Annotated in this window: 99 protein-coding genes and 1 pseudogene (2 of these 100 running past the window's edge); 39 read left to right on the top strand and 61 right to left on the bottom strand. The window is 40.8% G+C overall.

What is annotated here, in order from left to right; genetic code table 11:
* The 8 genes from OIZ54_RS04600 to OIZ54_RS04565 form a co-directional block, all read right to left on the bottom strand.
* Positions 1–1,038 carry the 5' portion of an HAD-IIB family hydrolase gene (locus tag OIZ54_RS04600; protein ID WP_264389848.1) on the bottom strand. 708 nt of this gene lie to the left of the window's left edge, so the window shows 1,038 of its 1,746 coding nt (coding positions 1–1,038); it begins with the start codon at positions 1,036–1,038; its stop codon lies off the left edge, out of view.
* A gap of 136 nt (positions 1,039–1,174) precedes the next feature.
* Positions 1,175–2,413: a uracil-xanthine permease family protein gene (locus tag OIZ54_RS04595; RefSeq protein WP_054981874.1), complete on the bottom strand. Its 1,239-nt coding sequence runs from the start codon at positions 2,411–2,413 to the stop codon at positions 1,175–1,177.
* Between the two features lie 9 nt (positions 2,414–2,422).
* A complete protein-coding gene (gene upp, locus OIZ54_RS04590; RefSeq protein WP_004586497.1) occupies positions 2,423–3,055 on the bottom strand; it encodes a uracil phosphoribosyltransferase in 633 nt (210 codons plus the stop codon).
* Between the two features lie 144 nt (positions 3,056–3,199).
* Positions 3,200–4,159, bottom strand: coding sequence for an ecdysteroid 22-kinase family protein (locus tag OIZ54_RS04585; protein WP_264389847.1), 960 nt, complete (start codon positions 4,157–4,159; stop codon positions 3,200–3,202).
* Between the two features lie 309 nt (positions 4,160–4,468).
* A complete protein-coding gene (locus OIZ54_RS04580; RefSeq protein WP_264389846.1) occupies positions 4,469–5,443 on the bottom strand; it encodes a transposase in 975 nt (324 codons plus the stop codon).
* 271 nt (positions 5,444–5,714) lie between these two features.
* The gene (locus OIZ54_RS04575; protein WP_264389845.1) at positions 5,715–6,200 is read right to left on the bottom strand and encodes a hypothetical protein; all 486 of its coding nucleotides are present in this window, start codon (positions 6,198–6,200) and stop codon (positions 5,715–5,717) included.
* A 100-nt stretch (positions 6,201–6,300) separates the two neighbouring features.
* The gene (locus OIZ54_RS04570; RefSeq protein ID WP_157686038.1) at positions 6,301–6,831 is read right to left on the bottom strand and encodes a hypothetical protein; all 531 of its coding nucleotides are present in this window, start codon (positions 6,829–6,831) and stop codon (positions 6,301–6,303) included.
* Between the two features lie 191 nt (positions 6,832–7,022).
* Complete coding sequence (locus OIZ54_RS04565) at positions 7,023–7,256, bottom strand: DUF6429 family protein (RefSeq protein ID WP_248450329.1); 234 nt, start codon at positions 7,254–7,256, stop codon at positions 7,023–7,025.
* 250 nt (positions 7,257–7,506) lie between these two features.
* On the opposite strand from OIZ54_RS04565, the gene OIZ54_RS04560 reads away from it, so the two are divergent.
* Positions 7,507–7,764, top strand: coding sequence for a phage integrase N-terminal SAM-like domain-containing protein (locus tag OIZ54_RS04560; RefSeq protein WP_257125172.1), 258 nt, complete (start codon positions 7,507–7,509; stop codon positions 7,762–7,764).
* A gap of 174 nt (positions 7,765–7,938) precedes the next feature.
* Here OIZ54_RS04560 and OIZ54_RS04555 read toward each other — a convergent pair whose 3' ends face one another.
* The 5 genes from OIZ54_RS04555 to OIZ54_RS04535 form a co-directional block, all read right to left on the bottom strand.
* Positions 7,939–10,194, bottom strand: coding sequence for an acyl-CoA dehydrogenase (locus OIZ54_RS04555; protein ID WP_004588700.1), 2,256 nt, complete (start codon positions 10,192–10,194; stop codon positions 7,939–7,941).
* Between the two features lie 265 nt (positions 10,195–10,459).
* Positions 10,460–11,488 carry a zinc-binding dehydrogenase gene (locus OIZ54_RS04550; protein WP_264389844.1) on the bottom strand — a complete coding sequence of 343 codons (1,029 nt, stop codon included), beginning with the start codon at positions 11,486–11,488 and terminating at the stop codon, positions 10,460–10,462.
* A 14-nt stretch (positions 11,489–11,502) separates the two neighbouring features.
* Positions 11,503–12,912 (bottom strand): TolC family protein, encoded by a 1,410-nt coding sequence (locus OIZ54_RS04545; RefSeq protein ID WP_264389843.1) that lies wholly within the window; start codon positions 12,910–12,912, stop codon positions 11,503–11,505.
* A complete protein-coding gene (locus OIZ54_RS04540) occupies positions 12,905–16,057 on the bottom strand; it encodes an efflux RND transporter permease subunit (RefSeq protein WP_055253997.1) in 3,153 nt (1,050 codons plus the stop codon). The genes OIZ54_RS04545 and OIZ54_RS04540 overlap by 8 nt, the downstream gene beginning before the upstream one ends.
* A 9-nt stretch (positions 16,058–16,066) precedes the next feature.
* On the bottom strand, positions 16,067–17,233 hold the full coding sequence (locus tag OIZ54_RS04535) for an efflux RND transporter periplasmic adaptor subunit (RefSeq protein WP_264389842.1): 1,167 nt from the start codon (positions 17,231–17,233) through the stop codon (positions 16,067–16,069).
* 120 nt (positions 17,234–17,353) lie between these two features.
* Here OIZ54_RS04535 and OIZ54_RS04530 point away from each other — a divergent pair, with 120 nt between their 5' ends.
* Positions 17,354–18,292 (top strand): LysR family transcriptional regulator, encoded by a 939-nt coding sequence (locus tag OIZ54_RS04530; protein WP_004588705.1) that lies wholly within the window; start codon positions 17,354–17,356, stop codon positions 18,290–18,292.
* An 8-nt stretch (positions 18,293–18,300) separates the two neighbouring features.
* Here OIZ54_RS04530 and OIZ54_RS04525 read toward each other — a convergent pair whose 3' ends face one another.
* The 7 genes from OIZ54_RS04525 to OIZ54_RS04495 form a co-directional block, all read right to left on the bottom strand.
* Positions 18,301–19,338 (bottom strand): GGDEF domain-containing protein, encoded by a 1,038-nt coding sequence (locus tag OIZ54_RS04525; RefSeq protein ID WP_248450338.1) that lies wholly within the window; start codon positions 19,336–19,338, stop codon positions 18,301–18,303.
* 143 nt (positions 19,339–19,481) lie between these two features.
* Positions 19,482–20,453 carry a GTP 3',8-cyclase MoaA gene (moaA, locus tag OIZ54_RS04520; protein ID WP_248461954.1) on the bottom strand — a complete coding sequence of 324 codons (972 nt, stop codon included), beginning with the start codon at positions 20,451–20,453 and terminating at the stop codon, positions 19,482–19,484.
* Between the two features lie 83 nt (positions 20,454–20,536).
* Positions 20,537–22,828 carry a xanthine dehydrogenase family protein molybdopterin-binding subunit gene (locus OIZ54_RS04515; protein ID WP_264389839.1) on the bottom strand — a complete coding sequence of 764 codons (2,292 nt, stop codon included), beginning with the start codon at positions 22,826–22,828 and terminating at the stop codon, positions 20,537–20,539.
* 12 nt (positions 22,829–22,840) lie between these two features.
* Complete coding sequence (locus tag OIZ54_RS04510; RefSeq protein ID WP_029771953.1) at positions 22,841–23,329, bottom strand: (2Fe-2S)-binding protein; 489 nt, start codon at positions 23,327–23,329, stop codon at positions 22,841–22,843.
* A 194-nt stretch (positions 23,330–23,523) separates the two neighbouring features.
* Positions 23,524–24,129 (bottom strand): nucleotidyltransferase family protein, encoded by a 606-nt coding sequence (locus OIZ54_RS04505; RefSeq protein WP_264389838.1) that lies wholly within the window; start codon positions 24,127–24,129, stop codon positions 23,524–23,526.
* Position 24,130: 1 nt separating this feature from the next.
* Positions 24,131–25,150 carry an XdhC family protein gene (locus tag OIZ54_RS04500; RefSeq protein WP_264389837.1) on the bottom strand — a complete coding sequence of 340 codons (1,020 nt, stop codon included), beginning with the start codon at positions 25,148–25,150 and terminating at the stop codon, positions 24,131–24,133.
* Between the two features lie 415 nt (positions 25,151–25,565).
* Positions 25,566–26,426: a DUF6279 family lipoprotein gene (locus OIZ54_RS04495; protein ID WP_264389836.1), complete on the bottom strand. Its 861-nt coding sequence runs from the start codon at positions 26,424–26,426 to the stop codon at positions 25,566–25,568.
* 596 nt (positions 26,427–27,022) lie between these two features.
* Here OIZ54_RS04495 and OIZ54_RS04490 point away from each other — a divergent pair.
* The gene (locus OIZ54_RS04490; protein WP_264389835.1) at positions 27,023–27,748 is read left to right on the top strand and encodes a tetratricopeptide repeat protein; all 726 of its coding nucleotides are present in this window, start codon (positions 27,023–27,025) and stop codon (positions 27,746–27,748) included.
* A 71-nt stretch (positions 27,749–27,819) separates the two neighbouring features.
* On the opposite strand, the gene OIZ54_RS04485 is transcribed toward OIZ54_RS04490, so the two are convergent.
* The 9 genes from OIZ54_RS04485 to dnaK form a co-directional block, all read right to left on the bottom strand.
* Positions 27,820–29,238 (bottom strand): coniferyl aldehyde dehydrogenase, encoded by a 1,419-nt coding sequence (locus tag OIZ54_RS04485; protein ID WP_264389834.1) that lies wholly within the window; start codon positions 29,236–29,238, stop codon positions 27,820–27,822.
* A gap of 155 nt (positions 29,239–29,393) precedes the next feature.
* Positions 29,394–31,118, bottom strand: coding sequence for an ATP-binding protein (locus OIZ54_RS04480; RefSeq protein ID WP_264389833.1), 1,725 nt, complete (start codon positions 31,116–31,118; stop codon positions 29,394–29,396).
* A gap of 171 nt (positions 31,119–31,289) precedes the next feature.
* Entirely contained in the window at positions 31,290–31,556 is a 267-nt protein-coding gene (locus OIZ54_RS04475; RefSeq protein WP_004588716.1) for a CBU_0592 family membrane protein, read from the bottom strand.
* Positions 31,557–31,742: 186 nt separating this feature from the next.
* Complete coding sequence (locus OIZ54_RS04470) at positions 31,743–31,994, bottom strand: hypothetical protein (protein ID WP_264389832.1); 252 nt, start codon at positions 31,992–31,994, stop codon at positions 31,743–31,745.
* A gap of 156 nt (positions 31,995–32,150) precedes the next feature.
* Positions 32,151–32,519, bottom strand: coding sequence for a response regulator (locus OIZ54_RS04465; RefSeq protein ID WP_024031358.1), 369 nt, complete (start codon positions 32,517–32,519; stop codon positions 32,151–32,153).
* 52 nt (positions 32,520–32,571) lie between these two features.
* Positions 32,572–32,976, bottom strand: coding sequence for a DUF1761 domain-containing protein (locus tag OIZ54_RS04460; protein ID WP_004588719.1), 405 nt, complete (start codon positions 32,974–32,976; stop codon positions 32,572–32,574).
* Between the two features lie 120 nt (positions 32,977–33,096).
* Positions 33,097–33,558, bottom strand: a complete 462-nt coding sequence (gene ybaK / locus OIZ54_RS04455) for a Cys-tRNA(Pro) deacylase (protein ID WP_264389831.1) — start codon at positions 33,556–33,558, stop codon at positions 33,097–33,099.
* A 303-nt stretch (positions 33,559–33,861) separates the two neighbouring features.
* Positions 33,862–35,004, bottom strand: coding sequence for a molecular chaperone DnaJ (gene dnaJ, locus OIZ54_RS04450; RefSeq protein ID WP_264389980.1), 1,143 nt, complete (start codon positions 35,002–35,004; stop codon positions 33,862–33,864).
* Between the two features lie 201 nt (positions 35,005–35,205).
* Positions 35,206–37,125, bottom strand: coding sequence for a molecular chaperone DnaK (gene dnaK / locus OIZ54_RS04445; RefSeq protein ID WP_024031902.1), 1,920 nt, complete (start codon positions 37,123–37,125; stop codon positions 35,206–35,208).
* A 241-nt stretch (positions 37,126–37,366) separates the two neighbouring features.
* Between dnaK and OIZ54_RS04440 the strand changes: the two genes are divergently transcribed.
* On the top strand, positions 37,367–38,188 hold the full coding sequence (locus OIZ54_RS04440) for a thioesterase family protein (protein WP_264389830.1): 822 nt from the start codon (positions 37,367–37,369) through the stop codon (positions 38,186–38,188).
* A 24-nt stretch (positions 38,189–38,212) separates the two neighbouring features.
* Here OIZ54_RS04440 and OIZ54_RS04435 read toward each other — a convergent pair whose 3' ends face one another.
* Positions 38,213–38,938 carry a substrate-binding periplasmic protein gene (locus OIZ54_RS04435; protein ID WP_264389829.1) on the bottom strand — a complete coding sequence of 242 codons (726 nt, stop codon included), beginning with the start codon at positions 38,936–38,938 and terminating at the stop codon, positions 38,213–38,215.
* 167 nt (positions 38,939–39,105) lie between these two features.
* Between OIZ54_RS04435 and OIZ54_RS04430 the strand changes: the two genes are divergently transcribed.
* From OIZ54_RS04430 to OIZ54_RS04420, 3 genes are read left to right on the top strand one after another with little or no spacing between them, the layout of a single operon-like run.
* Positions 39,106–40,272: a paraquat-inducible protein A gene (locus tag OIZ54_RS04430; protein ID WP_235576545.1), complete on the top strand. Its 1,167-nt coding sequence runs from the start codon at positions 39,106–39,108 to the stop codon at positions 40,270–40,272.
* Positions 40,269–41,924 (top strand): intermembrane transport protein PqiB, encoded by a 1,656-nt coding sequence (gene pqiB, locus OIZ54_RS04425; RefSeq protein WP_029771939.1) that lies wholly within the window; start codon positions 40,269–40,271, stop codon positions 41,922–41,924. Before OIZ54_RS04430 ends, pqiB begins: the two co-directional genes overlap by 4 nt.
* Positions 41,924–42,532 (top strand): membrane integrity-associated transporter subunit PqiC, encoded by a 609-nt coding sequence (locus tag OIZ54_RS04420; RefSeq protein ID WP_024031907.1) that lies wholly within the window; start codon positions 41,924–41,926, stop codon positions 42,530–42,532. Before pqiB ends, OIZ54_RS04420 begins: the two co-directional genes overlap by 1 nt.
* Here OIZ54_RS04420 and OIZ54_RS04415 read toward each other — a convergent pair.
* A complete protein-coding gene (locus OIZ54_RS04415; RefSeq protein ID WP_096042908.1) occupies positions 42,529–43,029 on the bottom strand; it encodes a GNAT family N-acetyltransferase in 501 nt (166 codons plus the stop codon). The genes OIZ54_RS04420 and OIZ54_RS04415 overlap by 4 nt on opposite strands.
* A 286-nt stretch (positions 43,030–43,315) precedes the next feature.
* Between OIZ54_RS04415 and OIZ54_RS04410 the strand changes: the two genes are divergently transcribed.
* Positions 43,316–44,698, top strand: coding sequence for a Na+/H+ antiporter NhaC family protein (locus tag OIZ54_RS04410; RefSeq protein WP_264389828.1), 1,383 nt, complete (start codon positions 43,316–43,318; stop codon positions 44,696–44,698).
* 116 nt (positions 44,699–44,814) lie between these two features.
* Here OIZ54_RS04410 and OIZ54_RS04405 read toward each other — a convergent pair whose 3' ends face one another.
* Entirely contained in the window at positions 44,815–47,706 is a 2,892-nt protein-coding gene (locus tag OIZ54_RS04405; protein ID WP_264389827.1) for an insulinase family protein, read from the bottom strand.
* A 168-nt stretch (positions 47,707–47,874) separates the two neighbouring features.
* Between OIZ54_RS04405 and OIZ54_RS04400 the strand changes: the two genes are divergently transcribed.
* Positions 47,875–48,294 carry an MAPEG family protein gene (locus OIZ54_RS04400; protein WP_264389826.1) on the top strand — a complete coding sequence of 140 codons (420 nt, stop codon included), beginning with the start codon at positions 47,875–47,877 and terminating at the stop codon, positions 48,292–48,294.
* 48 nt (positions 48,295–48,342) lie between these two features.
* Here OIZ54_RS04400 and OIZ54_RS04395 read toward each other — a convergent pair whose 3' ends face one another.
* Positions 48,343–49,101 carry a peptidylprolyl isomerase gene (locus tag OIZ54_RS04395; RefSeq protein ID WP_264389825.1) on the bottom strand — a complete coding sequence of 253 codons (759 nt, stop codon included), beginning with the start codon at positions 49,099–49,101 and terminating at the stop codon, positions 48,343–48,345.
* 290 nt (positions 49,102–49,391) lie between these two features.
* Between OIZ54_RS04395 and ushA the strand changes: the two genes are divergently transcribed.
* Positions 49,392–51,014 (top strand): bifunctional UDP-sugar hydrolase/5'-nucleotidase UshA, encoded by a 1,623-nt coding sequence (gene ushA / locus OIZ54_RS04390; RefSeq protein ID WP_264389824.1) that lies wholly within the window; start codon positions 49,392–49,394, stop codon positions 51,012–51,014.
* 41 nt (positions 51,015–51,055) lie between these two features.
* Here the strand turns inward: ushA and OIZ54_RS04385 are convergent, their stop codons facing one another.
* Both OIZ54_RS04385 and OIZ54_RS04380 read right to left on the bottom strand, forming a co-directional pair.
* Positions 51,056–52,000, bottom strand: coding sequence for a hypothetical protein (locus tag OIZ54_RS04385; RefSeq protein WP_248443897.1), 945 nt, complete (start codon positions 51,998–52,000; stop codon positions 51,056–51,058).
* A complete protein-coding gene (locus tag OIZ54_RS04380) occupies positions 51,993–52,874 on the bottom strand; it encodes a hypothetical protein (RefSeq protein WP_004588735.1) in 882 nt (293 codons plus the stop codon). The genes OIZ54_RS04385 and OIZ54_RS04380 overlap by 8 nt, the downstream gene beginning before the upstream one ends.
* Positions 52,875–53,107: 233 nt before the next feature.
* On the opposite strand from OIZ54_RS04380, the gene OIZ54_RS04375 reads away from it, so the two are divergent.
* Both OIZ54_RS04375 and OIZ54_RS04370 read left to right on the top strand, forming a co-directional pair.
* A complete protein-coding gene (locus OIZ54_RS04375) occupies positions 53,108–53,953 on the top strand; it encodes a S1/P1 nuclease (protein WP_154945598.1) in 846 nt (281 codons plus the stop codon).
* A 330-nt stretch (positions 53,954–54,283) separates the two neighbouring features.
* Positions 54,284–57,400, top strand: a complete 3,117-nt coding sequence (locus OIZ54_RS04370) for a TonB-dependent receptor (RefSeq protein ID WP_264389822.1) — start codon at positions 54,284–54,286, stop codon at positions 57,398–57,400.
* 123 nt (positions 57,401–57,523) lie between these two features.
* Here OIZ54_RS04370 and OIZ54_RS04365 read toward each other — a convergent pair whose 3' ends face one another.
* On the bottom strand, positions 57,524–57,949 hold the full coding sequence (locus tag OIZ54_RS04365) for a MarR family winged helix-turn-helix transcriptional regulator (protein WP_264389821.1): 426 nt from the start codon (positions 57,947–57,949) through the stop codon (positions 57,524–57,526).
* A gap of 415 nt (positions 57,950–58,364) precedes the next feature.
* On the opposite strand from OIZ54_RS04365, the gene hmgA reads away from it, so the two are divergent.
* Both hmgA and maiA read left to right on the top strand, forming a co-directional pair.
* The gene (gene hmgA, locus OIZ54_RS04360; protein ID WP_264389820.1) at positions 58,365–59,663 is read left to right on the top strand and encodes a homogentisate 1,2-dioxygenase; all 1,299 of its coding nucleotides are present in this window, start codon (positions 58,365–58,367) and stop codon (positions 59,661–59,663) included.
* A 5-nt stretch (positions 59,664–59,668) separates the two neighbouring features.
* A complete protein-coding gene (gene maiA, locus OIZ54_RS04355) occupies positions 59,669–60,298 on the top strand; it encodes a maleylacetoacetate isomerase (protein ID WP_024031919.1) in 630 nt (209 codons plus the stop codon).
* On the opposite strand, the gene OIZ54_RS04350 is transcribed toward maiA, so the two are convergent.
* Positions 60,295–60,528 (bottom strand): TIGR02647 family protein, encoded by a 234-nt coding sequence (locus OIZ54_RS04350; RefSeq protein WP_024031920.1) that lies wholly within the window; start codon positions 60,526–60,528, stop codon positions 60,295–60,297. The two genes, maiA and OIZ54_RS04350, sit on opposite strands and share 4 nt — an antisense overlap.
* A 117-nt stretch (positions 60,529–60,645) precedes the next feature.
* Here OIZ54_RS04350 and OIZ54_RS04345 point away from each other — a divergent pair, with 117 nt between their 5' ends.
* Together OIZ54_RS04345 and OIZ54_RS04340 are read left to right on the top strand one after the other, a co-directional pair.
* On the top strand, positions 60,646–60,948 hold the full coding sequence (locus tag OIZ54_RS04345) for a DUF1496 domain-containing protein (protein ID WP_004588742.1): 303 nt from the start codon (positions 60,646–60,648) through the stop codon (positions 60,946–60,948).
* 54 nt (positions 60,949–61,002) lie between these two features.
* Positions 61,003–61,311, top strand: a complete 309-nt coding sequence (locus tag OIZ54_RS04340) for a VF530 family DNA-binding protein (RefSeq protein ID WP_004588743.1) — start codon at positions 61,003–61,005, stop codon at positions 61,309–61,311.
* A 38-nt stretch (positions 61,312–61,349) separates the two neighbouring features.
* Here the strand turns inward: OIZ54_RS04340 and OIZ54_RS04335 are convergent, their stop codons facing one another.
* The gene (locus OIZ54_RS04335) at positions 61,350–62,969 is read right to left on the bottom strand and encodes a diacylglycerol kinase family protein (RefSeq protein ID WP_264389818.1); all 1,620 of its coding nucleotides are present in this window, start codon (positions 62,967–62,969) and stop codon (positions 61,350–61,352) included.
* Positions 62,970–63,425: 456 nt separating this feature from the next.
* Here OIZ54_RS04335 and OIZ54_RS04330 point away from each other — a divergent pair, with 456 nt between their 5' ends.
* The 6 genes from OIZ54_RS04330 to OIZ54_RS04305 all read left to right on the top strand — a co-directional run bounded on the left by OIZ54_RS04330 (position 63,426) and on the right by OIZ54_RS04305 (position 69,307).
* Positions 63,426–63,950, top strand: coding sequence for a sigma-70 family RNA polymerase sigma factor (locus OIZ54_RS04330; protein ID WP_024031922.1), 525 nt, complete (start codon positions 63,426–63,428; stop codon positions 63,948–63,950).
* Positions 63,947–64,630, top strand: coding sequence for an anti-sigma factor domain-containing protein (locus tag OIZ54_RS04325; protein WP_064386612.1), 684 nt, complete (start codon positions 63,947–63,949; stop codon positions 64,628–64,630). Before OIZ54_RS04330 ends, OIZ54_RS04325 begins: the two co-directional genes overlap by 4 nt.
* A gap of 376 nt (positions 64,631–65,006) precedes the next feature.
* Positions 65,007–66,599, top strand: a complete 1,593-nt coding sequence (locus OIZ54_RS04320; protein WP_264389817.1) for a DUF4331 domain-containing protein — start codon at positions 65,007–65,009, stop codon at positions 66,597–66,599.
* 10 nt (positions 66,600–66,609) lie between these two features.
* Positions 66,610–67,122 carry a cadherin-like domain-containing protein gene (locus tag OIZ54_RS04315; RefSeq protein ID WP_264389816.1) on the top strand — a complete coding sequence of 171 codons (513 nt, stop codon included), beginning with the start codon at positions 66,610–66,612 and terminating at the stop codon, positions 67,120–67,122.
* 56 nt (positions 67,123–67,178) lie between these two features.
* The gene (locus OIZ54_RS04310) at positions 67,179–68,207 is read left to right on the top strand and encodes a tetratricopeptide repeat protein (RefSeq protein WP_264389815.1); all 1,029 of its coding nucleotides are present in this window, start codon (positions 67,179–67,181) and stop codon (positions 68,205–68,207) included.
* Positions 68,204–69,307 carry a HupE/UreJ family protein gene (locus OIZ54_RS04305; protein ID WP_264389814.1) on the top strand — a complete coding sequence of 368 codons (1,104 nt, stop codon included), beginning with the start codon at positions 68,204–68,206 and terminating at the stop codon, positions 69,305–69,307. Before OIZ54_RS04310 ends, OIZ54_RS04305 begins: the two co-directional genes overlap by 4 nt.
* A gap of 42 nt (positions 69,308–69,349) precedes the next feature.
* Here the strand turns inward: OIZ54_RS04305 and OIZ54_RS04300 are convergent, their stop codons facing one another.
* From OIZ54_RS04300 to OIZ54_RS04270, 7 genes are all read right to left on the bottom strand, one after another.
* Entirely contained in the window at positions 69,350–69,976 is a 627-nt protein-coding gene (locus tag OIZ54_RS04300; RefSeq protein ID WP_264389812.1) for a TetR/AcrR family transcriptional regulator, read from the bottom strand.
* 78 nt (positions 69,977–70,054) lie between these two features.
* Entirely contained in the window at positions 70,055–71,470 is a 1,416-nt protein-coding gene (locus OIZ54_RS04295; RefSeq protein WP_264389811.1) for an efflux transporter outer membrane subunit, read from the bottom strand.
* The gene (locus tag OIZ54_RS04290; protein ID WP_054981829.1) at positions 71,467–74,601 is read right to left on the bottom strand and encodes an efflux RND transporter permease subunit; all 3,135 of its coding nucleotides are present in this window, start codon (positions 74,599–74,601) and stop codon (positions 71,467–71,469) included. Before OIZ54_RS04290 ends, OIZ54_RS04295 begins: the two co-directional genes overlap by 4 nt.
* Positions 74,602–74,613: 12 nt before the next feature.
* On the bottom strand, positions 74,614–75,783 hold the full coding sequence (locus OIZ54_RS04285) for an efflux RND transporter periplasmic adaptor subunit (protein WP_138579123.1): 1,170 nt from the start codon (positions 75,781–75,783) through the stop codon (positions 74,614–74,616).
* A gap of 258 nt (positions 75,784–76,041) precedes the next feature.
* Positions 76,042–77,322, bottom strand: coding sequence for a hemolysin family protein (locus tag OIZ54_RS04280; protein WP_264389810.1), 1,281 nt, complete (start codon positions 77,320–77,322; stop codon positions 76,042–76,044).
* A gap of 115 nt (positions 77,323–77,437) precedes the next feature.
* Positions 77,438–78,148 carry a substrate-binding periplasmic protein gene (locus OIZ54_RS04275; RefSeq protein ID WP_264389809.1) on the bottom strand — a complete coding sequence of 237 codons (711 nt, stop codon included), beginning with the start codon at positions 78,146–78,148 and terminating at the stop codon, positions 77,438–77,440.
* Positions 78,149–78,267: 119 nt separating this feature from the next.
* Entirely contained in the window at positions 78,268–79,377 is a 1,110-nt protein-coding gene (locus OIZ54_RS04270) for an arginase family protein (protein ID WP_264389808.1), read from the bottom strand.
* Between the two features lie 435 nt (positions 79,378–79,812).
* On the opposite strand from OIZ54_RS04270, the gene udp reads away from it, so the two are divergent.
* Complete coding sequence (udp, locus tag OIZ54_RS04265) at positions 79,813–80,568, top strand: uridine phosphorylase (RefSeq protein WP_004588758.1); 756 nt, start codon at positions 79,813–79,815, stop codon at positions 80,566–80,568.
* Positions 80,569–80,649: 81 nt separating this feature from the next.
* Here udp and cdd read toward each other — a convergent pair whose 3' ends face one another.
* On the bottom strand, positions 80,650–81,576 hold the full coding sequence (gene cdd, locus OIZ54_RS04260; protein ID WP_264389807.1) for a cytidine deaminase: 927 nt from the start codon (positions 81,574–81,576) through the stop codon (positions 80,650–80,652).
* A gap of 107 nt (positions 81,577–81,683) precedes the next feature.
* Positions 81,684–84,329: a phosphoenolpyruvate carboxylase gene (ppc, locus tag OIZ54_RS04255; RefSeq protein WP_248461931.1), complete on the bottom strand. Its 2,646-nt coding sequence runs from the start codon at positions 84,327–84,329 to the stop codon at positions 81,684–81,686.
* A gap of 120 nt (positions 84,330–84,449) precedes the next feature.
* On the opposite strand from ppc, the gene OIZ54_RS04250 reads away from it, so the two are divergent.
* The 6 genes from OIZ54_RS04250 (at position 84,450) to OIZ54_RS04225 (ending at position 89,401) form a co-directional block, all read left to right on the top strand.
* The gene (locus OIZ54_RS04250) at positions 84,450–84,848 is read left to right on the top strand and encodes a thiol-disulfide oxidoreductase DCC family protein (protein WP_029771847.1); all 399 of its coding nucleotides are present in this window, start codon (positions 84,450–84,452) and stop codon (positions 84,846–84,848) included.
* Complete coding sequence (locus OIZ54_RS04245) at positions 84,845–85,567, top strand: SDR family NAD(P)-dependent oxidoreductase (RefSeq protein ID WP_264389806.1); 723 nt, start codon at positions 84,845–84,847, stop codon at positions 85,565–85,567. The genes OIZ54_RS04250 and OIZ54_RS04245 overlap by 4 nt, the downstream gene beginning before the upstream one ends.
* Positions 85,568–85,576: 9 nt before the next feature.
* Positions 85,577–86,188 carry a flavin reductase family protein gene (locus tag OIZ54_RS04240; protein WP_054981822.1) on the top strand — a complete coding sequence of 204 codons (612 nt, stop codon included), beginning with the start codon at positions 85,577–85,579 and terminating at the stop codon, positions 86,186–86,188.
* 158 nt (positions 86,189–86,346) lie between these two features.
* Positions 86,347–87,567, top strand: coding sequence for a M24 family metallopeptidase (locus OIZ54_RS04235; RefSeq protein ID WP_024031939.1), 1,221 nt, complete (start codon positions 86,347–86,349; stop codon positions 87,565–87,567).
* A 110-nt stretch (positions 87,568–87,677) separates the two neighbouring features.
* Complete coding sequence (locus tag OIZ54_RS04230) at positions 87,678–88,337, top strand: DsbA family oxidoreductase (RefSeq protein ID WP_264389805.1); 660 nt, start codon at positions 87,678–87,680, stop codon at positions 88,335–88,337.
* 332 nt (positions 88,338–88,669) lie between these two features.
* Complete coding sequence (locus OIZ54_RS04225) at positions 88,670–89,401, top strand: MauE/DoxX family redox-associated membrane protein (protein WP_264389804.1); 732 nt, start codon at positions 88,670–88,672, stop codon at positions 89,399–89,401.
* Between the two features lie 61 nt (positions 89,402–89,462).
* Here OIZ54_RS04225 and OIZ54_RS04220 read toward each other — a convergent pair whose 3' ends face one another.
* The 5 genes and pseudogenes from OIZ54_RS04220 to OIZ54_RS04195 all read right to left on the bottom strand — a co-directional run bounded on the left by OIZ54_RS04220 (position 89,463) and on the right by OIZ54_RS04195 (position 92,751).
* Positions 89,463–89,741: a peptidylprolyl isomerase gene (locus tag OIZ54_RS04220; RefSeq protein ID WP_004588770.1), complete on the bottom strand. Its 279-nt coding sequence runs from the start codon at positions 89,739–89,741 to the stop codon at positions 89,463–89,465.
* 87 nt (positions 89,742–89,828) lie between these two features.
* Positions 89,829–90,143, bottom strand: a pseudogene (locus OIZ54_RS04215) (thiol-disulfide oxidoreductase DCC family protein); the annotation flags it as partial.
* Positions 90,144–90,536: 393 nt separating this feature from the next.
* On the bottom strand, positions 90,537–91,064 hold the full coding sequence (locus OIZ54_RS04205; protein WP_121638417.1) for a response regulator transcription factor: 528 nt from the start codon (positions 91,062–91,064) through the stop codon (positions 90,537–90,539).
* Positions 91,061–92,302: an ATP-binding protein gene (locus tag OIZ54_RS04200; RefSeq protein WP_264389978.1), complete on the bottom strand. Its 1,242-nt coding sequence runs from the start codon at positions 92,300–92,302 to the stop codon at positions 91,061–91,063. Before OIZ54_RS04200 ends, OIZ54_RS04205 begins: the two co-directional genes overlap by 4 nt.
* Before the next feature lie 44 nt (positions 92,303–92,346).
* Entirely contained in the window at positions 92,347–92,751 is a 405-nt protein-coding gene (locus OIZ54_RS04195; RefSeq protein WP_264389803.1) for a nuclear transport factor 2 family protein, read from the bottom strand.
* Positions 92,752–93,118: 367 nt separating this feature from the next.
* On the opposite strand from OIZ54_RS04195, the gene OIZ54_RS04190 reads away from it, so the two are divergent.
* The gene (locus tag OIZ54_RS04190; RefSeq protein WP_121638415.1) at positions 93,119–94,198 is read left to right on the top strand and encodes a ketoacyl-ACP synthase III; all 1,080 of its coding nucleotides are present in this window, start codon (positions 93,119–93,121) and stop codon (positions 94,196–94,198) included.
* A gap of 96 nt (positions 94,199–94,294) precedes the next feature.
* Positions 94,295–94,681: a VOC family protein gene (locus tag OIZ54_RS04185; protein WP_264389802.1), complete on the top strand. Its 387-nt coding sequence runs from the start codon at positions 94,295–94,297 to the stop codon at positions 94,679–94,681.
* A 17-nt stretch (positions 94,682–94,698) separates the two neighbouring features.
* On the opposite strand, the gene OIZ54_RS04180 is transcribed toward OIZ54_RS04185, so the two are convergent.
* Together OIZ54_RS04180 and OIZ54_RS04175 are read right to left on the bottom strand one after the other, a co-directional pair.
* Positions 94,699–96,060 (bottom strand): leucyl aminopeptidase family protein, encoded by a 1,362-nt coding sequence (locus OIZ54_RS04180; RefSeq protein ID WP_126009088.1) that lies wholly within the window; start codon positions 96,058–96,060, stop codon positions 94,699–94,701.
* 82 nt (positions 96,061–96,142) lie between these two features.
* Positions 96,143–96,565 carry a hypothetical protein gene (locus tag OIZ54_RS04175; RefSeq protein WP_024031949.1) on the bottom strand — a complete coding sequence of 141 codons (423 nt, stop codon included), beginning with the start codon at positions 96,563–96,565 and terminating at the stop codon, positions 96,143–96,145.
* Between the two features lie 104 nt (positions 96,566–96,669).
* On the opposite strand from OIZ54_RS04175, the gene OIZ54_RS04170 reads away from it, so the two are divergent.
* From OIZ54_RS04170 to OIZ54_RS04160, 3 genes are all read left to right on the top strand, one after another.
* Positions 96,670–96,837, top strand: a complete 168-nt coding sequence (locus OIZ54_RS04170; protein ID WP_096042878.1) for an oxidoreductase-like domain-containing protein — start codon at positions 96,670–96,672, stop codon at positions 96,835–96,837.
* 325 nt (positions 96,838–97,162) lie between these two features.
* Positions 97,163–99,742 (top strand): TonB-dependent receptor plug domain-containing protein, encoded by a 2,580-nt coding sequence (locus OIZ54_RS04165; RefSeq protein ID WP_248461920.1) that lies wholly within the window; start codon positions 97,163–97,165, stop codon positions 99,740–99,742.
* A gap of 86 nt (positions 99,743–99,828) precedes the next feature.
* Entirely contained in the window at positions 99,829–101,256 is a 1,428-nt protein-coding gene (locus tag OIZ54_RS04160) for a tetratricopeptide repeat-containing sulfotransferase family protein (protein WP_264389801.1), read from the top strand.
* Positions 101,257–101,266: 10 nt separating this feature from the next.
* Here OIZ54_RS04160 and OIZ54_RS04155 read toward each other — a convergent pair whose 3' ends face one another.
* On the bottom strand, positions 101,267–102,169 hold the full coding sequence (locus OIZ54_RS04155) for an alpha/beta hydrolase (protein ID WP_264389800.1): 903 nt from the start codon (positions 102,167–102,169) through the stop codon (positions 101,267–101,269).
* 128 nt (positions 102,170–102,297) lie between these two features.
* On the opposite strand from OIZ54_RS04155, the gene rlmF reads away from it, so the two are divergent.
* Both rlmF and ltaE read left to right on the top strand, forming a co-directional pair.
* Positions 102,298–103,230 (top strand): 23S rRNA (adenine(1618)-N(6))-methyltransferase RlmF, encoded by a 933-nt coding sequence (rlmF, locus tag OIZ54_RS04150; RefSeq protein WP_264389799.1) that lies wholly within the window; start codon positions 102,298–102,300, stop codon positions 103,228–103,230.
* A 48-nt stretch (positions 103,231–103,278) separates the two neighbouring features.
* Complete coding sequence (gene ltaE, locus OIZ54_RS04145) at positions 103,279–104,283, top strand: low-specificity L-threonine aldolase (protein WP_264389798.1); 1,005 nt, start codon at positions 103,279–103,281, stop codon at positions 104,281–104,283.
* Here ltaE and OIZ54_RS04140 read toward each other — a convergent pair.
* From OIZ54_RS04140 to OIZ54_RS04115, 6 genes are all read right to left on the bottom strand, one after another.
* A complete protein-coding gene (locus OIZ54_RS04140; RefSeq protein WP_004588785.1) occupies positions 104,266–104,850 on the bottom strand; it encodes a thymidine kinase in 585 nt (194 codons plus the stop codon). The genes ltaE and OIZ54_RS04140 overlap by 18 nt on opposite strands.
* 101 nt (positions 104,851–104,951) lie before the next feature.
* Positions 104,952–105,746 (bottom strand): hypothetical protein, encoded by a 795-nt coding sequence (locus OIZ54_RS04135; RefSeq protein ID WP_055253902.1) that lies wholly within the window; start codon positions 105,744–105,746, stop codon positions 104,952–104,954.
* Positions 105,747–105,813: 67 nt separating this feature from the next.
* Positions 105,814–106,284: a methylated-DNA--[protein]-cysteine S-methyltransferase gene (locus OIZ54_RS04130; protein WP_264389797.1), complete on the bottom strand. Its 471-nt coding sequence runs from the start codon at positions 106,282–106,284 to the stop codon at positions 105,814–105,816.
* Positions 106,281–107,636: a DNA-3-methyladenine glycosylase 2 family protein gene (locus OIZ54_RS04125; RefSeq protein ID WP_264389796.1), complete on the bottom strand. Its 1,356-nt coding sequence runs from the start codon at positions 107,634–107,636 to the stop codon at positions 106,281–106,283. Before OIZ54_RS04125 ends, OIZ54_RS04130 begins: the two co-directional genes overlap by 4 nt.
* Before the next feature lie 128 nt (positions 107,637–107,764).
* Positions 107,765–108,250 (bottom strand): GNAT family N-acetyltransferase, encoded by a 486-nt coding sequence (locus tag OIZ54_RS04120; protein ID WP_029774246.1) that lies wholly within the window; start codon positions 108,248–108,250, stop codon positions 107,765–107,767.
* Positions 108,251–108,260: 10 nt separating this feature from the next.
* A complete protein-coding gene (locus OIZ54_RS04115) occupies positions 108,261–113,018 on the bottom strand; it encodes a PAS domain-containing protein (RefSeq protein ID WP_264389795.1) in 4,758 nt (1,585 codons plus the stop codon).
* A gap of 422 nt (positions 113,019–113,440) precedes the next feature.
* On the opposite strand from OIZ54_RS04115, the gene OIZ54_RS04110 reads away from it, so the two are divergent.
* The 3 genes from OIZ54_RS04110 to bfr (OIZ54_RS04100) form a co-directional block, all read left to right on the top strand.
* On the top strand, positions 113,441–114,511 hold the full coding sequence (locus OIZ54_RS04110; RefSeq protein ID WP_264389794.1) for a PepSY-associated TM helix domain-containing protein: 1,071 nt from the start codon (positions 113,441–113,443) through the stop codon (positions 114,509–114,511).
* A gap of 166 nt (positions 114,512–114,677) precedes the next feature.
* On the top strand, positions 114,678–115,151 hold the full coding sequence (gene bfr / locus OIZ54_RS04105) for a bacterioferritin (protein ID WP_024031963.1): 474 nt from the start codon (positions 114,678–114,680) through the stop codon (positions 115,149–115,151).
* 12 nt (positions 115,152–115,163) lie between these two features.
* Positions 115,164–115,343: the start of a bacterioferritin gene (bfr, locus tag OIZ54_RS04100; RefSeq protein WP_004588793.1), read on the top strand. The gene runs 285 nt beyond the window's last position; only the first 180 of its 465 coding nucleotides appear in the window; the start codon lies at positions 115,164–115,166; the stop codon falls past the right edge of the window.

The raw sequence follows: 115,343 nt of genomic DNA, 5'->3' as shown, positions 1-115,343 counted from the left end.
TTCGCAAAATGTTTTACTCGTATTAAACACCACAGGAATGTGGGCTGCTTGTAAGTCTTGCAGCAAGCTACTGATATTTTTAGTGTTGTAATCGGCGTGATCGAGTAACGTGCCATCTAAGTCGGTAAATATAATAGGTTGCAGCGTATCGTCGCTGGTTAAGTGCATAGCACTAATATCTCGATTACTATCAAGCTCTATAAGGGCGTTAGCTTTAGCGCTTAGGGTGTTTAAGTTTTCGCGAGTAATACGCTCAAAATGAGAAATAAAGTGCACCAGTTGCTCATCACTCATGGTGCCATCACCCTCGCCTTTAGTGGCAATAAGCTTTTGTTCTTGCTCTTGTCGCCACTTAAATACATCTTCAAAGCTCGGTGCTTTGAGCATCACCGTGTAATCTATTTTACTAAACACACTTTTGTATTCATTTGCTAGGCAACTGTTTACACAACGACGCCACACGCCTTCTTTATCGTGCTGTGTTTCTAACTCGTTTATAGGCTCACTTAAAGAAAATAACGGTTGTGGCTCACTACCTACGCACCAGCCTTCTAAAATAATAATATCAATGGGTTTATTGTTACATTGCCATGTTTGCTCAGGGCTGCAATCGTCGTGATGCTTGTCAAATTTAGGCAAAGGCACGCCAACCTCTTTTGCAAGTAATCGGCTTATGGTGGTATTCATTAACCCTACATCGTGGGTGCCAGGCACACCACGGGTGGCAAATAATGGGTGTACGTCTTTGGCAAGTCCTTGGCGGTGCGCTTTAGATAAGTAAAAATCGTCAATAGAAAGCGCGACACTGCTAAACGGCGAGTTGTTACTAAACCAAGTAACTAAAAAATCTGCGAGGGTGGTTTTTCCTGAACCTTGGCATCCATTTATGGCGACAAAAATAGGGGTGTTATTTTTTTTTGATTCTAGAATATCGTGTGCAAGCGGGATAAAAAATTGCTCACTAAGGTACTGATACTTTAAAGGCAATTGGTGCTTTGCTAAAAATGGGGTTATATCCACAATACTGGCCTCTGACATAGTAACTCCTTATATTATGAAGTAACAAATGCAGGTACTAGACCACTATTATTTTTATTTAATTATTAGTAGCTTACAAAAATAGCGCAATTAGTATGCGCTATTTTGGTGCGTAAATTTTACATACAGTGCAAAATTAATCAGTTTCTGGTTCGGCTTTTGGCAATACTAAGTTAAGCACAATACCTAAAATGGCGCACAAGCTAACGCCTTCTAAGCTAAATTGGCTACCCCCAATGTGCATACCGCCAATACCGCATACTAATATAAGTGCCACAATACTTAAATTACGGGGTGCAGTTAAGTCATCACCAGATTTAACCAACGTATTTAAGCCCACTACCGCAATTGAGCCAAATAACAAAATCATTATGCCGCCCATCACAGGTACAGGAATTGTTTGTAAACCAGCGCCCATTTTTGCCACAAAGGCCAGTACCACAGCAATTATAGCAGTCCACATCATTACTTTAGGGTTAAAGTTTTTGGTCAGCATCACTGCGCCAGTTACTTCAGAGTAAGTAGTGTTTGGCGGACCACCAAATAAAGAGGCAGCGGCAGTGGCTAAGCCATCACCAAATAAGGTGCGATGTAAGCCTGGTTTTTTTAAAAAGTCTTTATTGGTTACTTGGCTAATAGCCATCATATCGCCAATATGCTCAATAGCAGGTGCAATGGCAACAGGCACCATAAAGAGAATGGCTTGCCACTTAAATTCGGGCCATGTGAAGTTTGGTACAGCCAACCAGCTCGCTTCATTTACGCTACCAAATTCAACCACACCCATTACCAGTGATAAAACATAACCCGATATAACACCCGCTAATATAGGGATCAGCTTATATACACCTTTGCCCCACACTGCAAAAATAAGTGTGACAACAAGAGAAAACAGCGAAATAATAATGGCTTTATCGTAAGCAATAAGTTCAATACTGCCGTCGCCACTTTTACCCATTGCCATATTTACCGCAACCGGTGCAAGGGCTAAACCAATCACCATAATAACGGGGCCGACGACCACAGGCGGCAAAATTTTATGAAGTGTTGCCACCCCTTTAAATTTAACCAATAGCGCTAACAGCATATAAGCACAGCCCGCTGCCATTAAACCACCCATGGTGGCTGGTACGCCCCACATTTGTACTGAGGCAATAATAGGCGCAATAAACGCAAATGATGACGCTAAAAATATAGGCACCTTGCCTTTCGTCACTACCTGAAATAATAAAGTACCTATACCCGCTGTAAACAAAGCGACACTTGGGTCAAGCCCCGTTAATAAAGGCACCAACACTAACGCACCAAATGCTACAAACAACATTTGGGCGCCGGTTAAAATGGTTTTTATAGAAAATGTAGAATTATTTTGCACTGTTAAACCTTAGTAAACCGTACCGAAAATTTTGTCACCTGCATCGCCAAGCCCTGGGATAATGTAACCCTTTTCATTTAAATGGCTATCAACTGAGGCAGTAAAAATCTCAATATCAGGGTGAGCGGCTAATGTTTTTTCAACGCCCTCAGGTGCAGCAACCAGTACAATTACTTTAATGTCTTTACAGCCTGCTTTTTTAAGCATATCTATTGTAGCAATCATAGAGCCGCCAGTTGCAAGCATTGGGTCTATAACTAAGCTTAAACGCTCATCAATATTGCCTACTAACTTTTCAAAGTAAGGTACTGGCTCAAGCGTTTCTTCGTTACGCTCAAGGCCCACTACACTTACCTTAGCCGCTGGGAGTAATGACATTACGCCATCCATCATGCCAAGGCCTGCGCGTAAAATAGGCACAACAGTAATTTTTTTGCCTTTAATGTGCTCTACTTTTAATTTGTTGCCGTCCCAGCCAGTAATTTCGTTATCTTCTAACTGTAGGTTTTTAGTTGCTTCGTAGGTTAATAAGGTACCTACCTCAGAGCATAATTCACGAAAGCTTTTAGTACTTATACCGTGAGCGCGCATTAAGCCTAATTTGTGTTGAACTAGAGGGTGTGAAATTACGTGAATTGACATGATAAAAACCTACTGATACTAGAATTGGCGGTATTTTATATTAAAAAAGGTCATTTGACCTGCAATTTTAAATAAGTTTTCATAGATCGTGCCAAAATGTATTGATTTGCTTGATATTTATGCAAGCGACACACTACTTTATGTTTATAAATTGTTATCTGATAACGTTAAATTTACTTGCGCCAACATGTAGCTATTTATTTTAAAATGAGTTGGGCTCCAACCCGCTAAAAAGCGATAAAAATCGGCCCAAGCTAATGGCCATAATGCATGCCACTTTGCAATTACGTCATCGGCATTTATTTGTGGTTGATACACTAAAAGCGCATTTTTTAATTGGCTAAAATAGTAACGTAAATACTCATCGGCACAGGTATGTAACTGCTCGTCGCTTAAGCAGCTGGTCATAAAATACATTACATCGCAAATCCCTACCCCAGCCCCTACATACTGAAAGTCATAAGCGAGTATTTCACTTTGCTCATTTGCAGCAAAATTGGCAAGTTTAGCATCGCCATGTATCAAGGTTTTGTAGTGTGATGCTTGCAGTGTTTTATCAATTTTATGAGCCGCATTTTTAATATCGGACTTTTTGTCAGCGCTTTGTTTTAACTTATTAAACTCATCGGGCCGTGTGCTCAAATGCCAATAGTTCCCTTGTTGCCATAAGCCCTTTTCAGGCTTATTTAAATTAAAGGCATGAAAAGATGCTAACCAGTTTAGTATTGCCTTTATATGCTGGGACCTTGCTTGAGAAAAACCATATTGAGTAAAGTTTTTAAACACTAACGCATAATCATCACCATCATTAATTGCATTAATACAGGTAATACTTTTAGCGCTTGTCGGTAAGTACGCGCTGTATAACCTATAAAAATTATATTCAACTTTATAAGACTGCTGCTTTCTCTTTAATGCAAATTCACTTTGCTTAATTTTTGGATGGTTTATGTGGCTTGGTATTTTAATCGCTTTGATAACACATGGCTCGGCATCAAGCATGCACTCGACAATACTGCCACACCCGCTCCAAAGCGATGTTAGCGTATCGCCCATTTCAATGTGTTTAAAATGAGGCTGTAAAAGAGGAAGATAAAATGCCATTGCTATATTAAGTCATTAAGTTTTTTATAGTTTAACATTAGAAGGTATTTTTAATAAAACGATAGCATTCATAGCCCCTTTCTTTTTAGTGTGACACCCACTTTAATTCCAGCCTTTCTTAAAGTGACATCCACCTTAATTTCTACAAAGTAAATTACAAAAAGTTAAAGTTAACTAGTGAATTTATGTTTTTTAACTGTCCAAAAATAATTTGAGTTTTAAAATAAAGGTATTACTAAATAAAGCTCAAATGGCAGCCACAAAAATCCCTCCATTATGTAGTTGGAGTGCTCAAAAAGTGATTTGGCTCTAAGCGAATAACTTTGCGCAGTTACTGATATTCGCTCGCCGCTTTCGGTTTAAGTTTTCGCAATACCCTTCTTGTGAGGCAGGCCTGCCCACTGCACCATGAAATACGCGCGTAAATTGTGTGGTGAGTTTTAACCAGTTTTCTGATGATATATTAAGCCTTTCTAACAAACGAAGGGTCATATTATCTATATGTCCTTGCTTATCCTCTCGCATTACTCGCCCTGTTAGCTCAACGAGTTCAAGGTACGATTTAAGCTCAAACGGCAGCCCTTTAGGCATTTCTTGACGTGGCATACCTGCAAAGCGAAGTAGTTGTTTTGGCTGCTTGCCTTCTTTTGCGCATATTAAGCGTACTTGAGCGCTGGTATGGTCTGACTCTTCTGGCGTGTTAGCCATCTTGGCTCTAATGGGGTTTAAATCTACATAGGCCATACACGCTGCAATTGCGGCTTCATCAAGTAAAGCTTGCGATTTGAATCTCCCCTCCCAGAACCTCCCTGTGCAATTATCTTCTTTATTTGCTCTTCGCGCTATATCTTCATTTAACAGGCGCATAAACCAGCTAATACTTGCTAAACGTTCTCGGTATTGTTTTACCGTTTGATTGAAAAAGATGAGTTCAACTTTACTTAGCTTCTCGCCTTGTATGTATTTTTGTGTTAACAATGTGCCTTTACAGAGTTTATGCCAGCGAATAACAATCGCTTTATCATTCAGCCTATTTGCCTTTTTATCATCTACATACAGTACTAAATGGGTGTGATTGCTCATTACGGCATAAGCGCACACATCAATACAAAATACCCTAGCTAATTCACCCAGCTTATCTTCAACCCATCCTCGTCGATGCTCGTAACATTGACCAGTGAAACGGTCTTCGCCACATAAAAATGCACGACGAACACACCGTGAAATACAGTGATAGTATTTTGTATCAACCAAACTTACTTGTCGCTTTCTTGCAATTGCCATATGACACTCTGCTTGTTTTTTACACTAAATAAAAGCTAGCCTCTAATTGCGTTAAGTACAAAATTTAAGATGGGTGTCTTGTTTATTACAAAATTTAAGATGGGTGTCTTGTTTATTATTGCTCTAAATAAAAGCTAGCCTTTAATTGCGTTAAGTGCAAAATTTAAGATGGGTGTCTAGTTTATTATTGCTAAATAAGGGCTAGGCTTAAACTTCAAAAAGTGCAAAATTTAGGATGGGTGTCTTGTTTATTTTTCGCTGAATTGACTTGTTAGAGGCACGGATCTTCAGAGCTTAAAATCTCTGCGTACCACTTTTCTTTGTAGAGAGCTTCAATTGCACCACACTCGAGTTCATCATTTAAATAAACAGGAAATTTTTCCCAGTAACTAATTTCAAGACCTCCACCAGATACTGCAATACCTCTCCTGTTTATCAATATACTCGCAACAAAATTTCCATCATCGAATGTATGCGCAACAGCTAGAACAACACCAAGGCTTGTTAGCTTACTTTGTATTTCTTTTATTTTGGTTTTTTGAGACGAATTGTTTTCACAGTTTTGACTGATATATTTCATTGAGCCGAGTTCAACTCTACGTAAACATTTGTCGCTCTTAAATAATTCAACGATAGAAGTTATTTCAGTTTCATTTACCTTAAACCAGTCATCAACATCACTGATTTCCATATCAACACCTTCTGTACCACATCCTGATAGCAAGAATAGGGCTAGAAAAATGGTTGCTAACTTCATAGTGCCTCTAACGCCCGCATAAGTGGCGCATAAAAGCTTGGCTATACTAAGCGAAGAATGAGCGCAGCCAAGCTTTTTGCGTCCGCCCTTAATGCGTTTGTTATATGTTTGAGCGCTTAATTTCATTTAATGTGTTTACAACACTAGAAACTTTTTGAAACGCATTGTTTGCGTATGCAATGACAAAAAAGTTACCTCTTTTATTGTTTAAGCCTAAAAGTTTATTTGTTAGATCTGTTTTTCGAAAGTGTAAATCAATATCAGCTTGTGAAATATTTAACTCTATTGTAATTCCTTTTACCTGACCATGAAGGGTTTCACTTTTTATAATACCCACATTTTCCCATGCAACATTAAGAGACGACTGATTATTAACTTCATCGAATGAAGTTGGGAAACTTATCCCTCGATTGTCTGCTGAAAAGTAAACCCAACCACGCCAGTTACTTGGCTTTAAAGCCGGGAACATGAAGATCAAACCTAACATAACAAAAATGTATTTAAAAACTACAGGAGAATTACCTGCCCAATTACCATAAGTGTAAAAAGCAAACAGCATCAAACAAGATACAACCAGATAACAAAAGCAAATTAACTTAGCTCCCCATGGAGGTGTTTCATATTTAAACATTTGATTTTCTTTGAATATGCACCAATATCAAGAAACATATAACTTTCCAATAACGGGCGCAGGCACGTGGGGCATAATGGCGAAGCCGCCCCGCGTGTATGCGTCCCAGCGAACGCAGTGAGTGCGTTTATTGGCTTGTTAGTTGCCACGCTAATACATCCTAGAGTAACAGCTAAAATTGCGCACAACGCTTACTCACTTTTGACGAATAACTTTTTGAAAAGTTCTTCTGATTTGGCAAGACCTTCTTCAGTTAAAACAACAGACTTAGATTTGCCAACAGGATCGTGAATATATCCTTTTTCATAAAGCCGATCGGTGATACTCCAATCTATTTGTTTCCAAGCCCTACCAAACTTGTCATGAAGAGTAAGGTAAAACAGAACAAGTGCCGCTTCATCGATTTTATCTTCATCTATTTCCACTGCTGTCTCCATTTTCATATGGCTACTAACAATTTTGTCTACGACATTTGTCGTTTTATAAACCGACAAATGTCCATATATTACAACGCATTTATCTTAACCATCAAATAAACACCTGTAAACAATTAGTTAACTGAAAATTATTTTTTATCAGTGCGAAAATACACCGAAATGGTGGAGATCAGTAATATTGGACAAAACAATATACACTGTCTATATATACAGTTAAATTTTGCTAGAGATTCATATCATGAAATCACCTTTTTTAACTATGATAGCCGAACAAATGTATCTAAAGCATTATGCTAAAAGTACCATCAAAGCGTATTTATACTGGATAGCTTCGTTTATTCGTTTTAACTCTATGAGGCACCCAACAACGATGGGAGATAATGAGGTCGAACTTTTTTTAAATCATTTAGTCAACCAACAAAATTTTGCTCCTAATACTCAAACACAAGCCTTAAATGCGTTGAGCTTTTTATTTAAAGTATGGAAAATAAACTAAACAGCTACTCTAATTGAACAAGCAAAACGACCATAAAATGAGCCACCATTAGCCCTGCCTCTATATTACACACATAAAAAAGCCCCGCTTGGTTTTAAACAAACGAGGCTCCACACTAATTTTTTAATCAAGAATAAAAGCGCCGATACAGCGGGCGCTTTGCATCATTGAATTTTATTGATTAACTACACTTTTAAGTGGGTTAACTGGTTGTGCGTTGTCATCTAATAAGTTCATGTCAAAGTCGAACTCATCAACGCGAATCGCTTTTTCACGCTTTTTGTTGTAATCAATTAGTTGCGCATGTTCATCCGCAGTAATTACATTTGCCGCTAATGCGTTATCTAGCGTAATGGCAAAACGTGTACCTGGTTTAATCGTTTTAGCGCGCAGCGCTTTTTTAACTTTAGCCAGCTCAACAAGTGATGCCATTTTAGCTTTATAAGCTTGCTCGTTAATGTGGTGACCGTCACCTTCTACAGGCTTAACTAAATGCGTAATTTGCGCTTTAAATGCGGTATCAAGCTGTGCTTGTTTTGCTAATTCACGAATTAAGTCGTCGCTAATTTTTGGCATTTTAGTTGAGTAGTTCATTGTTACAAAACGAATAAACTTACGAGTACCGCTTGCAGGGAAGTTATCTAAAAACTTATGCAGTGCTTCTTCAGCGCTTTGTAGTGCAAAACGTGTCGCGTAGTGGAAGTACGGCGCTGCTTGCTCGCGCTCGCTGCTTGCTACTTTTTGCTCGTAATACTTAATTGATGCCATTGCCGCGTATAAAAAGCTCATTACATCGCCTAAACGTGCTGATAGCATTTCAGCCTGCTTTAATTTACCGCCAAGTACGAGTAACGAGAAGTCGGCATACACTGCTAATTTTGCAGACAGTTTATGCACGGCTTTTTCGTATTCACGTACTTCTGGTAATGCAGAGTTTGCACTTGCAGTAAATGGTAAAACACCTAAACGGAAGGCACGTAAGCTGTTTGCTGTGCTGTAACCTATTGTTTTACGTAAAATGCCGTTAAACTCTTTATCTGCACCTTTATCTTCACTATGGATTGATTCAACCATAGATTGTAAATAAGGGTGACAACGCATAACACCTTGACCAAAAATCATCAGGTTACGTGTAAGAATGTTCGCGCCTTCTACTGTAATTGCAATAGGCTGTGCTACGTAACCGCTTGCAAGGGTATTTTGTGGGCCATTTTGAATCGCTTTACCCGCTTGAATATCCATTGCAGAATCTAATACGTCGCGGCCAAGCTCGGTCATGTGGTATTTAGCTATTGCTGTAACAACCGATGGTTTTAAGCCCATGCCTAGGCCTTCAGTTGTCAGTACGCGCATTGCTTCTTGAAGGTATGTTTTACCTGCAATGTCTGCTAGTTTTTCTTGAATACCTTCAAATTGACCAATTGCTAAACCAAACTGCTCACGCACTGCTGCGTATTCAGATGCTGATTTAAATGCTACTTGCGAAGTACTTACACCTAGTGCAGGTAATGAAATACCACGCCCTGCGCCTAAACAGCTAACCAGCATTTGCCAACCACGACCGATGTTTTTCTGGCCGCCAATAATAAAGTCCATTGGTACAAATACTTTGTTACCACGTGTAGTACCGTTATAAAAACGAATACCCATTGGGTCATGGCGGTTGCCAAGCTCTACACCTGGGTGATCTTTAGGAATAAGCGCACAGGTAATACCTAAGTTTTCTTTGCCGCCTAGTAAACCTTCTGGATCCACTACTTTAAATGCTAAACCAAGTACCGTAGCGATTGGTGCCAGTGTGATATAACGCTTATCCCATGTGATCTCAAGGCCAAGTACTTCTTCGCCGTTGTACATGCCTTTGGTGACAGTACCAATATCTGGAATGCCACCTGCATCAGAGCCTGCCTCTGGGCTTGTTAAAGCAAAACATGGAATGTCTCTGCCGTTTGCTAAACGCGGTAAGTAATGCGCTTGCTGCTCTTGTGTACCAAAGTGAAGTAATAATTCACCTGGGCCTAAAGAGTTAGGAACCATAACAGTTACCGCTACTGCAGAGCTTTTTGTCGCAATGGTTGCCACAATAGTCGAGTTTGCATAAGGGCTAAACTCTAAACCGCCAAACGATTTAGGAATGATAAGCGAGAAGAAACGCTCTTTTTTCAAAAATTCTAATATGTCATCTGGTAAGTGAATACCGTTTTGAATAACTGAATCGTCAATCATGCCTAGTAGCTCTTGTACTGGGCCATCTAAGAATGCTTGCTCGTCTGCACTTAGGGTAGCAGCCGGCACATCGCGTAGTGCGCTAAAATCTGGCTTACCTTGATAGATAGACCCTTCTAGCCACACATCACCCGCGTCTAGCGCTTCTTGTTCAGTGATTGAAATACTTGGTAATACTTTTTTTAATTTTGTACGTAAACTCATGATTAAACTCATCCGACCAGATAAATAATACATACATTACGTCATAAAAATCAGTTTAGATCAATTACTCTATTCAATTAATTAACAGTTTTTTCAATTTATTTTCTTTACGGTGACGTAAACTGTTGAAACTAAAAGGCTTACACTTGTGCGCTGAAATACCTCTATTTGGCAACAATTAAGCCCCATACTCATAAAAAGCTATTTTTTAGGCATAAAAAAACGCAGCCACTTGGGCTGCGTTTTTAAAATAAGGTAGGCAACGTTAACTGCTTATTTGCACAACGTGTTTGCCTGTAAAGCCACCCGCTATTTGGTTATTTAAGGCAGCACTGACTGAGTCAGCAGTAAAGTCAACCGCAGTGATTGCCGGTGTTTTAATATCGCCCGATAGCGCGCCTTCAAGCAATAAATTGCCCATAAAACTTAAGCGCTGCTGTGCACATAAACTATTAGCAAGCCACGCACCACCAATAGATACCACGCTAATATTAGGCGCTCGGTGGTACATTAAATCTTGATCAAAATGAGGCAGCGAGTTTAAACACGAGATACGCCCGCAAAAACGCATTAATTCAATATTTCTAAGCGTTGATTCACCGCCCATGGTATCAATTACCGCATCAAACCCTTGTGGGCCAAGCTCGCGGCGAATTTTGTCGCGCAACTTTTTGTCGTTATAATCAAATACCACATCGGCACCTAGCTGCTTTACCAGCTTGTGATTACGCTTTGAAGCGGTGGTAAATACATCGGCACCGCGTTGTTTAGCATATTGAATGGCAAACTGCCCTACCGCACCAGAGCCACCTTCGATTAGGATTTGGTCGCCCTCCGTAATGGCAATTTTATCTAAGCTAATAAGGGCGGCCATACCAGCGCACGGTAACGTAGCAGCCTTTGCAGGGCACAACCCATCGGGCACAACCGATACAGCAAAATTAGGTACCGTGGTGTATTCACTCAGTACCCCTTGCTTACCTATATTGGCATGCCACATTACTCGTTCGCCAACCCCAGGAAACACACCTTTGTTAGCTTTAACTACCACACCAACGGCGTCTAGGCCTAAAATATGAGGGTATTGCCACTTACAAAATCCCGTTTTAGCAAAATAGGCATCAGCAGGATTAAGGCCTACATACTCAAGCTTTACCAACAATTCGTTGTCGGCGCACTCGGGTATATCAACCTCAACATCTTGCAAGCGTATTTGCTCATCTGGTTGTGATAAAACAATAGCGCGCATTGTTTGTAAGGGGCTGCCTTGATGTGATAATTCAGTATTGCTCATTCAATTAACTCTACCTATTTTGTACTGCTCAGTGCATAGCTCCATTGGCCGTTAAATGCCTGATAAGCATTCACTTTAGCAAGCAATGTAGCAATAGTTGTGTCAACAGCGTTTTCTTGTGCCATTAAAACATCCTGGCGTGCATCTAACAACTCTAAGTACGGTATTTGGCCTTCTTCGTACATCGCCTGTGCTTGTAAAAATGCTTTATTTGCAAAGCCATAGCGCTGTTTAGCATAACGCTCTTGCTGTTGTTGATTGACCAACATTTGCAATGAAAGTTCACTTTGAGTCACCGCATTTAATACTATTTGCTGATAGTCGCTGTAGGCAGCTTCACTTAAAAACTGCTGTGCGTCGCGCTGAGCAAGGAGTGCGGGGTAACTTAATATTGACCATTGCAACTGGGGGGCTACTTGCCATTGCTGATCAGTATTTTTTAAGCCCGTGCTGTCTATGCTCACTACGCCTGCAAAGGCTGATAAGCTAATATCAGGTAGTAAGGCTTTACTTGCCGCCACACTTAAGCTGTTGGCTTGGCTAAAATCATACAATGCACGGCTTATATCAGGGCGAAGGGCAATGGCGCTATTGGCATTTTTAAGCGCAACGCTAAAGCTTTGCTCCAGCAGGTTTTGCTCATTGTCTATCGCAATGTCTTGCGCAAGCTTACCTGTAAGCACAGCTAAAGTTGATAAGTCGCTGTATTTAGCATACTCAATAGCGGGCATTAGAGCTTCTTGCTGCCTAAGCTGTGCCATAGTACGGTTTAGGTCAAGCTCGTTGGCAACGCCTTCATCCACACGTGCTTGAAGTACCTCAATGCTTTGCTCTAATGCGTTAATTTGCATGGCTATAATGTGTTGTTTTTCAACATTACCTTGATAGCTTACAAACCCTTTAACAACAGACGATACCACTTCAATTTGCAGTGAACGTACTTGCTCGGCTTGGCTCATGGCCGATGCATTTGCAGCATCAACCAAAGCAGTAATACGGCCAAATAAATCTAACTGCCAATCAAGCGCAATGTTAGCACTCGATTGACGGTCAAACACACTCGGTGCATCGCTTCGTGCTGCGCCAATATTTACCCCGCCTTGGGGTAAATATTGCGCTTTTTGCTCACCAAGTCGGGCAAGGGTACTTTTAAGCGTTAATTGGCTTGTTTGCAAATTGTAGTTATTGGTAAGTGCGCTATTAACCAAAGCATTTAGCTGCTTTGACTCTAACTTGTGCCACCAATTTGTTTCATCTGCAATGGCAACATTGCTGGCAATATTTGCTTGAGCTACAAAATCGTTAATAGCGTTTTGCTCGCTTTGTGTATCTATTTTGCTAGCGCAACCAGATAAAAAAGCAGCCACTATCACAGCACTTAACGTTAAGCGCGTTTTGATAGGTTTAGCGATAAAATTAGTCATGCGATAACCCCTTTGCTTTTTGCTGCTTTTTCACAACTAACATATAAAACACAGGTGTAAATAATAAGCCAAACACCGTTACCCCTATCATGCCTGCAAACACCGCGTTACCCATTGCGTGGCGCATTTCGGCGCCGGCACCGGTTGCAAGTACCAAAGGTACAACCCCAGCTGTAAAGGCAATTGAGGTCATTAATATTGGGCGTAAACGCATACGACACGCCGCTAATATTGCCTCAAAGTGCGTTAACCCACCGCCGTGTTGGTCGCGGGCAAATTCTACCATTAATATGGCGTTTTTAGAGGCGAGTGCCACCAGTACAATTAATGCAATTTGAGTAAATATATTATTGTCTGAGCCTACAAACCACACACCTAATAGTGCTGAGAAAATAGTCATCGGTACAATTAATATTATGGCCAGTGGCAAACGTAAACTTTCGTACTGCGCAGCAAGCACCATAAATACAAGCAACACAACTAATGGGAATACATAAACCATGGTGTTACCTGCAAGTACTTGTTGGTACGTTACTTCTGTCCACTCGTACTCAATACCTGTTGGCAGGTTGTCGGCTAATATTGTTTCAATAGCAGTTTGTGCCTGATCAGAGCTATAACCGGGGGCTGGACTGCCGTTTAGTTCTGCACTTGGGTAACCGTTGTAATGCATTACACGGTCAGGCCCTATTGTTGGTGTAACTGTAAGTACCGAGCCAAGCGGCACCATATTTCCTGCACTGTTACGTACTTTTAGGTTAAGGATTTGCTCAGGATCAAGACGAAAATCAGCATCAGCTTGCGCATTAACCTGATAAGTACGCCCAAACATATTAAAGTCATTCACATACACAGAGCCTAGGTATATTTGCAATGCGTCAAAAACTTCATCAAGAGGAATACCTTGAATAAGCGCTTGCTCGCGGTCTATATCAATATCCATTTGCGGTACTTGAATGCGAAAGCTTGAATATAAGCCCATTAACGCGGGGTCTTGCTGCGCCTTACCAATAATGGTTTGCAAACTATTAAATAGTGCATCAAAGCCTTTATTTGCTCTATCTTCAATTTGCAGCTTAAAGCCACCTGTTGTGCCTAAACCTTGAATTGGTGGCGGCGGAAATACAGCCACAAACGCTTCATCAATAGCTGCAAAACGCTGATTTAACTGCGCGGCAATTGCCATTGCTGATTGACTAGGGTCGGTACGTTTATCAAAGCTCTCAAGTGGCGTAAATACAATGCCGCTATTAGGGCTATTAGTAAAACCGTTTACCGATAAGCCTGGAAACGCCACGGTGTGTGCAACGCCTGGTACTTCTAATGCTATTTTTTGCATTTGCGAGAGCACATCTTCGGTACGGTCTAAACTTGCTGCATCTGGCAGTTGCGCAATCGCAACTAAATATTGCTTATCTTGCTGTGGAATAAAGCCACCAGGTACGGTATCAAACAATTTAATTGTACCGCCCACCAGCGCAACATAGGCCACCATAACAATAACGCTCATACGTATAAGCTTTTGTACCAGCTTTTCGTAGCCTTTAGCGCCACGGTCAAACACGCGGTTAAACGGTTTAAATAACCACGCACCAAACAGTTTATTAAGTAAACGCGTGAATGCATCTGGTTTTGCATCGTGCGATTTTAATAATAATGCCGATAGCGCAGGCGATAGAGTTAACGAGTTAAACGCCGAAATAACAGTCGAAATAGTAATTGTTAGTGCAAATTGCTTATAAAACTGACCCGATAAACCGGTAATAAATGCAGTAGGAATAAATACCGCACACAGCACTAACGCTATCGCAATAATTGGCCCGGTTACTTCGCTCATAGCAACACGTGTTGCCTCTAAAGGCGAAAGCCCTTGTTCTATATTTCGCTCTACATTTTCAACAACAACTATCGCATCATCAACTACAATACCAATTGCCAGTACCAAGCCAAACAGCGAAAGCGTATTAATAGACACGCCTAGCCATTGCATTACAGCAAACGTACCAATTAACGAAATTGGCACCGCAATCAATGGAATAATAGACGCGCGCCACGTTTGTAAAAATACAATAACCACAATTACAACTAATACAATGGCTTCAAGTAGCGTTGCTATAACCGCATCTATTGAACCACGTACAAACACAGTGGGGTCGTAAACAATGTCGTACTCAACCCCTGCCGGAAAATCTTGTGATAAACGCGCCATGGTTTCGCGTACTTGATCAGAGAGCTCAATTGCATTTGAACCTGGGCGCTGAAACACTGGCATTGCAAGTGCTGGCTGGTTATCAAGCTCTGCACGAAGTGCATAGGTATCTTGGCCTAAATCAACACGGGCTACATCAGACAAACGCGTTAATTGCCCCTGTTCGCCCACTTTAATAATGACCTTTTCAAACTCTTCAACACTGTTTAAACGCCCTTTTACGTTTAACAAAATTTGAAATTGGCTGTCGTTAGAAATTGGCTGTGCACCTAAGCTACCCGCTGCAACTTGCTGATTTTGCGAGCGCAAAGCAGCCACAACATCGGTGGCTGTAAGCTCACGCGCTGCTAATGCATCTGGGTTTAACCAGACACGCATAGAGTACTTACCACCACCAAATAAACGAATATCGCCTACACCTGGTAAACGGGCAATTTCATCTTTAATATGAATGTCGGCATAGTTAGATAAATACGCTGTGTCGTGGCTGTTTTCAGGCGAGTATAAATGCACCACCATGGTTAAATCGGGTGATGATTTTTCAGCTACTACACCTAAGCGCTGCACCTCTTCGGGCAAACGTGGTAATGCACTGTTTACACGGTTTTGTACTTGCACTTGTGCACGGTCTAGGTCGGTGCCTAATGCAAACGTTACCGTAAGTGTCATACGGCCATCGCTGGTGCCTTGAGAAAACATATACAACATGTTTTCGGTGCCGTTAATTTCTTGCTCAAGCGGCGTTGCCACAGTTTGCGCAATAACGGTTGGGTTAGCACCTGGGTAATTTGCTGTTACCACAACAGTAGGTGGCACAACCTCAGGGTATTCACTTACAGGAAGTTGAAACAGTGAAATACCACCAGCAATTAAAATAACCAACGACAGCATGGCTGCAAAAATTGGTCGCTGAATAAAAAAGTGTGAAAATTTCATCAATAAACCTTATTGCTTAGCCATTAGCTGCGCGTTGTCGTTTGACAATGTAAAAGCCACGCCGCTTGTATCAATTGTTACTGTATTTGGCGAAATTGGCATACCTGGGCCTACACGTGCAGGGCCATTTACCGCAATAATATCGCCTTCGCTTAGGCCAGCAGTAACAGCGCGTAACGCACCATAGCGCTCGCCTACTTCTATTAATTTGTATTCAAGCACGTTGTTTTCGCCAACGGTTAACACAAAGCGATTTTTTAAATCGGTACCAATAGCACGCTCAGGAATAATTACTTTTTCGCTCACTTCGTTTGCTGCCAATTTAACGCGAGCAAAAGAACCTGCACGTAATTGATTGTTATCTTGTTCAAATACCGCACGTACACGTAAAGTACCCGTTGCTGAATTAATTTGGTTATCAATAAAATTAATATAGCCTTGGTAAGCAAACTCTTTTTGCCCTACTTTTTGCATAACAACTGTTTGGCGGCTTTGCGCGGTTACATCGTTAAAGGCGCTATTCCAGGTACGCTCATCAACATCAAAGTAGGCATACATCGCTTTATTAGAAACAATTGACGTTAATACACTTTGACCCGCTAATACGTTATTACCTTTGGTAATATTTGCGCGTGAGATAACACCATCAATCGGCGAAACTACTGATGTAAATTCTAAATCGAGCTTTGCAGAGGTAAGCTGTGCTTGCAGCGCTGCAAGTTGTGCTTCGCGCTGGCGAAGCGTTGAGGTACGCGCCTGTGCTTGTTCTGTTGAAATAGCTTTACGCTCTAATAAGCGCACTGCTCGTTTGTCTTCACTTTTAGCTTGTTCAAGTGCAGCTTCTGCGCTGTGTATTTGCGCTTCTAGGCTTGCTACAACTGCTGCAAAAGGGCGCTCGTCAAGTTGAAACAACACATCGCCTTGCTTAACAACATCACCTTCTTTAAATTCAATGCTATCAATCACCCCAGATACACGCGGCATCAGCGCAACTTCTTGCGGCGATTCTAAACGCGTGGTGTAGGTGTGCCAGCTTTGTACTGGTTTAATTAAAACTTGTGCTACATCGATAGGTTGTAATTGTTGTTGCTGCGCATTAGGTGTGCTCTCATCGGCACAGCCCGCTAAGGATAGAGTTGCCGCAGCTAATGCAGCAGCAATTAAATGTTTATTCATGAAGACGCTCCTTTATTTATTTACCTGGCATGTTACGGACTATACTTGCGGACAAAAACCATAGATTTATAAATTCATTAATGCCAAAATGGCATCAATAACATTTATTGGGTGATCATAATGGATACAACAAGCCGGCTTTTAATGCTGCTTGAAGTGGTAGAACAAGGCTCTTTTGCCAAAGCTGCAGAAATAAGAAATATAGACCGCTCTGTTATATCTAAACAAATCAGTCGATTAGAGGACGAGCTAGGCGTTAGGTTATTAAACCGCACCACCCGTTCGTTTTCGTTAACGGCGGCGGGCGCAGAAATGATTAAAAAAGCGTCAGAGCTAAGAGAGTTACTTGGTGAAACCGTACGTATGGCCGAAAACTACCACTTAGAGCCACGCGGTGTGCTAAAGGTTACTTCGTCAACATTAATTGGCCGGCGTTATTTACAACCTGTGCTAAACGACTTTCAAAAACGTTTTCCACAAGTAGAAGTAGAGCTACGTTTAGACGATAGGCTAGTTGATATTGTATCTGAAGGGTTTGATTTAGCATTTAGAATTGGTGAGCCTAAAGACTCCTCATTAATTGCCCGTAAAATTGCCCGTAACAGGCTGCTTATTGTAGCCGCCCCTGAATTTATAAAAACCTATGGTATGCCACAAACCATAGAAGAGCTGGTGCAGTTACCCGCTGCAAGTTATGCAAGTAACGCTATGCGCGTAGAAACCATAGATTACTACGATAGTAAAGGTGAGCCGTGCGAGCTAAAAATAAAAAGCGTGTACAGAGCAAACGATGCAGAAGTACTGCTAATGAAAGCTATTTCAGGGACTACCTACTTTGTTGCGCCAGCATTTATTATCGATAAAGAAATTACACAAGGTCAATTAGTGCCCATTTTAACGGATGTTAAGTTAAAAGAGTTTAGCCATATGTATGCGGTGTACCCACACAGAGACTTACCAGTAAGAACACGTTTATTTTTTGATGCAGTAAGAGAATACCTAGGTAAAGACAAACCAATTTGGGAAAACAACATCCCAAATTTTGAGCAAATGTACTAGCCTCGTACTTAGGCTATTTGAGGCTTTTCAATCAGGTTGGCATTTGCTTGAAAGTACACTTTATTGCGGCCATATTCTTTTGCTTTATACAGTTGTTTATCTGCTTTAATTACAAACTTTTCAAGCGTGTCGCCTTGGCGATACTTAACAACGCCGATACTGGCAGTTACATTTATTTTTAGTCCATCAATCTCAAATGCCGTATTGTTGAGTTTTTCTCTTATGGTTTCGGCCATTGCCAATGCATCACTTTGTGACGCAAAAGAATGTAGTAAAGCAAACTCTTCCCCACCCACTCTAAATACATACCCTTTTGCCAATACAACCCGTAATAAGGTGGCGACTTCAATCAGCACTTTATCCCCTACTGCGTGGCCATGGGTGTCGTTAACCTGTTTAAAAAAGTCTAGGTCGAGTAAAAACAAATAAAGTTGCGACTTATCTTTAAGCTCTACTGCAAAGTAATGGTTCATTGATAAACGGTTTGCAGCCCCAGTAAGTGGGTCCAACAAGGCCAGATTTTTCAGCCGTTTAGACGATAAAGCACGGCTGCCTTCAAATACATGAGAAATGGCCCAAATGCTGATATAAACAAAGGCAAGATTTAAACTGAAGTTAAGCGTTGTTAGAGGAAGTTGCGATGCTTTGGTTAATAATATGGCACCTTGAAGTACAAAGAGCAAAGCCGATAATACAATGCCATAACGCTTACCTAGCAACAGGTAATACAACACAGGTAACGCAAACGACCACACATACAAACCATTTATTGGCTTTGCTAAATAATTACCTAATACAATAACAAAGGTGACAAATATGCACATAACAACAGATTGCCATACTTCGAGTGCGTGTGTGTTTAATCGGTGGTAGGTGTAGGCACAAAATACAGTGAGCGCTATTTCTAAATAGCCTAATAACGCAAAGTTATTTAAAAAAATATTAAACGCAGCAAAAAACAATGAGACAAAACCAAAACACAAGCACATCCATTTCAGAACGTTTCTTCTTAATGATTTAGTACTACTAAGTGCTGCTATATCCATTCAAAAAACTTAAAATAATAAAAAATTCAGTGTAACCTTAAAATTAAATATAACAAGTAGCTAAATAGGTAAAAACAGTCATTTTATTAAACTGTGTAGCGAAAACAGTAAACTCAGTAGCGAATTACACTACATTTATGCCTTTACCCACCTAACATAGATAAGTTTGTAGTGACCCCGGTGTTACCTTGGTGCAATAAGTGCGTTGGTTTTTTTGTTTTTATGTAACGCGCTAACTGATCAATTAATGCCTGATTAGTGTTATCACTCATGTATTCTCTAAGTGATATACCCTGCTCAGAAAACAAACATAAATGCAGTTTCCCCAGTGATGAAATTCTTAGCCTGTTGCAGGTAGCACAAAAGTCATTACTGTAAGGCATTATTAACCCTATTTTGCCTAAATAATCAGGGTGGTAAAACTCTTGCGCAGGCCCCGCCGTTACATCGCGTATAATGGGCTGCCAACCAGCGCGAAGCAACTGCTCTTTTATGGATTGCCCCGATATATGGTTAGCATCAAAAAATGCTTTATTGTCGTTTGTTTGCATTAACTCAATAAAGCGCATCGTTACGGGCCTGTGCTTTAAATAGGCTAAAAAAGGTTCAAGGGCACGACCATTGTACTGTTTCATTAGTACGCTATTTATTTTTACTGAATCTAAGCCGCTCTCTAGGGCCGTGTCTATGCCTTGCATAACCGTGGCAAACTTATCGTTGCCGGTAATGGTATTAAACATACGTGGGTCTAGGCTGTCGATGCTAACATTTATTGCATTGAGCCCTGCGTGTGCCCAATCTTTAACATGTTTATGCATTGAGTAACCATTTGTAGTGGCGGCTATTTTGGTAATACCTTGGGTGTCTTTTGCCGCACGAATTACATCTATAAAATCTTTTCTGAGGGTTGGCTCACCGCCAGTAATGCGTAACTTTGATATGCCATGATGAGCAAAGGCGTTTACGGTATTGCTAATTTCGTTAAGTGAAAGAAAGTCTCGGTCGTGATCGCATTGATAACCATCCGGTAAGCAATACACACACTTAAAATTACATACATCAGTAATAGATAAACGTAGATAACTAAATTTTCGCCCTGCTGGGTCGACTAGCATAAAAAAGCCTTTAACATTTAATAATTCATCGCTAAGTTCAAAGCGCGTAAAGCCTGTGCCCTACGCGCTTTGTTAGCACTTAACTAGGCCGAAAGACCTGCTTTAAGCTCATTGGGTTTCATGGGTAAATTACGTAACCGTACACCGACTGCATTAAATACCGCATTTCCAATAGCTGGCGCAACACCAATTACACCTGGCTCACCTAAGCCCATTGGAAACTCATCACTTTGTACAAACTCTATGTCCATATCGGGCACATCTTGCATTCTAAGTGGTAAGTAAGTGTTAAAGTTAGTGGCTGCTACTTGTCCGTTTTGGTAATTATTTGATTCATGTAACGCAAGGCTTGTACCCCACAATAACGAACCTTCAAGCTGGGCTAGTGCACCATCGGGGTGAACAATTAAACCTGCATCTACCACGGCATAAAGCTTCTTAAGCGTAATTTTGCCATCGCTTTTATTTACGTGCACATGAGCTGCTGTGGCAATCCACGCTGGCATATTACGCTCTTGGCCTGAACTTACTGAAAAACCAATGCCTTCATTTTCACCCAGCTTAACATTTGCGACCTTCGCTGACACTTTTTTAAGTACCGCATTTAAGCGCAGCGCTCCGCCCACGCTTTCAGGGGCTTTACCTGCTTGTTTACCTTTGCCATCGAGCATTGATAAACGAAACTCAACCGGATCAATCCTTTGTTTGTGCGCTATTTCGTCGATAAAAGACTCTAAGCTCCATGCTATCCAACCAGGGCCTACCGAGCGAAGCCAACCTGGGGTAAATGTGCTTTGCGCTAATTCGTTATTAATTGCCCGGGCACGGTGGTTATCCATGCTGTACCAGTGATCGGCTCCAGAGGCTGAAAATGCATCAAACTTACCATTGCCATCAACCCCTGGTGATAAAAAGCCTGGTGCCATTGCTTTTGTTGGCCAACCTGCTGCAAAAGCATGCTCCATTGCACTGAGCTCGCCATTTTCATTAAACGAAGCTGTTAATTTAGCTGTAGAGGCAGAGCGTGATTGATCAAATAAGCTATCATCTGCGCGCGTAAATACCAGTTTTACGGGTTTGCCAATCGCTTTCGCTGTTAATGCTGCAGGCACAGTCCAATCACCAAACAAGCGACGCCCAAATCCACCGCCTAAATAATAAGGACGAATGATAACGTTATTTTGTTCAACCTCTAACGCCTTGGCCAATGCAGGTAATGTTAAAGACTGCCACTGATTACCGGTATGGATAATCCACTTGTCTTGTTTAAACTCTGCCACCGCGTTAAGCGGCTCTAATTGATAATGGCTTGCTGTTGCCGTGGTGTACAGTGACTCAAGAGACTGCGTTGCCTCAGCCTGCATTTTAGCGGTATCACCTTCATTAACAAATAAGGTGCCAGCGTTGCTATCGTTACATAATTTTTCGCCGAGGGATTGAATATCGGCCTCTGTAACATTAGCTGTTTGCCCTTTTTTATAGGTTACTTTTAGCGCATCTACCGCTTTAATAGCACTGGGGTAATTGTCAGCTAAAACCACCACCCAGCCTTGTACGGTATTACTCGGGTCGTTTAAAATCTCAAACCCTTTATAGCCTTTTATTGCTTTTGCAGCGCTATCGTCCACCTGTGTCACTTCACTACCATAACGTGTTGGTGGGATCACAGGGCGCGCATACACCATGCCTTCAAGCTCTACATCTATACCGTATACGGCAGTACCATTTGTTTTTGCCGGAATATCAAGCGCTTTAAAGTCTTGTTTTAAACCCGTTAAGTGGCGTTTATTGGCAGGCTTTAACGGCAGTTTTGCAACTTCTTCACTGCTAAAGGTACGGTTAAACTCACCATTTTTAACAATATCGGCATAACTGAGCGATTTATCGCCTGCAATTATACGCCCTTTGCTCGCGTGGCACTGCTCAGGTTTAACCCCAAGCATATTAGCCCCTGCATCTATAAGGGCTATACGCCCCGCAGCGCCAGCTTGTGAAAGGGGCTTAAAGCTTTGAAACACCGACCACGAGCCACCTGTAACCATGTAGCCCCACTTTTCGTGCGTATCTACATACGTGATTGATACTTTATCCCAGTCGCACTCAAGCTCATCTGCCACAATACGCGCTAAGGCGGTGCCTACGTGTTGGCCCATTTCAGCTTTGGCAATACTAACGACTACTTCACCTTGCTGGTTCATAGTCCACCAAATTGTGGGTGAAAACGATTGTTGTGCAATCGACTCTTTGGCGCTAAGTTCACCTGAAAATATTGCCGGAGCAAATGCCATAACCAGGCCAGCAGTTGCTGTACTAATCATAAAAGAGCGACGGTTTAAGTCTACGGTTTCGGTATTTTTTTGAAATAGTTTTTTCATTGTCGGCTCCAGTTACACGTCTAGCTCTTTGGGGTTAAACATTTGTACTGCACTTTGCGATTCATCAGCTGCACGTTGTATAGCCGATTTAATACGCTTGTACGCCATACAGCGGCAGTAGTTGCCATTCATATGATTTACTATTTCTTGATCTGTTGGATTTGGATTGTCTGCTAATAGCGTAGCCGCTTGCATAATTTGTCCAGACTGACAGTAACCGCACTGAGGTACTTGCTCATCTACCCACGCTTTTTGCAGCGGGTGCGCGTTGTTAAGTCCTTCAATGGTCGTAATGTTTTTTCCTGCCACTGCGCCCACGGGTAATACACACGAGCGTGTTGCTTGCCCATCTAAATGCACTGTACATGCACCGCACATAGCAATACCACAACCAAACTTAGTTCCTTTTAACCCTATTTCATCGCGAATAACCCACAGCAAAGGTGTATCTGCACTTGCTTGCGATTTAACCTCTTTGCCATTAACTGTAAACGTCACCATAGCTTGCCCCTTCATTAAGCCTAAATAAAATTAAAGTAACGCATGACCCATACACGTTACTTTTTATACCACCGTACGTTGAAACTATTGCGCTTTGCATTGCAGCGCACATTTAAAATGCGCACTGGCATAACTGTTAAAAATTTAATCTCGTTTTGAACGTTTAACCTAAAGTTTAGGCTATATCTTTTAGTTTATTCGCTTACAGTTAGGTTGTTATTATTAATAAACTGCTTTAATTGCTGTTGAGTGTCGATATCTGTGCTTGCCTGCTTAAGTAAAATGGTATTAACGTCAACCTGTGTATCGCGCAGTAAATGTTGAGCGCCTTTATCGCAATTTAGCGCTGCTAGTGTTTTAAAATCACAGGCAGGAAATACAGCAGGTACGCCAAGGCGTTCGCCATAATCAGCACACCAGCGCGAGGGGTTGTTGTTAAAATGAGTAATTAAAGTATTTATGTGTGTAGCACTAAGCTCAACCTGATCCGCCAGCATAAATAAAATCCCCTCTAATGAGTGCGCCTTACTTATAGTGTGTGTTGCCAGCGCAATGGATTTTCCTAAGCCTATTTGCCAGTGTGGATTATGCAGTATTTCAACATTGTTATAGCCACGTAACGCGTGTTCAATTTGCGCATGCCAAGCACCGCTAATAACGTATATGGGTAATGTGTCATTACCTTGTAAGGTATCTACGGCGCGGCAAATCATTGGTTTATTACCTACATCGGCTATAAGCTTACAGCCGTTAAAGCGCGACGATTGCCCAGCGGCTAAAATAACCTTTGCTACGCGCACCTTAGTTGCCCCAATTACTTAACGATGTAGCATCTTTATTAGCAAATACCGCATGAATTTCGCTAATGAGCGACAAAGCTATGCTCTCTGGCGAGTCGCCTCCCAAATTAAGCCCAACAGGACCAAATACAGGCGCTACTACCTTATTTACCGTTGTATTTGCATGTTCAAACACTTGCGCTCGGCGATGTGCAGGCCCCAGTAGCCCCATGTACTTTAGTTGGCTTTGCTCAAGTGCGGCTAACGCCTGTGAGTCAAGCTCTACACTGTGGGCCATTAAAACAGCGGCATCCACTTTGTGCTGTTCGCAAAATTGTTTAAGCTGCGCAGCTGGGCAACGCAAAATATTATCGGCCTGCTTAAAGTAGTCTCTTTTAGCATTTGCAGCTCGGCTATCCCATACACTTACCATCCACCCGAGTTGTTTAGCAAACGCGTATACCGGTATCGCATCAGCGCCACCACCGACAATTAATAAATGTGCGCTGGGGTAAATAGCCACTTCTAAACGTTGGACTTTATCTTGCTCTAAAAGCGTTGCTTTGCGGTTTAAAGATAAGTTGTGCTGCTGCGCCACAGTTTTAAAAACGCCAGACCCCTTTGCCACCAAAGGTTTAATTTGCTGTATGTAGTGCCCCGATTGCTTATTTTTAAGCGCATTAAACATGCTATCTAGTTGTAAGTATTCGTTTTCACTATTAACGCTTTGCAAAATAATATGCACTACACCACCACAGCCAATTCCTAGCTGAAATGTTAAGTCGTCTTCATCGGTTGCATCGTAGGTAATAGTTTTAGAGTGTAATGAGGTCATAACCTGTTTGGCGTGGCGCTGAATATCAGCCTCTAAACAGCCACCCGAAAGCATGCCTAAGCGCTGGCCAAGGCTTGAAATAAGCATCATCGCGCCCAATTTTCGATAGCTAGACCCTTCAATTTGGTACAAGGTTGCTAGCACCCATTGTTGTTCATCACGAAGCGGGTACCACGTATTGAGCATTCCTTTTAAATCAGTAACCATAGACTGCAGCCATTACAAACCTTAATATGCGCGTTTTAATTATCACCATGGTGTCGCTTTGCTTCATTTGTTAGATATAACGAGGATAATCAAGCAACAAATAAGTGAGAAGCGTACGTGATATATTTTAAAATCGATCAGATAGGACGTTATTAAATATGAAATATTATCTTAGCATTTATCGAGGGCGAGGTGACCTGTGTGGATTGAAATTTTTCACTCTAGGTGCAATTAAATCGCCTTCAAAGGCTCTGCCCTGACTAAAAACCAAACTCCCTGCTGTAAATTCATCCACCGCAGTACGCCTCGCGCTAACTTCCTTAATAAGCGTATAATTTATAAAAAGTTACACATGCTTAATTAGCAAACAATACGTTAGCTTTTTGGCTAATGTCAGCCTTAGCTTAAATAAGCATTAATCTTCAATTAAATCGGTGAGCGTATTAATTAGCTCATCAAACTCATTATTTACACTCTCGCGTTGCTGCTCACTCAATGTGGTATTTAGCTCAATAAGTAGGTTTACATAGAGCGCTAAGTTTGCATCATTACTGGCTAATAGTTCTTCGCTCATATACGCTTCTCGCTGTGTAATTACATAGCTTAATTGTTTTACAAATTCAGCCTCACTGAGCGCTTTATTTAAAAGTACTTGCTGCGCTGCATTTAAACGCGTTTGCTTGTACTGATGCCAAAGCAATGAAGAGTCATAATGAGCATTGTTAGCTTGGGTAATAAGCTGCGTTTGCACAGGGGTTAACTTTCCTAGCCATTGTTTGTAGTAATCGAGCTGTCTTTCTAGGCGCTCGCTTTTGCGCTCCTGCGCTGTTAATTCATTAAACTCTTCGTATTCTTCGTTAATTTGCGTTTGGATATTAGCAATAAGCTCTTCGCGCTGCGCATAAGAAAGCGTAAGCCCTAACTGCGCGAGCGGTATATGCGCATGTTCAAGAATATTTTGAAAATGAGCTCTGGCCAATACCACTTGCGACTTTAATTTTTGATAGTCTAACTGCTGATTAAATAACCCTTTTAGATTTAGTATATCTTGCTTGTAGGCGGGTAATTGCGTGGTGCGGTGCCACTGCTGGGTTGTGTTAATAATACTTTTGAGTTGCTGGTTTTGCTGCTTATTTAGGTCAATGTAGTCATCTACCCAAAACGATGAAAGCCACGTTAAGTTATTATAAGTAAACGAAGCCGAACAACTACACAAAAATAGCAGACTGAGCGCAATGGCTACGCGCGAAACTTTTATATTTTTTATTTTAAACATGAAATCCTCAACTAACGCTTTCTCTCAAACTCTCACATAATACGCAAAGATGTTAATTTATTTTAATTGATAATAATTATTATTTACTGTTGACACATCGACAAATCTAAATAATAATTAATCGCATAAACAAAGTGTAACGACCTCAGTGCCCAAGGAAGAAATACAGCATGGATGCTGACATTTTGTTTTAAGCGTGTGACTGCTTAATGGCTATTATTTACTCGACCCAAGTAATAGCATAAAAGTTCATCTCTACTTGCTACATTGCTCATATTAGTGACGGTTAATATGACATTAAAAGCGCAGGCCTTGGTTTGCGCTTTTTTACTGCTTTAAATTTTCTGTAATATCTGTATCTTACGCTTATAAACAGCGCATTATTAGCAATATAATTGCTTATTTAAGCTATAATTACCACAACAGCTTGGCTAAGTGTTAAACGAGCATATAATCACCAAAGCGTTAGTATTTCACTTAACCCCAAGCACTTGCACCATTTTATACGTGGCTATTAAATAGTAAGTACAAAGTGTTGCAATAAAACAGGTTTTTATACATACACATTGCAACTATTACCTATTGGAGACATGGCTATGTCACAGTTTAATTTAAAAGCATTAATACTCACTGGCGTTTTGCTTTCAAGCCCATTTGCACATGCAACTCTTGAAGACGGTATAAGAGCTGCCAACGAAGGCGAGTTTGCGACGGCACTAAAAGAATTTGAATATTTAGCTGATAAAGGCTTTGCCCCTGGTATTTACGAACTAGGTAAACTTTACGAGGGCGGCTATGGTGTTACACGCGACTACTTTAAAGCGGCAGAGCTTTATAAAGAGGGCGTTAAAAAAAATCACACTGACTCAATGTTTGCGCTAGCGGTTTTATACGATGAAGGCAAAGGCGTAAAGCTTGATAAGCAAATGGCGGTTACGTTATTTGAAAAAGCAGCGAAAAAAAACCTCCCCGCCGCACAATTTAATTTAGGTGTTATGTATGCAAATGGCGAGGGCGTATCGCGCGATTATAAACAAGCCAGAACGTGGTACGAAAAAGCCGCTGCTAATAACTACTCACTGGCGCAATTTAATCTGGCGCTCATGTATTTTGAAGGCCTAGGCATGCCAAAAGACTTAGAGAAATCGTATGTGTGGAATACCATTGCAGAATACAACGGCAACATGCAAGCAAGCCATAGCCGTAAGCTAGATGAGCGTAAAATGCTACCTAAAGAAATAGAAGAAGCAAAAGAAAAAGCCGACAAAATCTACGAAAAAATACTCGCAGGCACGTACGCCGGTGAAGGTCGCTTATTTTAATTTTCGCCTAGCAAAACCTAAGTGTTTAACAAGGGCAAATGCATCTCGCATTTGCCCTTTTTTATACCAATTTACTTAATATATAAAAATTTAAGCAGCTTAATAATAAGGTTGCTCTGTTTGAGTAAAAGCGCGGTACGCGGGTTAAACGAGCTAGACACCAAGGTGTTTTTTGCATGACTAAAGGTTAAAAACCCCTCTTTACCATGATAATGCCCCATTCCTGAATGCCCAACGCCACCAAATGGCACATCGTCTGCTGTCACCTGCACTAAGGCATCGTTTACAGCAACTGTACCACTTAATGTTTGCTCCATGATGTAATCTTGAGCGTGCTTATCTTGGCCTAAAATGTATAGCGCTAAAGGGTGATTATGCGCTTTTATGTAGCTAATTGCCTCATCGAGCTTTTCGTAGGTTTTAATAGGCAAAATGGGGCCAAATAACTCATCTTGCATTAACGTCATATCATCGCTAGGCGCGGTAACAATATGCAAACCCATTCTATGCTTTTGTTTGTCTTGCTGGTTTTGATCTAGCGGCTTAATAACTTGCGCACCTAACTGCTGTGCTTGTGTTAAATACCCTTCTAAGCGAGAGTAATGCGCATCGCTAATAATTGACGTTAAGTTTTTGCCTTCAACCCCGTCTTTAAAGTGCTTTTTATAAAGCTCGCACAATTGCTGCACCAGCTGATGCTCAAGGGCCTTAGGTACAAATACATAATCTGGGGCTACACAAATTTGCCCTGCATTAGCCATTTTACCAAACAATAATGTTTGCGCTGCTTTTTTAATATTAGCTTGCTCAGTAATGATCACCGGCGACTTACCACCAAGCTCCAAGGTAACAGGAGTTAAATTTTCGCTGGCTGCTTTCATAACCAGCTTGCCCACTGACGTTGAGCCAGTAAACAGCAGATGTGCAAATGGCAGTGCAGAAAACTCACTCGCTACATCGCTTGCCCCTAACACCACTTTACAATGCGCTTGTAGCTCGTCTGCAAATATTTTTTCGATGACTGCATTAGTATGCGGGGTAAATTCGCTGAGCTTAAGCATAACTCTATTACCCGCAGCAATGGCGGTAATAACAGGCACTAATGCCAATTGTATGGGGTAATTCCATGGTGCAATCACACCAACTACACCAAGTGGCTGGTAAGTCACACTCACTTTTGATGGCCACAAACTTAAGCTAGTTGAGCGCTTACTGGGTTTTGCCCATTTTGGCAGTTTTTTAATTATGTGCGCTAAACCCTGAACCGTTGGCAAAATATCGCCAAGTAACGTATCGAACGCGGTTCTGTAGCCAAAGTCTTTTGATGCTGCATCTATAAGCGCTTGTTCATTACTAACAATGCGTTTGTGCAGCGTTTTTAATAATACGATACGCTTATCTATCGGGAGGTACGACTGGGCTAAAAAGCTATTTTGCAGCTCATTAAACGTATCGCTGAGTGACGGTGTGTGTGTGCTATCAGTATCCAAAAGGTGCTACTCGTGTATCATTTTGCTACGACTATAACGCCGTTCTGATTTTCGAGCAATAACACTAACTATCTAAAAATTACCGTTTTTGTAGGAACAAATAGCCACAATTAACCACTACTCGCTCAATAATTTAGCCCTTAAATTACTTTTATTTAGCTCGTTAGCGGCTCACAAGGAAGCGTAATAATAAATTTAGCGCCGCCTTGCTCGCGGTTCTGTGCGCTTAGCGTGCCATTAAGCGCGCTAATAATTTGCTTAGAAATACACAACCCAAGCCCTAGCCCATCAACCGATTTAGTACTGTAGAAAGGCTCAAAAATAGTCTCTATATCGTGCACTTCTATGCCTGGACCGCTATCTTCAATACACAGTTGCACACTATTATTTAGATAATTGGCCCTAATACTCAGCTCGCGAGTAATACACCCTTGCATTGCTTGGCTGGCATTCGATATTAAGTTAACTAACACTTCTTCAAAGGCCGCTTTATCTGCTAACACGTTTAATTGGCTGTCAATTTTAGGCGGTAAAACACTTATATTGTCCTGCTTTAGCTGGTTTTTATTAATCTCAAGTGCCTTGGCTACTGATTCACTTAATGGCACTTCGCTAATAATCGTTTTTGCAGAATCAGAAAAATAATTTAGCTGTGCAACTATCTTATGCACTCTTGCTACTAAGGATTCAATAAACTGTAAATTTTCGTTTAGGGCTTCAAACTTTCCTTTAGCTAGCAATCGCTTAGCACTGGCTAAGTAAGTATTAATGGTATTAAGCGGGTGGTTAATTTCGTGGTTAAAGCCCATGCTAAGCTGGCCAATTGTTGCAAGCTTAGTTGATTGTACAAGCGCATCTTGCTGTGCTTTAAATGCATTAGTGCGCGCACTAATTTCCTGACTGACACTGTGATGGGAATAAACCAGCTTTTTAACGCCAACAAAGCGCCTTAAAACAACATACCCTAGGGCAATAATAAGCGCATAAATTACCACAAAGCCAAATAACGCCGGTAATTGGGCAATATTTGCATTAGATACATTTACTAATACGGTAACCGATGCGTTCAAAAAACGTAATTTTTGCTCTACCGATAAATAGTTATGCTCATCAATTGTGCTAAACAGTAACCTTTGTGATGTGTAATTTGAATGGGCAATCAGCTTAGGTTGATAATCTAAATACGCTCGACGCTGAGCGATGTCTCGCCGATGAGTAATATCGAGTGTAGAAAACGTATTCAGGCGCCAATTTTCCATATCTGAAATAGCAATCACGCTATCTTCTAGCTGCACATAAAAGTGGCTGCCTTTGGCGGTATTTAAAAGCTCACGGTCACTTTCAAGTTTGTTCACATTGACTTTTAAAACAACGACCCCTACCGCTTGATTATTGTTATAAATGGCTTGTGAAAAATAGATGCCTCGCTCTTTTGTACGCATGCCTAGGGCAAAATACGCTACTTTTTCACCTGCAAATGCGCGCTTAAAATACGGTCTAAACGACAGATCGCTGCCTAAAAAGTTATGATCGGCCTGCCAGTTACTGCTTGCAATCACAGCGCCTTGTTCATCAAGAATATAAATATCTGAGGCACCACTGGCTTGTTGTATATCAGCTAAGTAGTTATTAATCTTTTTTTCGTTATTTTGCGCCGCACCTAAAAAATCAATAACCTCATTGTTATAGGTAAGAAGCTGAGGAATTTTTGAAAAACGCGCAAGCTCAGCATCAATATAATGCTTTAACTGAGTTGCTTGCTGGGCTGCTTTTTGCTCGGCCTGATTATAATAATGAGTTCGGCCATAGCAAAACACGACCGACAATAGCACTATCAGTACAACAAAAGATAAAAGAAGTTTTTTAGAAAAGGAGAACATGCCCTAGCTCACAACAAAATAGCTATAAAATTTAAGGGCGCTAGTTTAACGGGTTATGGGCGCTAACAACAGAAACTTTGTGTTAACAAATACAATAAATCTTAATTTATTTATAAACTGCTGCAAGTCTGTACTGACTCGCAACAGTAAACATCATTAGCGGTACTAAAATTAAGAGTTAGTGGCTAATTGAGGCTTATTTTTAGCGTACTTGTATAAGCCGATCAGTGAAGCTGCAATCCAGAAAATCTCAATTACAAAGCTTGCAAGGTTAAAGTTGTAACACAAACTTATTAACAGCAAAATTGCCCCTGTTAAATTCATTATGTTGTACAATAACCCCGTTGGGGATGCTTTATTAAGTTGTAATAAAAAGAATGCACCAACAACTAAGAAAGTACCCGCCATACCTACAATATCAAATAACAGTGCTATCACACGTTTATCCTTTGCTTAAAAAACCCAACTAACTGGCCCTATCCTTGGGGAGGGTGTTTTTCAATCATTGAAACAGCAAAACCGGGCGAGTATATCAGGCTTGTTTATTGGTACAAGGTCAATTGTCCGCCTTACTAATCATCAAATCTAAGCTTTTGTAGTTATTACATTTTTAAACGTATTGGGTTATTTAAAGGTAACCTTACCGCCAATTATTTTATAAGCTGGCGTACCGCGTATGATTGCTGGGCGCGCAAATGGGCGCTCGCATTGGGGGCAAATACACGGTGTAGTTGTGTAATCTTGGGTTATTCGCTCTATAAAACACTTTACTAAAGCGCCTTTGCCACCTTTTCTATATTTAAACAGCGCCGCTTTGCAAGTAGAGCAAAAAATATCGACTGTTTTAGTCGGCCCTTTTTTATTTGGCTTAGCCATACACTCCTTAACATACCTACGTTGATACAAAGCAGGCATTTTAGCAGGTAATAAATAAAAACGTTACAGAAGCTAGGCAAACTGCCTAATAAGCGGTGGAGAAAACGCAGGGGATTAAATAATAGGTACGGTATAAAACGCCATAAAAGCGTTTCGCTAATCTCTAAAAAACAGGCGGTTTAATTGCGCTGATAACACATTCATATTAAATGGTTTAATAATAAACCCCGACACTTTTGCTTTAATAACTTGTTTTACTGTATCAGCGTTATCTTCGCAGGTGACCATAATAACAGGTAAATCGACTAAGGCTTGGTCGTGGCGTATGTTATCGAGCAAGTTTACACCGTCTACTTTAGGCATGTGTAGGTCGGTTATTACTAAATCAAATTTTTGCTGACGCAGTATTTTTAACGCCTGTTGGCCGTCAGTTGCCTCCACAACATTTTTGTAATCAAGCTGCCTTAACATATTAATTAATACGTGGCGCATAAGTGGCATATCATCAACGACTAATATTTTCATAATTATCTTTATTATATTTTAGCGCTTAAAGGTGGCGCCTTATTTAGCGTACTTAGGGCCATACACCTATAATAAAACCCATTAATGTAAATTGTAATGTGTAATACCCTGCATTAATTATAAATAACTTGATTGGCCGCTGCTCATAAATGTAACTGAGCCCCAGCGAGCTACCTACCCAAAACAAACCGATGGCAAAACCTGTAAAGGCGCCCTCTCCCATTCCTGCCTCTTTACCTAAAAATAATGAAAGCACCACCGCCGACAAAAGTGCAAGTACCATACTGCCGCCAAAAATTAACGCCGGTTTTGCTGTTTGTAAATCAAGCTCCGTAAGGCCTGTACACTCTAACCAAGCATTTTTAAAAAAAGCGTTTGAATACCAAATACCGCCAAGCATAAAAGAGGAAAGCGCCGCCACAAGCACGGCAAAAAAATTAACATCAGTAAAATTCATACATACTGCCATAATGCATAGTGTACAAGGGTATTTTGACTGTAGTTAAAAATACCCTAAGCAGCAAATTATCGCCTTTAAAATATATGGTAAAGGGCGCGTTGGTTTTTGTGGAGGCTTTTAAAAATCGCCATAGGTGGCACGCGTTTGTGCCTTTAAATCGGTTGGCGAAAGCGCTACCTCAAGCCCTCGCTTACCTGCACTTACATACACTGTATTAAACGCCATAGCGCTTGAATGAATAAAAGTGGTTAGGCGCTTTTTTTGCCCAAGCGGGCTAACCCCTCCTAAAATGTACCCTGTAGCGGCTTGTACCTTTGGCGCGCTTGCCATTACGACCTTTTTAGCGTGACTGAGTTTGGCTAATTGCTTTAAATTTACTTGCTGGGATACTGGTGTAACGGCAACAATTAACTGCCCTTCACTGGTTTCAAGCACGAGGGTTTTAAATACCTGATCACTGTTAAGGTTTAACTTTTCAACGGCTTCTTGGCCATAACGCGTTGTATTAGCATCGTGTTGATAACTAAGTACATCGTGAGGCACATTTTGTTTTTTCAGTAATTCTATTGCCGGGGTCATACAATTTAGCCACATTATTTTAAGCGCATTATTAATCTACAATAAGGGTTAATCATTTTGAAGAGTAACTTAATAGCAGAGACGTAAAAAGCCTTTTATTGACGAGGGTATAGGTACAAAGGGTAAAGCAGTGTGGAGTCAATTGCACACGGCAACAAAATTGCTCAGTGAATTAATCGATTGAGTATACGCACTTTATAATATTGCTCGTAGCTGCCCAGTAATATTGTTAAACCACAGGAATTTGAGCTAAAAAAAAACGGTGCATCAAGCACCGTTTTTTTTAGTTTTTACGATAACTAATTACTTAGTTAAATCGTCAAAAAACTTTTTAACGCCGTCAAAAAAGCCTTGCTCTTTAGGACGGTTTTTTGAGCTATCTTTACCCATGCTCTCGTCTAACTCTTTAAGTAACTCGCGTTGACGCTCGTTTAAGTTAACTGGCGTTTCAATCACTACTTTACAAATTAAGTCGCCTTGAGCACCACTACGAACCGATTTAACACCTTTGCCACGCATACGGAACATTTTGCCCGTTTGTGTTTCAGACGGTATTTTAAGTTTTGCACGGCCATCAAGCGTAGGCACTTCAATTTCGCCACCTAAACCTGCGGTAGTAAAGCTAATTGGCACTTCGCAGTACAAGTTATTCGCATCACGTACAAAAATTGGGTGTTCGCGTACAGATACTTGCACGTATAAGTCGCCAGCTGGCGCTCCGTGCATACCCGCTTCGCCTTCACCGGTTAAACGAATACGATCGCCTGTATCTACGCCTGCTGGAATTTTAACTGACAACGTTTTCGTTTTCTCAACACGCCCTTGTCCGTGACACTTATCACATGGGTCTGAAATAATCTGACCTTGTCCCTGACACGTTGGACACGTTTGTTGAACAGCAAAGAAACCTTGGCGCATTTGTACTTGGCCAGCACCATGACACGTAGTACATGTTTTAGGCTTAGAGCCCGCTTTTGCACCACTGCTATCACACGGCTTACAGCTAACCCATGTAGGTACTTTTATTTCTACTTCTTTACCACGGACCGCTTCTTCTAAGCTTAGGTCCATGTTGTAACGTAAATCTGATCCACGTTGTTGACGCGATTGACGACGGCCACCACCGCCACCAAAAATGTCACCGAACACATCACCAAAAATATCACCAAAATCGCCTTGACCACCACCGCCAAAGCCACCGTGACCGCCGCCACCGCCTTGTTCAAAGGCAGCATGGCCGTATTGGTCATACATTTGACGTTTTTGATCGTCGGTTAAAATCTCGTAAGCTTCTTTTACTTCTTTAAATTTAGTTTCGAGATCTTTATCACCGGCGGTACGATCTGGGTGATATTTCATCGCTAAGCGTTTATACGCTTTTTTTATGTCTCTCTCGCTTGCATCTTTGCTTACGCCGAGAACTTCGTAATAATCGCGTTTTGACATATCTATCACACTACTCTTTTCTATTTGCAGCTAGGCTGCGGGATAAACCGATAAATCACATCGATTTATCATGAAAATTTTAAACCTTAAATACATACAAAAGGCGCGACAAGCTGTAGCCTGCGCGCCTCAAAAGTTCATCCTACCCTAAAAACTTGAGCAAATCATGTTGTTTAGGCTAGTTAGAAGCTTAGCTGACAATTACTTGTCGTCTTTTACTTCTTCAAACTCAGCATCAACTACATCGTCGTCTTGCTTAGCAGACTGTTGTGGTTGCTCGCCTGCATCTGCGCCACCTTGTTGCGCTTTAGCTTGAGCGATTTCCATTAGCTTTTGAGACTTTTCAGCAAGTGCTTGCGTTTTAGCTTCAATTTCTGCTTTGTCATCGCTCTTAATAGCTGCTTCAAGGTCAACAACAGCTGCTTCAATTGCATCTTTGTCTTCGCTTGGTAGTGCATCGCCAGCTTCTTCAATTTGCTTGCGAGTACCGTGTACCATTGCATCAGCTTGGTTACGAGTTGCTACTAGCTCTTCAAACTTTTTATCTTCTTCCGCATTAGCTTCTGCATCACGAACCATTTTTTCTACTTCTTCATCGCTTAAGCCTGAAGACGCTTGAATCGTGATTTTTTGCTCTTTACCTGTATCTTTATCTTTCGCTGATACATGTAAGATACCATCCGCATCTACATCGAAAGTTACTTCGATTTGTGGAGTACCACGTTGTGCTGGACGAATACCTTCTAGGTTAAATTGACCTAGAGATTTGTTGTCGCTAGCACGCTTGCGCTCACCTTGTAGTACGTGAATCGTAACGGCAGATTGGTTATCTTCTGCTGTAGAGAACGTTTGCGATTTCTTAGTAGGAATCGTTGTATTTTTCTCAATTAGCGCGGTCATTACTGAGCCCATTGTCTCAATACCTAGCGATAATGGAGACACGTCTAGTAATAGTACGTCTTTAACGTCACCTGCTAATACACCACCTTGAATTGCCGCGCCTACTGCTACAGCTTCATCAGGGTTAACATCTTTACGTGGCTCTTTACCAAAGAACTCAGCAACTGTTTTTTGTACTAGTGGCATACGTGTTTGACCACCTACTAAAATGATATCGTTAATATCATTTACAGATAAATCAGCATCCGCTAGAGCACGTTTAAGTGGCTCAATTGACTTAGTTACTAAGTCTTCAACTAATGACTCAAGTTTAGCACGCGTTAGTTTAACGTTCATGTGCTTAGGACCTGATGCATCGGCAGTCACGTACGGAAGGTTAACTTCTGTAGATTGTGCAGATGATAGTTCGATTTTCGCTTTTTCAGCCGCTTCTTTAACACGTTGCATAGCAAGCGGATCGTTTTGTAAATCGATACCTTGGTCTTTCTTGAACTCAGCTACTAAGTAGTTGATTACGCGGTTATCGAAATCTTCACCACCTAAGTGAGTGTCACCGTTTGTAGCAAGTACTTCAAATGTGTGCTCGCCTTCAACTTCATCAATTTCAATGATTGATAAATCGAAAGTACCACCACCTAAGTCGTATACTGCAACAACGTTTTCACCTTTGTTTTTGTCCATGCCGTAAGCAAGGGCAGCAGCTGTTGGCTCATTGATGATACGTTTAACTTCAAGACCCGCAATACGACCAGCATCTTTTGTTGCTTGACGTTGTGAATCGTTAAAGTATGCAGGTACTGTGATTACAGCTTCAGTTACTTCTTCACCTAAGAAGTCTTCTGCTGTTTTCTTCATTTTTTTAAGTACTTCTGCAGAAATTTGTGGTGCAGCGCGTTTTTCACCGCCCGCTTCAACCCATGCATCGCCGTTATCAGCTTTGATGATTTTGAACGGCATAATACCGATATCGCGTTGTACTTCTTCGTCTTCAAAACGACGACCAATTAAACGCTTAATTGCAAATAACGTGTTAGTTGGGTTAGTAACCGCTTGACGCTTAGCAGGTTGACCTACTAGAGTCTCACCGTCTTGCGTGTAAGCAATAATAGACGGGGTTGTGCGATCGCCTTCCGCATTTTCAATAACACGTGCTTTATCACCATCAAGTACTGCAACACAAGAGTTTGTAGTACCTAAATCGATTCCAATAATTTTACCCATGAATCTTCTCCAACTTCAAATTCGTTAATACGTTCGATGACTAGTAAATAGGGATGCCACAAAGTTAATTCAACTGTAAAAATGAAAAAAAATTCATTTTTTGTAATTTATTTAACAAAAAACCTTAATAAAAGTAGGGTTTGATGTTTTTTACGCCAAATACACCTATTCAACACAACTAGTCTGACCAGTTGTTATGTGCTATATATGTCTGATAATGATAATTTCAAGGATATTAACGATGCATTTTGATGACTTATTAAAACAAGCCTCTGCTATTTCAAACTCTTCTTCCGCTTCGCTTGCCAATAACAGCAATACAATGGAGTTTCCTGCTAATTGGTGCCAAGGTAGAACCGCTTTTGGTGGCCTTTCTGCTGCACTACTTTATCAAGCAATCAGAAAACACATTGACCCAAGTAGACGATTACTGTCTTTAAGCACTAATTTTGTTGGGCCGCTGCTTGCCGACACACCTTTTTCATTGTCAGTTGAAATTTTACGCCAAGGTAAAAGCAGTACTCAGGTATTAGCTAAAGTGATTCAGAGTGAACAAGTGTGCGTTATTGTCCAAGCGTGTTTTGCTATTGATAGGCAATCGGGTGTTAATGTACCGGTTAGTAAAGAAATGGGATTAAAGCCTGTGGATGCACGTCATACATTGCCGTTTATTGAAGGGCAAATGCCTGAGTTTTTTCAGCATGTTGATTTATGTCCGCAGCAAGGCGCTATGCCTTTTAGCGCTGCACAGACCTCGCATTTAGGCGGCTGGATGCGCTTTAAACATACCCCAGAGGCAATTACCGAAGCACATATAATAGCCCTTACCGATGCGTGGCCTCCTACATTATTACAAATGTTTAAACAGCCAGCTCCAGCAAGTAGCATGTCGTGGTATTTAGAATTTGTGCGAGAGCCAACGCTTACACCCGGTGAATGGTTAGGCTTTGAAGCAATTACACATCATGCTAAAGGGGGTTATGGCTTAGAAGATGGCTGTATTTGGTCGCAATCGGGGGAGCTAATTGCTTTGACACGTCAAACCGTTGCTTTGTTTGATTAAGTACCGCTTAGCTTACTAATGAGCTTAGTGGTAACCACTCATTATTTGTTGATATTTTCCCTTTGCTTTTATAGTTAGCAGGCCTTTATCAAATGCTTTTTGCAGCACTGCGTTGTTAAAATAAGCAGGGCGTGGGGCTTTTGGAAAAATTGGGTGAATATTAACGGGTAATGAGTGCGTATAGTCATTGTTATAGTAATGAAATATGCGCTCATCGAGGATAATTACATCCACCCAGTCTTTCATTAGCCTATCGACTTGCGCACGTTGATTGACTACTTCTTCATAACTTGCAAACTGAGCAACCCCTTTTGCAAATGGGGGTGGTAAATAAGCTGTTGCATGTTGAAATCCTAATACACTTTTATTGTTTAGTTCATTTATCGTCTCAATAGTAAAGTTGCGCTTTTTAAGAGATACCGCCACATTTTTATAACTCAATACTGGCTGACTAGGGTAAATACCTGCGCCGCGCTTTCCTGCGTAATTAAGCAGTATATCCACATTACCGCTATGCAGTTGCTGCTCGGCGCGCTTGTTAGACATGTAAATAACCACAATATTATCTAAGCCCTGCTCAATAAGTGCCGCTTTAATTATATTAAGTTGTATACCCGTATCTGTTTTTTCTATTACATAGGGAGGAATAGTCGCACTGGCAGCAATCACAATTGGCTGTTTTTGCCAAGCGGCAGACACTGGCGGGCTTATAAAGAAACAGCTAATAAAGCAAAGTAATAACAGCCTCACATCTATCCTTAACGTATTGTTATTGCGCTTAATGATGAATCGCGTTGTATTAATAACTTAAATATAGCAAAATTGCGTAAACATTCTTCTTTGATGGTTATAACTTGCAAACAATTTGCCCGTGCTGCGACCTAATAATTGATATACCCGCAATAGCCGATAAGCAAATGGCCGTGTGCCCGCATTGTCACCATAAGTTGTGCGAAGGTGATGTAAACAACGACAGTAAAGTGGTTGCGCTAAGTATTGGCTCATTACTAATGCTATTAAGCAGCATGTTTTACCCGTTTATTTCTTTTAGTAGCAGCGGCATAACGCAAACCATCACCCTGCCCGATGCTGCCAGAATTTTATTTAATTACGACAGTGAGTTACTTGGCTTATTTATTGATTTAAGCATTATTGCGCTGCCAATGAGCTTACTGGTCATTCTTATTCCTATGCATCTTGGGCTTTTGCAATCCTTGCCAGAGGCCATCGCTAGGCGATTGCTCAAGTTTACCTTGGCCCTTGAGCCGTGGATCATGTCTGAAATATTTTTAATTGGGGTGTTAGTAAGCATGGTTAAAATTATGTCGCTTGCCGACATTAGTTTTGGCACCAGCTTTTGGGCATATATTGGCTTTGTTATTATGTATATTGCGGCGCTTGCCCATTTAAATAAGCCGCGCTTATGGGCACATATTAAACCAGCAACAACACTCGAAGACGCAGCACATGCCAAACGCGCTATTGATCAAAACATTAAAGCTTGCCACGTATGCCATCAGCTGTGTAAAAGTAGTATTTGCCCGCGTTGTCACACTAAAACCCATGTAAGAAACCCCAACAGTGTTCAAAAAGCAACGGCATGGTTAGTGACCTCTGTGCTGTGTTACATACCTGCAAACCTATTACCAATAATGCACACCACCAGCCTGGGTGATGTGTCACCGTCAACCTTAATCGGCGGCGTACTGACACTTTGGAAAAGTGGTTCCTACCCCATTGCTGCCATTATATTTTTGGCCAGCGTAGTGGTGCCACTGGCCAAAGCCTTTGTGCTTAGCTTTTTATGCATTATGGTGGCAAAACCTGCTAACAAGCACACAAAAGGTTATACTAAAATTTATCAACTTACTGAATTTATTGGCAAATGGTCAATGATCGATGTATTTGTTGTTGCTATACTCGTTGCCTTAGTGCAACTAGGCAACTTAATGTCAATTACCCCAGGGCTAGGCATTGTATTTTTTACTGTTATGGTAATATGCCAAATGATGGCTGCACATGCGTTTGATCCGCGCTTGTTGTGGGATACACCAAAAAACAAACATTCAGAGAATAAAGCATGACCGAAACGGCTAATGTAACAACAAAACCAAAAATTTCTGCTATTTGGATTATTCCACTGATAGCCTTATTAGTTGGTATATGGATGTTGTATCAATACCAAGCAAATGTAGGCCCTACTATTTATATAAAAATGCCCCACGCAGAGGGCATTATTGCAGGTAAAACAGAAATAAAAGTGCGCAGTGTTAAAATTGGTCAAATTGATGCTATACGCCTTTCTGACTCGCAAGATAGCGTTATTGCCCGCGCACAAATAGACAAAAACTATAATGAGCTCCTCACCGACGATGCTAAAATTTGGGTTGTTAAACCCCGTATAGACGAAACGGGCATTAGTGGTATGAGTACGCTTTTGTCGGGTGTTTATTTAGAGTTTTCACCGGGGGAGAGTAAAAAACTAAAAGAGCGTTTTGTATTACAAGACGAGCCAGCCCTTATTGGTAAAGATGTAAAAGGTGGGCGTTTTCAGTTACTCAGCTACAACGCTGAAGTGCTAGAGGTAAGCACTGGGATATTTTTTAAAAACTATAAAATAGGCCAAATAGAAACCGCTACTTTTGACTGGAAAAACCAAGCAATGAAGTACGGTATTTTTATTAACGAGCCGTATCAAAACCTCATAACATTAAACTCTATATTTTGGGTTAATGCCGGCATTGAAATAGATTTGTCGGCCGATGGTATTAATATAAGTACCGGCTCATTAAGTAAACTCCTCAAAGGCGGTATTTCGGTTGGCTTACCAGAGCAACAAGCCCCAGGCGACTTAGCCCAAGACGGCCACAATTTTTCGCTAAGCCAAAGCTACAAAGAAGCACTAGAAGAGCGCTTTTACGACTTTGATTACTACATTATTGATTTTGAACAATCTATACGTGGCCTAAGACCCGGCGCGCCTGTGGAATACCGTGGCACCCGAATTGGTACCGTGGTAGAAGCCCCCGCTAACGTTATTGTTAATGGTAAACCTGCACATTTTAAAAACCATAATACAGCGGTGCCGGTACTGATTAAAATAGAGTATGGCCGTTTATATCACGATAGCGCAGCGGCCAAAGAGTTTTGGCAAAGTAGCCTAACCGGCTGGATAAAAAATGGTATGCGCGCTTCTTTAAAACCTGGCAACCTTTTAACTGGCGCAGTGTATGTAGATTTTGATATATACCCCGACGCACCAAAAGCGCATTTAGCAAAGCTTGCCCAGTATGATGTATTTCCGAGTATTTCTAGCGGCATTACGGTGCTTGCCGATCAGGTCTCGGATGTGCTTAACAAGGTAAACGATTTAAAAATTGAAGACAGCCTAGCGCAAATGCAGGCTACATTTAGCGACTACCAAGCGCTTGCTAACGAAATGCGTGCGTTATTAAGCCAAAAAGATACCCAAAACTTACCCGGCGACTTTAACCGTAACTTTGATAAAATGACCAAAAGTATGGAGCAGTTTGAAGTGACCATGCGTCAATTTGATAAAACCATGGCAAGTTATCAGGCCGGCTCTGAGTTTCATCATCAATTACAGCAAACCTTGCTTGAATTTAAACGCTTAAGTGAAGAAATTCAGCCGCTTACACGGGGTTTAAACGAACAACCTAATATGTTTATTTTTGATAAAGCACTCCCTGCTGATCCACAACCAAGGAAGCAATAATGAAACACTTATTTTTAGCCATAACCGTGTTAATTACCCTTGCAGGGTGCAGTGCGTCAATTCAAACCGCAACGCAGTATTATCAGTTTGAACAACCCATTGCTTCATCATCACGCCATGTAAAAGAAACTGATGCCCAATTAAGAGTGCAAACCGTGGCCCTTAGAGGCGCTTTAAATAATTTGGGCATAGCAATGAAAATTGATAGCAACCAAATTCATGCGGCAAATTACAACCTATGGGGTGAATCGCCCGATGTGATGCTCACCGCTACAGCGCAACAAACCCTTTTTAATGCAATGCCTAATTGGATGGTCATTAAGGGCTTACCGGTAATTACCGAGCTTGATCAGCAAACGTTTTACGAGCTTGAGTATGAAGTGCACCACTTTAATGGTGATATGCAAGGCAATGCTGATATTTCTGGCCTGTGGCGCTTATATTACACCCACCCAGAAACCGGCCGACGTCTGATTAGTGTGCATAATTTTTCGCATGTAGTTCCAATAGAAGATGACGGTTACGATGGCTTAGTGGCTACCCTTGAGCAAACTTGGCAAAACATAAACCTAAGCGTAGCAAAAGCCATAGAGCAAGCGCGTCTTTAATAACCATATATAATTACGGCGGTTTTATCATTATTAATAACCGCCTTGCCTACCCTATTAAAACCTAACTTTAATAATACACCATGAGATGCGGTATTATTAGCTGCGCAGATAGCACTGACCTGCTTTATCCCAAGTGTGTGCCTATTTTGTAATAGCGCTTTGGCCGCTTCAAAAATATAACCGTTTTTCTCATAACGGGTTAACAAGGCAAAACCTAAATCTGGCAGTTGCAGTACATCGCGTTTATAAAAACCCACAACTCCTACTACTTCACCATTGTGTAAAGTAATAATATAAGGGCCAAACCCTTGGTGTTTATGGGCTGCCCTAAACGATTGCTCAATGTAGCGCTTGGCATCGCTGTGCGTATAAATGGCTTTATCGCCAATATATTTTATAAAATTTGGCTGATTCACCAAAGTAAGTAACATGGCTGCATCGTGCTCATTTGCATAGCGTAATAATAAACGTTGGGTTTTAAATACGGCCTCCACGTTATCTCCTATAAAAAGTTATTTCGTACGTAAATTTTTATTGACTGAAATACAAAACCGGATTATTTTTGCGCCGATGTTTTTACAGGCACAACAATAGCGGCATGCTTCTCTTGCACCGTCTGGCGCCAAAGCCAACGCGCTTCCCTTTCGCTATTAATTTAACATAACAGCAAAGCACCCTACGCGGCAAAAGCAGTGACTTGGCACGTAATAACTATTACCTGCTTTGTTTTTGTTAAGCAATTTATTATTTAAATATGCTTTTAATTTTGTGAATCTTTAAATGCTTGAACCTTCTGCATTAAGTTTACTGCCACCAGCGGTGGTTGTGGTATTGGCTGTTGTTTTACGCCGCCCTATTTTATCTTTACTTATTGGCGCTTTAGTTGGCTTAGTAATAGCCGACCCAGCTCAGGTGCTTGCTAACTTTGCCAGCACATCACTTAAAGTAATGACCGACGAAACCATAGGTTGGTTAATACTCGTGTGCGGAGGCTTTGGCGCTTTAATCGCTTTATTAGTGCGCACTGGCGGTGCGTCGGCGTTTGGCAAATTAGCGCTAAAATACACTAAAGGTAAACGCTCTTCTTTATTTATGACCTTTTGTTTAGGTGTGGTTATTTTTATTGATGACTATTTAAATGCGCTTACCGTTGGCGAAACGATGAAACGCATTACCGATAAATTTAAAGTTAGCCGAGAAATGCTCGCCTACGTTGTAGATTCAACAGCGGCTCCTATTTGCGTACTTGTCCCTTTATCGACTTGGGCGGTATTTTTTGGCGGCTTGTTAGTCGATAACGGCATTGCCGAGGAAGGCAAAGGCATTGCGGTTTATATTCAAGCCATTCCTTATATGTTTTACGCTTGGTTTGCAGTATTGGTTGTTTTGTTAGTGGTACTGGGTGTAATACCTGCTATTGGGCCTATGAAAAAAGCCGAAAGGTTAGCGCACGTTGAGCAGGCCACTGTAGACCCTGCGCAATTTAGTGATATTCAGACAGCCGACGAATACGCTGTAAAAGCAGTAGAAGAAAGCTTTGAAGATGCCGACCCTAAAGGAAAATTGCACAACTTTTTGTTACCTATAATTTTACTAGTAGCCTTTACAGTTTACTTTGAAATAGATGTATATAAAGGCTTATTGGCAACTATGGCGGTAACGCTTCCTTTTTATGCACTACAAAAATTAATGAGCTTTAGCGAAATGGTAGAGCGCATGCTTGATGGCTTTAAAAGCATGATACCGGCTATTGGCACTGTAATAGCAGCATTTATATTTAAAGATGTGTGCGACTTAATTGGCTTAGCGCAGTTTGTGATCGGTAGTTTGAGCCCGTACATGACTGCCCAATACTTACCGGCGGTGGTATTTATTGCTATGGCAGTGTTAGCGTTTGCTACAGGCTCTAGTTGGGGTATTTTTGCTGTGTCGATCCCAATAGTTATGCCACTGGCAACTGCCGTTGATGCAAATATTCCACTGGTTATTGGCGCGTTGTTATCGGCCTCATCATTTGGTAGCCAAGCCTGTTTTTACTCAGACTCTACCGTACTTGCAGCACAAGGCTCTGGCTGTGTTTTAATGAGCCATGCAGTAACACAACTGCCTTATACATTAATTGCCGCGGCACTTGCCGTTGTCGGCTTTATTGTTATGGCATAAATTAAGTTAATACAAATAAAACACCCCAATGCAGTCTACATTGGGGTGTTTTACCAATCCACAATAATACTTAATTAAGCGGATTGGTATTATTTAGCTGTATAAATATATATAGCTTATTTTTGTAATTTAATACCATTGTAATAGGTTTCAAGCGATTGAATTTTGGTTTGATTTGGTAAATCAGCAAAGTCGCTTTCTACAAACTTAGTACCACGTAACTGCACATTTAAACGTGCGGCTTGTGGGTTTAACATAGTTTGTTTGTAGTACTGCTTAATATCTTCAAGCGTTACTTTTTCAACTTCATCAATTAGCTTTTGCTTAGAGTCAAAGTTAAAGTTTTCACGATACCAATCGGTAATAAGTGGCCCCATTTCATCGCTTAGGTTTTTAGGCTGCTCTTTTAGTGATACAAGCGTGGCATTTTTAAGTTGAGCAAAAGTATCTAAGCTCATATTATCAAGCTCTACCGCGTACTCTTTTTTGAATTGATCAAAACGTGCCTGTATTTCTTTTGGTCCTTTAACAGGTGTTTGAATAAACAAGCCAATTGCCGAGTAATCCTCTATTGGGCGAGCCAGCGCACCTACGGCGTATGCAAGTTGTTCTTCGGTACGCATTTTATCAAATGCAATGGTTCTAAAGTGGCTTTGTAACACCGCGGCTTGCGCTTTTTGTTTATACCCTGGCACTGGGTGAACGGTCATATCAACTACTGCCACATCGGCAACATCAATATCTTTTTGCAATACTCGCGTTTCGCCTGGCTGCGGTAACCATGCTTTACTGCGCGCAAACTCACTCGATGTATGATTGCTTGGTAAAGTGGCACTTAACTCAGTGGCTATCGATTCTATATCTTGTTGGTTGTAATTACCGTAGCTAAATACACGTAAATCGTTGGTGGCAAATGTGGCTGTTTTTAGCTTGTTTAAATCGGCAACGCTTAACGATTCTGCCGCTTTTATCAGTGCCTCTGTATCAAAGCTGCCTGTGCGGATAAGTTTTGAGTAGGCGCCAAATGCTTGTGCATACGGAAATTGCTTTTGCTGATTTAACAAGCCACGTTTGTAGCGATCAATTGCTTGGGTAAATGCTTGTGCCGTTACGTCGGCTTTTAACCCGCTTAGCGCTTGTTTTAAAAGTACATCTTGCTTATCGGTAAAGCCACTCATTGATAAAACTAAACCATTACTTGGCGCAAGGTTTACACTCATGCCGGCAATGGCGGCTTCGGTGCTTAGTTGGCTTTGTTGAATGTTATATAAGTCGGCCCATACTGAGTAAAGTACTTCAGCATTAATATCATTTAAGCCTGGCTGGGTATTAATATATACCTCAACCAACCCCTTTGGCTGGGCAGCAAATTTTTGGCTTGCTTGGCGCCATACTTTTACGCCGTTTTTATCGTAAGCCAGTTCAGGGTGTTTTTGCTCTTTAAACTCAGCTGTTTTAATAGCAAAGCTTTCAGGTAGTAAGTTATTTACACTTGGTAAAGCAAGCTTAAACTCGCTTGATGTTTTCCAACTGGCAATTTCGGCATCGCTAATATCTTCTATGCGGTATTTACCATCATAAAAATGCAGTTGCGAGTCGGTTTCTTCTTGTTGCGAAATATACCAAACGCGCAGCGTATCAGCATTTAATTGCTTAAGTACTTCGTTTATCGCCTCTGCGTCAAATTTGGCATAATAGTAAGGCGCATCAATGGCATGATTTAATGGGTAATCTTGCATGCTACCAGTAAGCGCGCTGACATAGCTAAACTCATCGCCTTTTTCTAAAAACTTAAATTGATTGCTAAGTGATGTTCGAATTTCATTAAAGTACTTAGCATCTACACCTTCTTTTTTAATCAGTTCAATGTATTGCATAATAGTTGCGACAATTGTTTCGCGGTTTTTCATGCCTTCATCGGTTAATTCTAGCGAAATAGTAAGCGCGCCGTAATTGCCGTACTGACTAGGAGAAGGAGATGCTGTTAATTGCGATACCCAGCCTTTGTCGCGTAGTAATTGTGCCGGGCTACCTGGCATTTCATTACTTAATAAATAACTGACATAACGGTTAGGTTTAACCGCAAAGTCGCTGCTGTTGTTATTAATAGTAAACTCAAGTTGCAGCTGTTTTACGTCTTCATTAGGTGAGTAATATACTTTTTTGCCACCGGCTTTATCAAAATCAAGCTCTGCGGTAACGGTTGGCTTTTCAATGTGTTTATTTTCGATATCGGCAAAATAAGTTTTTGCTTTTTGCTCCATTTGCTCAATTGGCAAGTTTGAAATAAGCGCTACTTTCATGATGTTAGATGAATAGTATTTATTGTAAAAGTCGACCGTTTCTTTGTGTAATTGGCTGCCTTCTTTGTCTCCTAGCGTTTCTAGGTTACCAATTAAAAAGCGATTTGCCGGGTGATCGCCCATCATTTTACGGGCAAGTTTAAACTGGCCAAAAAAGTCCATTTCGCGGCGCATTGACCACTCGGCATTTACAGCGTTTTTTTCTTTATCTGCATATTCAGGGTACAGCTTGGGGGCTTTAAAAAAATCAGCAAAACGGTCTAGCGCTTCATCAAAGGCATCGTTATTAATTTTAAACATGTAGTTTGTAATATCGAGCCAGGTATACGCATTATTTACCCCGCCATTTTTGGTCATAAAGTCAGAGTAGCCTTTTGTATCGGGGTAGCGCTCTGTGCCTAAAAAAAGCATATGCTCTAAGTAATGTGCCATACCCTGCTGCATCATAGGGTCGTGAAGTAAGCCTACGCCTACACTTAGCGATGCTGCTGATTTTTCAGCGCTTGGATCAGAGACTAAAATTACTTCTATTTCGTTTTCGAGGGTAAGGGTTTTATATTCGCGCGTATCATTTGGGCTTACAACTAATGTGTCTGAGAGTAAGGAGCTTTGCGAAGAACTAGCAACCGATGAGGTAGATGATGTATTTGTACAGCCACTTAAAACTGCTAAAGCGATGACGCTAAAACCAAGAATTTTCTTCATTTTGTTTTTCCATTAAAATTGCGCTTAGGATGCGCTCAAAACAACGTAATAGAGCTAAATTAACACTAACAATTAAGGGTTTACCACAAAATAATACTAATTTATGTAACACATTGTGAAAAACACCTGCATACTTAAAGTCAGTAAAATAATAACGAAGGAAATAGGATGGAAAAAATAATAATACTCGCCATGTTTGCACAAGTAACGTTATCGCTCGTTGTAATGTTAATTATGGGCAAGCGACGCTTTGCTGCTGCAAAAAACAAACAATTACAGTTGAGCGATTTTAAAACCATGCGCCTTGATAACGCAGGCGATACCGTACGCGTAGCAGATAGAAACTTTACCAATCAGTTTGAAATACCAGTGCTTTTTTATATCGGTTGTATTGTTGCATTGCAACTTAACAGCGCTAGCTACTTAATTACTGCGCTTGCGTGCTTATTTGTTATTTCGCGTATTGTGCATACGGTTGTTCATATTGGCAGTAATAATGTAAGACTGCGCTTTAATGTTTTTTTACTAGGCTGCGCCAGTGTGTTTGCTTTATGGCTCGCGATTGTTTGGCGAATTTTAGCATTTTAGTAAAAGCGGCTTAATTAGCCGCTTTTTTATTTACTGTTTAACACATAACTAGTATTTAGCGCGTTTTAAGCGTTTACCCATACCAAGCAGTGCAATTAAGCAAAAACCAACACCCATACTCCCACCCGAACTGCTTGATGAGCCAGCCTCTGCTGATGAATCGTCTTGGCTTATTAATGTATTGGCTGCTGGGTTTAAGTTGGCAGATGAAAGCGGGTCGTCATCTAATACCACCACACTGTTAATAGTTACAAAATTAGCGCTGCTCAGAGCGACATCGCTACTTGAACATTGTTCACTGGTTATATCAACCAATGGGATATCGCCGCAGTGTACTAATCCAGCAATATTATCGAGCGTAGCTTGGCTTTGCGCTGTAATTTGTCCAAATACTGTAAAACCGCCATTTTGAGTATCAAGCGCTTCGCTATTATCAACCATATTAAAAAACCACTGGCTCGTTGCGCTGTTTTCATCGTTGGCTAATTTAGCCATCGCGATTGTGCCCTTCACATTAGATAAAACAGGCTCATTAACAACAGTAGGCTTGGTGGTTATTGGCACTAATTCGTCGGTAAATGTAAAACCACCGCCTTGTATTACAAAGTCGCTTACTGAGCGGTGTATTACGGTTTGGTTATATGCGTCATCTTCAATATAACTTAAAAAGTTAGCAACCGTATTGGGGGCTTGTTGATCAAACAAGTTAAGCTCTATCACCCCGTGCGAAGTTTGCATTTCAACAATAGTGGCTTGGCTAGTAAAGCACGAAAACGCAAGTAGTGAGCCAATCAGGCACTTTTTCATTATGAGTCCTTTTTGTTATTGTTATTTAAATTAAGTGTTAATCCACACTATACGCCAAGGAAAAGCATTTAGAAGGCACAACTACAATTAACACCCTTTTAGTTACACTTCATTACATATTCTTTTAAATAACACTCGCTGTATTCGCTTTGTGTAAAAGCATTTAATAATTTAATATTACTTTTAAAACTCGAATATAAAAAAGTATAAAATAAGTACGTTATTTATCGCTAAATTAGTTTAAACTAACCGCCTAATAAATTAAGCACACCATAATAAATGGGTATTTCATGCGTATAATTATTTTATTTTCAATTATTTTATCTGTTATAGGTTGTACAAACTCACCTTTAAACACCTCCACTGCCCCACAGTATATTACTGTATTACATACTAACGATAATCACGGGCGCTTTTGGCATAACGAAAAAGGTGAATATGGTATGGCAGCGCGTAAAACGTTAATTGACGCTTTACGTAACAAAGCTCAACAGCAAGGCCATGCAGTATTGCTGCTTTCTGGCGGTGATATTAACACCGGTATACCTGAGTCAGACTTACAACACGCAGAGCCTGATTTTAAGGGAATGTCGTTACTCGGTTACGATGCTATGGCAATTGGTAACCATGAATTTGATAACCCACTGAGCGTTTTAACTAAGCAGCAGCAATGGGCTACCTTTCCCTTACTGTCTGCAAATATTTTTGACAAAGTAACAGGGGAAAGCGCATTTCAAGGCTATAAAATTTTTGAAAAGGGGGGCTTAAAAATTGCGGTTATAGGACTTACCACTACAGACACCGCTAAAATAGCTAACCCACAATATATTGGCCATTTAGAATTTAAAGACCCTGTTGATGTGACGGCAGCTCTCGCTAAAAAAATTAATGAGCAATACAAACCCGATATCACTATTGCACTTACTCACATGGGCCATTATGTAGATGCAAACTTTGGGATTAATGCCCCGGGCGATGTAACACTTGCCCGCTCTTTACCCGCTAATACCTTAGATATGATTATTGGTGGTCACTCGCAAGAGCCGGTTTGTATGGCAGCAAAAAATAAAAATGACGATAACTTTAAACCCGGTCTTGCGTGTAAGCCCGATCAGCAAAACGGCACATGGATTATGCAAGCACATGAGTGGGGCAAGTATGTGGGTAAGGCAGAGTTTAAGCTAGAGAACGAAAAGCTCACCTTACTCGATTATAAATTGCTGCCAGTTAATTTATATGTTGATGAAATTCAAGCCGATGGGTCTAGTAAACAAGTATTAGCCAACGAATACATTAAACCCGATCCGACCCTAGAAGCTTTTTTAGCAAGTTACCAAGCAAAAGGCGCAAAACAAATTGCAGGTAAAATTGGCAGTGTTGATGCGCGTTTAGAGGGCGATAGAAACAAGGTGCGTTACCAACAAACTAATTTAGCGCGTGTGATTATACAAGCACAAATGAATGTTGTTGGCGCCGACTTTGGCCTGATTAGTGGTGGCGGAATAAGAAGCTCTATTGAAGCTGGCGATATTAGCTATAAAGATATTTTAAAAGTACACCCGTTTAAAAATCGCATTACTTACATGGACTGGCAAGGGCGTGATTTATGGAACTACTTAGAAACAGTGACCAGCTTCCCTGTTGATGCAGGTGCCTATTTGCAATATCACAAATTAGCGTTTACCCGTAAAAATGGCAAATTAGTCAGTGTACTCATTGATGGTAAGCCATTTGATGAAAATAAAACTTACCGTATGAGTTTAAATAGCTATAACGCATCAGGTGGTGACGGTTACCCTGCTATTAATAAACTCAAAGGGTTTGTGAGCACAGATGAAACCGATGCCCAGGCGCTTAAAACCTTTGTATCGCAAAATAGTCCTCTTAAAGCTGCGCAGTTTGCACCTAAATAACAAAACGTTATTAAAAGATAATGTTTAAGGAAAGTAGCTGACTACTTTCCTTTTATTTCTATGTTTCCCTTTGCAATATTTATTAAACCGTAACTGTGTAAACGTGAGCGAGAGCCCTCGCCATATGCTTTAGGCGGATAATAAATGTCTTTCATATCAGGGTGTTCGTTTAAGACTTCGTCTAGGGCTGCACGAATCTCACTGAGTGTTTTTTCTAAGCTGCTATTAAAATTTGGCCGCTTGCGTATAGTATGCCCAAGCTCAATCAACCTATAAAAGTACTTATTAGCAAGCTCTATAAGCTCATCTGGCACGTATTTATTTTGATTTAGCACAACATCTTTATTATCACGACAAAACTCTATTAATGCTAAATAAAAGCATAACGGTTTGTTAGCTAAACACACTGTAGCCTCAGGCATATAACTATTACTGAGTGTTTTAGTGTTTAAATCAATGATCAATGCCAGCTCTTTTGGTTTTCCTAAGCCAGTATCAGCGTTTAGTGATGGGCCTTTAGCATCTACAGGCATACCTATAATAGACTTCAGCCATTTGCTAAATAAAATACTCAAAACTAAAAATAACAAGCAAATCAAAAACCTGTTTTCTGACCAAAACTGTGCGTTTTTCTCAAACACTAAAGAGACATGGGTAGTGCTCGACTTGAGTGTTCTTACAAACTGGTTTGGCTTTAAAGTTAAAGGTTTAGCTGATTTTGGCACAATTTTAACTAAGCGAAGGTTATTGTCTAAATAGCCGTTGAGCTTTAATAAGTAGTCTTGCACTGCATGTTGGTTACCCGAGTGCTTTAAAAGCTCATTAGAGAGCGCAATTAACGGTAAATCCAGTGCAACTTGTTTTTCGGTTTCAATAACCTGGCGTTTAATAGCGTCACTCTGCTCATTAATTACAGACACATAAAACACTAAACAGTTAATAATAAAAACAGCGCAGCCAAAAAAAACATATTTATACTTATCCATTTTTAACGCTCTCATCTTTAGCTGTTACCTGCTCTGAACTGCAATCCCAGTACGATTGCGCCTCTTTGTAATAACTCAGTGTCTGCTCCTTTGACATATCAAGAATATGACGCTGTACAGCACATAAAAGGTCTGTATTGTTTTGCTGCATTTTTAGATACCAGCGCGAACCTGAAATTTTATTACTTAAAGGGGTTATATAATTTTTTGAAAAACGAGCAGCATCACTTTCTTTCCAAAAAGACGCAATAATATCGACCTGCCCATTAGCTAATAAGTCACGAAGCTCGCTGTGCGAACTAGCGTAAGTAATATCTAAATTGGCTAAGTTGATATTTAAATCTTTAAACATTTTCTTTGGAAGTATATGGCCAGAGCGGCTTGTAGGGTAATCTAATAAGCCTATACGCTTATCTAAAAAGTATTGTTTTGTTAAGCGTGGCTTTTCTTTTGAGGAGATAAAAAATGCGGTGTAATCAGAAAAGCCCACCACAGATTGATAGTTATAAGTTAGCTCTGCATTAAAGGCATCCATTATATTATTTTTTGCAAGTACGAGGTCTGCAATCCCTTTGCCGACAAAATCGAAGCTTTCCGTTGTACTGTCACCCCAGTAACCTTTAACTGAACCGTATTGTTTCGTTACCACGGTATCAAGGCATAGAGACTCTGTAAGCTTCTCTGCCACGCTTTGCGATGGCGTAAATACAATAAGCTGATTTTTGTTTTCACTGGCTGTTGTATAACATTGTGTTGACGTTTTTATTAGTTCTGGGAAATTTATTTCATCACTTTTAACGCTCACCTTTCCAACAGACCATGCAGCAACCATAACCAGAAACAAAAGTGTAACAAACGACAGTTTATGTAACATGACCTTTCCAAACCCCATCAATAAGATGTACCTAACAACCCTAAGGCTTTATTTGAACAATATTATTTACTTATTACAACAGGTAATTTTACCCATCAAAGGTAAGTTATTGATTTAATGCAATTATGAATAAGAAATAATGAATACTCTTGACTCCTTTCTATATTTAGCAAAAACAATCACAATGTTTACACCAGCTAATAGGTGAATAAAAATAAATGCAGGAAACATTGATGCGCATTAAAATTGCTACTCTCGTAGCAACAACGTTAATAATTGGTGCTGTTTTTACAACTTCTAAAGCGTATGCGTGGGGTCAAAATGGTCATCGAATTGTTGGGCATATTGCAGAGCAACATTTGAGTGACGAAACAGTGCATAACCTGTTGCCACTATTAGAAGGACAATCCCTAGCTCAAATTTCTACTTGGGCAGATGAAATGCGATCTAGTCCTGAACTATTTTGGCGTAAAAAATCTTCACGCTGGCATTACATAAACCTTCCTAAAAATAAAACACTTTCTCTAAATCACGCACATACACACAGCAAAGACGATGTAACAAATATTCTAGAAGGTATTTACTTCTCTATTAATACACTTCAGTCATCTACCTCTTCCCTTAATGAAAAACAGTTTGCTTTAAAGTTTTTAGTTCACTTGGTTGGCGACAGCCATCAACCATTTCATGCTGGGCGAAGTGAAGATAGAGGCGGCAATTTAATTAAAGTTGATTTTTTTGACAACGAAACCAATTTGCATAGCCTTTGGGACACTGGATTAATAGAAAATGAAAACTTAGCTTACACTGAATACGCTAAGTTTATAGATACCGACGATGCAGCATTAATTAAAACATACTTAAACAGCAGCCCTACTACTTGGCTGATGGAATCTCACAAACTGGCCGAAGATATTTATACCTCAACCAGTGATGAAGTGAGCTATAGTTATGTTTTCAAATACAATCCGCTTGTTAAGCAGCGTTTGCAAAAAGCAGGCGTTAGGCTTGCGGGTGTATTGAACTATTTATTTGATTCGTCAGATGAGAATAAAAAATTAAAAATAACGACAAAATAACAATCAACCTATAAATAAAAAACCTACACACGGGAATTAATTTATGTTTATACACTCTCTGGAGTATGGCTAAAATAATACAGCTAAAAATGTATTAATTACAAAATGTAAATAATTAATTGTAAAAGGAATTATAAAGTTTGCATTTCATAATACTGTCACATAACGGCGGTAACATAACAATAAGTAATTAATCCAAATTTAGTTAAGTATACAAGTATAAATTGTGCAAATTAATTTTGCATATTACAAGAGTATAAATTCAACAACACTGCTGACTTTATACTACTTAAAATAACAATTTAATTATAACTTTCACGGGAAATGAAAATGAAGACTAAACTTCAAAAAACAGCACTCTCACTTGCTATCGCTGCGTGTGTAAGTGTAAGTGGCGCTGCATTCGCCAACGAAACAACCTCTGCGATTAAGGGTCAAATTACCGGTCCAAACGGTAACCCAGCTCCAGGTACCAAAATAACAATTTTACACGTACCGTCTGGCTCAGTTAAAACAACAGAAGCAAACGATGCAGGTTACTTTACTGCTAAAGGCCTTCGTGTTGGTGGTCCTTACAAGGTAATCGTTGATTCTGATGTTTATGCTGATCAAGAATTTAATAACATTATCCTAAACATTGGTAACGATTACCCAGTAAATGCTGCACTTGAGCCACAATCAAGCATGGAGCAAATTGTAGTAACAGGTGCACCTATCAGCTCTATGTCTGGTGGTACTGGCCCAGCGTCTACATTTACTTTAACTGATCTTGAAAACACGCCTGCTATTAACCGTGATTTAAAAGATATCATTCGTATTGACCCGCGTATCACAATTGATGATAGCCGTGGTTCAATCAACTGTGGTGGTGGTAACCCTCGTTACAACAGCTTAACGCTAGATGGCGTTCGTATGAACGATAACTTTGGTTTAAGCTCTAACGGTTACCCTACTATTCGTGCCCCTTTCTCGTTTGATTCAATTGAGCAAGTTTCAGCTGAGCTAGCACCATTTGACGTACAGTACGGTGGTTTTACCTCATGTAACATTAATGCGGTAACAAAATCTGGTGGTAATGAAGTTCACGGTGGTATCTTCTACGATTTCACAAGTGATTCATTCAAAGGCGACGAAATTGAAGGCGAAGACGTTGATAACGGTAACTACACCGAAAAACGTTACGGCTTTAACGTTGGCTTACCGTTAATCGAAGATAAACTATTTTTATTCACTTCATATGAAAAACTTGAAGGTGTTCAACAGTTTAACTACGACGGTTTAAGCAGCGGCAGTGTAACTGCAGATGATATTGCTCGTATTACAAGTGTAGCTCAATCTGTATATGGTTATGACGTAGGCGGTATGCCTTCAAGTATGCCTGTTGAAGATGAAAAAATCTTAGTTAAATTAGATTGGAACATCAACGAAGATCACCGTGCAAACTTAATCTATAACTACAACGATGGTAATACGGTTTCACAGTCTGATACTGGTTCTAGCCGTGTTTCATTATCTAACCACTTTTACGACCAAAGTGCAGAATTCACATCAATTATTGGTTCTGTTTACTCAGATTGGTCAGATGACTTTTCAACTGAAGTTCGTATTGGTAAATCAGAACTAGATGCAACTGTACAGTCACTTGATGCTGCTAGCAGCTTTGGCGAAATGCAAATTCGTACAGAAGATGGTGGTACGGTTTACATTGGTCCAGATGACTCTCGTCAATCAAATGATTTAGATTACGATACCACTACATTTAAAGTAGCGGGTACTTACTACCTTGACCAACATACAATTACTGCTGGTTATGAGTTTGAAGAGTTAGATGTATTTAACTTATTCGTACAGCATACTGAAGGTGAATATCGTTTCAATTCAATCGATGATTTTGAAGATGGCTTAGCTGACCGTGTTTACTACAATAATGCTGCAGCGACTAACGATCCAACCGATGCAGCTGCAAGCTTTTCATACGCTCAGCATACGTTTTATGTACAAGATGAATACGCATTTACAGACTTAGATGCAAACATCACGTTTGGTTTACGTTACGATAAATACACAAGTGATGACGTACCTAACTTCAACCAAAACTTTACTGACCGCTACGGCTTTAGTAACCAAAGCACGTTTGATGGTATTGATTTACTTCAACCACGTGTTGGCTTCCAGTGGTACGCAACAGACGAATTAGAAGTTCGTGCTGGTGTAGGCTTATTCTCTGGTGGTAACCCAAATGTGTGGTTATCTAACTCTTACTCTAACGATGGTATTACTAACATCGGTACATTCCGAAGCCCAGTTGATTTATTCAACACGCCAAACGTAAATGGCGGCGCGCCTGGTTTTGAAGTACCGCAAGAGATGTTTGATGAAGTTGCTAACACTGTTATCGGCTCGGGTGATTCAGCAACAAACGCTGTTGACCCAGATTTTGAAATTCCTTCAGAGTGGAAATACTCAATTGGTGCAACATACACAACTGAAAACGAGTATGTAATTTCACTTGATTACTTATACTCTAAGAAGAAAGATGCTGCCTTAATGCGTGACATCGCACTTCAGGATTCGGGCGAAACTACATTTGATGGTCGCCCTCTTTACGAGTCTATTGAAGGCCGCTCTGGTGAGTACCTTCTTACAAATGTAAGTGGTGATAGCGGTGATTCATCGGTTATTTCATTAGCAGTAAGCAAAATGTTTGATAATGGCGTAAGCGTTAACTTTGGTTACGCATACACAGATTCAGACGATGTTAACCCAATGACAAGCTCTGTTGCCGGCTCAAACTACGGTAATATTGCGCTAACGGATCCGGGTAACCCTGGTGTTGCATCATCAGATTACGAAATCCCGCACCGTTTTACTATGACGCTTGGCTACACACATGAATTTGTAGATGGTTTTGCTACTCGCTTTAACCTATACGGTGAAGCATACAAAGGCTTACCATACAGCTACACGTTTGATGGTAGCGATCGTAACTTCGGGGATAGCAACTGGAACGGTAGCCGTCAGTTACTTTACGTACCACTTGAAAACGATCCTAACGTCGTTTACGACATGAGCGCTGATGAAATTAACGCGTTTAACGACTTTATCGCGTCTAACGGTTTAGAGCGTGGTGAAATCACTGGCCGTAATGCTGAAAACTCAGATTGGTTTGTTAAATTTAACTTTAAAGTTACTCAAGAATTACCAGGCTTTATGGATGGCCATAAAGGTGAAGCGTTCTTCGTAATTGATAACTTAACTAACCTATTAAACGATGATTGGGGCGTACTTAAAAAAGGTCCTTTCGTTGGCGCTAGCATGATCAAAACCACGATTGATGAGCAAGGCCGTTACGTTTACTCAGGCTTTAATGAAAACAACGCAAATACATCAGTACAATCTGATGCGTCATTATGGCAAATGCGTGTAGGTGTTCGTTACACTTTCTAATCGCATTAGCGTAAACAACGACTAATTAAAGCCCATCTTTTGATGGGCTTTTTTTTACCAACCAGCTTAATTAAATGATCTATTTATCCCCTCAAAATGATTAAGTATTATTGCGGATTGATTTTATAAGGCACCTTTAAGCTCTTTTAGTAAATTTAGCAATTGGACTTGTTGCTGCTTACTAAATTTTTCAGCTAATTGCCCTTCCCAATTTTGTGCATCACGTGCTATGAGCTTGTAAAGTGCATTGCCCTGCTCATTTAACATAACCTGCGTTACTCGCTTATCTTGCTGATTTAGTTGTGCTTCAACATACCCTCTTTGCAGCAATGATTTTATAACTCGTGAAACCGTTGACTTGTCCATATTGGCCTGTGTACATAAATCTTTTGCATTGCTTTTGCCATATTGTGCTAAGTTTGCCAACACCCGCCATTGAGGAATGGTTAAGTTGTATTTTTGCTGATAAACACGCGCAAAATCATCGCTTATGAGATTTGCCATTTGATTTAACTGATAGGGCAAAAACTGCTCTAGATCTATTTCCATTATTACTTTCTCATCGCATTTACACACTGTGAAAACTGTGCATTTTTATTTACAGGCTAAAACATGCGCCCATTTGAAATTACTCTCACTTGAGAGTACTTTAAACTAATTAGGGCCTGTTGACCTTTCAGGATTGAAATTTGTTCAATCTAGGGGCCATTTAATCGCGGCGCGAGGTTTGTAACCTAGTGGGCTAAGTAAAAACCGAGCAACAAAGAGTAAATGGCCCCTAGGCAGAACCCTTCGGGCAGCGCCTGTTTGGCATTTATGCTACGTTATCGCCTATTTATGGGGAACAACCACACTGCATAGGCTCTGCCTTGCCTAATTCCCAAACAGACTGCTGCAAATTCAACCTCGAAAGATAAACAGGCCCTAGAAAAATAAAACAATGTCACTCTCACAGGATCTAAATATGGCCAGCGAAATAAACTACATGAGCGGTTTTGGCAATGAGTTTGAAACCGAAGCGCTACCCGGTGCATTGCCTGTTGGGCAATTTACCCCACAAAAGGTGAAGTACAATTTATACACCGAGCAATTTAGCAGCACGGCCTTTACGGCACCGCGAGCCGCTAATCGTCGCACGTGGCTGTACCGCCTTCGTCCATCGGTGGTACAAGGTGAATACACCGCTATAGATAACGCACTAATAAGAACAGCGCCTATAACTGAAGCAATTACGCCACCTACAATGATGCGCTGGAGCCCTATTGATATTCCCACAAAGCCTACTGATTTTATTGATGGCTTAATTACAATGGCTGCAAATGGCAGTGCCAATGGGCAAACCGGTATTGGTATTCATGTTTATGTTGCTAACAGTTCTATGCAAGGGCGTTATTTTTGTAATGCCGATGGTGAGCTGTTGTTTGTGCCTCAGCATGGCGAACTGTTATTACACACCGAATGTGGAAAGCTCACAGTAAAGCCGGGGGAAATTGCCGTCATTCCTCGCGGGATTAAATTCTCGGTTGATTTAATTGATGAAACCGCACGTGGCTACATTTGTGAAAACTATGGTCATGCATTTGAACTTGCCGAGCGCGGCCCCGTCGGTGCAAATGGCTACGCCAACGACAGAGACTTTAAATACCCTGTTGCTGCATTTGAAGATAAAGAAGGTACCTTTGAATTAGTCACTAAATTTAACGGTCATTTATTTAGTTGCCCTATCACACACTCGCCTTTTGATGTAGTTGCTTGGACCGGTAACAGCGCACCGTACAAATACGACTTAGCACGTTTTAATGTTATTAATACCGTGAGTTTTGACCACCCAGATCCTTCTATATTTACTGTACTTACCTCCCCTTCAGCCACTGAAGGCATGGCAAATGTAGATTTTGTAATTTTTCCACCGCGCTGGATGGTGGCAGAGAATACATTTAGACCTCCTTACTATCATCGCAATATTATGAGTGAGTTTATGGGCTTAATAGAAGGGGTTTACGATGCAAAAGAGCACGGGTTTGTACCAGGAGGCGCTAGTTTGCATAATTGTATGTCGCCACATGGGCCTGAAGCCGAGGTATTCGAAAAAGCATCTAACGCTGAGCTTGCACCGCAAAAATACGAGAACACGTTGGCCTTTATGTTCGAGTCTCGTTACATAATATCGCCCACTAAATATGCCCTTGAAGGAAAAGAGCGCCAAACTAATTACACTCAGTGCTGGCGTAGTATCACAAAACATTTTACAGGCGAGGAATAATAACAATGAAACTATACAGCTACTTTCGCTCATCTGCCGCATACCGTGTACGCATAGCACTTAATTTAAAAGGTATTGAGCATGATATGCAATTCGTTAATTTACTTAAATCTGAACAGCTAGCACAGCCTTACTTAGATAAAAATGTGCAAGGTTTACTTCCTGCTCTTGAAACGGACGAAGGCGTATTAGCGCAATCACTGGCTATTTTAGAGTGGTTAGATGAAAGCTATCCGCAAACGCCGTTAATTTATGGCACTGCATGGCAAAAAGCGCAAATTCGTAATATTAGCTATGCAGTGGCATGTGATATTCATCCAGTAAATAATTTACGAGTGCTGAAGTATTTAAGTAACGAATTGGGTGTAGACGAGCAAGCTAAAGCCGCCTGGTATAGGCATTGGGTAGAGCTTGGGTTTGAAAAAATTGAAATGATGCTAAGTGAAAACAATGAGTTTTGCGTAGGCAATACACCCACTCTCGCTGATATATGTTTAGTGCCACAGGTATTTAATGCGTTGCGTTTTAATGTAGATATGGCTGCGTATCCAAAAATTGCAGCCATTTATGCACGTTGTAATGCATTACCCGCTTTTAGTGACGCCGCGCCGCAAAATCAGCGCGATGCAGTTTAACTTTTTAATGCGCAGTGAATAACACTCACGTGCTCTATTAAATCAAGGCCCAGTTCGGTTAAATAGCCGCCATCTGGGCTGTCTATCACGCCTTTATCAAACAACCTTTGCGCCGCGCTTAATAAACTTGGTTCAGCATCCGAATGTAACTTAATCCCTTGCATTTTGCTCTCACGTGGAAATTTAGCTAATAACGTAAATTCATCTATCATTGTTTGATTAAATTGCATGTGTTCACCTTTTTATAATTGTGTGTTTAAGTCAGTGTTGTTTAACGCTATTACTTACCCTAGCATGTTTTTTAATCGTGTGTACTATTTTTAAACTATCAAAATTCGAGGTCGCTCATGCGTCATATTATGGTTTTATTTATTTTTTTAATTGCGTTCACTTTGGCCCCTAGCAGTTATGCAAAAACAGTCAAAACCCATTCTATTATTGACGCTAATGAGATTATTAATAATGGTGATATTTGTTGGTACGACAACAAACGTTATAGTGAAGGCGCGCTGGTACAAGTACATTCTTTTACCTTAGTGTGCGCTGCTAATAACCCGCAGCATAATAACAGTGAGCTAATTTGGCTAAAATTAGATAAAAAAGGCAATATTGTTTATCCCACAAAGCCTAAAACCATTACGGTCAATTAGCGCTAAAAGAGGATTTACGCTACAATGCGCACAGTTTAAATAAGTAGTATGACTATGGATAATCAACCAAAAAATCCTCTTCATGGGGTAACGTTAGAACAAATTTTAGTAGAGCTTGAGCAGCGCTTAGGGTTTAAAGCCATGGGCGAGCAAGTAAACATTAAGTGTTTTACCGACTCACCGAGTATTAAATCAAGCTTAAAATTTTTACGTAAAACCCCTTGGGCTCGCGATAAAGTTGAAGCTCTCTACTTACATACGTTAAGTAACAAGCCGCTGCGTAAACCCAAAAGCGCTCAGCGCCCTAAACCTGCCAGCCAAAGCGACAGCAGTGGGTTTGTTTGGCCAAGCATTAAAAAGTAACACACAAAAATGCACGTTAAATACGTGCATTTTGTATTTTATAACTCCTTACTAATTACATTTAACGAGGCGGGGTCAACTGTAATAGTAAGCGTATCCGCTGTTTTAATTTCACCATCGAGTACATACTTAATTTCTTCGTCTGCGGTTATCGTTACTTTTTTAGCGTTGGTATGATGCGAGCTAATTGCTAAATGCGTTTGTGTAATACTACTAAACATAAGTTCAGCAATGCTTAACACGCGAGTGGTGTTTTCATCACTAGGTAGCAGCCAATTAATGTCTAATAGGCCATCTTCGTGATCGGGCTGACCACCTCCTTGGGCTAATAACGTAGTAAATGGCGCAGCATTAGCCACAATAAAACTATTTGTATTTACTTCCTGCGTTTGATTATCATCAAGGGTAACATAAAGGGTTTGCGCTTTTTGCTCACTAAATGCCTGAAAAAAACCACTTAAATAGGCAAGCTGACCCGATTCGTTTTTTGAGTCTCTATCTGCTTTTTCTACCATTGATTGCTCATAACCAATCCCTGCTAACAACAGCATTAACTCGTCATTACAATAGGCCGTATCAATTGTTTGGGTTTGCCCATCAATAATAAGATCGCAGGCCTGCTCAACAGGAATGATTTTAGAGCTAATCCCCATAAGCACATGCGCTAAGGCATTGGCTGTGCCCATTGGGATAATACCCAGCTTGCACTGAGTGTTTACCAACATACTTGCTACTTCTGTCACGGTCCCATCGCCGCCACAGGCAATTATTATATCTGGCTTATTTTTAATGGCTTGTTTCGCAAGCTCAATACCGTCTATTTCTTTGGTGGTGGTTAATACTTCTAAGTCATAATACGCTGATAACCTAGCCACTATTAAATGCTCTTTGTCTTGCCACATTTTGGTACCCGACACAGGGTTTGCAATAATAACGGCTTTGTTTTTAATAACTAGCTCCCCCTTTTTATGTCGCTTTGCTAAATGACGAAGCTGATGCTTATTAAGATTTGCGGTTTCGCGGGTTTCTTTTATTTGCGCGAGCACTTGGTGAACATCGGCGTTTTTATCTTGGCTCAGTAAATACGCTGCCATAACAAATACCGAACGCCCTCTGCCCAGTGCACAGTGAACTACCACGCGGCGGTCTTCTTTAATATGATGATGTATCCAGTTAATGGCTTGGTTTAATTGCGAATGGGTAGGCACACTATGATCAAGCACCGGAATATTTAAATAGCTAATATTTTCTTGTGTAGAGCTCCATTCTAAGCCATCAAACTCACACGTTACATCTAATATTGCCGTTATGCCGTTTTCTTTTAACGTATCAATATCAGAGGGGAACAATCGGCATGCTAAAAATAAATGGTCGTTAATTTTTTGAATGGGAGGGACTTTATCGTGCTTGCGAGAATACGCATTGTAAATTTGAGCACCCAGTAAAAAAGGCACAAATGCCCAGCGAATATAAAATGGAATAACACCATTTTCACGCTTCCTAAAAATTTTCGCCAAATTAAAAATGTAAGCACCACTGACAAGAATTAACGACAATGCACTCCAGTAAAATACCACTGCAAAATATACCGAGTTAACCTCCCACCCTATAAATATAAAAATTAACGCTAAAATTAAATAACTCGTTGCAGCCCACATATTTTCTCCTTTATTTTTACTGTTTTGGCACATTTTTTACAGCTGTGTATAAGTGTAGTAGCAATTTGCACGCCAACAAAAGTTGTTTTTTAGGAACAAAAACAACACTAAGTAACTGATCTAAAATGAATAAAAGTAGCTAGCTTTAGCTGTATTCGCATATTAGGCGCTTTTTACACAGTAATCGGTCATTTTTTCTCACTACTCAAAGGTAACTGTTTATATTTAAAACTTGTTTCAATGTGTACAGCAGCTAATATAAATGTCAGCTTAAAAGTTTTTGCATCCAATCACTCTTTTCACACGTTTATTGAGAGTGTGTTTATCTTTATTAGTTAAATTTATAGCAGCCTGTTTAATCTCTATTTCAAAGCGATTAGGTTGCGCTTAAATAAAACAATTTTTAATTCATAAAGCCCAACACACCTCGGTAATAATAAAAACAACAGGAACCTTATGGAAAACGACAATTTACTTCCCCTTTTGTGTAAAACAGCACAGGGTAACAAAGCCGCGTTTGCTGATTTGTATCAGCAAACAAGCGCAAAGCTTTTTGCGATTAGTTTAAATATGCTGTCAAACCGCGCGCACGCAGAAGAAGTACTGCAAGAGGCATTTATAAAAATTTGGCATAACGCGTCAGAGTACAACTCATCTAAAGGCACAGTTATTAGCTGGATGATAAGCATTGTGAGATACCGCAGCTTAGATGCATTGCGTTATCACAAGGTAAGAAAAGAGCAGGCAATGGGTGACGATGAATACGATGAACAAGCTGTCGATGTTAGTTACGACGAACAAACCAAACTTGTTAATTGTATTGAGCAACTTGACCCCCAACAAAAACAAGCCATTCATTTAGCCTATTACAAAGGGCTAAGCCATGGTGAGTTAGTCAATCACATAGAAACGCCCTTAGGCACAGTTAAAAGCTGGATCAGGCGTGGTTTGCAGCAGTTGCAGAGGTGTTTAACATTATGAATTATAATAAACCAGAATTACTTGATGCTTTAGCAGGGCAGTATGTATTAGGTACTTTAAAAGGCCTGGCACGAAAACGTTTTCAACGCTTAATGCTCAGCTTACCGCAAGCCCGAGAAGCCACTATAATGTGGGAGCAAAATTTAAATGATTTAGCCAGTGCAATTACGCCTCAAACACCCAGCGCGCAAGTGTGGCAGAATATTTTAAATACATTAGAACACACCAACCAACCCGTTAAAACGGTGATCAAACCAGCCACATCGCTATGGCGCAATTGGTCATTTATAGCCACAGCTGCCTGTATTATCTTAGCATTTTTGGTTATTCAGCCCACAACTCAGCCCCAATACAGCCAACAAATTGCTTTAGTACAAAACCAAGATAAGCAATCACTGTGGTTTATTAACGTAGATGAGCAAACATTATCGGTTAAAGCCAGTGATAAACTCGTTGCGCAAACCGATAAAGACTACGAGCTGTGGATGATTTTAAAAGGGCAAGACACGCCAATTTCGTTGGGTCTACTGCCTAAAAACGGTGAAAAACAGTTACTCAAAGGCACGCGCTTTAAGGCACAAGACATTGCCCTACTCGCTGTTAGCTTAGAGCCTTTAGGTGGCTCGCCAAACGGCGTACCAACACAAGTACTGTACACGACAGATTTAGTTATTTTATAACTAAATAAACGCGACTGGTTGGTCAAACTTTGTTTGGCCAACCTTTTTATTTACCTTGGGTAACCATTAATATTTGATTAAACTAAAGTAGGCTTAATCGCAGTGCGATGCTTATCATATTGTGTGCTCAATACCTGCTGCGTTATTTTAATTGCATACACCCCCTGTAATAAGTATAAAACCAAACCGCTTCAGCCCCTTAACACTCTCTTATCACTTCCTTATCTAAATGCAAAACAGCCTGCTGAAAATTTAATCTTGAACGTTAAACACCCCTTTATTAACAATAATAAAAAAATATTTAACTTTTTTGCATCCATTGTGCTTTTTGCTTCGTTATTAGTTATGACTCCAATCAAAACTAAAGGAAAAAGTCATGAAAGCTTTAACTCCATCTATACTCGCAGTAGTAGTATGCAGTACCTTAGTAAGCACCTCTAGCGAGGCATCAAGTCATCGTGAAGCGCCGAACATTAGCCGCTTTCCAACCTTAGACTCTACCGACTTTTACGTATTTAATAGTTATGAAGCAGGCAGAGACGACTACGTTACGTTTATTGCCAACTATATTCCTCTACAAGATGCCTACGGCGGCCCTAACTACTTTGCTATGGACCCAGATGCAACCTATAGTATTCATATTGATAACGACGGTGATGCAGTTGAGGATATTACCTTTGCCTTTAATTTTACCAGTATGCTGCCAAACGATAATCAAGGCGTGCAATTAACCGTTGGCCCAGAAGATAATCAACGTACTGTATCTGTACCACTTAAAAACGTTGGTGGTGTAGCAGCAGGTGATGATAGCGCCGCTAATTTTAGCGAGTCATACACACTCAGCATGATAAGCGGTCCACAACGCACGGGTACCAGTACAGCATTAAGTAATACCACCACCAGTTCAACCACGTTTAATAAACCGCTTGATTATATTGGTGACAAAACATTTGGTTCAATGGCTGATTACCAAACCTATGCAGATCAGTTTGTTTATCAAGTTTCGGTACCAGGCTGTGACAGTATGGCCAAAGTATTTGTTGGTCAGCGCAAAGACCCATTTGTCGTCAACTTAGGTAAAACATTCGATTTAGTAAATTACGTTCCCGTTGAAGGTGATAGTGCGCCTGGTGCTGGGGATGGCGGTGGTTTCCCTGGAGGGATTACACAAAGCAGTGAGAATGACGTCCTCGTAGATAAAAACGTTACCTCAATTGCAGTTGAAATGCCTAAAAGCTGTATTGTAGGTGAAGGCAACGGCGTAATTGGTTCATGGACAACAGCGAGCCTACCTCAAGCACGCATTTTAAACCCTAACGCTAAATTTGCAGATAACGCGGTAAATGGCGGTGCATTAACGCAGGTTTCACGCTTAGGTAATCCATTAGTTAATGAGCTAGTTATTGGTATTAAAGACAAAGATACCTTCTCAACGGCTCATCCTAAAGACGATGCACAGTTTTTAGATTACGTTTCGCACCCGTCTTTACCAGAGCTGTTAAATATTTTATTTAAAGATGCAGTAAATACCACACTTGGCGCTAATTTAGAAACTCTTGCTCCAACTAACTTTCCACGTACTGATTTAATCACCGCATTTTTAACTGGTTTTGCAGGGGTAAACCAACAAGCCACCGTAACGCCATCAGAAATGCTACGTTTAAATACTGCAATTGCAGCCACAGCACAAACTGATCAGTCTGCATTTGGTGTAGCCGGTGATGATTTAGCAGGTTTTCCAAACGGGCGCCGTCCAGGTGACGATGTCGTTGATATTGCACTTCGCGTGGTAATGGGGCGTTTATGTCACCCTATTCCTGTAAATGGTGAAGACACCGACTTAGGTCTATGTACACCAGAGGATGCTGATGTAGGTACAGTGCCATTCACTGATGGTGCTCCAGTTGATGCGAGCATGATGGATGCCACTTTCCCATACTTAGCCACCCCACTTGCAGGCTCTAAATAAGGAGTAACGTATGCGTAATTTAAACCTTACCCATAGCAGTATAATGTTATGCGCTTTGGCACTAGGCGCGTGTAGCAGTGATGATGATAACAAACAACCCACACCGGTTGTAAATTCTGCGCCCAGTGCTAGTGATGCAATGTTAATTACACAAACAGAAGTTGAAATTAACGACATGTTAGTGGCAACCGATGCTGATGGAGATACATTAACATACACATTAACTTCGCAGCCGACATTAGGTAACGCTGTAGTAAATAGCGATGGCAGCTTCACCTATACCCCAAACAAAGAGGCAACCGGTAGCGACAGCTTTATGTTTGGTGTATCAGACGGTGTTAACCAGCAAGTGACTGCAGCGGTAAATATAACCATTGAAGCACTGCAAGTGGACTTTGCACAATTTGCAAGCGATGCATTTAACCAAAGCCCCACTGCGCAACCGCTATCTACCAACGGACGTGTCTTTATCAATACAGACACAGACGTAAGCGGTATTTCATCGGGCGCTTCTAGTAACTAACTCAGTAAGTAAATTAAGCTGATGGCCATGGATGGCTTTTTTAAGAGGATAAAACAATGCGCAGTCATTATAAAAAAATGCTCTTTGTTTTTTGCGCTGCACTGTGTGTAAATAACGTGCTTGCAAAACCAATTACCCCAAAAGATAACGCAATTATTGCCTCAAGCAATGCAACATTGAGTGCTAATTTAACCCTTGAGCAACTCACTGCGCTGGTGCTAAATAGCCAATACATAGGCCAAACAGAGCGCTATCAAGGTGTATTAAAAAAACGCTTAAAAAACCTATTTACCGCTTCTGCAACTGCACAAAGCGGTTATTTATATGCACGGGTACTTCAAAAGGAGCATGCGTTTTCACGTGCAATAGAAGTTGCTAATAACGTATTAAAAACCCAGCCAGATCATGTAAACACCCATTTATTACTCGCTAATATGTTGATGACACAAGGAAAATTTGAACAAGCTAAGCGCCATTGCGTGGCATTAATTGGTAACACCAGCCTATTAACGGCCAGCACGTGTGTGCTAGATGTACAAAGCCAACAGGGCAAACTTAGTGAAAGTTATCACGCGTTAGTTAAGCTTACGCAAAACAAAAACAGCAGCTTAGCGACAAAACATGTGCTCAGCGAAATGGCGTTTAGACTCAATAAATTCACCCGTGCGCAGCAGCATATAAATAATATTGATTTAAACACAGCCCCGGTGAGCCTTATTGTGCTGTGGGCCGATATTCAACTGCAGCAAAACAACCCTGAAAAAGTGCTTAATACACTCGGTAAACTTGCCAATAGCCACTCATCGCTTGAAGACGCTATTTTGCTCAAGTTAGCCATAGCTGAAAAACGCAGTAATAAGCACACTAATACGGTGTGGCAACCGCTTATGCAACAGCGCGTAAAATTACGTGAACAACGCCAAGATACCTTCCATGCCAACGACTTAGCTAACTACTATATTCATGTACAAGCAAACCAAGCCAAGGCACAATACTGGGCAAATATAAATTGGCAGCAAGCAAAAATGAGTACAGATAAACACTTACTAAGCCAAGCAAATACGATGGTTAGGGATTCTTTATGAGTAAAATAAACGCGTTATTTGTTTTATTTATAGTTGCGCTATTTGCCAACTTTAGCGTGCAAGCACATCAGTTGAGCACAAGCTACATTTCGCTGGATAATACCAACAACGAAAAGCAATACACAGGCACCTGGCAAATAAATATTAGCGATTTAGAACAGTACATTGCGCTTGATGTTAACCAAGACACACAAATAAGCTGGGGCGAATTAAAATCACAAAAATCAGCTATTAATCGCTATGCCAAAAATACTCTATCGGTTTTACAAAATGAGCTAACTTGCCCATTAACAATTACCGATAACTACCAATTAGATAATCATTTTAATGAAGCATATTTAGTGTTGCCGCTAGTTTTTAGCTGTAACACTGATGCAGATGTAACGTTAACGTACCGCGCTTTTTTTAACCAAGACGCAAATCACAAAGTTATTGTAAATGTAAATCAGGTTTCGCGGGTTTTCACTATAGATGAGCAACAACATACTTTTACCACTGAGCAATCGAGTTATTTAACGACTTTTAACCAATATGTTTATCAAGGCGTGTTACATATTTGGATTGGCATTGACCATATTTTATTTTTAATTGCACTACTTTTAACCTGCGTTTTAACACGAAATGATAGTCACTGGCAGGCAATAGCAAGTAAAAAGCACATTATTAAGCACACTGCGTGGATTGTGACTGCGTTTACCCTTGCGCATTCACTTACCCTCACTGCTACGGCTCTTAATCTTGTTTCGCCAAGTAGCCGCTGGGTAGAGCTAGGTATTGCAATCTCGGTATTATTTGCGGCTTTAAACAATGTATGGCCGGTTATATTACGCCTTGGCTGGCTTACTTTTGCGTTTGGTTTGTTACATGGAATGGGCTTTGCCAGTGTACTGGGTGAGCTTGGGCTCTCGAGCGATTATCAATTGCTCAGCATTTTAGCGTTTAACTTAGGTGTAGAGCTTGGGCAGCTGAGTATATTGTGTATTGCACTGCCGGTGTTACTAACCATGCGCAATAAACCTATTTACATAAAATGGGTGATGCCAATTGGCTCCCTTGCTATCGCTGCAATGGCACTATTGTGGTGCATAGAGCGCATTTAGCATTAAAAAAGCGAGTCTTTTGACTCGCTTTTTAGTTTTCTATTACTTGGTTTTATCAAACGGCATGAGCAAGGTTTTCATCGCAGGCCTAAGCGCGATTAACACCGTTTCTTCGGTGAGCTCAGGGTAGAGCATCTTACGAAGCAGTAACCCCGCCATCATCGAAAAAATAACGTTAATGCGGCTTTCAAGTTCGTGTTCATCAGTGTCTTTAAGTGCACTACGTTCACTGGTGAGCAATTGACGCATGCGCCCCCGTGCTTGAATATCCATATCTCGTAAAAGCGAGGCCACTTTACTATTGCGACCCGCTTCCGCCATCATGTCTAAATCAACCACACAGGCACCGGTATCCATATGCCTTTGTACACCAATGTTTAAGCCATCTATAAGCGCTTGCAGAACATCACCTGGGTGATCTTCAAACTTCTGAAAGATAGAAAACATTTCTTCCATGTCTTTAGCAATAATACTTTCAATTATTGCCTCTTTGCTTTCAAAGTAGTTATATATATGCCCAGCGCTCATGCCTGCCGTACGGGATATTTCGGCCATGCCTGCGCCATGGTATCCCTTGCGTTTAAAACACTCTGAGGCAGCACTAAGCACCTGCTCTCGCCTAGCTTGTGCTAATGCTGGGTCTATATGCCTTTTAGCTTTCGTGCTCATAACCCCACTCCGGTATTAAGCGTATACTTAATACAGCGTAAGCTCATTGCATAGCTTAACTTAACAACACCTTTCATTTTACTGCTCTTGCACAGGTGTTTTAGCTATATTCCAGCCGCCACCTAAAGCTTTATACAAATTAATTTGGCTGGCAAGGTAAGCCTGCTGACCTGTTATTAACTGCTGTTGAGCCGAGTACCACGTACGCTGTGCATCAAGTACTTGTAGGTAGCTATCAGCCCCTTTTTCGTAACGCATTTTTGATAAATCGTACGTTAACTGACGCGAACTAATTAGCATATCGAGGGCATCAAGTTGCTCTTTGAAGCCTTCTCTATCTGCTAATGCATCGGCAGTTTCACGAAACGCATTTTGAATTTTTTGCTGGTACGTCGCCACCGCAATTTCTTGATCGGCCTTAGCCACATCAAGATTTGCCTGATTACGTCCCATAGTAAAAATTGGTAAGTTGATTGACGGTACAAAGCTCCATGTCCCTGAGCCTGAATCAAACAAGCCACTTAAATCGCTAGACGTACTGCCCGCAGTCGCGGTTAAGCTAATGCTTGGGTAAAACGCCGCACGCGCTATACCTATATTCGCGTTAGCGGCTAATAAAGCGTGCTCAGCGGCTTTAATATCAGGGCGCTGCGTTAATAAATCAGAGGGTAAACCAACTGGTACTTCTGGTAAATCCAGTAAATTAGTTAACGAGTTAGTCGGTAATAAATCACTCGATACAGGGCGCCCTACCAGTAAATCTAACGCGCTTTTATCACGTTTTAACAAGCGTTTATATGTTGCTATATCTACTTTTGCAGTGGCAACCGTACTTTTAAGCTGCTCAAGCGTAATTGCCGATGTAGCGCCTAAATCAAAGCTTTTTTGCGTAAGCGAGAGCGACTCCTGCTGCGAGCTTAATGTTTCTTTAGCAAGCTCTAATAGCTGTAAGTCAGTTGCGTAGTTTAACCAAGCATTGGCAAGCTCAGCAATGAGTGAAATTTGCGTGCTGTATTGCGTAAGCTCAGTGTTATAGAGGTTTTGCAGGGCTTGCTCAGACTGGCTACGTACCTTACCCCAAATATCTAATTCATAAGAGGTAATACCAACCGTTGCGCTGTACTGTGAGCTAATACCTGCTTCACCCGTACTGGTTAAATCAGCCGGTAAACGTTGGCGCGTAGCCCCACCATTAAAATCTAATGAAGGATATAAGCCCGAATCTTCAATTTGATATAAACCTCGTACACGCTGCACATTTAATACCGCGATTTGCATATCTTTATTATGCTCAAGGCTTAAGCTAATCAAGGTTTGCAATTTTTCATCATTAAAAAATTGCTGCCAATGTAACTGCTGCGCTGCTGCTTGCTCAGTGTCAGATACATAAGTATCTGGCACTGGTAAAGCAAGGTCTTTTTGCTCAGGGGCTAGTTGGCAGCCACTTAAAACAACTAATGTAATTGCGCTTAAAGTGAAGCGTTTAATGCTCATTGTGCGCTCTCCTTTTTATCGTCGGTGTTTTTCATTGGAAATACACGACGAACTAAAACAAAGAATAACGGCACAAATACCACCACTAAAATAGAAGAGGCAAGCGTACCACCTATAATCGAAATACCCAGTGCATTTTGCGCACCTGAACCGGCACTTGAGGCAATAGCAAGCGGTATAACACCACAAATAAAGGCCATTGAGGTCATTAATATTGGACGCAAGCGTAAGCGTACTGCTGCAATAGCCGCATCGACTAACCCTAGGCCTTCTTGCATTTTATGAATCGCAAATTCTACGATTAATATTGCATTTTTAGAGGCTAATCCTATGGTGGTTAATAAACCTACCTGAAGGTAAATATCATTAGATAAACCTGCCATTACCGCGGCAACCGTCGCACCAAATATACCTAATGGCACAATAAGCATAACCGCAAACGGTACAGACCAGCTTTCATAAAGCGCTGCTAAACATAAAAATACAAACAATAGCGATAAACCGTAAAGTAACGGGGCTTGGCCACTGCTAGAGCGCTCTTGAAACGAAATACCCGTCCACTCAGAGGCAATTCCATTAGGAAGTTGTTTAACTAAGCGCTCCATTTCATCCATTGCTTGGCCAGTACTGTAACCTGGTGCAGCAGTACCTTGAATTTCCATTGCTGAAAAGCCGTTATAACGCTCAAGACGTGGTGAACCATAGGTCCAATACGAACTTGCAAAGGCTGAAAATGGCACCATATCGCCGCTGTCATTACGTACATACCACTTGTTTAAATCCTCTGGCACCATACGTCCTTGCGCTTCACCTTGAAGGTAGACCTTTTTAACGCGGCCACGGTCAATAAAGTCATTAACGTAACTACTACCCCACGCAGTTGATAGCGTGCTGTTAATATCTGCCTGAGACACACCCAGTGCTTGTGCTTTAGCAAGGTCAACATCAAGTTGCAGCTCGGGCATATCTTCCTGTCCGTTAGGGCGTACACCCGCCAAAATTGGGCTTTGACTCGCTAAACCAAGTAATTGATTACGCGCTGCTAATAAAGCATCGTGGCCAAGTCCAACCCTGTCTTGTAAGAAAATATTAAAACCATTTGCAGTACCTAGCTCAACAATGGCTGGCGGCGGGAAAGCAAACACAAACGCTTCTTTAATCGTTGAGAAATAGCCCATTGCTTTACCTGCCACACCTTGCACAGATAAATCATCACGTTCGCGCTCATCCCAATGCTTAAAGTTTACAAACCCTATTGCTGAGTTTTGACCAGAACCTGCAAAGCTAAATCCGGTTACCGTAAAAATACCGTTAACAGCTTCAGATTGATCGTTTAAATAGTGGTTTTCTACTTTTTTAACCACTTCTAATGTTTCTTCGGTAGTTGAGCCTGCAGGCAGTGAAACCTGGTTAAACAAAATACCTTGGTCTTCATCAGGTAAAAACGCTGTAGGTAGGCTTGAAAAGATATACACCATGCCCGCAACAATAAGGCCATAACATAAAAGGTAGCGCTTAGATAAGCGGATCATACGGCTTACAAAACTTTGCGCGCCGGCATTTGTTTTATCAAACCCGCGGTTAAAACCACTGAAAAAACGGCCAAACATCGAGCTATTATCATGCACGTGGCTAGGCTTTAAAAGCGTGGCACACAGTGCAGGTGTTAAAATAAGTGCTACTAATACCGAGAGCCCCATTGCTGATACCAGCGTAATAGAAAACTGACGATAAATAACACCGGTAGAGCCACTAAAGAACGCCATCGGAATAAATACAGCCGACAGCACCATGGCAATACCTACTAGCGCGCCTTTAATTTCATCCATCGATTTACGTGTTGCTTCAAGCGCAGAGAGTTTTTCTTCACTCATTACACGCTCAACGTTTTCTACTACAACAATCGCATCATCAACCAGTAGACCTATGGCAAGTACCATCGCAAACATGGTTAATGTATTTATTGAATAGCCAAACGCGTACAAAATACCAAAAGTACCTAACAACACCACAGGTACAGCTATAGTTGGAATAAGCGTAGCGCGGAAGTTTTGTAAAAACAGATACATAACAACAAATACCAGCACAACCGCTTCTATCAATGTATGCACTACTTTTTCAATCGATAACGAAACAAACGGAGTAGTATCATAAGGAACAACAACATCTAAGCCTTCAGGAAAAAACGCTTTTAACTCTTCAATAGCAGCTTTTACACCTTCTGCGGTATCGAGTGCATTTGCCCCACTGGCAAGCTTAATACCTAAGCCCGATGCTGGTTGTCCATCGTAACGCGCTACAACACGATAGCTTTCACCACCAAGCTCTACACGGGCTACATCTTCAAGGCGTACAAACGAGCCATCGGCGTTTGCCTTAACTATAATGTCTTCAAACTCTTTTGCTGTTTGTAAACGGCTTTGTGCAGTAACGGTAGCATTAAGTTGCTGACCTTCAACCGCAGGCATGCCGCCTAATTGCCCAGCAGACACTTGGGCGTTTTGAGCACTGATTGATGCACTAATATCAGCAGGGGTTAACTTGTAGTTTTGCAGCTTAGCTGGGTCTAACCAAATACGCATAGCATACTGAGAACCAAACAGCTGAACCTCACCTACCCCTTCAACACGCGAAACAATATCTTGAACATTAGATGACACATAATCACCAATATCGATATTCGTCATGCTGCCATCTTTTGATACAAAACCCAGTACCATTAAAAAGTTACGTGCAGACTTAGCCACCGATACACCTTGCCTTTGCACTTCTTCAGGTAGCAAAGGGGTGGCTGTGGCTAACTTGTTTTGCACTTGTACCTGTGCAATATCCGGGTCAGTTTCGGCGCTAAATGAAAGCGTAAGGGTTGCTGAACCACTCGACTCAGAAGTCGATGACATATATAGCAAACCATCAAGGCCTTTCATTTTTTGCTCAATAACTTGGGTAACCGTATCCTCTAGGGTACGTGCTGATGCGCCCGGGTATGTTGCAGTAATACTAATTGCCGGCGGGGCAATTGACGGGTACTGAGCTATTGGTAAACTTTGAATAGCTAAAACACCTGCAAGCATAACCACGATAGCAAGTACCCAAGCAAAGATGGGTCTGTCGATAAAAAATCGTGACATTAAAACTCTCCGTTATTGCGCTTTGTCAGCTGTTGCTGATGGTGAAACTTCAGTCGGTGTTACCGGCGCTCCAGGGCGAATTTTTTGTAACCCTTCAATAATCACTTTATCGCCATCGCTTAGCCCGTCGGTTACTAACCAGTTTGAACCAATCGTTCTGTCTACTTTTAAGACGCGGCTTTCAACGGTGTTTTCTTTGCTAACAACCATGGCTGTTGGCTCGCCTTTTGTATTACGGCTAACCCCACGTTGCGGCACTAAAATAGCGTTTTGTTTTACGCCCTCAACCACTGAGGCACGTGCATACATACCCGGTAATAATAACTTATCAGGATTTGGGAATTTAGCGCGTAAAGTAACCGACCCTGTGCTTGGGTCTACAGTCACTTCAGAGAACTGTAACGTGCCTTTAAGTGGGTAAGTTGAGCCATCTTCCATTTGCAATTCAACATCTGTTTGCGATTGTGAATCAACGCTCAATGAACCTGAAGAAATAGCTTTTTTAAGTTGAGTTAGCTCGTTGCTTGATTGGGTTAAATCAACATAAATAGGGTCAAGCTGGGTCACTGTTGCCAGTGCTGTTGTTTGATTAGCGCTAACAAGCGCACCAACAGTAACGCTCGATTTACTAATTTGGCCACTGATTGGAGAAGATACATGGCTGTAGTCTAGGTTAATTTGCGCCGATTTAAGCTGTGCTTTTGCCGTTAATAGCTCTGCTTGTGCTTGCTTTTGCGCTGCATCTGCTTCGTCAAAGTCTTGCTGACTTACGGCTTTAATTTTTAAAAGCTCGCTATAACGCGACGCTTTTGATTTAGTGCTGGCAATACTTGCCTCAGCGCGGGCCACAGCTGCTTCGCTTGCTGCTAGGTCAGCTTCAAACGTAGCGGGGTCAATTTGATAAAGCGCTTGGCCTTGCTTAACTTGAGCACCTTCTTTAAATAAACGCGATTGCACAATGCCACTTACTTGCGGGCGGATTTCCGCAATTTGAAAAGCACTAATGCGACCGGGAAGCTCCTTTTTTAGTGTAAGCGCTTGGCTTTTTAATGTAATTACACCAACAGGTACTGCTTGTGGAGCTGAAGCTTGTTGCGAGTCAGCTGCTTGGTCGCAACCTGTTAAAGCAACAGATCCAACGAGGGCTGTTAATACAAATAAAGCGATGCGAGAACGCTGCATGTTAAATACCTTTTAGTCTATTTATGTCTAGAGTGAACGATCATTCTAAAGTAAATCTAAACGAGAATAAATTAAAACGGGTGCAAATTTACACTAACTTACAGTTGCAAAATTAAACTACGCCATAGGTTGTAGAAGGTGTTAACTTGATGAAAAATAAAACGGGCAAGTATGAAAAATAAACTTTATTGCGGTGCGTTATTTATTAACCTGCAACAAAAAAGCCAAGCTAAGCTTGGCTTTAATACAAATTTATAACTATTTACTTATACGAGACACCAACAATTGCTCAACCCTTATGCCCTCAACATCAACCACCTCAAATTTAAAGCCATTAAAGGTAAAGTGCTCAGCACGTTTAGGTATACGCTTCATTGTGTATATTAAAAAGCCGGCCACGGTTTCAAAGTGCATTTGATCGGGAAACTCTTCAATGTCTAATACTTTTGCTAAATCAGAAATCGGGGTTAAACCATCCACTAACCATGAGTGCTCATCGCGGGCAATAATAAGTTCATCACCTTGATGGGTAATTAAATCTCCCATAAACCCTTTCATTAAATCTTTTACGGTAACAATACCGACTAACAAGGCATATTCATTTACTACCACAGCAAACGGTTTTGCAGCACTTTTAAATGCATTTAGCGCCTCAGACAGGCTTAGGGTTTCAGGTAAATAAAACAAGTCTGTTTCAATCAGCTCTTGCTTAATATTAGCTGGCTCACCTTTTAGTACTTGTCGTAGTATATCTTTTGACTCAACAGAGCCGCGTAATTTATCTAAATTACCCGAGACCACTAAAAAATGATTATGGGGGTTTTCAATAATTTTGGTGGCTATATCGTGGCTGCTTTCATTTAAGTCAAAATAAACTATTTGGTCGCGTGGGGTCATTACACTTGATAAAAAGCGTGCTTCTAGTTCAAACACATTGCCAATTAGCTCATACTCTTGTTGTTGTAAGCTGCCGTATTCTGCGCCCGCATCCATCATCGCCACAATGTCTTCGGTGGTAACAATGTCTTCTCGCTCTGCGGGTACTTTAAATAAACGCAGTACAAAATTAGTTAAACCATTAAAAAACATCACTAATGGCGTAAGTGCAAAAGTAACCCATCGCATTATTGTTACCACACGCACAGCCACCGCTTCGGGCATGATCATCGCTAAACGCTTTGGCATTAAATCGGCAAATAATATAAACAGCGAGGTAATGGTAAAAAACGAAAATAAAAAGCTAATTTTTTCAAGGTGTACACCTTGATAAAAAAGCACCAAGATACTTTGTACATAAGGCGATAGCGCTTGCTCGCCCACTATTCCGCCTAAAATAGCAATCGCGTTTAGGGCAATTTGGATCATCGCAAAAAACGCCCCAGGGTTTTCTTGCAGTTTTAATACCGCGGCTGCGTTATCACTGCCTTCATCGGCCATTACCCGCAGTTTAATTTTACGCGACGCTGCAATAGCAATTTCCGACATGGCAAACAACGCACTGATCAAGATCAATAAGCTAATCCCGATTAAATCACCCATTTAACGCTCCAAAAAGTTAGCGCTTTTTCAATAAAAAGCAGCTGATTATAGACGCTTTTTTAAACGCGGCAATTTATATTTATGCTTTTACAGGATTAATTAATAAGCCATTGAATTAGCGTTGTTTATTTTTCTTTTTTGCTTCATCGAATGCCAGCGCAAGTCTATCTTGTAGGCTTTGCGACATGTTTTTATTACAGGCAAAGTAAAGGGGAGAGTGTTGTGTATTGAGCGTAAATATAGGCTCTAATAATTTAAGCTTTGGCTCAAACTGTGCGCGGTAGTTAAATTGTTTTTTACTTAAAATAACAAAGTCGAGAATATCGTGCCGTGTACTTATTAATTTATCTATTTTGTCTAAGCTATCAATTATCAATAAGTTTTTAGCCTCACTAAAGCCACGCTCTAGCAAATAATGGTGGCTAAAATTATCCCTAAGCACCGCTGTTTTATATTTTTTAGCGTCGTTAAGCGTTTTTAAGCGAATATTTCGTGATTTAAGGGCATAAATAGCAGAGTCAAAACTTTCAAGCTCAGCCACCCAGCTAAACTTATCTTCTCGCTTAGGTAACCTTACAATAGAAAATATACAGGTATTCGTATCTCTTAATACTGCGTTATAAGACACAGCCCAACTGTGCGCTAACATAGTGTATTTAATATCTGTATTGGCGAGCGCGTTTCTCACTTTATCTACAGAGCGCCCTGCAAGTTGGTTGTTTTCGTCAATGTATTGAAAATCGGGGAATACTTCGGTCACTATTGTAATTTCAGCTGCATTGAGCCTTATGCATGCAAAACACAACAAAAATAAGTACAGCTTCATTTAGCTTCGCCTCAAAACCAAAACAGATATACACCAACTATAGCCGAGGGTAACCGAACCGCTAGTTTTTAACCTAGCCCTATACGCTGATAGGACTAGATTTTTTAAAGACTAACCTGCTATCTATTCATTGCACTAATTAAGAACGCTGAAATTTTAGCGCCTTCACGTAATGTTGTTTCTGAACTTGCTTGGCCTACTAATGAGCTGTCGGTAAATGGCGCTATTTCCATCATGTCGGCGCCAGTTATTGGAAACTCATCGGCAATAGCTTGTAAAATATCCAGTGCATGTTGCGGGGTTAAGCCGTTATCTTCTGGTGTGCCCGTGGCTGAGGCAAATTCGGCATCAAGTGCATCTATGTCAAAGCTTACATACACTTCATCTACGTTATCGGCTTTAAGCTGCGCAATGGTTTCATCTGCAACCGCTTTTGTACCACGCTCTATTATTTCATTAGCCCAATGTTGTTTTACACCAAAGGTGCTTTCCCAGTGCGATTTAGGTTTACCGCTTGAGCGAATACCAAACTGGATTAAATGATGCGGTGCAGGTAAAAACTCTAATATATGCGTACACCACGAGCCAAAACATAAATCGATGCCTAAGCGCTCTACTAATAAATCGGTATGCGCATCAAAATGAATAATAGCGGTACGTTTGCCTTGCTCACGCTTAGCTTTTAAATACGCTTTAGTTAGCGGGTAGCTAATTGAGTGATCGCCCCCAATACCAAATATGCCTTTATCTTTAAATGTGGCGTAAAAACTGTCACACACATCTTCGGTAATAGAAAGTGGGCTTACGTAGTAATCATCGTTTTTATCGCCGTATAGGGCTTTTTGGCAGTTTGAAATTGTGGCGTCGTTTAAGTATTTATCATGTAATAAATGCGGGATAACGCGTACATCACCTAAATCAAAAGAGCGGCACTGGGTTTGCTGATCAATCAAGGCTGAGCGTAAAAATAATGGCCCCCAGTTTGCTCCACGTAAAATACCGCCGCCACAATCTGAGCTAATACCTAACATAACCGCTTTGTGAGGAGATTCGGGTAATTGTGTTAAAGAATCGCGCCACAAAACATCAACATTTTCGCTTTGCCCATACAATTTATTACGTAATGCCGCTTTACGCTCTTTCGCGGTATTAACTGTAAATACACCATCGCCAGGTGCACATAAACAGTGCTCTACTTTACGTTTAAACGCGTCAAATTGTGTGCTCATAATAAATCCTATACTTGTGTGTTTTATTCATGTGGTTTTGATTAGTTATGCAAAAACTAAAATTATCGGCCTATTTGCAAATAACGCCTTATACGCTCACTTATTGTTCAAGCATTATTTACGCGCTTATATAAAAGGCGTTAAAATAAAGCCAAAATAAAACCGTAACTGTTTGTTATTAAATAACTAAAAACGCTTTAAACCACGTATTGATAAATTTAAATTATCACCATAATCAATACATATAGACTCTCAATAAACAAGTCAACCACCCGCCTTTTAACGAACTTTAAGCCTTTGATTTAATATTCAATGTGAATGAATAAAGCCATCATTTATAAGTATTTTTCAACATCGGACATACGTCCTGTACTTAGTTTACATTTGCCGTAATGATGCTAGATTGACAACAAATTTTTATAAAAAGGCTTAGTTATGGAAAAGGTATTTCACTTAGGATTATGTATTGACGATTTAAAAGGGGCTGAACTTGCTATTGTCCCTGGTGACCCAGATCGTGCTGCACGCATTTCTCAATTCCTAGACAACCCAACCTGCCTTGCTCAAACACGTGAGTTTCATGTTTATTTAGGCCAGTTAAATGGTCACTCTGTGGTGATTTGTTCAACCGGTATTGGCGGCCCTTCAACCTCTATTGCTGTAGAGGAGCTGGCACAGCTTGGCGTACGTACTTTCTTACGTATTGGTACTACTGGGGCAATTCAGCCACATATTAATGAAGGTGATATTTTAGTAAGCCAAGCGTCGGTGCGTTTAGATGGCGCAAGCCAACACTTTGCACCACTTAGCTACCCTGCGGTATCTGACTTTTTTGCAACTCAAGCTATGGTGCAAGCGTGTAAAAACCTAGATATCGACTTCCACATTGGTATTACTGCCTCAAGCGATACATTCTACCCAGGGCAAGAGCGTTACGATACGCACTCGGGTTATGTACCTAAGTCATTACAAGGTAGCTGTGAAGAGTGGCAAAACCTAGGCGTGATGAACTACGAAATGGAGTCTGCTACCTTATTTACCATGTGTGCAGCGCTAGGCCTTAAAGCGGCGTGTGTTGCCGGTGTATTGGTTAACCGTACCCGCCAAGAAATTCCAAATGTTGATCACGGTGAAATTGAGAAGAAATCTGTGGCTGTGGTATTAGAAGCTGCAAAAGTACTATTAGGCTAATGCCTTTTTAGCGCTTTAATAAAACGCATAAAGCACAGCAATTGCTGTGCTTTATTGTTTTTAGCTTACCCTGAGCTCTGGTTACCTTAGCTTTGCGCTAATCACTTCTATTTCTGGCAAATTGCTAAAGCTTGCAAGTACCGCACGTGCTACTCCCCCTTGGTTTTCATGACCTTGGGTTTCTAACAGTGTAATTGCTTTAATCGTTTTATCGTTAAAGCTAAGACCCGCTAAAAACAATTGACTAAGCGCACTTTGTAGTGGCGAAAGGCTTGGGCTATAAGCCGCGTTTTCTGCGTAACTGCCGTAAAAGTCACCATTATTAAAGGTACTTATTTTAACTGCGCTAAAGTTGTTACTGTAAGGTACGTAGGCCATTAGCGCCATGGCTGCTAGCTTTTCATCAAGGGCTGTATCTGCAAATGTGTGTTGCTGCTGTTTTGGGTTAAACAGGCTAAAATCGTTGCCTAAATCAGTGGGGCCAAATGAATGCGGTAATAAATCAGCTAATTTAAAATGTTGCTCTGGCAGTAATATATCAAACTCTTTTGCATCAGCCAGTTCGTTCATAAACTGCCTGCAATAACCACATGGGGCATCGCTAATTGCTATTTTTAGTATTTTTTTTGCGCCATTTAACCACGCATTGTTAATCGCCGACTGCTCTGCATGCACGACTAAACTAAGCGCTTGGTGATCAAACTCGACATTAGCACCAAAATAAAAATTTATATCACCTTGCTCATCAAGTGCTTTAACAATAGCTCCCACATGAAAATGAGAAACAGGAGCCACGGAAAATTCAGACGCTAAAGGCACTAAACCTTGTAATAACGCGTCATCAAATACATTAAGTTGCGCGCATAATTGGCTAATATCGTTAGGATGTAAAATACCGCGCTGGGCTTTTAATTGGCTGCGTAATGCTTGAGTTTGCGTAACGCTTAGTGAGATATGTGAATTTGTGAGTGCTGTGTCTTGTTGCACAGTAAAAGTTGCTGATGCCATAACATATTATAATTATTTAATGGCTAAGTAGTTTAAAAGGTTAGGCGCCTAAATGCCAGCAAAAAAAGGGAGCACACTGTGCTCCCCTATTTTTTAGTTAAAGTAGACTAACCAGTATTGCGCATACCTGCGGCTATACCTGTCATAGTGATCATTAATGCATTATCAATATCACCTTCACTTACTTTATCGCTTGAGCGCGAGCGGCGCAGCAGCTCAACTTGCAGTACATTAAGCGGATCGGTGTACGGATTACGCAGCGCAATCGACTCTTTTATCCATGGTTGATCTGCCAATAAACTATTTTGTGGGCTAAGCGATTGCACTAAGCTAATTGCTTCTTCTAGCTCTTTACGTAACGAAGTACCTAGTGGTTTGTACATATCTTCCACCAGCGCGTTATCGTAATGCTCACTTAACCAGCTATCGGCTTTACTAAATACCATTTCTAGCATTTCAAGACGTGCTCTGAAAAATGGCCATTGCAGGCTCATTTCGTGCAGTGTTTCTATGCCGTATTTATCGAGTGCCGCTTTTAAGCCTGTTAATGCGCCAAGCCATGCAGGTAACATTAAACGGTTTTGGCTCCATGCAAAAATCCATGGAATAGCACGTAAGCTCTCTACCCCACCATTTGGGTTACGTTTCGCAGGACGCGAGCCCAACGGTAATTTAGACAGCTCTAGCTCAGGCGTTGCCATTCTAAAGTAAGGAACAAAGTTTTCATCATGGCGAACCACATTACGGTAGTGATCGCACGACTGCTCGCTTATCAACTTCATCACTTCACGCCACTCTTGCTTAGGCTCTGGCGGTGGTAATAAGTTACTTTGCAGTACAGCACCCGCGTAAATATTTAAACTTTGCAGTGCTACATCGGGTAAACCAAACTTAAAGCGGATCATTTCGCCTTGCTCAGTTACTCGCAAGCCACCTTTTAATGAACCAGGCGGTTGTGAATGCAATGCTTGTGCAGCAGGTGCACCACCGCGCCCTACCGTACCACCACGACCATGGAATAAAACAAGTTCAATGCCGCGCTTATCGGCAAGCTGCACTAGTTTATCCATTGCTTCGTACTGTGCCCAGCCCGCGGCCATCATGCCGGCGTCTTTAGCTGAATCAGAATAACCAATCATGACATTTTGGGTATTTTTAATATGCCCGCGGTACCATACATTATCAAGCAACGTGGTAATTACATCACTACCAGCGTTTAAATCGTCAAGCGTTTCAAACAAAGGCGCTACTGGTAAATCAAACTGACAGCCACTTTCTTTTAAAAGCAGTTGTACAGCTAAAATGTCAGAGGCGGTACGCGCCATTGAAATAATATACAAGCCAAATGTTTTTTCATCTTGCTTAGCTATTACATCAAAGGTGTCGAGCACTTCTTGCACCTCTGGACTAGGTTGCCAGTTTTTAGGAATAAGCGGACGGCGTGAGTTAAGCTCGGTAAGCAAAAATGCTTGCTTATCTTGCTCTTGCCATTGGTTGTAATCGCCTAAGCCTAGGTGGCGTGTAAGCTCAGAAAACACATCGCTGTGGCGGTCTGAATCTTGGCGTACATCAAGTTTTGCCAAACGCAGGCCAAAGCTATTTATACGGTGCAGTAAATCAAGTAATAAACCATCGGCGACAACTTTCATGTTGCACTTTAATAAAGAGCGATAGCACACCTCTACTGGGTGCTTGATTTGATTTATATCAGTGATTAAGTCTTCTGAATCGCTGCGCTTATTCTTGATTTTTGCACCTAAATGCACCACTGTTTCAGAGACTTGGTTTTTAAGCTTTTTAAGTACAGCGCGATAAGGTTCAAAGTCTTGTCCTGCCAGCTCAATTAGCTCATCGCTTGCATCTGACATGCTCAGCTCTGCGCTTAGCGTGTCAATATCACGGCTGTATAAATCAAGCGCCATCCAACGACCATGATCAAGTACTTGCTGTGTTACCTGTGCAGTTACAAATGGGTTACCGTCACGGTCTCCGCCCATCCAAGAGGTAAACTCAATGGGGCTGTAATCAATTGGGAGCTCTAAACTTAAATGCTCTTTAACTTGATCTGAAAACTCACGTAAAAAGCGTGGCACAGCGTGCCATAAGCTGTTTTCAATAACAGCGTATCCCCATTTAGCTTCATCAACTGGGCTTGGGCGAGAACGACGAATATCATCAGTGTGCCATGCTTGGCTGATAAGTTGAGCGATACGGTTTAAAATAGCTTCACGCTCTTGTGGTAAATTGTCTTTGCGCTCAAGCGAGGCTAAACAATCACTTAATTCTACGTGCTTATTAATAATTGTACGGCGCGTCACCTCGGTTGGGTGAGCGGTTAATACTAAGTTTATGTGGAGTTTTGAGAGTGTTTCGGCCAGATGATTACTATCTAATTGGCCTTCTTTTGCTTTTGCAGTTAACGTTTTTAATGTTTGAGTGAGAGGGTTTAGTTGGCAAAAACCAACATCATTAAAACGCGAAACAGTGTGGAACTGCTCTGCTACATTAGCTAAATTTAAAAAATGATTAAATGAACGGGCAACCGGTAAAAGCTCTTCATCACTAAGCGCATGTAGTACCTCAATTAGCGCTTGTCTGTCGTCTTCATTACCACTGCGAGATGACTTTGATAAAGCACGAATTTCCTCTACTTTATCTAAAATCGCTTGGCCTTGGGCATCTTTAATAGTTTGTCCTAGTAGCTGCCCAAGTAAATTAACATTACCTCGCAAGGCGGCATATTGTTCACTCATTTCTCAGTCTCCTTTGTTTCATGGAATGCTATTAATATCATCATGAGCGCAGATTTAATAGATCCATTTGCAATGGTGAATCGTAATTAGCTATATGTAAATTATTAGAAAACGGCTTTTATGATCATTTTTTACGACGCCAGCTGCCCGCTTTGCAATACCGAAATGCAGCACCTTAAAGATGCTGATACTAAACATAAAATTGTTTTAGAAGACCTTAATAGCCACGATTTTAGCGCACGTTATCCAAGTGTTAATAAAAACAAGGCCATGGCTATATTGCATGCACAGTTACCAACTGGGGAGATGATTTACGGCTTAGATGTTACCTATCAAGCGTGGAGAACAGTAGGAAAATACCGCTGGTTGAAAATTTTTCGCTTGCCAATAATTCGCTACTTCGCTGATGCCGCCTATATATTTTTTGCAAAACACAGACAAAAAATAAGCCGTTTGCTCATGCCAAACGCCTCCTGTTTAAACGGCCAATGCACTGTTAATACAAAGGACAAACAATGAAAACAATTGTTTTATTTGGTGCCAGCAGCGCAATAGCACAAGCTTATATTGAGCACCTACAAATAAATGCCCCCACAGTGCAAGTTATATGTGTTAGCTCAAAAAAGGCAGATACAAATAGTAATGTTGTTTACCTAAAGAGCGATTACACAGCGCAAAGCTTAGCCAAGGTTACAACTTACTTAAAAGAGCAAAATGCCGATATTCAACAAGTCGTTATGTTTAATGGCACTTTACACAACAAAACCCACATGCCAGAAAAAAAGCTAGAAGAGCTAAACGCAGACTATTTTAATGAATTATTTAATTCCAACACACTCACTCCCTTACTGTGCTTGCAGAGCACTTTACCGCTGTTAACACATAAAACGCAGTGCACTATAACGGCGCTCAGTGCGCGTGTGGGCAGTATTGACGATAATAAATTAGGCGGTTGGTATACATACCGCGCATCTAAAGCGGCCTTAAACATGCTATTTAAAACCGCAGCGGTAGAACTGGCGCGCCGAGCTAAAAATACTAAACTGGTGTTATTTCATCCGGGCACTACCGATACTGCGCTTTCAAAACCATTTCAAAAAAACGTACCTGCGGATAAGCTTTTTAGCGCTGAATTTGTAGCTAAACAGCTTTTTACACTTACGTTTAATAACCCTCATTTAGAACTTAACGGTGAGCCCGCTTATTTAGATTGGCAAGGCGAAGCCATACCCTGGTAAGGACCTCTAATGCATTTTACTAAAGAGCGCATAAACGCACTTGAAAAACACACTCGTACTCATTTAATTAATTCTCTTTCGGGTTTTAAAAGCGCCAACTTAATTGGCACGCAAGATAAGCAAGGCAATAAAAATGTAGCTATTGTTAGCTCGGTTATTCATTTAGGGGCTCACCCGCCATTGGTTGGTATGATAATGCGCCCTAATAGCGTGCCTCGCCATACGTTTGAAAACATCATAGAAACCGGCTGTTACACCATTAACCAAGTTAATAAGGCCATATATAAGCAAGCTCATCAAACATCAGCTCGCTACGATAAAGGCGAGTCAGAGTTTGACGCGACAGGTTTAACGCCAGAATACCTAAATGAATTTACAGCCCCGTTTGTGCAAGAGTCGCGATTAAAATACTCTGTAAAATACGTTGAGCACCAACACTTAGCCGTTAATGGCACCGAGCTGGTTATAGGTGAAATTACCGATGTGTATTTAGATGAAGCTGCGCTGCAAAGTGATGGCTTTTTAGATTTACAAGCCATTGAAACAGTGGCTGTAACAGGGCTTGATAGCTACCACACTAGCAATAAATTATCGCGTTTACCTTACGCTAAAAAACCTTAGCATGCATGTTGTCGCATAATATTGAATTATGGTTTTACATTAAACACAATGCCTAACACCAATCTGCTTATTCGGGCTTTTTAACATTTTAGTGAAATTTAATATGTTCAATTGCTCAAGTATTTATGCAGCTTGGTATTGAAACCAAGGAGACTTTTATGGCCACACTAGGCGTTGGTACACACACAAGCGAGCAAGCATTAGCGGGATTAAGCAATATGACCGCCAATGTAACCCCTATTCAAGCAGATGAATATTTGCAGCGCATTGCAAAAGCACAAGCTTACATGCAAGCAAATAATATAGATGCAATTTATTTAAATGCAGGTACAAACCTTACTTATTTTACAGGCATGAAGTGGTATGCAAGTGAGCGCATGGTTGGCGCCATTTTACCCGCTATAGGCGATGTACAATACATAGCCCCTTATTTTGAAATTGGCACCCTAAACGGCTTTAAAGTGATTGAAGGCCCCATTCATGGCTGGCAAGAACACGAAAGTCCATATGCGTTATTTGTAAGTGTACTCAAGCAGCTCAACATTAATGACAATGCCACAATAGGCATTGATGAAAGTGCACAGTTTTTTATATTCGACGGTATAAACAAAGCGCAAAAAGGCCTAAATATAGTTAATGCACAGAGCGTTACTGCACATTGCCGCATGCATAAATCGGCAAACGAATTAGCGCTCATGCAATGCGCAATGGATATGACTTTAGCTGTACATCAAGCAACTGCAAGCATGCTTTACGAAGGTATTACCACCACAGAGGTAGAAGCCTTCATTAAAAAAGCGCATCAAAAAGTAGGTGCCCCCGGTAACTATTTTTGTATTGTTTTATTTGGTGTGGCGACCTCATTTCCACATGGCGTTAAAGATGCGCAAGTGCTTAAAAAAGGCGATATGGTATTAATAGATACCGGTTGCAAAGTGCATGATTACCTTTCAGATATAACCCGCACCTATGTATTTGGTGAGCCAACAGTGCGCCAGCGCATGTTTTGGGATCATGAAAAAGCAGCTCAACTCGCCGCTTTTAGTGCTGCAAAAATTGGCGCTACGTGTGAAGCAGTTGATGCAGGCGCTCGTCACTATTTAGCGGCTCAAGGATTGGGGCCACAGTACCAAACACCCGGCTGCCCGCATCGTACGGGCCATGGTATTGGCTTAGATATTCACGAATGGCCTTATTTAGTCGGTGGAGACAAAACCCCACTTGCACCTGGCATGTGTTTTAGTAACGAGCCAATGCTAGTTATACCTGATGAATTTGGTGTACGTTTAGAAGATCACTTTTATATGACCGACAACGGCCCACATTGGTTTACACAACCAAGTTACAGTATTGACGACCCGTTTGGGCTTAACGCTTAAACCCTTTATAAAGAGCAGCAATTAGCTGCTCTTTTTAGTTTAAGGATTGATAATGCATACTTCATCCCAATATCCTCTGTTATACCAAAGCAATCCGCAAAAGGATGAATATGAAAAACTTTAAAATTGATATCGTGTCAGACGTAATGTGCCCATGGTGCGTAATAGGTTACAAAAACCTAGAAACAGCGCTTGGCCAACTTAAAGACGAGATGAGTGCAGATATTACGTGGCATCCTTTTGAGTTAAACCCTGACATGCCGCTTGAAGGTCAAAACTTAAACGAGCATCTAATGCAAAAATACAACCTAAGCGAAGAACAAGGCGATGAAAATCGTAAAAACATGTTCGAAGCAGGTCAGCGTGCCGGTTTTACCTTTAATTTTGATGGTGAGCGCATCATGATCAACAGCTTTGATTTACACCGCCTACTTACTTGGGCGCGTGAAGAAGATAAGCAAACCGAATTAAAGCTTGCCATGTTTGAAGCACACTTCACCGATTTAAAATACTTAAATCAAGAAGAGGCACTGCTTGATATAGTAGAAAGTGTTGGCCTTGATAAAGAACAGGCCCGCAGTATTTTACACTCAGATAAATACGTTCAAACAGTACGACAAGAGCAAGACCGCTTTAAACAACTCGGTATTACCTCGGTACCTACATTTATTATCAACGATAAATATGCAATCAGTGGCGGACAACCAAGCGACTCGTTTATTCAAGCACTAAAACAAATTAGTGAAGAAGAAGCCAAGCAAGAAGTTTAGCAAGTAAGCTGCTGTTTAATATATAAGGCTGCGCAATACAGTCTTATATGATTTTAAAGGTGCAGCGTGACTTTCCTGTCTACGTGAGCCGATATTTCTATAAGCTTTTAACAAAAACCCTCTGCTACTCAAACTTCACCCTCTGCGCTTTTATAAAAGTGCTGGCACTATACGTGCATTGTCTATTTTGTGTTCTTAATGAGTGTGCTGTGCGCTATTTTATTTCAAATGCCACGTAAATATTACAACGTGCCATTAAATTATTTCAGACCGCCATTCACTCACTATTACTTAAAGGCTATCGAGTAACTAATTACGCATAAGGAGCAAGCATGGCTAAGTCAGCAACATTATATAGAATGGCAACCGATGAACATATATGTCCGTTTGGACTCAAATCAAAAGATTTACTTAAGCGAAAGGGCTATAAGGTAGATGATAAGCCGCTGACTTCGCGCGAAGAAACCGATGCATTTCAACAAAAGCACAATGTTGATACCACACCACAAACATTTATCGATAACGAACGCATTGGCGGGTATGACGACCTGCGCACTTACTTTAATAAATCGGAGCCTGGCCAACAAGGTACTACTTATACTCCCGTAACGGCCATTTTTGCTGTTACCCTATTGCTTGCCTTTGCATTTAGCTACTCGACTGGCTTTGCACTTTTTTCTATGCATACAGTTATGCTGTTTGTCGCATTAACAATGGGCGTACTGGCTATTCAAAAATTACGCGACTTATACAGCTTTAGTAATTCTTTTATAACCTATGATTTATTTGCGATGAAAGTAGTGAGATATGCTTATGTGTATCCATTTTTAGAAGCATTTGTAAGTATTGGCATGATTTCAGGGCTTTCAGCTTATATTGTTGCACCAATTTCTTTATTTATTGGGGGTGTTGGCGCCGTGTCGGTGATTAAGGCTGTTTACATAGACAAACGAGAGCTTAAATGTGCCTGTGTTGGCGGAGATAGTAATGTACCGCTGGGGTTTGTCTCTCTAACCGAAAACCTGTTTATGATTGCTGCGGGTATCTGGATGTTTGTTAAATAAAAAAACTGAATACTAAAAAGGCTGCAGTGTGCAGCCTTTTTAGTATTTGTCAGCGAGCTTATTAAGTACGATAAAGCACTTTAATTACATGCCAGCCAAATTTAGTTTTAACTAAATGTGGCTCTAAAATTGCGCCATTAAAGGCTATTTTGTCAAACTGCGGAACCATTTGCCCGCGTCTAAATTCGCCAAGGTCACCGCCTTTTTTACCTGATGGGCACGACGAGTATTTTTTAGCTAAGGTTTGAAATTTGGCACCTTTACCTAATTGCTTAATAATGTCTTCTGCTATTTCTTTGTGTTTAACCAATATGTGGAGTGCGTGCGCTGTACTTGCCATTTCAAAGCCCTGATAATTTAAAACGCGGCGATTTTAGCACAGCCACCTAAACCTAGCATCTACTTATAGCTAAGTTAACTTAGCCAATTATAAATAATGTTTTGCGTCCTCTGGGTTGGGTATTCTGCAATACTGATATTTGCCAAATAAGGTATACCGGTTTAAAGCAATTTTATCGTATAGCCAATTATTAAAGGTGTTGGGTAAAACACTAAATACAGTGGCTAGTTTGTAGGGGTAACCTAGCTGCTTAACCACTTCAAAAAAAGCATGGCTTTGCGTGTACGCTTTGCCGTTTTGTAGGTAAACCAGTGAAGCGTATTGTGTGGTTGAAAAACCAAAGTGAGTTAATAACAGTGCACCTTTTGGGGATTGCACGCTGCACAGTTTAAAAATGGCAGTGGCATCGTTACTAGGGCCTGTTGACCTTTCAGGATTAAAATTTGTTCAATCTAGGGGCCATTTAATCGCGGCGCGAGGTTTGTAACCTAGTGGGCTAAGTAAAAACCGAGCAACAAAGAGTAAATGACCCCTAGGCAGAAACCCTTCGGGCAGCGCCTGTTTGGCATTTATGCTACGTTATCGCCTATTTATGGGGAACAACCACACTACATAGGCTCTGTCTTGCCTAATTACCAAACAGGCTGCTGCAAATTTAACCTCGAAAGATAAACAGGCCCTAATAATAAAATTACACCACGCACTACATAATTTGCACTGTGCATCGAATAATATAATTTTTTGATTAAGCATTAATGTAGCCGCATCATCACTCATTTTATACCCCTTAAGCGGTTACTGCTGAACCGGCTTTTTTTGTAACTTACGCTGCAATGTGCGCCTATGCATATTGAGTTGCCGCGCAGTGGCCGACACATTACCGTTATTACTACGTAGCACTTGCTGAATATGCTCCCACTCTAAACGCTCTGGTGACATAACTGGTGTGGCAACATCACTAACATTTTGTGTATTTACATCTGCGTTTAGGGCCTTTAATAACGTGGCCATATCAACGGGTTTAGTAAGGTAATCGTTAGCGCCTAAACGCATGGCCTCTACAGCGGTGGCTATGCTTGCAAACCCTGTTAATAATACAATATACGCTTGCGGTAATAAGCTGCGAAGTGGCTTAATTAAGGCAAGGCCGTTGTCGTCACCTAGTTTCATATCGAGCAAAATAAAATCTGGTAAGTGTTTATGTGCACTGAGTAATGCATCACTTTGGTTATGCGCAACTTCACAACTAAAGCCTTGTTTTGTTAAACGCCGAGCAAGTGTACTGGCAAGATTTATATCGTCTTCAATTATAAGTAATTTCATGAAAGTGATTGCTCATTATTTGCTATGGCTAATTTTACTTTAGCCACTGCCCCGCCACCAGCGTGATTATACAAAGTTAACGAGCCGTTTAGTCGCTCAAACGTTACATTAGAAAGTAAAACCGCAAGCCCCATACCTTGGCTGCTAGGCATAAGTTGCCCGCCAAGCTCTGCTAATTGTGATTGGCTAAAACCGCTACCAAAATCACGAATTAGCAAATATATACTTTCACTGTGTTGATTATCTTGCTGCCAGTTTAGCTCTAACTGGGTTTGGTTATTTTTTTGATTAGCAATGCATGCATTTTGTAGCAAATTGAGAATAGCAGGCAGTAGCATTGCTTCACTTTTTAAGGTGACTGCTATTGGCTCACTTAACCAATTAATGTGCTGATCAGGGTATTGCAGTAATAATGTATCGATGATCTGCGTTTGTAGCTGCTTTACTGTAATGTGCTCGGTGGTATTTTTATTACGAAGCTGAGCAGAGAGCTTTCTAAAGTCATTTAATTGCCTAGCACATTGCTTGAGCGGCGTTTGCATTTGCACCACGACAGGGTTATTTGGCTGATCTTCTAAAAGCTCTTCAAATAGTAATTGTAAGTTAGCGATAGGACTGGCTAGTTGATGGGTTATTTGCGCAGCTGCGCCATCTAGGGTTACCAGTTGCTCGTTGCGCAATTGCTGCTCGCGAGCTTTAGCTATTGTGCGCTCTCGCTCCTTTAATGCTCTACTCATAGCGCCAATAACCAAAGCGATAACGCTTGCACTTAAAACAAAGTTAACCCACATGCCTATAAAATGCCCGCTCATATTCATTTGATGCATACTGTGATCGGGCATTCTAATTAATAAAAAGCTATAGGCGGCAATAGCAAGAACCGCTATATAAGCCAAGCCTTTTTCACGAAGAGTGACCGCTGCAATCATGATAGGTAACAATAATAGCGATACAAACGCATTGGTTGCGCCGCCACTTAATGAGAGCAAAATAGTTAAAAACAGCACATCCGCAGTGAGCTGCATTAACATCCCTATAGGGCGCGCTTGGCTAACATTTCGATAAGCGAATACGCTTACTAATTGAAATATCGCCTCTATAGCTATTACCACTAATAAAGGGAGTAACGCTATTTGGTGTTCTAATAAAAAATACACGCTTAGTACAGCAATTAACTGCACAGCAATAGCACCACTTCGCAGCATTAGAAGGCGGCTAATGGTCGGGTCGGTTTGCATAAACAAGGTGTGATGTACCTATAAAATTTAATACGTTAAAAAAGTTAATCTTCATCCATTGATATAGTAAACAGCGCGCACGGGGTCCCTTGATGAAATACCATTTTCCATTGTTCATTACTTTTACGCCAAAGCGACATACGTAAGGAGTAATTAAACTCACTTCGGGCTGAGCGCCTATAAGCCGCTTGGTAACTAATTTGCGCGACATCATCGCTAAGCATTCGTCCTTTAAAGTGCTGATAATAAAACTGCGGAACAACCTCGGTAGGTAAACGTGTTAGTACGTGCTGCTTATCAAATACGGTGCCATTAGCTGCAATTTCAATAAACTCATCATCAAGTAAGGCATTTAATGCATGGCTTGATTGACGAACATCGGGGTCGAGCAACTTTCGTTCTGCCTCAATCAAGTGATTAAACAACGACACTTTTATTTTATTGCTCATGGGCTTCCTTATTATGTATGCAATTGCCACGTGTTTGTGTGTTTATACGTTAAACGGGCAGTAATTAATAATATCGGCTTACTTTAATTCACTCAAGCTAACAGCTTGAACGCAGTGCCATAAACGCGAGCCCTTACGTTTAAGTAAAGCCGCAAAGTCATGTGCTTTTCAATTATATGCTGTTTAACACATCGCTACGTATAGTTTTAATACTTGCTTACTCTTTAAACAAGCTTTACGTTAAATTGCCCACAATTACTATTATTTACGAGACAAAACAGGTTAATAACTTCTCTTAAAGGGCAATTTTTGATATAACTCACCCATTAGCAATACACGTCAGACCACCTTTTTAAGAGAACACACTATGGCCTACGCACATATTACTGGTTGGGGTAAATGTATTCCACCAGCAAGCATTAGCAACGATGAAATTAGCGAAATAGTTGATACCAACGATGAGTGGATCACCACACGTACTGGTATTAAATCTCGTAGGGTTAGCCATGTTAGCACTGCAGAACTTGCAACCGTTGCCGCAAAGCACGCCATCGATTGTGCAGGGATTGACGCAAAAGATATCGATTTAGTTATTTTAGCAACGTGTACCCCTTCTACTGTGGTGGCCAATACCGCCTCTTTAGTACAGAAAAACATTGGTGCTACCGGCGCTGCAGCTATGGATACCAATGCTGCGTGTTCTGGTTTTTTATATGCTCTTCAGGCAGCTACCGCTCAAATTCAGGCAGGTATGATTAAAAAAGCCGTGGTTATAGCTGCTGAGCGCATGACCTGGTATGTAAACTGGGCACGCCGTGACAGCGCTGTATTATTTGGTGATGGTGCAGGCGCAGTAGTACTCGAAGCCGCAGATACACCCGCAGGCCTACTTGGTACTAAAACCGGTTGCGACAGCGAAGACAGAGACATTTTGCATATCACCAACTTTGGTAGTGATTTAAATAAATATGAGCCAATTGGCCCATCAGACTTACTATTTGAAGGCCGTGAAATATTCAAACGTGCCGTTAAAGGTATGAGCGAAGCGTGTGATGATGTATTAACGCAAGCCAATCTAAGCCTTGATGACATTAACGTATTAGTGCCACACCAAGCTAATTTACGTATTATTCAAGCAATTCAGCATCGTTTAAAAGTGCCGGATGAAAAAGTAATGGTAAACATTGCTGACTACGGCAATACCTCAGCCGCCACGATTGCTATTGCGTTATGCGAAGCCGTAGAGCAAGGCTTAATTAAGCCGCATTCAAATATTATGTCGGCAGCGTTTGGCGCAGGTTTAACGTGGGCAGCAAGCTATATAAAATGGGGCGAGCGTGTAACGCCGATTAAAGTTAGTGATGCAACTTTGCCACCGTGTGAGCTAACTGGCCTTGAGCTTGTAGCCCCCGCAGTTAAAGCCTGCAAAGACGCTGAGCCTAGCTAAACGTTTTTAAGCACATAAAAATTAAACGCACTTTTTAGTGCGTTTTTGTTTTTTAGGAGAACAAACTCATGGAACTAACTACATGGAACTAACTACATGGAACTATTAGGCATTCATCATGCTGCTGTTATTTGCAGTGACTACGCCCGCTCTAAGCACTTTTATAGTAACGTACTTAAACTTAAAGTTATTAACGAGCATTTTAGGGCCGCGCGTAATTCGTATAAATTAGATTTAGCGATGCCTGATGGCAGCCAAATAGAGTTATTTTCGTTTGATGGAGCACCTGCAAGACCAAGCTACCCAGAAGCGCAAGGCTTAAGGCATTTAGCATTTAAAGTTAAAAACGTTGCCCAAGCAAAGCAGTATTTAGAGTCACATAATATAACAGTGGAAGAGATAAGAGTGGATGAAATAACCGGCAAAAAATTCACCTTTTTTGCCGATCCAGATAACTTACCGCTTGAGTTATACGAGGTATAACCCTCGTATAACAAGGTTTATTTAAAGCGGCTTTGCAAGTAATTAAATACTGCACGAATACCTAACGCTTCGCCGCCAGTTGGGCGACCAGGTAATGCACGTAAATTCCACGCCATTACATCAAAATGTACCCAGGGTGTGGTTGGCTCTACAAACTCTTTTAAATAAAGCGCCGCGGTAATTGCACCACCAAATGGTGTGCTGGCACAGTTTGCCATATCGGCTACATCGCTCTTTAAAAAGCTTTTGTACTGATCAAATAAAGGCAATTGCCATACTGGGTCGCTTACATCCATACCGGCATCAATAATACCATTTGCTACATCGCGCTCTGTTGAGAAAAAGCCCGGCAGCTCAGTACCTAAAGCAACACGACAAGCACCGGTAAGGGTCGCAAAGTCAATAATTAGCTCAGGGTTATCGTTTTGTGCCTCGCTTAGCGCGTCACACAATACTAAACGCCCTTCTGCGTCGGTATTGTCTATTTCAACCATAATGCCTTTACGCGTTTTAATTACATCACCTGGGCGAAATGCATTTCGCGATACCGCATTTTCAACCGCAGGCACTAAAACACGCAGTCTAATTGGTAAATTAGCCGCCATAATTAGCTGCGCTAAAGCAATAACGTGCGCTGCCCCGCCCATGTCTTTTTTCATGTTACGCATGCCCGAGCTTGGTTTTAAATCAAGCCCGCCAGAGTCAAAACATACCCCTTTACCAACTAAGGTAATAAGTGGTGCGTTTTCATCGCCCCATTTTAAATCAAGTAAACGCGGTTTGTTTTCGCTCGCGCGCCCGACCATGTGTATTGTTGGGTAATTTTGCTCAAGTAGCTCATCGCCAATCCACTGGGTAAATTCACCGTTGTAATTATTGGCTAAATCTTCCATTACTTGCGATAAATGCTGCGGCATCATATCTACCGCAGGTGTGTTTACTAAATCACGCGCTAAATAAATGGCATCGGCTTGTTGCTTAATACGCTGATACAGCGCTTCATCGGCAATGGCTAATTGTGCTTTGGCAGTTGGTTTTTCTTTATATTCACTAAATTCATAGCCGCCTAACACAAAACCAAGCGCGACTTGCTCTATAAAGGCATCATCGCCTTGAATTTGATACGTGCCCAGCGGTAATTTATTGGCAAGCTCGCCTGCGGCCCAAAAATCATCTTGGCTTTGTAATAAACAATAAACGTGGCTTAGCTCACCGGTTTGCGCGTCAGGCACAAGCGCTAAACCTTGCTTTTCAAAGCCGCTATTTGTTAACCATGTTTGGATAAAAGCCGGTTGTTGTGATTGCCAGTCAGTTAACTCGTTTTTAAGAATAAAAGATAAAGGAATACCAGAAGAAGTATGACGAAGTAATGCACTCATTGAAAAGCTCATATAATAAAAAATGGTAGCTCAAAGCATACCAATAAGACCGGCTAAAAGGTATAGCTAATTTTAGCCAGATTTATTCTTTATTAGGCGCTTTAGTGTGTTGTTTTAAATCCTCTTTAACTATTTCGGCGTCTAGCTCTTTAACTGGTTTATTAATGTTAAACGAGCTAGGCAACACATCTACACCTACCATTCTGCCTAGCTTTACAACCAATGGAATAGTAATAGGGGCAAACGGCAGTACGGCAAATACACCTAAGCCAAGCCCTTTTAAAATATCTACAAACTGCTCATTAGCACGCTTTAACTCTTCTTTGCTGGTTTGCCCTTGCGTGTAACGCCTATAAATGGTGAGCATTTCTATGGTTTCTTGCCTTTCTTGCGCAAGAGCAATTTTTAGCGCCACCATTGCACGACGAAAGCGAAGCTGTTGGCGCTTTTTACTAATTTTAACTACCCGCCAAGGCGCACGGTGAATAACTTTATATAATCGCATACCCTTTATTTTCACACATAAAGGGTTTTACACAAGAATAATTTACTTAATACGCCCTATACTTTACTCTTTTGCACCATAACAGTGCTCACAAGCTCATTTTTATGCAAAACAAACAAATAATAGTACTCCTCAAACCCCAAAAACCACAGCCTGATGAATGCTGCGGCGGAGGTAGCTGTAGCCCTTGCGTGTGGGACGAATACAGACAAAAATATCGTGACTGGCAAGCGCAAAACACACCACCTGCCTCACCAAAAGAAACAAGTTGATAACATCCACCCACCCACTTCGCGCATTAAATCTTCGAAAAAGCGATAAAACCGCACTTTATTAGTTCAAATTAGTTACATACTGCACCATTGTTGCAAATATATTTTATTTTGAACTTTTTGTTATTAAAGAGTTAATTATTAATTGCCCTGAAAGTTTTTTATGTATAGTCTGTACATAGGACTTCACATGAGGTGGGCTTTTAGCTTTAAGAAGTCGAGTAGGTTGACTCTTTATCCCCATGTGAATACGTCCAAAATTATAAATAAGTAATGTTAATTACTGCATTACGTACAAAATATATTCTAACTGGGGAAAATTAGAATGAAACTTAAAAGCAACGCGCTAAATCAAGCAATTAAATTTGCATTAGCAACAACAACCACCGCAGGTTTGTTTATTTCAGGTTCTGCTGTTGCAGCAGAAGAAAGTGAAACTAAAGTTAATAAAAACGTTGAAAAAATTGCCGTAGTGGGTACTCGCTCAGCGCCACGCTCTATTGGTGATTCACCGGTTCCTATTGATATTATTGGCGGTGAAGAGCTAGAAAAGTCTGGTAACACAGACATGCTAGAGCTACTTAAAGGCTCTGTTCCTTCTTTTAATGTTCACCAAAACCCAATCAGTGATGCCGCATCACTAGTACGCCCAGCTAACTTACGTGGCTTACCTTCAGACAGCACATTAATTCTTTTAAACGGTAAACGCCGTCACCGTGCTTCTGTTATTGCATTTTTAGGTGGTGGTATTAACGATGGTGCACAAGGCGCTGATATTTCAGTTATTCCTAGCATTGCACTTAAGCAAGTAGAAGTACTACGTGATGGCGCAGCAGCACAATACGGCTCAGATGCAATCGCAGGTGTAATGAACTTCCAACTTAAAGATGCCTCTGAAGGCGGTAAATTTGAAGTACGCCATGGTCAATACTACGAAGGCGACGGTGATACCACACAGATATCGGGTAACGTAGGCTTACCATTTACTGACAACGGTTTTGCTAACTTAAGTTTTCAATATAAAACAGCAGATGCAACAAGTCGCTCAGAGCAACGCCCTGATGCAGCTGCACTTTCTGCTGCAGGTGTACCAGAGGTTTCTTCGCTTGCGCAAGTTTGGGGTGCTCCAGAGGTTGATGACGACATTTCAATTTTTGGTAACTTTGGTTTAGAACTAACAAACGATTCAGAATTTTATATGTTTGGTAACTACTCTGAGCGTGATGTACGTGGTGGTTTTTACTACCGTAACCCGCATACTCGCCCAGGTGTATACTCAAACGATGGCGGTGAAACACTGCTTGTTGCCGATTTAACAGAAGACATGAGCGGTAACTGTCCAACTATCGCAATTGATGACAACGTACTAGATAACCCAGACTACATTAGCGGTGTTGCTAATAACCCTGATTGTTTTGCATTTAACGAAACCATTCCTGGCGGTTTTACACCTAACTTTGGTGGTAACATTACCGATACCTCTTTAACTATTGGTACAAAGGGTATGTTTACGGGTGGTTTCCTTAAAGATGCATTTTACGATTTAAGTGGTACGGTGGGTTTAAACGAATCTCGCTACTTTATTTACGACACGGTTAATGCGTCGTTAGGTGCAGACAGCCCACGTGATTTTAGCCCAGGTAAATATGAGCAACTAGAGAAAAACTTTAACTTTGACCTTTCTAAAGGCTTTAATTTAGGCCTAGCGTACGATGTAAATATTGCCGGTGGTTTAGAATGGCACGAAGAAACATTTACTGTAATTTCGGGTGATGAAGCATCATTCACTGCAGGTCCTTTAACTGAGCAAGGTTTTGGTATTGGCTCTAATGGTTTCCCTGGTTTCAAACCTTCTGATGCAGGCGAATATACACGCCGTAACTACGCAGCTTATGTAGATATTGAAGCACCATTTACAGAAGAATTCTTAATGGGCCTTGCCGTACGTTTTGAAGATTACGACAGCTTTGGTACAACAACAAACTACAAAGTAATGGCGCAGTACCACGTAACTGAAGATCTAAATATTCGTGGCTCAGTAAGCACAGGTTTCCGTGCCCCTACTGTTGGCCAAGCGAACGTTAGTAACGTACAAACAAACTTAAGTGATGGTGTATTACAAGATTCTGCATTATTACCACCAACAAACCCAATTGCAGTGCAATTAGGTGGTACAGAGCTTGAGCCAGAAGAATCGCAAAGCTACACATTAGGTGCGGTTTACACTATTGGCGATTTATTTGTAACACTTGATTACTACAATATTGAAGTTGATGACCGTATCAGCCAATCAGAAAAAATTGTACTTAGCCAAGATGATAAAGACACGTTAGAAGCAGCAGGCGTACCAAATGCGCAAAGCTATGCACAAGTAAGCTTTTTCACTAATGACTTTGATACAACAACACAAGGTATTGACTTAGTAGCAAACTACACAGCTGACATGCTAGGCGGAAGCTCTACATTTAGCCTTGCTTACAACTGGAATGAAACTGAGGTAACTAAGTTCAGCGACATTACTGGTGAGTTTAAAGTTAAGCGTTTAGAAGAAGATTTACCTAACCACCGTGCAACGCTTACTTGGGCACAGCAGTGGGAATCTTTTTCAATGTTTACCCGTGCTAATTACTACGGCGAATACCAAGGTGTTCACGTAGATTACGATGCAACAGCAAAAACAGCTGACGCAGCCGTGACCATTGACGCTGAAATAACGTACTTCTTAAATGAGTCTATTAGCTTCTCGGTAGGTGCACAAAACATCTTTGACCAAGACGCTGAAAAACTTGATTTTGAAGACCGTACGGGTATCCCTAACAATAACTGGGGTGGCCAATACTACGAAACGTCTCCATACGGTATTAACGGTGGCTTCTACTACGCGAAAGCAACCTATACTTTCTAATATTTTTTCATGATAAACCAAGGCGAAATGTTAAGACATTTCGCCTTTTTTATTTTATATTAATTAAAAAACAATAATGCCTCATCATGCTAATTAAAAAAGCCAATCAATTACTACAAGAAAATAAACTCAAAGAAGCCGAGTTTCATTTTAAAGCAATTTTAAATAGTAACCCGCAAAGCGGCGAAGCATTATTTGGTTTAGGCAGGATAGCACTTAGGTTAGAGCGCTTTGATGCAGCGGTATACTTATTACAAAAAGCATGCGAACGTTTACCCCATATGCTTGAGCCACTGCACGCCCTAGCCGATGCATTTAACGGCGTTAATTCCCCTAATGATGCGCTTAAAGTACTCGAATATGCTAAAAGTCTCGCAAGCCATAACCCAGAGCCTCATTATTATTTAGCTCAGCATTATTTAAGCTACGGCGAATTAGACAAAGCACACACCACATTTGCGCATGCGCTAAGCATGGGGCTATACCCCGTAACTGCCTATATTTTATTTGAACTAGTACAATTAGGCCGTTTCAATAAAGAACATAATTATGTGAGCAACCTGCACCACTTTTTAACGCAAACGAATAACGTGCGTTTAAAAATGGTGTGTTACTACGCGTTAGGAAAAAGCTACGACAAACTAGAAGATACAGAGCAAGCATTTAACTATTATGTGCTTGCCAACAAACTTCAAAAAAAGCTTACTCACTTTAAAACCAGTGACTTAGTGCCTTTCTATGAGGCAATTATAACGCATAATACACAACAGCTAATTGCATCTGCCGATCACACTTTTACCGGTACTATTACGCCCGTGTTTATTATTGGTATGCCCCGCAGCGGCTCAACCTTACTTGAGCAAATGATGGCCTGCCACTCACAGTTTGCCACATTAGGTGAAAACACCAGTATCGCTAACCAAGTGGTGGCATTTATAGAGCAGCAAACGCAAACCCCTTACCCGCAATGCTTAAGCGCACTTAGTAACGATTTAATCGCAAAAGCTCGCAATATTTATATTGAAGAGTTAAAAAAAGCACAGCCTATACGCCCTTTCATAATTAATAAGCTACCGAGTAACTATCAGTCTATTGGCTTAATTTACTTGCTGTTCCCTAATGCTAAATTTATTAATTTAAGTAGGGATTTTAACGCCACTGCTTTTTCGGTGTTCAGTAACTACTTTGCCGAAAATGAGCCGTACTTTTGTGATTTAAAAGAATTTAAACTTTACCATGCGTTGTATGCAAAATTAATGGAGCATTGGCGCAGCCTGCCCTCATTACCGCTATACGATATTCATTATGAGCAAATAGTTGCCGAGCCTGAGTCGCAGCTAAGTGCTTTATTTTCGTTTTTAGGGTGTGAGTATGAACCGCAATGCTTAGCATTTTATAAGCGTAAGGCTGCTGTTAGCACATTAAGCAAACAAGCCATTAGGCAGCCAATTAATGCACAGGCACTTGCGCATTGGGAGCGCTATAAAACACCGCTTTTAAAACAATTTGAATGAGCCTAATTGCCTAACTGTACTCGTTAAACCAGCTTACAACATCTTTAAATTGCTCATCCCGTGCCTGCGGGTGAGTAAGCATATTAATATGATCGTAATCCACACTATGACCATGGCGCTTGCCATAAATTTTAAGGGTTTGTTTTCCAGGTCCGGACTCTTCCATAAACTTTTTAATATCAATAGGCTGCGCAAGAGCCTTATCGTTTACAGCGCCAATATGTAGTGTAGGAGGCACCTGCACTTTAGCTAAGGCTTTTGCATAGTCAAAACCATCATCGCTATCTATCCATGGCCTTTTTTTAGCCCACTGCATGCTTTGATAATGCGACTTTTGCGATTCGTTATCGCTGCCCCACTTATAGCCTTTTGCGTTTAAGTACCCCTGTTTTTTAGCCAATATGGGCGCCATAAAGTACCAAATTATATTTGCTTGTAGTAACTTTTTAGGGTGATTGTTAAACAAAGAGCGTTTAGAGCCAAAATAAGCACACGCTTTAACCTCTTTTAAATACTCAGGAAAACGTGCAAAAACGCTATTCATTAAAACGCCCCCCCAAGAGTGAGCAACCCAATAGTCTGGCTTTTTACCCTCGAATTGTTCAATGTAATTAATAAAGGCGGGGATATCTTCTACTATTGCCTCTGTTTGACCATATTTAGCCTGCGGCGAAATAAGCGGCTTGCTCTCTCCACGTCCGCGCAGGTCTGCTACATAACAGCAATAGCCTTGCTCAGCCAAATAAGGGGCTAGCCCTTTATTGCTATGAGTATAAAAAATTTTGCCATTTTCTACTGCGCCGTGCATAAAAAACACCACGGGGCCCGCTTGCTTGTCGTTTGCTATACGGCGTAAATGCAGCGTTTGCTGATTGCCTAGTTGAACAAAATGAGAGTGCTGTGTAATTGCCACAAATTTTCCTTTATTATTTTTAGCCACTCATCCTACCAGTACCATTGTTAATTCTAAAGTAAATGGTTGCACTTTTTAGTGGGGCATTTGATACAATTGCGCCATTATTTAATTGCTAAATTAATGCTATGAAATCAAAACAAGTCTCTAACAAGCTCCACCCACGCAACCAACATTTACATGGCTACGATTTAGACATGCTATGCGATAAGCACGATACGTTAACCCCTTTCATCATCGTCACCCCTGCGGGGAGTAAGAGCATTGACTTTACCAATAACGCAGCAGTAAAAACGCTTAATCAAGCGCTTTTAAAAGCGCATTATAAAATAGATTTTTGGGATATTCCTGAGCATAATCTTTGCCCTCCTATTCCTGGTCGCGTTGATTACATTCATTACTTGGCAGACTTATTAAGCGACGACAACCAACAAAATATTCCAACTGGCAGGCAAATTAAAGTGCTCGATATTGGCACAGGGGTCAATTTGGTCTACCCGTTAACGGGTAGTCATGAATACAACTGGCACTTTACTGGTAGCGACATCGATGCAAATTCAATAAAAATAGCGAAGCAAATCGCCCAATTTAATGGTTTAAAAATAACCCTTAAACACCAAAAAAACGCATCATCTATTTTTGAAAACATTATAAATCAAAAAGATTTATTTCATTTAACCCTGTGTAACCCCCCATTTCACGCAAGCGCAGAAGAGGCCAATAAAGGGTCGCAGCGCAAATGGAAAAACTTAGGAAAATCGCCTAAAAACCCCCTTAATTTTGGCGGGCAAAATAATGAGCTATGGTGCGAGGGCGGCGAAGCACAGTTTATTAGCAATATGATTGCTCAAAGTGAGCAATTTGCAGAGCAAGTAATATGGTTTACTTCCTTGGTTTCAAAAAAAGAAACGCTTAAAGTGTTAGAAAATAAATTAAGCACCCTCCCTATTGCCGAATATAAAATTATAGACATGGCACAAGGGCAAAAAGTAAGTCGCTTTATTGCCTGGAGTTATTTTGATAAAGCCACCCGTGAACAAATTTTTGAAGAGCTTGTTTAAACCCATAAAACAATAAAGCCTGTAGTACTTAATAAAGGAATAAAAACCATGATAGATTTTCGCTCAGACACGGTTACTAAACCTTCAAAAGCCATGCGCGATATAATGTATAACGCGCCAGTAGGCGATGATGTGTACGGGGATGATCCTGGCGTAAACCAGCTAGAAGCCTATGCAAGTGAGCGTTTTAGCTTTGAAGCCGCACTTTATTGCAGCTCCGGCACGCAAGCTAACTTACTTGCGCTTATGGCCCATTGCGAACGCGGAGATGAATATATTTGCGGGCAAAATGCCCATAACTATAAATTTGAAGGCGGTGGCGCTGCAGTATTAGGCTCTATTCAACCACAACCGATTGAGAATGAACCCGATGGCAGCCTCTGCTTTGATAAAATTGCCGCAGCAATAAAACCAGACGATAGCCATTTTGCCAACACCCGCTTACTTAGCCTTGAAAACACCATAGGCGGAAAAGTGCTCCCCCTTAGCTACTTAGCCAAAGCACGTTACTTTGTAAATGAGCACTCGTTAGCTCTGCACTTAGATGGCGCACGTGCGTTTAATGCAGCGGTTGAATTAAACGTTGATATTACAGATATTACCCAGCATTTTGACTCTGTTTCAATTTGCTTATCAAAAGGGCTAGGTGCTCCCGTTGGCTCGCTATTACTGGGCACAAAGGCGCTTATCACAAAAGCACGGCGCTGGAGAAAAGTACTCGGTGGTGGCATGCGCCAAGCCGGAATGCTGGCAGCCGCGGGGCAATACGCACTTGAAAATAACGCCTCTCGTTTAAAAGACGATCACGCTAATGCGCGTTATTTAGCAAGTAAGCTTAACGAACTCGATGGGTTTAGCGTTGATATGAGTAACACCACCAACATGGTATATGCGCGCTATTCAAGTGAGTTAAACATAGCGCATATTAGCGAGCAATTAGCACAACAAGGCATATTAATTAGCCCAAGCAAACAGCTTAGGCTAGTCACTCATCTTGATATAAACCAAGATGATATAGATACTTTTATACGAGCCTTAGCGGCCCATATTTAACTCAGCCTTATAGTGCTTGCGGCACACCGACACATAACGGTCGTTGCCGCCGATTTCTACTTGGTTACCATCGGCAATGGCATTGCCGTTTTCATCTGTACGCAATACATGATTGGCTTTACGGCCGCAATGGCACACTGTTTTAAGCTCAACCAGTTTATCGGCCCATGCTAGCAAGTACTGAGAGCCAATAAATAACTCACCTCTAAAGTCGCTTCGCAGGCCATAACACAATACCGGAATACCAAGTTCATCAACCACATCAGTCAGCTGCATAACTTGCTCTTTAGACAAAAACTGGCATTCGTCAACCAATACACAGTGGCGCTTTTTTTCGTTTTGCAGATTTTGGATCAGCTCAAAAACATTTTTTGACGCATCAAATATATGCGCATCAGCTTGCAGCCCGATACGAGACGATACTTTTCCTACACCAGAGCGGTTATCAATTGCAGCCGTTAAAATAACTGGCTCCATACCGCGTTCACGATAGTTAAACGCAGATTGTAATAAGGTGGTTGATTTACCCGCATTCATCGCAGAGTAGTAAAAGTATAATTGAGCCATTGCCGTGCCTTAAGATAAAAAGTGCGCTTATGCTACCTTAATATGCGATTAATACCAATTTCATATCGCTATTTTAGTTAATAAGCGCTTTGATTTTCTTATTACTCAACAGCTTGCAAGTATTTTATATAAATTTGTGCACTGTCAAAGCGCGCTAACCACTGCCATATCTCTTTACTAAGCTGGCTATTTTGCTGGTAAAACTGCTTTGAAAAAATTAAATAACCGTCGGTTGTTTCATAAGGTGGGTAAAGGGGTTTTACATCGCTCCCTTTATGTTGATAGCTCGACACTTTTAAGTCATCTACTTGGCATAAATCAACACTTGCCTGTACCACTCCTTTATCAAGTAATTCAAATGCTTTGTCTTTTGAAAAAGTATTATGAATATAAAAAGGCTCTTCTTTTAGCGCGCTGTTTAAGCCATAGCCATTAGGAATGGCGATAGTGAACGCTTTATTTTGAAATACTTCACGTGTTTGCCATTGTTTATGAAAACGAGCTCGCCCTATTAAACAGCTACTAAAACGACTCACTGCAAATTTTTCTAGCAACACCCCTTTTTCGTTTGTAGGGTACACCGCAAAACGTTCACGCCCATCACGATAGCTGGCAATAACGGCATTAACACGGTTAAGCTCTAAATCGTTTAGGCATCTGCGCCATGGTTTTCTAACAAATGAAATAGCCACATTGGGTATGTCGGCATCCAGTTGCTTTAAAATTTCAATTGAGGCGCCAGGGTTATCTATAGGTACCTCTTGCCCAATGCCCAAAAACATAGGTGCAACGTCTTTATCTTCGTAGCAAAATATAAGCGTTTGAGGGTTAGCAAACACCGCTGAAGAAAACATCAAACCAAATATAAATAAATAATTTAAGCTGCTGATACTCATAATAATTTTTATTAGTAAATAATGTAAATTGTAGCTTGTGATAACAAAGCTGCCAGTGCTGTAACAGTTAAATTATCCCTTCATGCTTTAGTAGCCAACTTTTTCTCTCAAGGCCACCAGCGTACCCAGTAAGCTTTGAGTTTGCACCAATAATTCGATGGCATGGCACAATAATACTAATGGGGTTTTTGCCATTTGCAGCCCCGACTGCTCTTACCGCCTTAGGGTTATTTAATTGTTTAGCTATATCGCCGTAGGTCATGGTTTTGCCAAAAGGGACGCTAAGCAACGCTTGCCACACACCATTTTGAAAAGGCGTACCTTGCGTATCTAATGGCACATTAAAGGTTTTGCGCTGACCATTAAAGTATTCCTTTAATTGTTGTACGCAGATTAAAACCGCTTCATTTGTTACTTGCTCAACGGGTGTATGGGTGTAGTGTGTTTTTGGGTAAAAACCAACATAGCTCACCCCGTTTTCAGTCGCTTGAATAATAACATCGTCAATCGGGCTCGAAATTGCGGTCTGTATAATCATGAAAGTTGCTGCCATAGTTGAAACGTTAAGTACGAGCGAAATGGAGCGCTCAGCTCTGGGTTAAATTGCTTAGCATTGATCAGCGCCTTTTTTACCCCGAGATCGCCGGCTAATAGTATATCTGGGTTACTTTGCCCGCGCAGTTTAGCGTAGTTAACAGTCCATGGGCCTATCCCTTTTATATCGAGCCAATTATCCAAAACCCTGTTATCGGGGTTATCAGCGCAGTACTTAGATAAATTTTTTAATGCATTTTTGCGCGATTGCGGCATTTTAAAAAATTCAAAGTCGCATGTCGCTAAATCCTCAGGCTGTGGAAAATACACTTTATCTGCGTGTTTATCGCCTCGCTCTGCAACCAGCTTTGTTACTAAAGTGTGCGCTGCCCCCACGCTAACTTGTTGACCCAATACAGCGCGGATCCCCGCTTCAAAGCTTGACCATATCCCAGGTAAGCGTAGCCCTTCACTTAATGTAAATGCCCCATTAATACTGTTTTTTAAGTGGCTTTCAATAGGGTTTATATCGGCATCTACATCAAGTACACGGCGTATGTTATTAATTACTTTTTGTAAGTGCTCGGTATTATTTATTACTATTTCAACTTTAAAATGGTTATTTTGCGCCTTAAAGTGCGCATTAAAATAACCTACCGCCCCTTTTAGCTTAAATGTTCGCCCGTAACTGGTTGGGGTTATCCACTCCATAGGCTCTATTAACCGCTTTGACAAAAAGCTGTGCAAAGCCTGCCAATTGTAAGGAGGTCTAAAAGGGAGAGTTAATACAATCACAGGGGTTGCCTCTTTTTTTGATTTTCTGAGCTTTGATGGTGCTATATTTAATTGTTGTAAAAAAGCATCGTTAAAACGTCGCACACTTTTAAACCCAGCGGCAAATGCAATATCGGTTATGGGTAATGTGGTTTCTTGAATGAGCTTTTTAGCAAACTGACATTGGTTAAATAACCGATACTGAGTAACAGACACACCAAAATGCTGATTAAATATGCGTCGCAAATAACGACTGGTAATACCCAAACGAGTAGCTAGCATTTCGCAATTACAGCTATCACCTAAATCAATTAACTGCTTAGCTCTGAGCGCGGTCGTTTTAACTCCCTGCCAAGCAGCGCTGCCCGGAGCACTATCGGGCCTGCAGCGTATACACGGTCTAAAGCCTGCTTGCGCTGCGTTGTGCGCATATTGATAATACACCACATTTTTTTCTTGAGCGGTGGGCGCGGGGCAAATTGGCCGACAATAAATGCCGGTGCTTTTTACCGCAACGTAAAATAAGCCATCAAATCGTGCATCGCGGCTTTGCCGTGCTTTTTGCCAATACTGATTATTCATGTAGGGTCTTAATCAATAAAACGTACCTTAGCATAACAATTTTTAAAGCAAATACTGGCCGTTTTCGGCACTCATCTGCTTTTAAAAAAGTATTATACCAACCCACTTAATTAAGCGTTTTAGTATCACTATTGCTCTGCAAAATCGAGCAAGTCTTGGCCTGCTAGGCGGTAGATTATCCATTCGTTTTGGGCTTTTGCCCCAATGCTATTATAAAAGTCTATAGCGGGTTTATTCCAATCCAGTACTACCCACTCAAAACGTCCACAGTCGTTTTTTATGGCTTTATTAGCAAGGTGTTTCATTATTAGTTTGCCCGCACCATTGCCACGGCTATCGGGGCTTACGTATAAATCTTCTAGATATAAGCCATTTTTACCCAGCCAGGTAGAGTAATTATAAAAATACACCGCAAAGCCAATAGGCTCATCATCTTCAAGGCAAATAACACTGTGTGCTGTTGCCCCCTCACTAAACAGCGTTTTTATAATTGCCTGCTCATCTGTTTTTACTGCATCAGGTTCTTTTTCGTAAATGGCCAGTTCGGTAATAAACTGTAAAATGGTTGGCGCATCGCTTTTTTTAGCGTCGCGTATTTGTATTTGCTTACTCATGTTATTAATCCTAAAAGTACTGCTCTATTTTTTCTTTTAAAATATCAAGCTGAATGGGTTTAGTTAAGTAGTCGTCCATACCGGCATTAATACAACGTTCTTTATCTGAGTCCATTGCATTGGCGGTTAGGGCAATTATTTTTATTGCTTTGTGCTCATCCCCTGCCATACCGTCTCGTATATTAGCCGTGGCGTCAAAGCCATCCATTACCGGCATTTGGCAATCCATTAACACTAAATCAAAATACCCTTCGTTATGCTCGCTTAAGGTATTTATGGCTTCTTGACCATTTTGCGCCAGTATTACTTCGCAATTTAGCTTTTTAAGCATCAGTGTAGAAACATGCTGATTAACGGGGTTATCCTCAACTAATAAAATTTTTGCAGGTGTGTCTGATTTTTCTTTTCTGAGTGACGAGATATACCCTGGGGTCACCAAAGGAAGGGGCTCGGTGCTGTCTGAACTTGTAATAACCGATAACGCAGAAATTAAATCGGCGGTTGTAACCGGCTTAGGAAAATAAGCCTGAAAACCAATTTTTGAGTAGCGCTGAGCGCCTTCCATACCTGCAATACTGGTCATCATTACTAATGGCATGGCTTTATAGTCATCATGTGCTTTAAGCACTTTACACAGCTCCATTCCATCCATTTCTGGCATTTGCATGTCTAGCACAGCAATATCAAACATAGGCTGATCATTTTCTATGCGCTTTGCACATAGTTCAAGCGCCTGTTTTGCACTACTGGCAAGCGTAACATTAGCCCCCCAATGCCCTAATTGCTGAGAGATAACTAAGCGGTTTGTCTCGTTATCATCAACCACTAGTACATTTAACGAACTCATATTTATATTAGGGATGGTACGTTCTTTTTCGATGCCTTCAGCCACTTGCATGGTTGCAGTAAATTCGCTGCCTTTGCCAGGTTCGCTCGCCAGTGAAATTTTACCATTCATTAGCTCACATAACTGTTTACATATTGCAAGCCCCAGCCCCGTGCCTCCGTATTCTCGCGTGGTTGATGCATCCACTTGCGAAAAAGGGGTAAATAATTGCTGTTGTTTTGCTTCGGTTATGCCTATTCCTGAGTCTTTTACTTTTATATTTAGCAGTAGGTCTTGGTCGGTTTTTTCTATAGATGCGCTCACCACCACTTCACCCTGACTGGTAAATTTAACCGCATTACTAATTAAGTTGGTTACCACTTGACGTATGCGCCCGGGGTCGCCCATTAAATGTGAAGGCTCCAAGGAGACTAAATCTAAAATAATCTCAATGCCTTTTTCTTGTGCGGTAAAGGCCTGTGCCTCGGCTATTTCGCCAATTAAGTCGCGCGCATTAAAATGTATATGCTCAAGCTCAACTTTGCCTGCTTCCGCCTTAGAAAAATCTAAAATATCGTTAATAACACCAAGTAAAGAATGAGCACTGCTTTTAGCAATAGCGACCTTTTTTTCTATTGGTTTACTTAATGGCTCTAATTCTACCAGCTCTAACATACCTAGTACGCCATTCATCGGTGTACGAATTTCGTGGCTCATGGTTGCTAAAAACTGGCTTTTTGCTACAGCAGCATCTTGTGCTTGCACTAAAGCAATCTTTAGCTTTTCAGCGGTTTCTTTACGCTTTTGCGAGACCAAGGTACTACCGACTAACGTAGCCAAAGAGCGCAAGTAGGTTTCTTCGCTTTGCGTCCAAATGTGCTTAGCCCCTACAGTTTCTGCGCATAAAATACCTAAATTTCCATCGCCTGATGAAATAACCGCATCCAGCATCGACTGAATATTTAATGGTTGAGTATAACTTTGCGTAAATTCCATGGTTGCTTTATGCGTATATACATCTTCAATTGCCACTAGGTTTTGCTCAAAAATAGCCTCATAGTAGCTTGGAAAATCAGCCTTTTTAAGAACGCCGTCAAAATCTACAAATCCATCTTGTCTAGTATATAAACCATGGCACGCCATTTCGTCGCACTGTTTGTTAAATATCCAAATAGAGGCACGCTCAACATTTAATACCTCTACCATCGACTTTATCGTCAGCTTTTTAACTTGCGCAACGTCGCTATTTTGTACCTCAGGCGAAACAGTTAATGACGCTAAATTTTTGTTATAGGCGTTTGCTTTTTCGCTTTCTAACTCTAGGCGTTTATGTGCATCAATACTTTGGAACGAGCCAAAGACACGCACACATTTGCCGTCTTTAAATTCCGCCTGCCCCATCGACTTAACCCAGCGCTCTTTACCGGTATAAGTTAAAATTATCAGCTCAACACTCCAGCTTTCGCCTAAAGTCACCGCACATTCAAACAACGTGCTAATTTTATCGCGGTGCTCTCCTGGCTTATAAAAGTTAATGGCAGTATCAATGCTAGGTTCAAACCCATCGGGAACTTCGTGTATTACTTTTACTTCGTCTGACCAATACATGGTTTGGTTTTCAAGGTTTATTTCCCATGCGCCAATTTGGCCTTGTTTACTCATTGCTTCAAGCAGGTTTTGTTGGCGGGTAATTTCTACTTGAGTATTATGGCGCTCAGTAATGTCTAAAATAAAGCCATCTAAATAAAGAACTTCGTTGTCATCGCCATAAATTGCTTGGCCTTTTTCGTGTACCCAACGAATACTGCCATCATTTCTTTTTACTCTGTATTCAATAGACCAAGGCAGCTTTTGTGCAATACAGGTACTTACCTGCAGCTCAACATCTTGATCGCCATCGTGGATAATAGCGGCAAAGCTTAGTGTTTTATTATTTATAAAGTCATCAGGCGTATAGCCTGTTATGTCTTTTACTTGGTCACTCATGTACAACATAGTCCAGGCTTTATCGAACTTACATCGATAAATAACCCCTGGAATATTTTCCACCAAAGAAGCAAAGCGATCGCGGCTATACTGTAGCTCAGACTCTATTTGCTTGCGCTCGGTAATATCTAAATGTGTTCCAATCATACGACGAGGCGACCCATCTAGGTTCCAGTCGACTACTTTTGCAGTATCGAGTACCCAAACCCAGTGGCCATCTTTGTGTTTCATTCGCGCTTCGCTGACATAGTAATCAGTGTCACCATTAAAGTGCGCTTTTAACTTTTGCTCTGAAATAACCAAATCATCGGGGTGTGCAAACTTATACCAAGTATTAATAGTGGTAGGTTCTAACTCGCTGAGTTTATAGCCTATTATTTCTGCCCAGCGATTATTAAAAGTCACTTTGCTGGTATCTATAAACCAATCCCATATTCCTACGGCGGTGGTATCTATGACTAACTGAAGCTGGGTTTTGTGCTGCTCAAGTTCAAGCTCTTGTAATTTTAATGGCGTGACATCAGTACGAATGGCTATATAGCTTTGCGGTTTACCGTGCTCATCAAAAAATGGCGCTATGGTGGTGTCTACCCAATAAAAGCCGCCATGTTTTGCTTTATTACATATTTGGCCGTTCCATACTTCACCCCGTTTAAGGGTTTTATACATGCTTTTAAAAAAGCCTTTGTCGTGCCTTCCTGAATTAAGTAAACGGTGATTTTGGCCTATAAGCTCATGTTCTTCATAGCCGCTAATTTCACAAAACTTCTTATTTACAAAAGTGATGGTGCCCGCTAAATCTGTTACCGCAACAATGGCATGCTCATCGAGGACACTTTTTTGTTCATCCAATTGTTTAAACGCAGTTTGCAAAGCAGAGCGCTGCTTTTGCAATATGCTCTGCTGCTCTTCTTTAAATGCCACCATTTTTTGAAGATCTACTGATAACCTATTTAACTCGTGGCTATCAGTTAAAGTAGGCACCTTTACTTTCTCGCCATCGGTAATTCGGGCCATTACTGAGGTAAGCTGAATTAAAGGCTTAGATAAGCGCCGGCTAAACCACCACGCTGCGCATAAAATGAGAAGTAAAGAAACTGCATTTGTAAAAATAGCCAACTGCTTATAATAAGTAGAGTCTTTGAGCATAATGTGCAAAGGTTTTGCTGCTAAAAGTTGCCACCCTTGCACACCTAAAAAATTTAAATCACTAATATATGCATGGTATGTCGTGCCGTTGGCACTGGCGTAATCAAACACTTGCTTACTGGTGAGTGCCGTTTGCGAAAAAACAGGCGCCTCATCTGCATTTGTTACTGAAGAGCGCTCTATTTTATTATTATGTAGTACAAAAAAACTCACTTCGTTGTGCATGTTGTGAATGGTGTTTAAGCTTTTTAAAAGGCCATTAATATTTACTTCTGTGAGAATTACACCCTCTAGTTGTTGCGCCGAATTAAGCAAAGGCATAGCCACAATATTAAACTGTTTGCCATTTAACATAACAGAGCCAAAAGCGGCTGGCGTTGAGGTATTAACCGAATTTATAAGCGTACTAAGCTCACCTTTGTTTATCTGCCCGTAAGGCGAAATAATGGGCTGCTTAAGTGCCGATGCAGCGATAATTTCTATACTGTTTACAAAGTCATATTGATTAACAAAATGATTTATTAATTTGCTTTGTTCAAGCGGGAAGTTAGAAAGCTGATTTTTAAAGGTATATAAATCAGTAAGGTGATCATCAAACCATAAATTAGCAAACTCTGAGGCGATAGAGCTTAATTCATGAAGCTCTGCATTTGCATTTTTTTGCAAGGTATTATTAACGTGCTGTAAGCTAAACCAGGTCAGCAAGCAAAGTGGAACAATAGCAATAACTAAAAAAGTAATGATCAGCTTACTACGCACAGACTGAGCTGTGCCATTTAGCAGCCCATACTTTTTTCCTTCAACCATGCTATATATCCAATAACTGTAATTGTATTATTTATTACCTATAATAATGCACTAAAACCTAAAAGACGCAAGTTTTAGCCCGCAAAGCGTTTAAAATACATCACATAATTACAGTTTAAACATCAATAAGTTGCAATTAAAATTTACACGTAAAAATAAGCAAGAACGCAAACCGTGCATATTTTAATTTTTAGCTGGTATTTATTTCATTATTATAAAAATTAAAGCGCATTACTCATACGAACTTTTACTGACTTAAAGCCACTAAATTTTTAAACTTTATTTAAGGGTCTAAAGCTTAGCGTGTTGTTCGCGGTTTTATATACAGTAGTTTGCTTACACAAAGGGTCACATTTTATAAATTGATAAACACCTGTTCTATCACTTACAATCGCTGTAACTGCTTATTATAGAGATTACTTTTGAAAATCTGGTTACGTCGAATTCACTTATACCTTGCCTTACTAAGTGGCCTTTTTTTGTTAATACTCAGTATTAGCGGCGCCATTTTACTTTATGCAAATGACATACAATATTATATTCAGCCCGATAAATGGCAGGTAGAACCACAAATCAAAACGCTTAGCCACGCAGAGTTAATCCGCGCAGTACAGCAGCAAACAGATAAAAAAATCACCCGCTTTATGCCCCTTAGTAACCCTAATGCCAGCTGGCAATTTAGATTAGGTGATGGCAGTAACGCCAGTGTGAACCCGTATACAGGCAAAGTAATTTTTCAATACCAAACAAATGACACGCTGTATGGTTTTACCCTTGCTTTGCATCGCTGGCTATTATTTGAAACAGCCTCTGGTGAAAAACCACTAAAAAACGTGGTCTCTGTATGCGCCCTATTATTAATAATAAATGTGTTAGTGGGTTTTTATTTATGGGTAAAGCCTAAAAACCGCCTAAAACGACTGGCGATTAAACCTAAAGCCAAATTTAAAGTACTTATGTATCAGCTACACACCGTGCTTGGTGTTTATGTTTTATTACCGCTATTGCTTATAGCCTTTACAGGTATCACCTTTAATTGGAAAAGCGCGACCAAAACATTAGTAGAAACCGTGGCATTTTCTCAAGTACAAAATAGGCCTAAAGCGCCAAAAGTGATAGCAAAATCAACAGCAAGTATTAAATACGACCAAGCAATAAATAAAGCCCTTGATGTATTTCCTGAGGGGATTTTGTATCGTATTTACTTACCTAAAAAACACAATGACCCAATCGCTTTACGCCTACAAAACCCAGGAGAAAGCCATGCTTATAGCTGGGTGTGGGTAAATCCATACAATGCTAAAGTGCTTAGCGCGTATGATGCCAGTAAAGCAAATGCAGTCACCCATGTATGGAACTTTAAATATGTGTTTCATACTGGCGCATTTGCAGGGCCGATTGTAAAATTTGTATGGCTTTTAATATCACTGTCGTTAGCATTTTTTATACTCAGTGGTGTTTATTTATGGTGTAAACGGCACAAGTGGGTATAACATTACCTGTTAAATGAAAATGCAAAACTGTACATAAACCAAGCAATAACGCAAACTTAAATAAGAATCAAAACCAATTGTAAATTAATGATTTTTATAGAAAAACTTGCAAAATACGCAAATTTAACTACACTGTGCACAATTAAAATAGTTAAGGTGATTTATCATGAAAGGTAATCAAAAAGTAATCGATGCATTTAATACTTTGCTAGCCAATGAGTTAGCCGCAATTGACCAGTATTTTATTCATTCACGCATGTATGATGACTGGGGTTTAGATAAATTATATGTACGCCTTAACCATGAAATGGAAGAAGAAAAAGATCATGCTGATTGGCTAATCAAACGCATCTTGTTTTTAGAAGGCGTGCCTAACATGACTAAACGCCGTGACCTTTTAATTGGTAACGATGTAAAAAGCATGATGCAAAACGACTTAACATTGGAGCTTGAAGTAGTTGCATGTGTTAAAGAGGTAATTGCTATTTGTGAAGAGCAGCAAGATTATCAGTCTCGCGAAGTGTTAGAAAAGCTATTATTTGATACCGAAGAAGATCACGTTTATTGGTTAGAGCAACAACTTGGTCTAATTGATAAAATTGGTACGCAAAACTACCACCAAGCACAAATGGGCGAGTAAGGAGCATAAAGTATGAAAGGCGATAAAGACGTTATAGCAGCTTTAAATAAAGTACTCGCTAATGAGCTTGTGGGTATTAACCAATACTTTTTGCATGCCCGCATGTTTAAAGATTTTGGTTTTAGCCAGCTTGATAAAGCAGACTACAAAGTTTCAATTCAAAAAATGAAAAACGCCGATCGTTTAATCGAA

Source organism: Pseudoalteromonas sp. A3 (genome assembly GCF_025942345.1).
Lineage (GTDB): Bacteria > Pseudomonadota > Gammaproteobacteria > Enterobacterales > Alteromonadaceae > Pseudoalteromonas > Pseudoalteromonas atlantica.
This window is presented reverse-complemented; position numbering and strand designations above follow the sequence as displayed.

Bases quoted from the DNA above. Each gene is read 5' to 3' on its own strand.
- OIZ54_RS04205 (WP_121638417.1), bottom strand. From the start codon at position 91,064: ATGAAATTACTTATAATTGAAGACGATATAAATCTTGCCAGTACACTT.
- moaA (WP_248461954.1), bottom strand. From the start codon at position 20,453: ATGCTAGTCGACCCAGCAGGGCGAAAATTTAGTTATCTACGTTTATCT.
- OIZ54_RS04290 (WP_054981829.1), bottom strand. From the start codon at position 74,601: ATGTCACGATTTTTTATCGACAGACCCATCTTTGCTTGGGTACTTGCT.
- OIZ54_RS04580 (WP_264389846.1), bottom strand. From the start codon at position 5,443: ATGGCAATTGCAAGAAAGCGACAAGTAAGTTTGGTTGATACAAAATAC.
- OIZ54_RS04140 (WP_004588785.1), bottom strand. From the start codon at position 104,850: ATGGCTCAATTATACTTTTACTACTCTGCGATGAATGCGGGTAAATCA.
- OIZ54_RS04160 (WP_264389801.1), top strand. From the start codon at position 99,829: ATGCTAATTAAAAAAGCCAATCAATTACTACAAGAAAATAAACTCAAA.
- OIZ54_RS04375 (WP_154945598.1), top strand. From the start codon at position 53,108: ATGCGCATTAAAATTGCTACTCTCGTAGCAACAACGTTAATAATTGGT.
- ppc (WP_248461931.1), bottom strand. From the start codon at position 84,329: ATGAGTGAACAATATGCCGCCTTGCGAGGTAATGTTAATTTACTTGGG.
- OIZ54_RS04130 (WP_264389797.1), bottom strand. From the start codon at position 106,284: ATGATTATACAGACCGCAATTTCGAGCCCGATTGACGATGTTATTATT.
- OIZ54_RS04120 (WP_029774246.1), bottom strand. From the start codon at position 108,250: ATGAGTAAGCAAATACAAATACGCGACGCTAAAAAAAGCGATGCGCCA.
- OIZ54_RS04460 (WP_004588719.1), bottom strand. From the start codon at position 32,976: ATGAATTTTACTGATGTTAATTTTTTTGCCGTGCTTGTGGCGGCGCTT.
- bfr (WP_024031963.1), top strand. From the start codon at position 114,678: ATGAAAGGTAATCAAAAAGTAATCGATGCATTTAATACTTTGCTAGCC.
- rlmF (WP_264389799.1), top strand. From the start codon at position 102,298: ATGAAATCAAAACAAGTCTCTAACAAGCTCCACCCACGCAACCAACAT.
- OIZ54_RS04320 (WP_264389817.1), top strand. From the start codon at position 65,007: ATGAAAGCTTTAACTCCATCTATACTCGCAGTAGTAGTATGCAGTACC.
- maiA (WP_024031919.1), top strand. From the start codon at position 59,669: ATGAAACTATACAGCTACTTTCGCTCATCTGCCGCATACCGTGTACGC.
- OIZ54_RS04280 (WP_264389810.1), bottom strand. From the start codon at position 77,322: ATGGGTGATTTAATCGGGATTAGCTTATTGATCTTGATCAGTGCGTTG.
- pqiB (WP_029771939.1), top strand. From the start codon at position 40,269: ATGACCGAAACGGCTAATGTAACAACAAAACCAAAAATTTCTGCTATT.
- dnaK (WP_024031902.1), bottom strand. From the start codon at position 37,125: ATGGGTAAAATTATTGGAATCGATTTAGGTACTACAAACTCTTGTGTT.
- OIZ54_RS04250 (WP_029771847.1), top strand. From the start codon at position 84,450: ATGATCATTTTTTACGACGCCAGCTGCCCGCTTTGCAATACCGAAATG.
- OIZ54_RS04195 (WP_264389803.1), bottom strand. From the start codon at position 92,751: ATGAGCAATAAAATAAAAGTGTCGTTGTTTAATCACTTGATTGAGGCA.
- OIZ54_RS04135 (WP_055253902.1), bottom strand. From the start codon at position 105,746: ATGAGTATCAGCAGCTTAAATTATTTATTTATATTTGGTTTGATGTTT.
- OIZ54_RS04295 (WP_264389811.1), bottom strand. From the start codon at position 71,470: ATGAGCATTAAACGCTTCACTTTAAGCGCAATTACATTAGTTGTTTTA.
- OIZ54_RS04345 (WP_004588742.1), top strand. From the start codon at position 60,646: ATGCGTCATATTATGGTTTTATTTATTTTTTTAATTGCGTTCACTTTG.
- OIZ54_RS04440 (WP_264389830.1), top strand. From the start codon at position 37,367: ATGCATTTTGATGACTTATTAAAACAAGCCTCTGCTATTTCAAACTCT.
- OIZ54_RS04365 (WP_264389821.1), bottom strand. From the start codon at position 57,949: ATGGAAATAGATCTAGAGCAGTTTTTGCCCTATCAGTTAAATCAAATG.
- OIZ54_RS04170 (WP_096042878.1), top strand. From the start codon at position 96,670: ATGCAAAACAAACAAATAATAGTACTCCTCAAACCCCAAAAACCACAG.
- OIZ54_RS04235 (WP_024031939.1), top strand. From the start codon at position 86,347: ATGGCCACACTAGGCGTTGGTACACACACAAGCGAGCAAGCATTAGCG.
- OIZ54_RS04480 (WP_264389833.1), bottom strand. From the start codon at position 31,118: ATGTTCTCCTTTTCTAAAAAACTTCTTTTATCTTTTGTTGTACTGATA.
- OIZ54_RS04275 (WP_264389809.1), bottom strand. From the start codon at position 78,148: ATGAAGCTGTACTTATTTTTGTTGTGTTTTGCATGCATAAGGCTCAAT.
- OIZ54_RS04225 (WP_264389804.1), top strand. From the start codon at position 88,670: ATGGCTAAGTCAGCAACATTATATAGAATGGCAACCGATGAACATATA.
- OIZ54_RS04125 (WP_264389796.1), bottom strand. From the start codon at position 107,636: ATGAATAATCAGTATTGGCAAAAAGCACGGCAAAGCCGCGATGCACGA.
- udp (WP_004588758.1), top strand. From the start codon at position 79,813: ATGGAAAAGGTATTTCACTTAGGATTATGTATTGACGATTTAAAAGGG.
- OIZ54_RS04510 (WP_029771953.1), bottom strand. From the start codon at position 23,329: ATGGTGACGTTTACAGTTAATGGCAAAGAGGTTAAATCGCAAGCAAGT.
- OIZ54_RS04315 (WP_264389816.1), top strand. From the start codon at position 66,610: ATGCGTAATTTAAACCTTACCCATAGCAGTATAATGTTATGCGCTTTG.
- OIZ54_RS04420 (WP_024031907.1), top strand. From the start codon at position 41,924: ATGAAACACTTATTTTTAGCCATAACCGTGTTAATTACCCTTGCAGGG.
- OIZ54_RS04405 (WP_264389827.1), bottom strand. From the start codon at position 47,706: ATGAAGAAAATTCTTGGTTTTAGCGTCATCGCTTTAGCAGTTTTAAGT.
- OIZ54_RS04490 (WP_264389835.1), top strand. From the start codon at position 27,023: ATGTCACAGTTTAATTTAAAAGCATTAATACTCACTGGCGTTTTGCTT.
- OIZ54_RS04430 (WP_235576545.1), top strand. From the start codon at position 39,106: ATGGCCGTGTGCCCGCATTGTCACCATAAGTTGTGCGAAGGTGATGTA.
- OIZ54_RS04400 (WP_264389826.1), top strand. From the start codon at position 47,875: ATGGAAAAAATAATAATACTCGCCATGTTTGCACAAGTAACGTTATCG.
- OIZ54_RS04245 (WP_264389806.1), top strand. From the start codon at position 84,845: ATGAAAACAATTGTTTTATTTGGTGCCAGCAGCGCAATAGCACAAGCT.
- OIZ54_RS04470 (WP_264389832.1), bottom strand. From the start codon at position 31,994: ATGGCTAAGCCAAATAAAAAAGGGCCGACTAAAACAGTCGATATTTTT.
- OIZ54_RS04340 (WP_004588743.1), top strand. From the start codon at position 61,003: ATGGATAATCAACCAAAAAATCCTCTTCATGGGGTAACGTTAGAACAA.
- OIZ54_RS04575 (WP_264389845.1), bottom strand. From the start codon at position 6,200: ATGAAGTTAGCAACCATTTTTCTAGCCCTATTCTTGCTATCAGGATGT.
- OIZ54_RS04240 (WP_054981822.1), top strand. From the start codon at position 85,577: ATGCATTTTACTAAAGAGCGCATAAACGCACTTGAAAAACACACTCGT.
- OIZ54_RS04220 (WP_004588770.1), bottom strand. From the start codon at position 89,741: ATGGCAAGTACAGCGCACGCACTCCACATATTGGTTAAACACAAAGAA.
- ushA (WP_264389824.1), top strand. From the start codon at position 49,392: ATGCGTATAATTATTTTATTTTCAATTATTTTATCTGTTATAGGTTGT.
- OIZ54_RS04350 (WP_024031920.1), bottom strand. From the start codon at position 60,528: ATGCAATTTAATCAAACAATGATAGATGAATTTACGTTATTAGCTAAA.
- OIZ54_RS04540 (WP_055253997.1), bottom strand. From the start codon at position 16,057: ATGAAATTTTCACACTTTTTTATTCAGCGACCAATTTTTGCAGCCATG.
- OIZ54_RS04385 (WP_248443897.1), bottom strand. From the start codon at position 52,000: ATGGATAAGTATAAATATGTTTTTTTTGGCTGCGCTGTTTTTATTATT.
- OIZ54_RS04310 (WP_264389815.1), top strand. From the start codon at position 67,179: ATGCGCAGTCATTATAAAAAAATGCTCTTTGTTTTTTGCGCTGCACTG.
- OIZ54_RS04550 (WP_264389844.1), bottom strand. From the start codon at position 11,488: ATGAGCAATACTGAATTATCACATCAAGGCAGCCCCTTACAAACAATG.
- OIZ54_RS04180 (WP_126009088.1), bottom strand. From the start codon at position 96,060: ATGAGTGCATTACTTCGTCATACTTCTTCTGGTATTCCTTTATCTTTT.
- OIZ54_RS04305 (WP_264389814.1), top strand. From the start codon at position 68,204: ATGAGTAAAATAAACGCGTTATTTGTTTTATTTATAGTTGCGCTATTT.
- dnaJ (WP_264389980.1), bottom strand. From the start codon at position 35,004: ATGTCAAAACGCGATTATTACGAAGTTCTCGGCGTAAGCAAAGATGCA.
- OIZ54_RS04535 (WP_264389842.1), bottom strand. From the start codon at position 17,233: ATGAATAAACATTTAATTGCTGCTGCATTAGCTGCGGCAACTCTATCC.
- OIZ54_RS04560 (WP_257125172.1), top strand. From the start codon at position 7,507: ATGAAATCACCTTTTTTAACTATGATAGCCGAACAAATGTATCTAAAG.
- OIZ54_RS04335 (WP_264389818.1), bottom strand. From the start codon at position 62,969: ATGTGGGCTGCAACGAGTTATTTAATTTTAGCGTTAATTTTTATATTT.
- OIZ54_RS04530 (WP_004588705.1), top strand. From the start codon at position 17,354: ATGGATACAACAAGCCGGCTTTTAATGCTGCTTGAAGTGGTAGAACAA.
- cdd (WP_264389807.1), bottom strand. From the start codon at position 81,576: ATGGCATCAGCAACTTTTACTGTGCAACAAGACACAGCACTCACAAAT.
- OIZ54_RS04285 (WP_138579123.1), bottom strand. From the start codon at position 75,783: ATGCAGCGTTCTCGCATCGCTTTATTTGTATTAACAGCCCTCGTTGGA.
- OIZ54_RS04570 (WP_157686038.1), bottom strand. From the start codon at position 6,831: ATGTTTAAATATGAAACACCTCCATGGGGAGCTAAGTTAATTTGCTTT.
- OIZ54_RS04190 (WP_121638415.1), top strand. From the start codon at position 93,119: ATGGCCTACGCACATATTACTGGTTGGGGTAAATGTATTCCACCAGCA.
- OIZ54_RS04370 (WP_264389822.1), top strand. From the start codon at position 54,284: ATGAAGACTAAACTTCAAAAAACAGCACTCTCACTTGCTATCGCTGCG.
- OIZ54_RS04495 (WP_264389836.1), bottom strand. From the start codon at position 26,426: ATGTTTAAAATAAAAAATATAAAAGTTTCGCGCGTAGCCATTGCGCTC.
- OIZ54_RS04200 (WP_264389978.1), bottom strand. From the start codon at position 92,302: ATGCAAACCGACCCGACCATTAGCCGCCTTCTAATGCTGCGAAGTGGT.
- hmgA (WP_264389820.1), top strand. From the start codon at position 58,365: ATGGCCAGCGAAATAAACTACATGAGCGGTTTTGGCAATGAGTTTGAA.
- OIZ54_RS04585 (WP_264389847.1), bottom strand. From the start codon at position 4,159: ATGGCATTTTATCTTCCTCTTTTACAGCCTCATTTTAAACACATTGAA.
- OIZ54_RS04395 (WP_264389825.1), bottom strand. From the start codon at position 49,101: ATGAAAAAGTGCCTGATTGGCTCACTACTTGCGTTTTCGTGCTTTACT.
- OIZ54_RS04465 (WP_024031358.1), bottom strand. From the start codon at position 32,519: ATGAAAATATTAGTCGTTGATGATATGCCACTTATGCGCCACGTATTA.
- OIZ54_RS04115 (WP_264389795.1), bottom strand. From the start codon at position 113,018: ATGGTTGAAGGAAAAAAGTATGGGCTGCTAAATGGCACAGCTCAGTCT.
- OIZ54_RS04330 (WP_024031922.1), top strand. From the start codon at position 63,426: ATGGAAAACGACAATTTACTTCCCCTTTTGTGTAAAACAGCACAGGGT.
- OIZ54_RS04515 (WP_264389839.1), bottom strand. From the start codon at position 22,828: ATGAAAAAACTATTTCAAAAAAATACCGAAACCGTAGACTTAAACCGT.
- OIZ54_RS04185 (WP_264389802.1), top strand. From the start codon at position 94,295: ATGGAACTATTAGGCATTCATCATGCTGCTGTTATTTGCAGTGACTAC.
- OIZ54_RS04525 (WP_248450338.1), bottom strand. From the start codon at position 19,338: ATGGATATAGCAGCACTTAGTAGTACTAAATCATTAAGAAGAAACGTT.
- OIZ54_RS04300 (WP_264389812.1), bottom strand. From the start codon at position 69,976: ATGAGCACGAAAGCTAAAAGGCATATAGACCCAGCATTAGCACAAGCT.
- OIZ54_RS04175 (WP_024031949.1), bottom strand. From the start codon at position 96,565: ATGCGATTATATAAAGTTATTCACCGTGCGCCTTGGCGGGTAGTTAAA.
- OIZ54_RS04545 (WP_264389843.1), bottom strand. From the start codon at position 12,912: ATGACTAATTTTATCGCTAAACCTATCAAAACGCGCTTAACGTTAAGT.
- OIZ54_RS04270 (WP_264389808.1), bottom strand. From the start codon at position 79,377: ATGAGCACACAATTTGACGCGTTTAAACGTAAAGTAGAGCACTGTTTA.
- OIZ54_RS04325 (WP_064386612.1), top strand. From the start codon at position 63,947: ATGAATTATAATAAACCAGAATTACTTGATGCTTTAGCAGGGCAGTAT.
- OIZ54_RS04380 (WP_004588735.1), bottom strand. From the start codon at position 52,874: ATGTTACATAAACTGTCGTTTGTTACACTTTTGTTTCTGGTTATGGTT.
- OIZ54_RS04410 (WP_264389828.1), top strand. From the start codon at position 43,316: ATGCTTGAACCTTCTGCATTAAGTTTACTGCCACCAGCGGTGGTTGTG.
- ybaK (WP_264389831.1), bottom strand. From the start codon at position 33,558: ATGACCCCGGCAATAGAATTACTGAAAAAACAAAATGTGCCTCACGAT.
- OIZ54_RS04230 (WP_264389805.1), top strand. From the start codon at position 87,678: ATGAAAAACTTTAAAATTGATATCGTGTCAGACGTAATGTGCCCATGG.
- OIZ54_RS04165 (WP_248461920.1), top strand. From the start codon at position 97,163: ATGAAACTTAAAAGCAACGCGCTAAATCAAGCAATTAAATTTGCATTA.
- ltaE (WP_264389798.1), top strand. From the start codon at position 103,279: ATGATAGATTTTCGCTCAGACACGGTTACTAAACCTTCAAAAGCCATG.
- OIZ54_RS04500 (WP_264389837.1), bottom strand. From the start codon at position 25,150: ATGGTTACTGATTTAAAAGGAATGCTCAATACGTGGTACCCGCTTCGT.
- OIZ54_RS04555 (WP_004588700.1), bottom strand. From the start codon at position 10,194: ATGAGTTTACGTACAAAATTAAAAAAAGTATTACCAAGTATTTCAATC.
- upp (WP_004586497.1), bottom strand. From the start codon at position 3,055: ATGTCAATTCACGTAATTTCACACCCTCTAGTTCAACACAAATTAGGC.